The organism is Pseudomonas sp. RIT288, assembly GCF_000631985.1.
Taxonomy (GTDB): domain Bacteria; phylum Pseudomonadota; class Gammaproteobacteria; order Pseudomonadales; family Pseudomonadaceae; genus Aquipseudomonas.
Window position 1 is genome coordinate 398728 of sequence record NZ_JFYN01000012.1, and the last position, 115343, is coordinate 514070.

95 protein-coding genes, 1 tRNA gene and 2 pseudogenes (2 of these 98 only partly in view) are annotated in these 115343 nt (G+C 60.3%); 54 read left to right on the forward strand and 44 right to left on the reverse strand.

From position 1 onward, the window contains the following. The 4 genes from BW33_RS28065 to BW33_RS29990 form a co-directional block, all read left to right on the forward strand. A protein-coding gene (locus BW33_RS28065; protein ID WP_052032719.1) for a hypothetical protein crosses the window boundary here: on the forward strand, positions 1-3548 show its 3' portion. Its footprint begins 547 nt before the window's first position; the window shows 3548 of its 4095 coding nt (coding positions 548-4095); its start codon lies beyond the left edge, outside the window; its stop codon occupies positions 3546-3548. Between the two features lie 206 nt (positions 3549-3754). Next, the gene (locus BW33_RS13445; protein WP_047599468.1) at positions 3755-8434 is read left to right on the forward strand and encodes a Tc toxin subunit A; all 4680 of its coding nucleotides are present in this window, start codon (positions 3755-3757) and stop codon (positions 8432-8434) included. A 2-nt stretch (positions 8435-8436) separates the two neighbouring features. Continuing rightward, the gene (locus BW33_RS13450; protein WP_052032720.1) at positions 8437-12960 is read left to right on the forward strand and encodes a neuraminidase-like domain-containing protein; all 4524 of its coding nucleotides are present in this window, start codon (positions 8437-8439) and stop codon (positions 12958-12960) included. Next, on the forward strand, positions 12957-15233 hold the full coding sequence (locus BW33_RS29990) for a hypothetical protein (protein WP_177327483.1): 2277 nt from the start codon (positions 12957-12959) through the stop codon (positions 15231-15233). Before BW33_RS13450 ends, BW33_RS29990 begins: the two co-directional genes overlap by 4 nt. Before the next feature lie 2 nt (positions 15234-15235). Here the strand turns inward: BW33_RS29990 and BW33_RS13460 are convergent, their stop codons facing one another. From BW33_RS13460 to BW33_RS13485, 6 genes are all read right to left on the reverse strand, one after another. After that, complete coding sequence (locus tag BW33_RS13460) at positions 15236-16567, reverse strand: DUF58 domain-containing protein (RefSeq protein WP_047599470.1); 1332 nt, start codon at positions 16565-16567, stop codon at positions 15236-15238. A 115-nt stretch (positions 16568-16682) separates the two neighbouring features. Next, positions 16683-17684: an AAA family ATPase gene (locus BW33_RS13465; protein WP_007965902.1), complete on the reverse strand. Its 1002-nt coding sequence runs from the start codon at positions 17682-17684 to the stop codon at positions 16683-16685. Then, positions 17681-18844 carry a DUF4350 domain-containing protein gene (locus tag BW33_RS13470; protein WP_047599472.1) on the reverse strand — a complete coding sequence of 388 codons (1164 nt, stop codon included), beginning with the start codon at positions 18842-18844 and terminating at the stop codon, positions 17681-17683. The genes BW33_RS13465 and BW33_RS13470 overlap by 4 nt, the downstream gene beginning before the upstream one ends. Beyond that, on the reverse strand, positions 18841-20388 hold the full coding sequence (locus BW33_RS13475; RefSeq protein ID WP_047599475.1) for a DUF4129 domain-containing protein: 1548 nt from the start codon (positions 20386-20388) through the stop codon (positions 18841-18843). Before BW33_RS13475 ends, BW33_RS13470 begins: the two co-directional genes overlap by 4 nt. Continuing rightward, the gene (locus BW33_RS13480; protein WP_047599476.1) at positions 20375-21352 is read right to left on the reverse strand and encodes a stage II sporulation protein M; all 978 of its coding nucleotides are present in this window, start codon (positions 21350-21352) and stop codon (positions 20375-20377) included. The genes BW33_RS13475 and BW33_RS13480 overlap by 14 nt, the downstream gene beginning before the upstream one ends. Further along, positions 21349-22074 (reverse strand): RDD family protein, encoded by a 726-nt coding sequence (locus tag BW33_RS13485; protein ID WP_047599478.1) that lies wholly within the window; start codon positions 22072-22074, stop codon positions 21349-21351. The genes BW33_RS13480 and BW33_RS13485 overlap by 4 nt, the downstream gene beginning before the upstream one ends. Before the next feature lie 181 nt (positions 22075-22255). Here BW33_RS13485 and sbcB point away from each other — a divergent pair, with 181 nt between their 5' ends. Beyond that, on the forward strand, positions 22256-23686 hold the full coding sequence (gene sbcB, locus BW33_RS13490; RefSeq protein ID WP_047599480.1) for an exodeoxyribonuclease I: 1431 nt from the start codon (positions 22256-22258) through the stop codon (positions 23684-23686). A 103-nt stretch (positions 23687-23789) separates the two neighbouring features. Here the strand turns inward: sbcB and mvaT are convergent, their stop codons facing one another. Further along, positions 23790-24167 carry a histone-like nucleoid-structuring protein MvaT gene (gene mvaT / locus BW33_RS13495; RefSeq protein WP_003227581.1) on the reverse strand — a complete coding sequence of 126 codons (378 nt, stop codon included), beginning with the start codon at positions 24165-24167 and terminating at the stop codon, positions 23790-23792. Positions 24168-24504: 337 nt separating this feature from the next. On the opposite strand from mvaT, the gene purU reads away from it, so the two are divergent. Further along, positions 24505-25353, forward strand: a complete 849-nt coding sequence (gene purU, locus BW33_RS13500) for a formyltetrahydrofolate deformylase (protein WP_003227580.1) — start codon at positions 24505-24507, stop codon at positions 25351-25353. A gap of 88 nt (positions 25354-25441) precedes the next feature. Then, on the forward strand, positions 25442-25618 hold the full coding sequence (locus BW33_RS29995; RefSeq protein ID WP_177327484.1) for a hypothetical protein: 177 nt from the start codon (positions 25442-25444) through the stop codon (positions 25616-25618). A gap of 87 nt (positions 25619-25705) precedes the next feature. Here BW33_RS29995 and BW33_RS13505 read toward each other — a convergent pair whose 3' ends face one another. The 5 genes and pseudogenes from BW33_RS13505 to BW33_RS30455 all read right to left on the reverse strand — a co-directional run. Next, complete coding sequence (locus BW33_RS13505) at positions 25706-26701, reverse strand: lysylphosphatidylglycerol synthase transmembrane domain-containing protein (RefSeq protein ID WP_047599482.1); 996 nt, start codon at positions 26699-26701, stop codon at positions 25706-25708. Further along, positions 26698-27474, reverse strand: a complete 777-nt coding sequence (locus tag BW33_RS13510) for a DUF2334 domain-containing protein (RefSeq protein WP_047599483.1) — start codon at positions 27472-27474, stop codon at positions 26698-26700. The genes BW33_RS13505 and BW33_RS13510 overlap by 4 nt, the downstream gene beginning before the upstream one ends. Then, positions 27467-28558 (reverse strand): glycosyltransferase family 4 protein, encoded by a 1092-nt coding sequence (locus BW33_RS13515; RefSeq protein WP_177327488.1) that lies wholly within the window; start codon positions 28556-28558, stop codon positions 27467-27469. The genes BW33_RS13510 and BW33_RS13515 overlap by 8 nt, the downstream gene beginning before the upstream one ends. Positions 28559-28753: 195 nt before the next feature. Next, positions 28754-29518: a methyl-accepting chemotaxis protein gene (locus tag BW33_RS30450; protein WP_371043227.1), complete on the reverse strand. Its 765-nt coding sequence runs from the start codon at positions 29516-29518 to the stop codon at positions 28754-28756. Between the two features lie 93 nt (positions 29519-29611). Continuing rightward, a pseudogene (locus BW33_RS30455) lies at positions 29612-30643 on the reverse strand (HAMP domain-containing protein); the annotation flags it as partial. A gap of 186 nt (positions 30644-30829) precedes the next feature. On the opposite strand from BW33_RS30455, the gene BW33_RS13525 reads away from it, so the two are divergent. After that, positions 30830-32317 (forward strand): helicase HerA-like domain-containing protein, encoded by a 1488-nt coding sequence (locus BW33_RS13525; protein WP_047599486.1) that lies wholly within the window; start codon positions 30830-30832, stop codon positions 32315-32317. An 88-nt stretch (positions 32318-32405) separates the two neighbouring features. On the opposite strand, the gene BW33_RS13530 is transcribed toward BW33_RS13525, so the two are convergent. Next, positions 32406-32861 (reverse strand): DUF721 domain-containing protein, encoded by a 456-nt coding sequence (locus BW33_RS13530; protein WP_045122019.1) that lies wholly within the window; start codon positions 32859-32861, stop codon positions 32406-32408. 307 nt (positions 32862-33168) lie between these two features. Here BW33_RS13530 and secA point away from each other — a divergent pair, with 307 nt between their 5' ends. From secA to BW33_RS13550, 4 genes are all read left to right on the forward strand, one after another. Next, positions 33169-35904, forward strand: coding sequence for a preprotein translocase subunit SecA (gene secA / locus BW33_RS13535; protein ID WP_047599490.1), 2736 nt, complete (start codon positions 33169-33171; stop codon positions 35902-35904). A 122-nt stretch (positions 35905-36026) separates the two neighbouring features. Next, positions 36027-37244, forward strand: coding sequence for a bifunctional glutamate N-acetyltransferase/amino-acid acetyltransferase ArgJ (gene argJ / locus BW33_RS13540; RefSeq protein WP_047599493.1), 1218 nt, complete (start codon positions 36027-36029; stop codon positions 37242-37244). 160 nt (positions 37245-37404) lie between these two features. Beyond that, entirely contained in the window at positions 37405-38037 is a 633-nt protein-coding gene (locus BW33_RS13545; protein ID WP_047599495.1) for a glutathione S-transferase family protein, read from the forward strand. Then, on the forward strand, positions 38034-38981 hold the full coding sequence (locus BW33_RS13550) for a Nudix family hydrolase (protein WP_047599497.1): 948 nt from the start codon (positions 38034-38036) through the stop codon (positions 38979-38981). Before BW33_RS13545 ends, BW33_RS13550 begins: the two co-directional genes overlap by 4 nt. A 104-nt stretch (positions 38982-39085) precedes the next feature. Here the strand turns inward: BW33_RS13550 and BW33_RS13555 are convergent, their stop codons facing one another. The 3 genes from BW33_RS13555 to BW33_RS13565 are packed head-to-tail and all read right to left on the reverse strand — an operon-like array spanning position 39086 to position 42673. Further along, positions 39086-39670: a cob(I)yrinic acid a,c-diamide adenosyltransferase gene (locus BW33_RS13555; RefSeq protein ID WP_047599499.1), complete on the reverse strand. Its 585-nt coding sequence runs from the start codon at positions 39668-39670 to the stop codon at positions 39086-39088. 3 nt (positions 39671-39673) lie between these two features. After that, complete coding sequence (locus BW33_RS13560; RefSeq protein WP_047599502.1) at positions 39674-41710, reverse strand: sensor histidine kinase; 2037 nt, start codon at positions 41708-41710, stop codon at positions 39674-39676. 45 nt (positions 41711-41755) lie between these two features. Beyond that, the gene (locus BW33_RS13565) at positions 41756-42673 is read right to left on the reverse strand and encodes a putative 2-dehydropantoate 2-reductase (protein ID WP_047599505.1); all 918 of its coding nucleotides are present in this window, start codon (positions 42671-42673) and stop codon (positions 41756-41758) included. A 140-nt stretch (positions 42674-42813) separates the two neighbouring features. Between BW33_RS13565 and BW33_RS13570 the strand changes: the two genes are divergently transcribed. Together BW33_RS13570 and BW33_RS13575 are read left to right on the forward strand one after the other, a co-directional pair. Next, positions 42814-43299, forward strand: a complete 486-nt coding sequence (locus BW33_RS13570; protein ID WP_003227548.1) for a YajQ family cyclic di-GMP-binding protein — start codon at positions 42814-42816, stop codon at positions 43297-43299. Positions 43300-43483: 184 nt separating this feature from the next. Then, the gene (locus BW33_RS13575) at positions 43484-44326 is read left to right on the forward strand and encodes a mechanosensitive ion channel family protein (protein WP_007912753.1); all 843 of its coding nucleotides are present in this window, start codon (positions 43484-43486) and stop codon (positions 44324-44326) included. 117 nt (positions 44327-44443) lie between these two features. On the opposite strand, the gene BW33_RS13580 is transcribed toward BW33_RS13575, so the two are convergent. After that, positions 44444-45808 (reverse strand): OprD family porin, encoded by a 1365-nt coding sequence (locus tag BW33_RS13580; RefSeq protein WP_047599510.1) that lies wholly within the window; start codon positions 45806-45808, stop codon positions 44444-44446. Positions 45809-46702: 894 nt separating this feature from the next. Here BW33_RS13580 and BW33_RS13585 point away from each other — a divergent pair. Beyond that, positions 46703-47128 carry an HIT domain-containing protein gene (locus BW33_RS13585; RefSeq protein ID WP_047599513.1) on the forward strand — a complete coding sequence of 142 codons (426 nt, stop codon included), beginning with the start codon at positions 46703-46705 and terminating at the stop codon, positions 47126-47128. A 3-nt stretch (positions 47129-47131) separates the two neighbouring features. Next, positions 47132-47338 carry a SlyX family protein gene (locus BW33_RS13590; protein ID WP_007962092.1) on the forward strand — a complete coding sequence of 69 codons (207 nt, stop codon included), beginning with the start codon at positions 47132-47134 and terminating at the stop codon, positions 47336-47338. A gap of 73 nt (positions 47339-47411) precedes the next feature. Here the strand turns inward: BW33_RS13590 and BW33_RS30370 are convergent, their stop codons facing one another. Beyond that, complete coding sequence (locus BW33_RS30370; protein WP_047599515.1) at positions 47412-48014, reverse strand: cold-shock protein; 603 nt, start codon at positions 48012-48014, stop codon at positions 47412-47414. A 310-nt stretch (positions 48015-48324) separates the two neighbouring features. Between BW33_RS30370 and BW33_RS13600 the strand changes: the two genes are divergently transcribed. The 19 genes from BW33_RS13600 (at position 48325) to nadA (ending at position 63391) form a co-directional block, all read left to right on the forward strand. Continuing rightward, positions 48325-48795, forward strand: a complete 471-nt coding sequence (locus tag BW33_RS13600; RefSeq protein WP_007912745.1) for a Dps family protein — start codon at positions 48325-48327, stop codon at positions 48793-48795. Positions 48796-48981: 186 nt separating this feature from the next. Further along, entirely contained in the window at positions 48982-49317 is a 336-nt protein-coding gene (locus BW33_RS13605) for a ribbon-helix-helix domain-containing protein (RefSeq protein ID WP_047599517.1), read from the forward strand. A 133-nt stretch (positions 49318-49450) separates the two neighbouring features. After that, positions 49451-49672 (forward strand): FmdB family zinc ribbon protein, encoded by a 222-nt coding sequence (locus tag BW33_RS13610; protein WP_003227532.1) that lies wholly within the window; start codon positions 49451-49453, stop codon positions 49670-49672. Between the two features lie 100 nt (positions 49673-49772). After that, complete coding sequence (aspS, locus tag BW33_RS13615; RefSeq protein ID WP_003227530.1) at positions 49773-51548, forward strand: aspartate--tRNA ligase; 1776 nt, start codon at positions 49773-49775, stop codon at positions 51546-51548. Between the two features lie 127 nt (positions 51549-51675). Beyond that, positions 51676-52422, forward strand: coding sequence for a YebC/PmpR family DNA-binding transcriptional regulator (locus BW33_RS13620; RefSeq protein WP_003227527.1), 747 nt, complete (start codon positions 51676-51678; stop codon positions 52420-52422). Positions 52423-52578: 156 nt separating this feature from the next. After that, entirely contained in the window at positions 52579-53106 is a 528-nt protein-coding gene (gene ruvC / locus BW33_RS13625) for a crossover junction endodeoxyribonuclease RuvC (RefSeq protein WP_007951206.1), read from the forward strand. A 114-nt stretch (positions 53107-53220) separates the two neighbouring features. After that, positions 53221-53829 carry a Holliday junction branch migration protein RuvA gene (gene ruvA / locus BW33_RS13630; RefSeq protein WP_003227522.1) on the forward strand — a complete coding sequence of 203 codons (609 nt, stop codon included), beginning with the start codon at positions 53221-53223 and terminating at the stop codon, positions 53827-53829. Continuing rightward, positions 53830-54891, forward strand: a complete 1062-nt coding sequence (gene ruvB / locus BW33_RS13635; protein WP_047599519.1) for a Holliday junction branch migration DNA helicase RuvB — start codon at positions 53830-53832, stop codon at positions 54889-54891. Between the two features lie 127 nt (positions 54892-55018). Further along, the gene (gene ybgC / locus BW33_RS13640; RefSeq protein ID WP_047599520.1) at positions 55019-55486 is read left to right on the forward strand and encodes a tol-pal system-associated acyl-CoA thioesterase; all 468 of its coding nucleotides are present in this window, start codon (positions 55019-55021) and stop codon (positions 55484-55486) included. Beyond that, positions 55476-56171 (forward strand): protein TolQ, encoded by a 696-nt coding sequence (tolQ, locus tag BW33_RS13645; protein WP_007912733.1) that lies wholly within the window; start codon positions 55476-55478, stop codon positions 56169-56171. The genes ybgC and tolQ overlap by 11 nt, the downstream gene beginning before the upstream one ends. Positions 56172-56194: 23 nt before the next feature. Further along, the gene (gene tolR, locus BW33_RS13650; protein WP_161794900.1) at positions 56195-56647 is read left to right on the forward strand and encodes a protein TolR; all 453 of its coding nucleotides are present in this window, start codon (positions 56195-56197) and stop codon (positions 56645-56647) included. Continuing rightward, on the forward strand, positions 56647-57723 hold the full coding sequence (tolA, locus tag BW33_RS13655) for a cell envelope integrity protein TolA (RefSeq protein ID WP_041068568.1): 1077 nt from the start codon (positions 56647-56649) through the stop codon (positions 57721-57723). The genes tolR and tolA overlap by 1 nt, the downstream gene beginning before the upstream one ends. Positions 57724-57740: 17 nt before the next feature. Continuing rightward, complete coding sequence (tolB, locus tag BW33_RS13660; protein ID WP_164747834.1) at positions 57741-59021, forward strand: Tol-Pal system beta propeller repeat protein TolB; 1281 nt, start codon at positions 57741-57743, stop codon at positions 59019-59021. 52 nt (positions 59022-59073) lie between these two features. Then, positions 59074-59571: a peptidoglycan-associated lipoprotein Pal gene (gene pal, locus BW33_RS13665; RefSeq protein ID WP_003178634.1), complete on the forward strand. Its 498-nt coding sequence runs from the start codon at positions 59074-59076 to the stop codon at positions 59569-59571. A gap of 6 nt (positions 59572-59577) precedes the next feature. After that, positions 59578-60414, forward strand: coding sequence for a tol-pal system protein YbgF (gene ybgF / locus BW33_RS13670; RefSeq protein ID WP_047599522.1), 837 nt, complete (start codon positions 59578-59580; stop codon positions 60412-60414). A gap of 166 nt (positions 60415-60580) precedes the next feature. Beyond that, positions 60581-61228 (forward strand): 7-carboxy-7-deazaguanine synthase QueE, encoded by a 648-nt coding sequence (gene queE, locus BW33_RS13675; RefSeq protein ID WP_047296033.1) that lies wholly within the window; start codon positions 60581-60583, stop codon positions 61226-61228. 1 nt (position 61229) lies between these two features. Continuing rightward, positions 61230-61922: a 7-cyano-7-deazaguanine synthase QueC gene (queC, locus tag BW33_RS13680; protein ID WP_007962033.1), complete on the forward strand. Its 693-nt coding sequence runs from the start codon at positions 61230-61232 to the stop codon at positions 61920-61922. Positions 61923-61984: 62 nt separating this feature from the next. Further along, positions 61985-62060 (forward strand) — tRNA-Lys (locus tag BW33_RS13685). A gap of 272 nt (positions 62061-62332) precedes the next feature. Beyond that, a complete protein-coding gene (gene nadA, locus BW33_RS13690) occupies positions 62333-63391 on the forward strand; it encodes a quinolinate synthase NadA (RefSeq protein WP_003227499.1) in 1059 nt (352 codons plus the stop codon). An 89-nt stretch (positions 63392-63480) separates the two neighbouring features. On the opposite strand, the gene BW33_RS13695 is transcribed toward nadA, so the two are convergent. From BW33_RS13695 to arcD (BW33_RS13750), 12 genes are all read right to left on the reverse strand, one after another. Next, a complete protein-coding gene (locus BW33_RS13695) occupies positions 63481-63969 on the reverse strand; it encodes an RDD family protein (RefSeq protein ID WP_047599526.1) in 489 nt (162 codons plus the stop codon). Between the two features lie 97 nt (positions 63970-64066). Next, the gene (locus BW33_RS13700) at positions 64067-64279 is read right to left on the reverse strand and encodes a cold-shock protein (RefSeq protein ID WP_047599527.1); all 213 of its coding nucleotides are present in this window, start codon (positions 64277-64279) and stop codon (positions 64067-64069) included. A gap of 403 nt (positions 64280-64682) precedes the next feature. Further along, positions 64683-65807, reverse strand: a complete 1125-nt coding sequence (gcvT, locus tag BW33_RS13705) for a glycine cleavage system aminomethyltransferase GcvT (protein WP_047599529.1) — start codon at positions 65805-65807, stop codon at positions 64683-64685. A gap of 118 nt (positions 65808-65925) precedes the next feature. Continuing rightward, positions 65926-67302: an L-serine ammonia-lyase gene (locus BW33_RS13710; RefSeq protein WP_047599530.1), complete on the reverse strand. Its 1377-nt coding sequence runs from the start codon at positions 67300-67302 to the stop codon at positions 65926-65928. Positions 67303-67569: 267 nt separating this feature from the next. Beyond that, positions 67570-70422, reverse strand: a complete 2853-nt coding sequence (gcvP, locus tag BW33_RS13715; protein WP_047599533.1) for an aminomethyl-transferring glycine dehydrogenase — start codon at positions 70420-70422, stop codon at positions 67570-67572. Positions 70423-70433: 11 nt separating this feature from the next. Beyond that, positions 70434-70817 (reverse strand): glycine cleavage system protein GcvH, encoded by a 384-nt coding sequence (gcvH, locus tag BW33_RS13720; RefSeq protein WP_047599535.1) that lies wholly within the window; start codon positions 70815-70817, stop codon positions 70434-70436. Between the two features lie 434 nt (positions 70818-71251). Next, the gene (locus BW33_RS13725; protein ID WP_027612544.1) at positions 71252-72760 is read right to left on the reverse strand and encodes a sigma-54-dependent transcriptional regulator; all 1509 of its coding nucleotides are present in this window, start codon (positions 72758-72760) and stop codon (positions 71252-71254) included. Positions 72761-72970: 210 nt separating this feature from the next. Next, complete coding sequence (locus BW33_RS13730) at positions 72971-73333, reverse strand: DUF5064 family protein (RefSeq protein ID WP_047599537.1); 363 nt, start codon at positions 73331-73333, stop codon at positions 72971-72973. 61 nt (positions 73334-73394) lie between these two features. Beyond that, on the reverse strand, positions 73395-74324 hold the full coding sequence (gene arcC / locus BW33_RS13735; RefSeq protein ID WP_047599539.1) for a carbamate kinase: 930 nt from the start codon (positions 74322-74324) through the stop codon (positions 73395-73397). A 150-nt stretch (positions 74325-74474) separates the two neighbouring features. Continuing rightward, positions 74475-75485: an ornithine carbamoyltransferase gene (locus tag BW33_RS13740; protein WP_003227481.1), complete on the reverse strand. Its 1011-nt coding sequence runs from the start codon at positions 75483-75485 to the stop codon at positions 74475-74477. Positions 75486-75554: 69 nt separating this feature from the next. Next, positions 75555-76811, reverse strand: coding sequence for an arginine deiminase (gene arcA / locus BW33_RS13745; RefSeq protein ID WP_047599540.1), 1257 nt, complete (start codon positions 76809-76811; stop codon positions 75555-75557). 31 nt (positions 76812-76842) lie between these two features. Next, on the reverse strand, positions 76843-78270 hold the full coding sequence (gene arcD / locus BW33_RS13750) for an arginine-ornithine antiporter (protein ID WP_047599542.1): 1428 nt from the start codon (positions 78268-78270) through the stop codon (positions 76843-76845). Between the two features lie 589 nt (positions 78271-78859). Here arcD (BW33_RS13750) and arcD (BW33_RS13755) point away from each other — a divergent pair. Beyond that, on the forward strand, positions 78860-80287 hold the full coding sequence (gene arcD / locus BW33_RS13755) for an arginine-ornithine antiporter (RefSeq protein ID WP_047599544.1): 1428 nt from the start codon (positions 78860-78862) through the stop codon (positions 80285-80287). 118 nt (positions 80288-80405) lie between these two features. Here the strand turns inward: arcD (BW33_RS13755) and BW33_RS13760 are convergent, their stop codons facing one another. From BW33_RS13760 to gap, 9 genes and pseudogenes are all read right to left on the reverse strand, one after another. After that, a complete protein-coding gene (locus BW33_RS13760) occupies positions 80406-81752 on the reverse strand; it encodes a CoA transferase (RefSeq protein ID WP_047599545.1) in 1347 nt (448 codons plus the stop codon). Between the two features lie 442 nt (positions 81753-82194). Then, positions 82195-82950, reverse strand: a complete 756-nt coding sequence (locus tag BW33_RS30460) for a methyl-accepting chemotaxis protein (protein WP_371917867.1) — start codon at positions 82948-82950, stop codon at positions 82195-82197. Between the two features lie 102 nt (positions 82951-83052). Then, positions 83053-84408 (reverse strand): annotated as a pseudogene (locus BW33_RS30465) (PDC sensor domain-containing protein); the annotation flags it as partial. A 291-nt stretch (positions 84409-84699) separates the two neighbouring features. Then, on the reverse strand, positions 84700-85092 hold the full coding sequence (locus BW33_RS13770; RefSeq protein ID WP_047599548.1) for a YbaN family protein: 393 nt from the start codon (positions 85090-85092) through the stop codon (positions 84700-84702). A 165-nt stretch (positions 85093-85257) separates the two neighbouring features. Further along, a complete protein-coding gene (locus BW33_RS13775; RefSeq protein WP_047599550.1) occupies positions 85258-85854 on the reverse strand; it encodes a biliverdin-producing heme oxygenase in 597 nt (198 codons plus the stop codon). A 111-nt stretch (positions 85855-85965) separates the two neighbouring features. Then, positions 85966-88551 carry a TonB-dependent receptor gene (locus BW33_RS13780; protein WP_047599552.1) on the reverse strand — a complete coding sequence of 862 codons (2586 nt, stop codon included), beginning with the start codon at positions 88549-88551 and terminating at the stop codon, positions 85966-85968. A gap of 122 nt (positions 88552-88673) precedes the next feature. Then, positions 88674-89639: a FecR family protein gene (locus BW33_RS13785; RefSeq protein ID WP_047599553.1), complete on the reverse strand. Its 966-nt coding sequence runs from the start codon at positions 89637-89639 to the stop codon at positions 88674-88676. A 123-nt stretch (positions 89640-89762) separates the two neighbouring features. After that, positions 89763-90281, reverse strand: a complete 519-nt coding sequence (locus BW33_RS13790) for an RNA polymerase sigma factor (protein ID WP_047599555.1) — start codon at positions 90279-90281, stop codon at positions 89763-89765. Positions 90282-90423: 142 nt separating this feature from the next. Continuing rightward, a complete protein-coding gene (gene gap, locus BW33_RS13795) occupies positions 90424-91425 on the reverse strand; it encodes a type I glyceraldehyde-3-phosphate dehydrogenase (RefSeq protein ID WP_047599556.1) in 1002 nt (333 codons plus the stop codon). Positions 91426-91645: 220 nt separating this feature from the next. Here gap and edd point away from each other — a divergent pair, with 220 nt between their 5' ends. From edd to BW33_RS13850, 11 genes are all read left to right on the forward strand, one after another. Next, a complete protein-coding gene (gene edd / locus BW33_RS13800) occupies positions 91646-93472 on the forward strand; it encodes a phosphogluconate dehydratase (RefSeq protein ID WP_047599558.1) in 1827 nt (608 codons plus the stop codon). Then, positions 93469-94428 (forward strand): glucokinase, encoded by a 960-nt coding sequence (locus BW33_RS13805; protein ID WP_047599560.1) that lies wholly within the window; start codon positions 93469-93471, stop codon positions 94426-94428. The genes edd and BW33_RS13805 overlap by 4 nt, the downstream gene beginning before the upstream one ends. 179 nt (positions 94429-94607) lie before the next feature. Then, the gene (locus BW33_RS13810) at positions 94608-95339 is read left to right on the forward strand and encodes a response regulator (RefSeq protein ID WP_047599562.1); all 732 of its coding nucleotides are present in this window, start codon (positions 94608-94610) and stop codon (positions 95337-95339) included. Then, positions 95329-96798, forward strand: coding sequence for an ATP-binding protein (locus BW33_RS13815; protein ID WP_047599564.1), 1470 nt, complete (start codon positions 95329-95331; stop codon positions 96796-96798). The genes BW33_RS13810 and BW33_RS13815 overlap by 11 nt, the downstream gene beginning before the upstream one ends. 214 nt (positions 96799-97012) lie before the next feature. Then, on the forward strand, positions 97013-98272 hold the full coding sequence (locus BW33_RS13820; protein ID WP_047599565.1) for a D-mannose isomerase: 1260 nt from the start codon (positions 97013-97015) through the stop codon (positions 98270-98272). Positions 98273-98390: 118 nt separating this feature from the next. Beyond that, positions 98391-99692, forward strand: coding sequence for an ABC transporter substrate-binding protein (locus tag BW33_RS13825; RefSeq protein WP_047599566.1), 1302 nt, complete (start codon positions 98391-98393; stop codon positions 99690-99692). A 140-nt stretch (positions 99693-99832) separates the two neighbouring features. Continuing rightward, positions 99833-100741 carry a carbohydrate ABC transporter permease gene (locus BW33_RS13830; RefSeq protein ID WP_007917874.1) on the forward strand — a complete coding sequence of 303 codons (909 nt, stop codon included), beginning with the start codon at positions 99833-99835 and terminating at the stop codon, positions 100739-100741. Next, complete coding sequence (locus BW33_RS13835) at positions 100734-101579, forward strand: carbohydrate ABC transporter permease (RefSeq protein WP_047599569.1); 846 nt, start codon at positions 100734-100736, stop codon at positions 101577-101579. The genes BW33_RS13830 and BW33_RS13835 overlap by 8 nt, the downstream gene beginning before the upstream one ends. A 2-nt stretch (positions 101580-101581) precedes the next feature. Further along, on the forward strand, positions 101582-102742 hold the full coding sequence (locus BW33_RS13840; RefSeq protein WP_025112826.1) for an ABC transporter ATP-binding protein: 1161 nt from the start codon (positions 101582-101584) through the stop codon (positions 102740-102742). Between the two features lie 191 nt (positions 102743-102933). After that, positions 102934-104283 (forward strand): carbohydrate porin, encoded by a 1350-nt coding sequence (locus BW33_RS13845; protein WP_027612565.1) that lies wholly within the window; start codon positions 102934-102936, stop codon positions 104281-104283. Between the two features lie 112 nt (positions 104284-104395). Further along, complete coding sequence (locus BW33_RS13850) at positions 104396-105250, forward strand: D-hexose-6-phosphate mutarotase (protein ID WP_007969321.1); 855 nt, start codon at positions 104396-104398, stop codon at positions 105248-105250. A 97-nt stretch (positions 105251-105347) separates the two neighbouring features. On the opposite strand, the gene BW33_RS13855 is transcribed toward BW33_RS13850, so the two are convergent. Beyond that, the gene (locus BW33_RS13855; RefSeq protein WP_169842436.1) at positions 105348-106208 is read right to left on the reverse strand and encodes a MurR/RpiR family transcriptional regulator; all 861 of its coding nucleotides are present in this window, start codon (positions 106206-106208) and stop codon (positions 105348-105350) included. Between the two features lie 226 nt (positions 106209-106434). Between BW33_RS13855 and zwf the strand changes: the two genes are divergently transcribed. The 4 genes from zwf to BW33_RS13875 all read left to right on the forward strand — a co-directional run bounded on the left by zwf (position 106435) and on the right by BW33_RS13875 (position 110280). Next, the gene (gene zwf, locus BW33_RS13860) at positions 106435-107901 is read left to right on the forward strand and encodes a glucose-6-phosphate dehydrogenase (RefSeq protein ID WP_047599570.1); all 1467 of its coding nucleotides are present in this window, start codon (positions 106435-106437) and stop codon (positions 107899-107901) included. Continuing rightward, positions 107888-108601, forward strand: a complete 714-nt coding sequence (gene pgl / locus BW33_RS13865; RefSeq protein ID WP_047599571.1) for a 6-phosphogluconolactonase — start codon at positions 107888-107890, stop codon at positions 108599-108601. The genes zwf and pgl overlap by 14 nt, the downstream gene beginning before the upstream one ends. A gap of 17 nt (positions 108602-108618) precedes the next feature. Further along, on the forward strand, positions 108619-109284 hold the full coding sequence (locus tag BW33_RS13870) for a bifunctional 4-hydroxy-2-oxoglutarate aldolase/2-dehydro-3-deoxy-phosphogluconate aldolase (protein ID WP_007969324.1): 666 nt from the start codon (positions 108619-108621) through the stop codon (positions 109282-109284). 270 nt (positions 109285-109554) lie between these two features. Continuing rightward, positions 109555-110280, forward strand: coding sequence for an intradiol ring-cleavage dioxygenase (locus BW33_RS13875; protein ID WP_047599573.1), 726 nt, complete (start codon positions 109555-109557; stop codon positions 110278-110280). Between the two features lie 5 nt (positions 110281-110285). Here the strand turns inward: BW33_RS13875 and BW33_RS13880 are convergent, their stop codons facing one another. Both BW33_RS13880 and BW33_RS13885 read right to left on the reverse strand, forming a co-directional pair. Next, positions 110286-111467 (reverse strand): aminotransferase class V-fold PLP-dependent enzyme, encoded by a 1182-nt coding sequence (locus tag BW33_RS13880; protein WP_047599575.1) that lies wholly within the window; start codon positions 111465-111467, stop codon positions 110286-110288. Positions 111468-111494: 27 nt separating this feature from the next. Then, positions 111495-111731, reverse strand: coding sequence for a DUF3820 family protein (locus tag BW33_RS13885; RefSeq protein ID WP_003227425.1), 237 nt, complete (start codon positions 111729-111731; stop codon positions 111495-111497). 2 nt (positions 111732-111733) lie between these two features. Here BW33_RS13885 and BW33_RS29875 point away from each other — a divergent pair, with 2 nt between their 5' ends. Both BW33_RS29875 and BW33_RS13890 read left to right on the forward strand, forming a co-directional pair. Beyond that, positions 111734-111901: a hypothetical protein gene (locus tag BW33_RS29875; RefSeq protein ID WP_160168818.1), complete on the forward strand. Its 168-nt coding sequence runs from the start codon at positions 111734-111736 to the stop codon at positions 111899-111901. Positions 111902-111937: 36 nt separating this feature from the next. After that, complete coding sequence (locus BW33_RS13890; protein WP_047599576.1) at positions 111938-112405, forward strand: ferritin-like domain-containing protein; 468 nt, start codon at positions 111938-111940, stop codon at positions 112403-112405. Positions 112406-112545: 140 nt separating this feature from the next. Here BW33_RS13890 and BW33_RS13895 read toward each other — a convergent pair whose 3' ends face one another. Beyond that, on the reverse strand, positions 112546-113016 hold the full coding sequence (locus BW33_RS13895) for a MaoC family dehydratase (protein WP_003227420.1): 471 nt from the start codon (positions 113014-113016) through the stop codon (positions 112546-112548). A 43-nt stretch (positions 113017-113059) separates the two neighbouring features. Beyond that, entirely contained in the window at positions 113060-114004 is a 945-nt protein-coding gene (locus BW33_RS13900; RefSeq protein WP_047599577.1) for an alpha/beta hydrolase, read from the reverse strand. 241 nt (positions 114005-114245) lie between these two features. On the opposite strand from BW33_RS13900, the gene fadD2 reads away from it, so the two are divergent. Beyond that, on the forward strand, positions 114246-115343 hold the 5' portion of the coding sequence (gene fadD2, locus BW33_RS13905) for a long-chain-fatty-acid--CoA ligase FadD2 (RefSeq protein ID WP_047599579.1). Its footprint extends 591 nt past the window's final position; 1098 of the gene's 1689 nt are visible here — the first part of the coding sequence; it begins with the start codon at positions 114246-114248; its stop codon lies off the right edge, out of view.

Sequence of the window (115343 nt, forward strand, 5' to 3'; positions counted from 1 at the left end):
CCGGTGCAGTGATGAAAATGCCATTTACCGTTTCCGGAAAAAACGGCCTTCTGGACGGCAGGGTCAATTTGTCCTGTACGTACAACGGCAATGCGCACTCACTCGGCTATGCCTCTGTTCGAACCGACGGCAGCTGGAGTACCTCCATCTCGCTACCGGCAGGTGTCTTGACCTTTAGAGCCGAACAAGTGATTGGCAGTGAAAAGTCCGGGCAGTCCGATCCCGTTACCATCAAGTGGTATGTGGCACCCATAATCACTACTCCCGCCAGCAATGCGGTGGTTGCCAGAGGCGACCCGTTTGTACTGAAAGGGCGGGGCATTATCGGCGAAACCGTTGAGGTGATGACACCAGGTGGGGGCCACGTTCATACAAGGGCCGACGTCAAATCCGACAACACATGGGAAGGACTTTTCAATCAGACCCAGTTCCCCAACGGTGGTCTGATCAGAATGCAGGTCGCCCATAAGACCCGGCAGGACTGGTCTGCCGAACAAACCTTCAGATTGCTGGGTGCGCCGCCTCTTACTACTCATTCCGACAACCAGACGGTGGAGCAGCAAATTACCGTAGGCGGTGTGTTGGCCGACCCCTTCAAGAGCGGTACGGTAAACGTCTACAGGGATAGCACCACGACATTGCTCGGTAGCTCAAACGTACTCGCGACCGGAGGATGGGCGGCAGCCATCACCTTGGTTCCGGGACCCCAAAGGGTAACCGCCAGCCATATTTATTCGTCGGTGCCGTCTGAGCGCACCGTGTCCATCAGGCTGCTCGTGCGGCCGTCCAAACCCACCCTTACTTCCCGGCTCAATGGCGAAACCGTCACGCTTTCTGGCACTGGTCATAACGGTGCTGGTGTGCGGATGGATATCCACTTCAATGGTGACTTTACGCCGTACCTCGATTCCCCTGTCAACGGGGGAAGCTGGACAAAAGTCCTTCCCGCGGATCTGTTGCCGGGAAATCATCGCTTCGGCGGTCGACAAAGCGTGTCCGATGGCGGTAGCGGGCGGATTTACAACTCTGGCTGGGCCACTGAAACCACGGTCAATGTGCCGACACCGAAACCGACCGGCGTCACCGTCACGGCCAACGGCCAGCGGCCCACCTTCAGAGGCCAGGCCAATCAATGGGGCGCGGCGCGGGTGGAAGTCTATATTTTCAATAATGGTGCTCAGTTGGCCGGGGTTCCCGCAGCCATCGTGCAATCCAACCGCTCTTGGGAGACGACCGCCAACGTCAACCTGCCTCCCGGCATTTACCCGAAACTGACGGCCCGGCAAAGGGTGAACAGTCAGTGGTCTGCCGACAGCGCGGTATTCACCCTGACGGTGGAAACCCCGATCCCCGAATTTACCGAACCACCGGTGGGCACACCCGTCGGGCAACGCCCACTGATAAAGGGTAACGCCTGGCCCGGTGCGCAAGTCACGTTGAAAATTTCGGGCATGGACGATGTGACAGTGCCGGCCAATGGCGGGGTATTTGTGCGCAATGCCGCTGAAGATTGGCCGCCGGGCACGCACACCATTGCCGCCACGGCAACGTCTGGCGGGCGAACTTCGCTACCCGCCACCCGGACGTTTACCGTCAAGACTCCGCTGCCGATCATCACCACGGCTGCGAATGCCGAGGTCGATCTGTCCCCGGTCATTACGGGAACCGGCTACAAAAACTGTTGGGTGGTGATTCACTCAGACGTCACCCACCTGCCAATCGGTGCCGGTCTGGTGGGGCCGGACGGCAAATGGAACGTGACGCTGGCTGATCAGGCACCGCAAGATCTGCGTTTGTATGCAGTGCAACATGAGTCGCAGCAAAACAGCAGCAACCCGTCTGAGCCAACCGCTGCGCGTACGGTCAAGGTGCGGGTGGCGAAACCACTGATCACGATCCCGGCGCAGAACGGCAAACCGACGCGTACCTCGGAGTTTTCCGGCACCGCGAAGTACCCCGGCACTATCGAACTGTCGATCAAAGGGCAGCCCCCTCCTTTTCTGAAGGACATCGAGGTGCAGCAAAACGGAGCCTGGAGTGTAAAGGTGACGCTGCCGGCAGGCGCCTTGACGGTGGAAGCGAAGCTGCGCCAGCAAAACTACACCAGTGAAGCGTTTGAACGTGTGATCACGGTGGTGCCGGCGACGCCCGTGATCGATTCACCCCAAGGCGGTGAAAAACTGGGCCGGGTATTGCGAATGTCCGGGTTCGGGGTCAAGGGCGACACGATAGTCATCTATCGGCGCGGAAGCGTATCGAATACGTTGACGCGGACCACGGTGCTGAACGATGGAACGTGGTCGGCAAGTGTCGTTCACAACCTGGTCGAGAAGGACGGCATCAATGTGTTGGCGTCTGCTGGCCCGGGCCTGGATTCTGCGCTTTCGCCTGTAGTCAATTACACCTTGCTGACCACCGAGCCAAGCCTCACCGAACCTCTGCCAAGCGACTGGGTTGGCGTGCGCCCGCAGTACAGCGGCCTGGCAACTCCCGGCGCGAGCATCACTGTGGCTTCATGGTTCAACGCCGATGATGTGCTGGCGCCGGTAGCGACTGCTGATCGTTTTGGTCGCTGGAGCGTAGTGGGCAACAAGGACTTGCCTGTAGGCGCCATGCGCGTGGTGGTCCGCCAGAACGGTACGCAATGGTTCGAGAGCGCACGCTTCATGGTGGAGCGCAAGGTCGCCGGCTTTGAGGCGCCCAGTGTGCATTACCCGCTCACAGGCCAGTCGGTCGGGCGCTATCCGATGTTCTCGGGTACCGGCGAACCGGGCGCCGAGGTTGTGATCGCCAAGGATGGTTCACCGACGACTGAGCTCGGCAGAGTCAGAGTGGACCGCGACGGCCGTTGGGCCCTGCGCTCGCAAATCCAGTTGCCGGTAGTCGCTACGCCCTATTCCTATTCGGTGCGCCAGTCGCGCGATGGTGTCGATTCGGGCTGGTTGTTACCGACGCGTAATCTGGTGGTGACACAGGTGACGGCGGATTTCGAACCACCGGTGATCGACGAGCCTGTTGATAACCCCGATCAGGTTCTGGAGAAGCGGCCAGTCTTATCTGGCAGGGGCACGCCGGGTGCGCAAATCGAGACTTACGATGGATTTGAAGAGTCTGGATATGCATCTCGGGTGAATGCTGAGGGTAGGTGGTCAGTTCGAGCCAATTTTGATTTGCAAGAGGCACCGTACCAGGTTAAGGCCCGGCAAAAAATGGACGGTGAGTTTTCTCAATGGTCATCCACTGTCGCCTTCAAAGTTGGTGGCAAGCCGAAACTGTTCGTGATCGACAGCCCGCAACGTGGCGCCGAAGTATCGTCTTATGCAGTGTTTCGCGGCACGGGATCGCCAGGTGGCGAGGTTCGCCTTTACCTGTCGGCTGACCCTGCCAGGATTCGGTGGCGCGGCATGGTCGATGAAGCAGGGCAGTGGGTGATCGTGACTGAGCCCTTATCTGTAGGCCGCTACGAGATGGAGGGGTACCTCGTCTGGAGTCAGGAAAACTCGCCAACTTTGCCCAAATTCGAGTTTTACGTCATCGATGGCGGCTGAAAGCTTCACCCTCCAACACAGGCCCCTGACGGGGCCTTTTTTTTGCCTGTATTCAGGGCAGCAGGTATTCCGACTAACGGTCAACGAACCTGTCAGATATGACAGTGGTGCGCGGTCTTCAACAAGCGCTAAATCGACTGACGCCAGCCACTCACAAACCCTCTGGCGACTTGTTGCATGAATTTTTACCAAGGGGAATTTCTGCGATGAATGCGTCTGCTGATCGTCCGGTCGATTTATTGGTCAAGGCTGTGTTGGGGGAGCATCGTTCGCTGGAAATGCGGCCCTTTGATAAGTACATCGAGCAGCAGTCCAGCGTCTTTGCACTGATCAAACTGCGGCCGGCGCAACTGCGTGATCTCGGGCTGAGCCGTAACCAGGCGCGAATGCTGCTGGCACGCGGCAAGGCCCTGGCGTTGTACATGGCCCGGCTGTTTCGCGAGCAGAGCCTGTTCCCGGAACCGGTAACGAAACCGGCGAATACCCTGGTGCCATTGCCTTCCTACATGGAGCTGTTCCAGCCGGACATCGATGGCGCGGCACCGGCGGACAGCCCTGAGCACAGCGCCTCGACCACGGCCTACATGGTGGCGCTGCGTGAGTGGGTAAGGGACCACATCGAACCGCAGGGCAACGCCGATGAGACCATCGCGCTGCCGGAGCGCAGGCCCGATGTAGACCTGTTGCTGATCGACGAAATGGCGATCACGCGGGTGCAATCGCGTCTGGAAATTGCCAATTCGGTGCTGGAAGAGCTGATCCTGTCCCACGCTGGATCAGACCACTCGGACGTCAAGGCGTACTTGCGCACCGTGCGGTTTCACAACAGCCTGCCGTATGACCATCACTGGGAGAGTATTTCCCATGTCGTTGGTACGGCGCTGAAAGGCGGGGCTCTGGGCAGCATCATTCGCCATGTCGATGTGGATTATCCGTATTTCAAGAATGACGGCGCCCGGGGCGAGCGTGCCGATGTAGCCTTGCAGCTCGACTGCGAAATCGGGCCGCTGAAGCTGGCGCTGTTGCTCGATGATCCTTACTTCCCGTTGACTTCACAGATGGCTGGGGCACCGCTGCGCAGGGTGGATCCGCTGACGCGCCTGGTCGACCCGCAACCGCTGCAATCGGCGGACGATTTCTATCAATTCAATTTCGGCAGCAAGGCAAATTTTCTTGAAAGTCTGCGCAAGCTGTGGATTTTCAGGGATGCGACGCGCCTGGATCAGACTCAGGTCGATCGCCTGCTGGGGCGTGGCGCTTTCACCCCCAAACTGTCGGTCAACGCTCCCTTCCTGGGTAACCCGGATGTACCGCTGACCGGGGTCGTGGCAGGGGCACGGTATATCCATGGCGGGTCGGGGCCGGCCATCGATGTGGTGCCGGCCCGGATTGGCGCGTTGTTTGAATTGGTGCATGTGGGGGAAGAAGGGTTTACAGATCTGGAACATCGCATGGATCGGATCAATCGCAAGTGCCGGCTGGATCGCATGCTGCAACTACCCGGGCATCAAGTCGACCAACTGCTCATCGCCGCGATACGGGCCGAGCAGCGTGGCACTGGCGAACCGTCAATCTGGATCCGCCCCAATACCTTGCGTTGTCTTGGCCTGTTCAAGGAACTCAAGCGTGCGCATGCGTGCAAGGCTGAAGAGTTTGCGGCGTTGATCGATGTGCTGTCGGTGTACGGCCAGGATGGGCAACTGTCGCATTTTGACCGGGTGTACAACCGCGAGGCGTTGTTCCAGGAGCCGCTGCGGATCGATGACGTCGAGTTTGCAATCGTGCCGCGTACCCCGGCTGAACAACAGACGGTGCATCAGATTTGCAGTGCGCTGGAGATCAATTTCGAAACCTATCGTTACCTGGCCACGGTCATTGCAGAGGCCTTCGGTCTCAACACCCACCTGCGCCGCAGCCTGGAAATTCTCTCGAGTTTCTGGCGCCTGGTGTTTCTTGGGCGATTGTTTGACCTCACACCGATTGAGTCCACGGCGTTGCTGCAGACCTTGAGCGCAGGACAAGGTCTGGTGTCGCAACTGGCGGGTGAACCGCAGGTCTCCACTTACGGCACCACGGATGGCGCCGACGCGCTCGGTGCCATCCGCAGTTTGATGGTCTGCGCCAGTTGGTGTCTGGAATACGATGTACCGCCGCTCTGGCTGGTGCAAAACGTCAATCCGGTCTACGTGCCGACAGTCTGGAGCGAATCCCAGGAACAATTGCTACACCAGTTGCGTACCCAGGTGCAGGCCGTCCGGGTGGAGCAGGCGACTTTGCAGGAAGAAGGCGCGCCGCAGCGCGATGACAAAGAACAACTGATCGACTGGATGACGGCACTGGAGGGGCTGGTGGATCGTGACGGTCTGGTGGTCGGACGTATCGGAGAAACCGAGGAGCAATACCTTGAGCGCGCCAACACCCTGATCAGGGATGTCGTGCAGACGATTTATTCGAGATCTGAAAACGAGCCTTTGCGTGGGCCGCTGGAAACCCTGATTCGTACGATTGTGCTGCGTTGCCGCGACGAGCAGCGGGTGGTGGTGGAAGCTGGGCTTTCGGTTTATCTGAAGCTCGAGTCGTTACTGACCGCGCAGGTGCTGGCATGGGCTCAGGGCCAGGCCTATGACTTCCTGAAGGAGGCCATGAGCCTGCCAATCCTGAAAAAGTCGGGTGTATTTGAGCAGCCGGATTCGTTTCTGCAAATGCTCGCCGAACTTGAGCGTCGCGGGCGGATCGCCGACAAACTTGGTTTGACGCCAACCCTGCTCGCCACCTTGCTCGCGGACGAGCAGTACCAATGGTTCAGCCTGGAGAGTCCCTACGAGATTTCGATCCGGGCGGTGTACTACCTGGCACTCTATCGTCGGCTGATCGCCCGGGCCCGGCAGCCTGAAGAAAAAATCCTCGATTACCTCACTCAGGTCAATCAGTTGCCTGACGACATGAGTGAAGACGGCCTGCGGTTGGTGCGTGACGCCGCCGCCGACAAACTGGCCAGCTATTTCGGCTGCGGTATCCGTCATGTACTGGAATGCGCCGGGCATATCAGTCACGAGGCCGAAGACAGCGACAATCCGGACTGGCCGATCCTGCGCAATCTGGCGCAGCTCGATCTGCTCGATCGCACACTCGACCTGGCCCGGCGCGGGATGGATATTACCGCCGCGCTCAGGCTGGGTACGTTGAACCCGCTGGATCCGGAGCCGCTGTACGCCGAGGCTGCGCAAAGTGCGCTGGAGAGTCTGGCCCGCTTCAACGCCGCCGCTACACCACAGGATTCGGCAGAGGTCGGCCAGAGTTTCACCACGCGCTGTGTGGTGGACAACCTGACACTGATTGCCGGTCTGTCGCAGGAGGTCGCGGAGTTCGAGATCACGCTGCTCGACTTCTACGGTGAGCCGCTCAAGGGCGTGGTACTCAATGTCGGAACTGATCTGGGGTCGGTGCTCACCCCACGTATTCGCACGGACGACAAGGGCCGGGCCTGGGCGCAATTGCAGGCTGGCGCGAGGGTCGGTACGGCGCATCTGCATTACAGCGTGCCGCTGCACGAGCCAGTGTACGGTCCGTCGGTCGTCATCGACTGTGATGAGGCAACCCTGAAATTCAATTCCGAGTTGAGCGGTCCGGTGCCGCCTCACCCGGTCCTGGCCGGACGCTTGTGGGAGCAGGAGATGTACGCCGTTTTGGTCGACGATTACGGCAACCGAGGCGCTCACCGGCAAGTGGCATGGTCGACAACGCTGGGCGAGATCCGCCCGAGCCAGACTTTCACCGACAAGGATGGCGTGAGCCGGGTATGGATCTCCAGCCTGAGTCCGGGGAATGCCGAAATCTCGGTCGGCAATGTCGAAGGCAGTCACAGTCTTACGTTCAGTCGTCCCATTGTGTTTGCCGACAAACCACGGATTTTCAGCGCGCCGGTCGTCACCGATGTAGCACTGGTCGGTCGGGCATTGCCAGTGCGTTGCCGGGTGGTCGGGCTGGACGATGCGCCTTTGGCTGGCGAGACGGTGACGTGGTGGAGCAGTGCCGCGCTGACCGAAGTCGAGGTGCCGAGTGACGCGGACGGCTACTCGGTGTTTTCCGTCGCGCAACCACCTGCAGGTGAGTTGACGATCTCTGCAAAACTGGGTACCGACCTGCCGGTCGAGGTCAAGGTATGGGTCGCGGCAGGGGCGCTGATCCAGAACTTCTCGCAGCCGACTCGTTTTCCGGTTGCCGGTGCCGCGCGGCCGACACTGCTCTGGATCGATGTGAAAGAGACCACCGCGCCAGAGGCACGACCGGTAAGCAATTACCCGGTGTTGTGGACAGTCAGCGGCAGTCCTCCAGTAGAGCAGACGATTGTCACCGATGCTCAAGGACGTTCGGTGTACCCGTTCAACTCGATCCGCGAGGGTGATTTCACCGTGACGGCTGCACTGACGCTGCATCCTGCACAGACACAGGGTTTCCAATTGACCGTGCTGCCGGCGTTTGAATGGAAAGTAGAGCTGATCAGTATCGGCGGTGATGAGACGGAGCATCGCCTGCCGATCATTCCGGGGCAAGACTCGCTCACGCTGTTGCGCGAGAGCCGTTACTGCCTGGAGATTGCGCCGCTTGATACCGCGCAACTCAAAGGCAGCGAGGGGGCGATGGGCTGGAGTTCCGATTACACCACTCAGGCGCTGGGCATGGTCTTCACGCCAGCGCTGGCCACCCGATTCACCTTCGGCGATGGCCCTTACCGGGTGAACATCCGCACCGCGAACATCCGCAATGGCCGTTTTCAGTTGAGTCTTTTCAGTGACCGCCTGAATGAGGCGCTGGTGCTGGAAGGCACGCTGGACAAGCGCCCCGTTACCCGCCGAGCCGGCAACCGCACCGAGACAGGGAGATAACCATGCAAAACCCGCAGATCGAACTGACAGAAGCTTACACGGCGGCCATGCTGGAGGCGGTGATAGGGCAGAAGCTCTGGTCCGGTGGGGTGACGCTGAATACCCCTGATGAATTGAGCCGCTATCTGCTGCTCGACACCCGTGACAGCGCGCAACTGCAAGCCACCCGGACATCATCGACCGTACGCTGCTTGCAGGAACACATACAGTCCGTCTACAGCGGCATGGAGCCGGGCTACGAAGACAGCCACTTCGAAGGCGACGACCTGCACTACTGGTATCAATTCCTCAGCCACTACAGCACCTGGTCAGCCAATGTGCTACTTCGGGATCAAGCAGAAAACTACATCGTGCCGTCCCTGCGCCTGAAAAAAACCGCGCTGTTCCGCAACCTGGAAAATACCCTGAATCAAATGCGTCTGAGTACCGCGTCGGTGCAGCAGGGGCTGATGGAATACACCCAGGCTTTCCAGCGCCTGTGCGATCTGGATGTGCTCAGCGGTTACATCGATGGCGCGTCAGTCCAGGACGCGCGCTATTACCTGGTCGGCCAGGAGCGCACGGCGCCGTTCGCCTATTTTCTGCGCAGCGTGAAGGTTGAACTGGACAACGCCAGTCGCAAAATCAATCCCGCTGCCTGGGGCGAATGGCAGAAGGTCGATCTCGCCACGTCTGGCCGCGTGGTCGACATCCGTTGTGTGATCTGGCTGGGGCTGCCAGTGATCGTCTGGTGCGAGTGGCGTGATCGCCAGATCGACAGTGAGGGTGTGGTGCAGAGCCCTTGGTCGCTGGAGATCAAACTGGCGTTCAGCACGCTGAACGGTCAGTGGTCAGCGCCACTGTCACTGCATCAACGCGATTGCGAATATGACGTTTCCAACGGACGGCTGACGGTCGTGTCGCTGGGTGATGGCGATCCACGAGATGATCGCCTGGCCGTCTGCTACACCAATCGACACAGCCTGGACGGTCAGGCCCCGCTCCACGCTATCGAAATTCATGAAACCCGCGATGCATTGTTCCGCAAGGTGCCGGACGATACGGCCACCTTGCTGGCGATGACGTTCGGGCGTTTCAGCGATGCTGCCAGCCTGCAACAGAAGGTGGTGCCGGCGGATTACTCGACCGTCGAGGTCAGCAGCTCAGTCGAGACGGCGGGCACGATCACCACGAATCTGAAGTTCGACACGATCTATACCCGCGAACGCGGGACGGATGGCAGTTTTTATGAAGTCCTCAGGGTTCGCGGGCGCTGCGATGCGGTCAGGGAGCAGGGGCGAGTGCTCGAACGGCTGTCGATCAGTTGGCGGGCAACCACGGCCAATACCTCGTTCGATATCCGGATAAGCGCAACTGGCGAGCAGCAACTGCAGATCAGCCTGACGACTCGCCGGCAGCCGGCACAGGCCCACATCGTTCAGTTGTACGACGGTTCGACCAGCAAAAATGTCCACTCTTTTGCCATCGAGGATTTCAAGGAAACCTCTCTCGGTGACGGTATCTGGGTGGCCGAAGCCGTCACTCCACTGAGCAATGAATTGCTGGTGCTGCTGTTGACAAGAACCCAGGACGAGGTGCGCGCCGGTGCCGGTTTCTCCATCAGCGGATTGGGTGACGCCGTATTGAACGAACAGAATCGGCTGGTACCGAAGATCCTTCATGTCCCCGTGGTGTTCAGTCTGAAGTTTGGCGCACGGACTCAGAACGATCCTGTGGACTGGGTTTCGACCGGCGTTCTGGACGGCAACTACGCAACCCCTTGGCGCACCTATCGTCGCCAGACCCCATCGGCGGGCATCGAAAGTTTTCCGATAGGCGAGCAAATCGAATTCACTTTCGGTGAAGTGCCCGAAGGTAACAAGGGGCATGGTCGCAACAGGTTTTCGGTCACGCTCACGCAGCGACCACGGCTGTACGAGACCCCGACCCTCGACAAGAGCAGTACCGAGGGCGCGCAGTTTTTGAGTTTCAACAACAGTGCTCAGACACTCAAATATTCACGTCTGAATTCGATTCACGGTTCGGTGCTGACCAGCCGCGCGACAATCTCTGTGGATGCATTGCTGTCCTGGGATACCCAGCATGTCGAGGAGCCTCGCATGCCCAATGGTGCTATCGAGCAGAACGGGCCGTTCGATGGCTGCAATGGTCTGTACTTCTGGGAGTTGTTCTTCCATACGCCGGATCTGGTCGGTGTCAGGCTGTCGGCAGAAGGGCGCCCACGTGAGGCACAGGGCTGGTACGAATATGTGTTCGACCCACTGGCGCGTGAGGTTGTCCCGGTCGAGGAGCCCCTTCCTGAAGACCCGCCGGTGATCCCGGCGCCCGCCTACTGGCGTTGCCGTCCGCTGCAAAACGCCGACATCGAATGTTCCTATGAAAGTGCGGCGCCCTCAGACCCGGATGCCATTGGCTACTGCGCGCCCGTGCACTTCAAGATCGCGATTTTCCTGCGCTATGTGCAAAACCTGATCGAGTGGGGTGATGCACTTTATCGGCACCTGGATTACGACAGCATGGTGCAAGCAGCGCTCAATTACAGCAGGGCGCTGACCCTGCTCGGTGAGGAACCGGTCACGCGAACGGCGAGCAACTGGCAACCCAGGAGGCTCGGCGAGATCCTGGACCTGATCAGCGAACGCGACCCGCTCAAGGCGTTCGAAGCGAGCCTTGAACTGAGTCCGGCCGATGTGCCGACCGCGATGCAAGGCACGCCGTATTTCGATCTGCTGGGTTGCGAAGTATTCCGGCCGGGTATCAATGAACGCCCCAAGGCAATGTGGGATCAGCTCAATGCGCGACTGAACAACTTGCGCAACAACCGCTCGATCGATGGTCAGCCGTTGTCACTTCCGTTGTTCAGCCGGATGATGGATCCGCTGGAACTGTTGCGTGCTCAGGGCAATGGCAATCAGGGGCTGGCGCGCAATCCAGGCGGTCAGGTGCAGGTGGTGCCATACAAGTGGCAGACCGTCTACAGCCTGGCGTTGCAGGGCGTGGAGTTTCTGATTCAACAGGAGGATCAGTTGCGCTCCTGGCTGGAACTGCGTGATCGCGGCGAACTGGAGACTCTGCAGCAGAGCCATCTGATCGAACTGGCCGACTACACCCGGGCCATTCAGGAAGCGACGATTGCCCAGATCGAGGCGGCTGCCGCGTCATTGCGCCAAAGCGAGAGCATGCTTATCGCTCGCGCGCAGCACTATGAGGCGCTGGCGCTGGAGGGGGTTTCCGAGGCAGAGAACCTTGCTCTGCATAAAAGCCGATCATCCCGGGACTGGGGTATTGCGAGCCAGGCCCTTCGGACGTTGGGAGGGGCGCTGGATACGTTTCCCAATATCGGGGGAACATCGTTCGGCGGCTACCGTATAGCCGGGCCCGCTTATGCCTTGGCCGATGGCTTGCAAATCGCAAGCGACGTTTTGCGCAGCGAGGCCGAGGAAATCAGCATCACCGAGCAGTACCGGCGACGCCAGCAGGAGTGGGAGTTGGCCCGTGATCAGTCACTGGCCGAAGTGCGGGTGTTGCGTGAGCAACTGCTGGCCCAGGAACACGCGCTCAGCGCAGCCCGTGCCAGTCTGCAGCAGAGCGAAATCGTCAATAACCAGGCTCTGGCGGTGTATGCGTTCTATCAAAACCGCGCGACCGGCCAGGCGTTGAGCAACTGGGTGGTCGGGCAGATCAAGACGTTGATTTACCAGGTCTACGACGTTGTCGCCGGCCTGTGCCTGTGCGCCGAAACCTGTTGGCAGTATGAACTGGGTGATTACCAGAGCCGGTTTGTCCGCCCTGATGTGTGGATGGACAACTGCCATGGATTCACCACCGGGCAGTCACTGAAGCTCGATCTGCTACGAATGGCCGCTGCGCGCATCAAGCGTGACGAGCACCGCCTGCAACTGGTCAAGACGATTTCGTTGCGTGACCTTGATCCGGTCGCATGGGATGAATTCAAAGGGTCGGGAAAGCTGTCGATCAAACTCAACGAAAAGCTCTTCAATGAAGACTATCCGGGGCATTACTGCCGCCAGGTGAAAGGGCTCTCGCTGACATTTCCGGGGTTGTTGGGGCCGTACCAGAATATCTGTGCAACCCTGGTGCAGATCACCAGTTCCACGCTGCTGGCGCCGGACATTGAAGGCGTGAAGTATCTGCATGACCCGGCCACTGGAAGTCCATCGCCCGGCTCATTGGTGCAGAACCTGCGCCCCTATCAGCAGATCGGCCTGTCTCTGGGACTGGACGACAACGGAATGGCCAGCCATATCGATGGTGACCGCTATCTGCCGTTCGAAGGAACCGGCGTACACGCCGAATACCTGCTGACCCTGCCGCGCCATGAACAGCCCGCTCAAGGCAGCCTGCTGGACTCACTGACGAACCTCATTCTGACGCTGGTGTACCAGGCACGGGATGGAGGACCGTCGTTCGCCGATCAGGTCGACGGTCTGCTCACCACCAACAACCTTGACGATTCGCCCGGCACGGCCGTACGCGCCCAGCGGGCAGGGAAGACACAACCATGAACCGGAAAGATATCCTTGCCCGTGACAGCTTTTTGGTCAACGGCGACTTCAACAATGGTCTGAACGGCTGGACGTACAATGACGAGCGAAGGGTCACTCGTCAGGAAGGGGTGTGGGACGGCCGCACAATCGGCTTCATGAACGCTGTGAATGGCGGTGACGCTTACCAGTCGATCACATTGGCAACGATGCCGCGCCCGACACCGGGTCGGGCCGATTACAAACTGCTGTTTCACTACGAGGCAGTACAGGGCGCGCAAGGTACGTTGCGGATCAATCCCGGGCTCGGTGGAGAAGTAGACCTGACCCTGGTGCCTTCGCGCCTGATGGAGACCGGGCCGACGGTCGGTCCCGACGGCCTGCTGCTCGATCTTTACCTGGTCGAATACGTGCATATGCTTACGCTGCAGCGTGACGAGGAGACGGTCAAGTTGACCGTTATCAGTCCGGACAATGGCGGGCCGGGTCGCCCTGGCGCTGTACGATTCGCGTTGGCCAGCGTCGAATTGGTGCTGGAGCCTTTGCGCCTGGACCGGGTGTTTATCGACGGCGAAGGGCAGTTGCCTGGCGACAGGCTGCACCTGTGCTTTGGCGCCAGCCATGAGCTGACACTGCAACTGGCGAGCGACAGTGTCTGGATGGGCACCCGCGCGGGGTTGCTGGTCAACGACGAAGAGCAGGACCCTGAAGGTGTGCTGGTAGCCAGTCCGCCCTGGGGACGGGAGCATCCCGTCATCGATCCATGGACGATCTCCTGCGACCGGATTACTCAGGACATACAGATCGAGCGCAGCCTGTCCGTGCGCAGTCAGTACACCGCCGACACCTATCTGCTGCAGGCGGTTTGCGGGCATTTCCAGCTCGATGTCGTCGCGTTGCAGGGGCCCCAGTGGTATCCGGTGATCGACCTCGCGCAGGAGGTGGAGCTTCGGGTTCTGGTGCAATCGCATTACACCGAAACACCGCTGGGCAACCGGATGGTGAAGTTCATGCCCAACGCCGAAAGCCCCTTGATCGGCCTGGATGTTGTCGCCCAGTGGGCCAACGCCTCGGATCGAGTACTCAATGCCAGGCTTGACCCCGAGCATGAGCGGGAGCTGCCCAGCAATGGTCTGCAGTGGACGCTCGATGCAGTCAGGAGTGAACGAGAAGGGCCGTTGGCGCTGGCCGTGGAGCTGCCACAGGCGAGTTTTGCTTACCCGGCCATGAAGATGTTGCTGGCTCACAACCGGATCGACGATGCCGATCTGCGTGGTCCGACGTTTGATCTGTTCGTTGGTCAAAGCACTTTTCTGGAAGTCAGAAGCCGCTCGTATTACACCGGACGTGACGTGCCGGGCACCGAGGTCAGTTTTGCGCACCAAGAAGGGACTGCAACGCCCATTCGGACACAGGACAATGGCTGGGCGAGTTTTCCGTTCACCGCCACTCGGCCAGGCAGGACGCAGGTCGTTGCCACCGTACCCAGTCCCTACGACGGGCCCGACGCCGCACGTTCATTCACCTTCGACTTCGAAGTGCTGGAGGCCGTCACTGCATCGGGACCCGCCGCAGAGCTGGCCTTGCCCTTGCGCGATGAAGCTCAACGGCCCATGCCGGTTGATGCCGAGATTGCCGAGGTGCGCAATCCGACGTTCGACCCGCTGGTAGGGGAAAGCGTCGTGATGGGTCTGAAGATACGGCTCTCGGGTACTCGCCACGCAGCCTCCGGCGTTGAAGTGATCTTCCGGGCGGGACCAGACATTGTGCGGGTAATGACGAATGGCGAAGGCTGGGCGTTGTTTTCCTGGAAGGTGTCGCGGGTCGGGGACATGGAGGTGCTTGCCACACTGGACAACCTCAATGAGGAAGTGCTCGACTCGGCTCGATCCCATACCTTCGAGTTCACGGCACTGGCCGCCAATGTCTGGAACGATGCGCTGATCCAGTTGAACACGGAGCCGAAAACGGCCTGGGGCGAGAGAACCCTGTTTCCACGAACCCCTCAGGTTCATACCATTACGTTGTTGGTCGACAACGCCACCAGCCATCTGCTCAATCGCGACATCTGCCTCGGATTGAAAGGCTATTCCTCTGCCCGGGAATTGGGCCTGACCAGTGTGGAACCGGCACTCGGCGTCTATCGGCGATTGACCTCCGCCGGTTTGAGCTGGCGCTGCATCGGTACGATCGGTGGTGCGTATGACCTGCAAGTGGAAGCGTCGCGTCTGCTCAATCTCTCGCCGCTCAATCCGATGTCGTTGGGGCCGGTGCCGGCGACCGGACTGAGTTAAAACTAGAGCACCGCGGTTTTTTTCCAGCTCAGGTAATGCGTCACCAGACCCGGTCCCAACGCTTTGGGCCGGGTTTGCAGCACCGCGACGCCATGCGCAAGCAACTGCTCATGGCGTTGCGCCGTGGCATTGAGGTAATCCACCGTGGCGCAATAGGTCAATGCTTCATCCAGTGTTTGCACCGGCTGCTGACGCAATTGCTCCAGTACGCCTTCCTGAAGACTTGCCACCAGCACGCGGTGCTGGCGACTCAAGTGTGTGACGGCGTCCAGCAGATCGTCATCGTCGTCGTCACGCAGATTGGTGATCAGTATCACCAAGGCCCGGCGCTTTTGTCGGGACAGCAATCGATTGGCCGCCGCCCGATAGTCGGCGGGGCGTTGACTGCTGTCCAGGTCATAGACTGAATCGAGCAGCCTGTTGAGCTGCCCGTGGCCCTTGACCGGGGCCAGATAGCGCGTCTGATCACCGGCAAACGTGCACAGCCCCACCGCATCACCCTGACGCAACGCCACATAACCGAGCAGCAGACAAGCATTCAACGCATGGTCGAAGTGCGACAGTTCATCATCCTGGCTGTGCATGCGTCGGCCGCAATCGAGCAGGAACATGATCTGCTGGTCGCGTTCGTCCTCGTACTCGCGGGCAATCGGTGTGCGCTGGCGGGCGGTGGCTTTCCAGTCGATCTGGCGCAGGCTGTCGCCTTCGCGAAATTCGCGCAACTGATGAAACTCCAGACCTTGCCCGCGACGCTGGCGCTGGCGCACGCCGAGCTGGCTGAGCCAGTTGTCCACCGCCAGCAACTGCCCACCGTAGAGCTTTGCAAAGTCCGGGTAGACGCGGATGTCGCCGCTCACGGCGAGCAGGCGTTTGCCAGTCCACAGACCGAACGGGCTGGGCAGGTTGATTTCGCAATGTTCGAAGCTGAAGTGACCGCGCTTGAGCGGGCGCAGGCGATAAACGACCTCGCTGAATTGCCCGGGTTGCAGTTCAACTGCCAGCGGCAGGTTTTCGAAGCTCAGGCCCTGTGGCACGTGGTCGAAAATCTTCAGCGCGACCGGTTCGTTGAAGTCATGGCTGAGCTGCAGGTGCACCTCGCTCCAACGGCCGAGTGCCAGGCTGCCAGGTATCTGCCGCTGGATGCGCGGCGAGGGCAGATTGTTCAGGCGCAGCGCATCGATGAGCGCGAGTACCAGCAGGGCCAGGAGCAAGCCCCAGTTGATCGACAACAGCGTGGCGGGCACGTCGATGTCGAGGGCTTGCAGCGTGCCCGTGAGGATACCGATGAGGCACAGGGCGGCGAGCCAGATCAATAACAGGCGTGAGGGTTTCATGGTGCTGCACCGGTTTGTCTGCTGAAAAGATCGCAGCCTGCGTCAGCTCCTACATGGAGCGCGATCCCCAGCAGGAGCTGCCGCAGGCTGCGATCTTTCGATCTTTTCCGGATGCTCACAGACGCGGCGCCGGCACTTGGTCGAGCAGTTGCTGCAACACCTGATCGACCTGCAGACCTTCGATGTCCAGCTCCGGCGCCACCCGCACCCGATGGCGCAGCACGGAGAGCGCGCAGCCCTTGATGTCATCGGGAATCACGAACTCGCCACCACGCAACAACGCACGGGCGCGGGCGCAACGCACCAGCGCAATCGAGGCGCGTGGCCCGGCACCGAGGGTCAGGCCGGGCCAGGAGCGGGTGCTGCGCGCCAGGCGCACGGCGTAATCGAGCACTTGATCGTCGATCGGCAGATCGCTGGCGATGCGTTGCAAGGCTTGCACGTCCTTGGCTTGCAGGACCGTGCGCAGCGGCTGCACGTCGAGCATGTCGGCGCGGGTCGAGCGGCTGACCTGACGCACCATGTTCAGCTCCTGCTCGGCCTCGGGGTAATCCATGCGCACCTTGAGCATAAAGCGGTCGAGCTCGGCTTCCGGCAATGGATAAGTGCCTTCCTGTTCGATCGGGTTCTGGGTGGCGAGCACCATGAACGGCTGGGCGATCGGCAGCGCCCGACCTTCGAGGGTGACCTGGCGTTCCTGCATCGCTTCGAGCAACGCCGCCTGGGTTTTTGCCGGGGCGCGGTTGATCTCGTCGGCCAGCAGCAGGTTAGTGAACAGCGGCCCCTTGCGCAGCTTGAACTGCTCGGTGTGCAGGTCGTACACCGCGTGGCCGGTGACGTCGCTGGGCATCAGGTCCGGGGTGAACTGGATGCGCGCGAACTCGCCGCCGAAGCAGCGCGCCAGCGCCCGTACCAGCAAGGTCTTGCCCAGCCCCGGAACGCCCTCAAGCAGCACATGGCCGCCGGCGATCAGCGCGGTCAGCACATCGTCGATCACGCTGTTCTGGCCGATCAGGGCCTTCTGCAATTCGCCGCGCAGTGCTTGCGCCAACTGGCTGGCACGCTGGCGTTGCTGGGCGGCGTGGCTGGCGCTGCCGGGCTCGATCTGTTCACTCATAGCGTGTTCCTCAAGGTTTGCAGGTGGGCCACCTGGCGACTGAAATCAGCGCTGCTCATGCGCTGTTTCGGCACCGGGCTCAGGGCCTGACTGATGGCGCGGGTTGGCTGGCGGGTCAGGCGCGACAGCACCAGCCATTGCTCGGCCACATTCAATTGGTCGAAGCCGGGATAGCGGCGGCGGGCGCGGCGCAGCAGGTCCTGTTGCAAGGCTTGCAACAACGTGTGCTGACCGTTGTGGCGCAGAATGAAATCGGCACTGGCGCGCAGGTGCTCCTGCAACTGGCGCCGGCCACTCGGGGCAGGCGCCTGCAATGACCCGTGGCGCACGGCAACGTGCCACAGGCCGAGGCCGATCAGCGCCAGCAGGGCGACGACGGCTTGCGGGAAGTAACGCCAGAGCAAGGTCAGCAGACCATCGTGCGCCGTGTTGAAAATCAGCGTGACGTCGGTGTCGGCGCTCAGGTACCAGAGCAGCCAGGCGTTGTCGTGCTTGCTGATGGCCGGGGTTTTCCACAATTCGGCATCGGTGACCACGGTGATCGAGCCGAGGCCGTACGGCAGTTGCATCATGTGCGTGGCCTTGGCGCTGTTGGCCCAGGCCTGGGCGAGATTGTTCGGGTCCTCCAGATGGAACGCGGTGTCGAAACCGGCGTAGGCCGGTGCGTCCTCGTCTTCCAGGTAGAGCTTGGTCAGATTCGGGTACGGATCATCCGCCAGCTCCGCCGGCGGCTCCTTGAGGTCCTTGCTCAGGGACTGGTGCAACTGCACCCGATCCAGCAACAGATCATCGCTTTGTCTGGCCTGCCTGTCCCACAGCGCTTCGGCCACGAACACCAGGCGCCCACCGGCGCGGGCCCAGTTCAACACCTGATCGACCTGACGCGGGGTCATGCGCGAACGCTCGCCGAACAACAGCAGGGTGTGCCGACGCGGATCGATCTCTGGCAGCATCGCCAGCGTTTCGGCCTGGCCGACGTTAAGGCCGCGTTCACGCAAAAACAGTTCTGCCGCCAGATAAGGATTGGCCTGCGCCTGGGGCGCCGGCCCGTGATCGATCACTTCCTGATAGGGCCTGGCCTTGAGGTAAAGATAGACGCTCAACGCCGCGAGCAGGGCGACGATCACCCCGCCGAGCAGCCACGCGTTGCGCCGGTTCAAGCGCGCGCTCCCGGGCCGAACAGGGCACGCCAGCCGTCACACAGTTCCTGCTGCAGGTGTGCCGCTGGCACGCGGTGCCCGTAGGCCATGTTCTGCCAGTGCTGCGTCAGGCTGCGACTGAACACCAGCAGTTCGGGGCGCTGCAATTGCTCGACCCGCAGCAGCACCTGATGCTCGGTGTCGGCAGGTTTCAAGGTCAGGGCAAAATCGTGCAGCAGACGGCTGAGCAATCCGCGATAGAGCAGTCCCAGCGCGGCGCGTGGCTGGGTCTGCCAGAGTTGTTCGGCACTGGCGGCGATGTCGTCGGGCAAGGATTGCGGATTCAGGTCCAGGCCGAATGCCTGCTGCGGTGCAGGTGGCCTGACGCGGGCGGGCAACTTCGGCCGGCGACTGACGAAGGTGCGCAGGAACTCGCGATAGCGCCAGATCAGCCAGCCGATAGCCGCGAGCAATGCGCCCCACAACAGCACTTCAATCAGGCCAGCCAGCGCATTGAAGCGCTGACTGTCTAGCCAGCCGAGCAGGGTTTTCAGCCATTGCGGCGCCTCACCGGGCTTGGCTTTGGCCGGGGTTGCCGGGTCGTCGCCAAAGCGATAACGGGTCACGCTTTCCTTGTTCTTGAACGGTGGTTGTTCGAGCAGCGCCTTGATGCTGTCGTGCGCAGCCTGACTGGTCAGCGGTTGGTGCAGCAGGCGTGGTGCCTCCGGTGCGCTGGCGGGATCGGCCGCAGCCCATACGGGTGGCACCGCGGGCAGCAACAGACAGACCGCCAACAATAAACCCACCGCGCTGCTGTTCAGGCGCTGGCGTAAACGGCGAAACACCAGTTCGATGTCCCACGCTTCCAGGGCGGTACGCCGGTTCAGATACAGGCTGAAACCGCACGCGACATAAATCGGTTCCCAGACCACCAGTACCAGCGCGTAAAAGGCGTTGGTCAGGTGCTCCAGCCAACGCCAGTGGTGATCGGTATCGAGGATCAGCGATTGCCAGTCCCAGTCGGTTTCAATCTGCTGTGGCAGGAGCATGTAGAACAGCACCATCAGGCCGATCCACAGTGCGGTCTCCAGATGCATGCCGATGATCGTCAGCCATTGCGCGGCGCCGGCATTGCGTTGCAGCAACACCTGCAAGCGTTGCTGACGGGCCGTGCCGTCGAGGCCTTCGAGTTGCAGTACCGGCAACAGGAAACTGCGACTCAGGCTCAGGCGACGCCAGGTCAAACTGGCCAGCAATTGCGGTTTGAGCAGCCGCGGGAATTCGCGCAGGGTTTGTTTCAGTGTCGGTGTTTCGCCGAACAGGGCTTTGGACAGAATGTACAGCGGCAGGCGTTCGTACGCCGGTTTCAGCCACCAGAAAATCAACACCACCAGCGACGGCGAATCCCATAGCAGCAAGGTCAGCACGGCGAACAGCGGCAGGGTGACGATGGCCCAACTGGTCATCAGCAGGCGCCGATGCTGCTGGCTCATGAGCACGCCCAGGTCCATGGCTTCCCAACTGGTGCGCGGGCGGATCGCCACGGTGGCATCACTCAGGCGCATGGCGTGCCCTTCCGGCGAACAGCAGATAGGCCGCCACTGCGATCCACAACGCGGCACCGACCGCATATTTGATCTGCGGTGTAACCCCGGTCTTCGACGACCAATACGCTTCGATGAACGCTGCGATCAGCAGGAACAGCATGACCCCACACACCAGCAGCACGCTTTTGCGCGCCGCCTCCACCAGCGCTTCACCACGGGTAAGCCGCCCCGGTGCAATCACCGCCCAGCCGAGCTTTAGCCCCGCCGCGCCCGCCAGGGCAATGGCGCTCAGTTCGAAGGCGCCGTGGCCGATCACGAACGACCAGAACGTCTGGCCAAAACCGATCTCGGTCAGGTGCCCGGCCACTGCGCCGATGACCAGCCCGTTGTAGAACAGGAAGAACGCACTGCCCACGCCCAGCAGCAAGCCACTGGCGAAAGTCTGAAAGGCGATGCCAATGTTGTGCATCACGTAATAACCGAACATCACCCAGTCTTCGCTGGCCGCCCGTTCGGCCGAGCGCCCGAGGTGCCCGGCCACCGGGTCGTACATGCTCTGCATGTCGCGCACCTGTTCGGCGGGGATCAGGTTGTAGATCAGTTCGGGAAAGGCATACACCAGCAAGGCAAAGCCGATCAGGCTGCCGAAAAACACCAGGCCGGCGGCCAGCACGAACGGCCATTCGGCGCGCACCAGTCGGGGGAAGTCAGCGAGGATGAAACCCAGCAGGTTGGCGCCGAAGCGACTGCGATGCCGATACAACTGCTGGTGGCCGCGCAACACCAGTTGTTGCAGCGAGTCGATCAGAAAGCTGCTGTAGCCACGCTCCTGTGCCAGCGCCAGATGCTGGCAAAGGCGTCGATAAGCCTTGGGGAAAGCGGCCACCTGCGAGGTGTCCTTGCCATGTTCGAGGCGTTCGAGGGCCAGCGTGAAGCGCTCCCATTCGGCCTTGTGGCGAGCTTCGAAAAGACTCTGCTTCATGTCGGACCCAACAAGCCGCGGGCGATGCCATTGAGTTCACTGACCGCTTTGGGTGCCGAGATGTGCAGCGGCTGGGCGAGCAGGGCGGCCAGCTCATTGACCCGCGCCGGCGACAATTCAGCCTGGCGTTCGGCGAAGGCGAGCAGCGCGCGTTGTTCGCCGAGGTTGAGCGGCACCGGTGCACTGCGCGGCTGGGCGTCGGGCAGTTGCGGGCGTGCGAGGGGGCGTTCGCTGTAGACCACCAGGGTGCCGGCGGCGATGTCGCCGAGGCGTTTGAAGGTGGAGTGTTGCAGGCAGCTGATGGCGCCGAAGGCATAACCGAACGGCAGCAGATCGACAAAACGCAGCAGGTTGCGTAGCAGCGAGGCCGACCAGCCGATCGGTGTGCCGTCATCGTGGATCACCCGCAGGCCCATCCATTGCTTGCCCGGCGAACGGCCCTGACGCAGCACTTCGAACAGCACCATGTACCACCAACTGACGGCAAACAGCAGCAACGAACCCAGGCCCATGCCGAGCTGACCGAGAAACGCCAGCACCAGGAACAACACGCCGAGGATGACCCCGCGAATGCCCAGGTCGATGCCGAAGGCGAGGCTGCGCACCATCAGACCGGCCGGGCGCAACGGCAGGTCGATGCCCTCCGGGGTTTCCACTTGATAACGGGTATCGAGCGGCGGGTTCAGCGGTGCTTTCCGTGGCAGTGCTGTGTTCTCGAGCATGGGCTACCTGATGGGGCCGGATCGGGATGCGAAGTTCGTCCGATGCTAGCAGCCTCTTGGGGGAAAACGACATAACTATGTATTGCACAGCGTGTGGCGCACGGTGGTTGAATGACACAGTGCTGGCCGCGATGGCGGTTCAACGCCTAGACTTTGCCGATCTTCAGTTCAGGAACCGCCCGTGACTTCAATCTTCTGGTACGACTACGAGACCACCGGCATCAATCCGCGCAACGACCGTCCGCTGCAGGTCGCCGGGATTCGCACCGACCACGACCTCAATGAAATCGACGAGCCGGTCAACCTCTACTGCCAGCCCAGCGAAGACATCCTGCCGCACCCGGCGGCGTGCGCCATTACCGGTATCACCCCGAGCTGTCTCGCCGAACAGGGCTTGAGCGAAGCCGACTTCATGACCCGCGTGCACGCACAACTGGCGGCGCCCGGCACTTGCGGCGCGGGTTACAACACCTTGCGTTTCGACGACGAGATGACTCGCTACAGCCTGTACCGCAATTTTTTCGACCCGTACGCCCGTGAATGGCAAGGCGGCAACAGTCGCTGGGATCTGATCGATGTGGTGCGCGCTGCCTACGCTTTGCGCCCGGATGGCCTGGAGTGGCCAACCGATGACGAAGGCAAGGTGACCCTCAAGCTCGAACGCCTGACGGCTGCCAACAACATCGACCATGGGCATGCCCACGAAGCACTCTCGGACGTGCGCGCAACCATCGCGCTGGCGCGGTTGATCCGCGAGAAACAGCCGAAGTTGTATGACTGGCTGTTTCAACTGCGCAGCAAGCAGAAGGTCATGGACCAGATTCGTCTGTTGCAGCCGCTGGTGCATATCTCCGGACGCTTCTCGGCGGCGCGGCACTATGTCGGTGTGGTGCTGCCATTGGCCTGGCATCCGCGCAATCGCAATGCGCTGATCGTCTGTGACCTGCACCTTGATCCGCAAGGCTTGCTGGATCTGGATGCCGAAACCCTGCGCCAGCGCCTGTATACCCGCCGCGACGACCTCGCCGAGGGTGAACTGCCGGTGCCGCTGAAACTGATTCACATCAATCGCTGCCCGGTGGTGGCGCCGTTGTCGGTGTTGCGTGCCGACGATCAGCAGCGCCTGGGTCTGGACATGGCGCTGTATCAGGCACGTGCACTGCGGCTAAGTGACGCACAGCAAGTTTGGAAAGATAAAGTCGCGGCGATTTACGCCAGCGAAGACTTCACGCCCAGCGAAGATCCGGAACAGCAGTTGTACGATGGATTTATCGGTGATCGCGATCGGCGTCTATGCGAGCAAGTGAGGACAGCTGATCCGGCGCAATTAGCGCAAGAGCACTGGCCGTTCGATGATGAACGTCTGCCGGAATTGCTCTTTCGATATCGCGCACGCAACTTTCCCGACACGTTGAATTCCGAGGAGCAAGAACGCTGGAGAATATTCTGCCAGCAGCGTTTGTCCGAGCCGCAAATGGGCGCGCCTAATACCCTGCAATCTTTTGCCGAGGCCGCGCAGCAATGGGCGCTTAGTGCTACGCCGATACAGAATCAAGTGCTCAATGAGTGGCAGAATTATGTCCAGGCATTGCGCAAACGTTTGAATCTTTGAAATCGAACATAGTGTGCCCGTGAAAGGCCGGGCATAAAAAAACGCCAGCGCATGCTGGCGTTTTTCATGGGCCGCAGAATCAGTCTGCGACAGGCGTTGCGGCTTAGCCCAGCAGGGTAGCCCAGCCTTCAACCACGTCACCGCCCCACTTGGCTTTCCACTCTTTCAGAGTCTTGTGGTTGCCACCTTTGGTTTCGATGACTTCGCCGTTGTGCGGGTTTTTGTATTGTTTAACTTTGCGCGCGCGCTTGGTGCCGGTAGTTTTTACTGCGGCGCCACGGGTGCCTTTGGTTTTCGATTCTGGATCCAACAGCGCGATGATGTCGCGCAGGGACTTGGAATATTCGCCCATCAGGGTGCGCAGTTTGCCTTCGAATTCCAGCTCGGCTTGCAATTTGTCGTCTTGCGACAGGTTCTTCAAACGCGCTTGCAGCTCTTTGATTGCTTCTTCGGTGGCGCGATATTCGTTGATCAAGGACATGGTAACTACCTTATGCGGATGTGTTGAATGGCAGGGACAGTGCCGCAATAATAGTCAGGCTGTTTCATCAAGTAAACATTTAACCGGTTTTTTTATTTGAATTAGTTACGTGGAATAACCGGTGAATTGAATGGTCATTTAAATAATGTGATGCAGTCATCACGAATATTCACAATTATCTGGCCGAACAGCTTCACTGCAGGACTATAGTTTTGCCGCGCGTGGCGTCAGACGCCGTGAATCGGGCCAGCCTGCGGGGATGTGGTCATCAATACTGCAGTTTCCGCGCACAGTCGCTAGAATGGCCGCCTTTGCGAAGTTCTGGAGTTTCCCCCCCATGCGCACCTTTCGGTTGGTGATTTCCTGCCCTGACCGCGTTGGCATCGTTGCCAAAGTCAGTAACTTTCTGGCATCCCACAACGGTTGGATCACCGAAGCGAGCCACCATTCGGATAATCAGAATGGCTGGTTCTTCATGCGTCACGAGATCCGCGCCGATTCGCTGCCGTTCGGTATTGAAGTGCTGCGCGAGAAGTTTGCGCCGATCGCCGAAGAGTTCTCGATGGACTGGCGCATCACCGACACCGAGCAGAAGAAACGCGTGGTGCTGATGGCCAGCCGCGAATCCCACTGCCTGGCCGACTTGCTGCACCGCTGGCACAGCGACGAACTCGATTGCGAAATCTCCTGCGTGATTTCCAACCACAACGACCTGCGCAGCATGGTCGAGTGGCACGGCATTCCTTATTACCATGTCCCGGTCAACCCGCAGGACAAGGAGCCGGCCTTCGCCGAAGTCTCGCGTCTGGTCAAACAGCACGATGCCGAAGTGGTGGTACTGGCGCGCTACATGCAGATCCTGCCGCCGGCGCTGTGCCGTGAATACGCGCACAAGGTGATCAACATTCACCACAGCTTCCTGCCGTCGTTCGTCGGTGCCAAGCCATACCATCAGGCGTCGCTGCGCGGCGTGAAGCTGATCGGCGCGACCTGCCACTATGTCACCGAAGAGCTGGACGCCGGTCCGATCATCGAGCAGGACGTGGTGCGTGTCAGCCACAGCGACAGTATCGAAGACATGGTGCGTTTCGGCCGTGACGTCGAGAAGATGGTGTTGGCCCGTGGCCTGCGTTATCACCTCGAAGACCGCGTGCTGGTGCACGGCAACAAGACCGTGGTGTTCTGATCGAACCTGCGCGTACTTGAATAAAGAAGGGCCTGGGCGTTCAATCGCCCCAGGCCCTTTTTTTGTTTCAGCCCTTGAGGAACTGCCCGTGAGCGATCCACTGGACAAAGCCACTTCGAAAGCGCCTGCCACCCTGGGTGAGGGCTGTCTGAGCCGCTACGACCCGGATGACCTGAGTCCGGAAGACGGCACCGAGTTTCCCGGTGCCGCGGAGCTATGGGAACAGGTGAAGCCCGAACCGGATGAAGAGAGTGAGCCAGCCTGAAAAGATCGTCCGATCGCGGCCCGAGCCTGCGGCAGCTCCTACAGGGATCGCATTTCAATGTAGGAGCTGCCGCAGGCTGCGATCTTTTCAGGCTTGTCGAATCTTCAGCAGCTTCTTGAGCAATGGCCGCCCGAGCATCAACAGAAACACCGGCCCGCCCACCACTAGATAGAAATAGAACGTCACCACCCGCCAGATCAGAATTGCTGCCGCTGCGGTGGATTTGCCGACCATCGGCGCCAGCAGCGCCGCTGACGTGAGTTCTGCGGCGCCCGCGCCACCGGGCAACAGGCTCAATTGACCGGCGCCCAATGACAGCATCTGCACCAGAAAACTCCAGGCCCATTGCAGGTCCGCGCCGAGTCCGCGCAAGGCCAGGTACAGCACACTGTAGCGCAGCAGCCAGTGCACGCAGGTCAGGGCGAAGACTTTGCTCAAGGTCTGCCACGGCAATTTGAGCGTATCGATGAACGCGGCGAGAAAATGCAGCAGCTTGCGCGCCCAGCGCCGGCGAGTGGCGGGCTGCACGTTGAGGGCGGCCAGCAGACGTCCGCTCAGGCGGATCAGGCGGCGGTGGTAGCGGGCCAGCAGCACGCAACTGAACAGGCCACCGGACAGCGACACTGCACTGACTATCAGTAACCATTCGAGGCGGTCACTGAGGTGCTGAAACAAGGCGTAAATCAGGATGCCGCTCAAGGCACAGAGAAAGAACAGCAGATCGCTCAACTGATCCATGGCAAACACCGCACTGCCACGGGCCGGGCGCACGCCGCTGCGCGCCAGCAACGCCATGATCGTCAGCGGCCCGCCGCTGCCGCCGGGCGTGGCGCAGTAGGCAAACTCCGCGGCCATCACCACGCCGAGACTTTTCAGCGGTGTGACCCGATCGCGCTGATCGCCCAGCAGCAGGCGCAAGCGCAGGGTGTTGATGCCCCAGCAGAGCAAAATCATGCCGAACATGATCAGCAGCCATTGCAGAGGAAAGTTTTGCAGGCGCGCACCGATCTCGCCGCCGCCGAGCAACACCGGGATCAGTACAGCAGCGAGCAGGCCGATCAACAACACAATGCCGCGACTCATGCAGCGCGCTCCATTCGCCCGCGGTGCTCGGTGAGCCAGTCGATTTTGGTCATGGGCGTGCGTCCTTCTGCCAGCAGCCGTTCAAGGGTTCGTAGCCAGTAATCACGCGCGAAGGCGTGGCGCATGTCTACCGGGTGCAAGCCTAGACGAATCACCGGCGCGTCGCGCCACTGCTGTTGGCGTTGTTCGCTGACAAGTTTTGACAGACCCCGGCGCCAGGCACTGCGCGCACTCCAGACCAGGCCCGGGGCGTCGATGGCGGTGAAATCCGGCAATTGATAAAGATGCTGTGGATCGCTGGTGTAGCGCAACGGCAACTCGCGCAATGCCTGGCGCGTACCGTCGCTCATCAGCCAGGCGGGGGCGACGAATCCGTGCAGCGGCCAGTCATGGCACTGGAACCGCTCGATACCGGCACGCAGTCGCGCCAGGGCGGCTTCGCGGGACAGGTGATAGAACTCGCCTTCGTGGGTGTAGATCCGGCGCATGAACCAGTCGCGCGGCGTGGTCGGTGCCGGCTCGCGGTCGTCATGGAAAAAACCGTGCAAGGCCAGTTCATCGCCATGGGCTACTCGCTCGCCGAGCATGCGACAGAATGCCGGATGCGCCTCAAGCGCATCGTGCCCATGGAAATCCGGCACCACCAGCCAGGTCATTGGCACACCGCCCAGCGCATCGACGGCTTCGACAAATGGCTGATAATCCGCCCACGTCGACGGTGCCACATCGTGCAGCACCAGCAACACGGCGCGGCGGTTCAAAGGATCAGCCATTGGCCACCCGAGGCAGCGAATGGCCGAGAACCGCGTGATAGTGACCGAGCAGGCTGTCGACCACGCTGTCCCAGGAATAACGCCGTTCGACGTGTTGCCGTGCTTGTTGGCCGAGTTTCACGCACCCGCGACTGAACAGTTCGCGAACGGCATTGGCCATGGCTTGCGGGTTGTTCGGTGCACAGAGCAAGCCGCAGTCTTCGGCGACGATCTCTTCAAACGCCCCGGCCGCCACGGCGACCACCGGAATCGCGCAGGCCATGGCTTCGAGGATCACCAGACCGAAGGTTTCCTGATCGCCGGCATGCAGCAGAGCGTCGGCGCTGGCCATCAACCTTGCCACGGTGGCGGCGGGACAGAACCCGTCGATCACGCTGACATTGTCCGGGACCACAGCGGGCATCGATGAGCCGACCAGCAGCAGGTGATAACGCGAGCCGAGACGTTGCATGCATTTGAGCAACACCGGCAGGTTCTTCTCTTTGGAGCCGCGCCCGGCAAAGATCAGCAGGCGGGTATCTTCGGCAATTCCCAGTTCGGCGCGCAAACCGTTGTCGCGGGCGTCAGGATGGAAGGTCTGCAGATCCACGCCCAATGGCTGCACGAAGACGTTGCGCACCCCCAGACCCCGGAGCTTGTCGGCCATCACCTGACTCGGCGCCAGCACGCGGTCGAAGTTGCCATACAGTTTGCTGACGTACGCCTCGACATTCGGCGTGACCCAATGGCCCATGCGGTTGCTCGCCAGCAACGGCAGATCCGAGTGATAAAAGCCGATCACCGGCACATCCAGTTGCCGCCGTGCATCCAGCGCCGCCCAGGCAGTCAGGTACGGATCGCCGACTTCGATCAGATCGGGCTGTAAATCTTGCAGGACGTTGCGCCAAGGGGCGAGACGCACGGGGAAGCGGTAACCCTTGCCGAAGGGCAGGGCAGGTGCGGGCACCGTGTAGACGCCATCGTGTTCACTCAAGTGCGCGCCGGGGATCAGCAGGCTGTGGCGAATGCCCGGTTTGACGCCCAGCCGACGATGCTTGGCGTCCAGATAGGTGCGTACGCCACCGCTGGCCGGGGCGTAGAACATGGTGATGTCGGCGATATGCACAGTGATCAACCCTCCGCTGCGTTGCACTCCCTTGGTTGACCTTTATCCAGAATAGATGTTCGGTCGGGAATTGGCGGTGAGTCTCAAGGGCAAAAAGATCGCAGCCTGCGGCAGCTCCTACAAGGGATTTCTGTTCACCCTGTAGGAGCTGCCGCAGGCTGCGATCTTTTGATTTTAGATGCGGAAACTGCCGACCAGCTGCTTCAGGCGCGAAGCCTGCTGCTCCAGATCCGAACAGGCGCGCAAGGTCGCCTGCAGGTTCTCGACGCCTTCCTGGTTCAGGGTGTTGATTTCGGTGATGTCGACGTTGATCGACTCGACCACCGCCGTCTGTTCCTCGGTTGCGGTCGCTACCGACTGGTTCATCCCGTCGATTTCGCCGATACGCTGGGTCACGCTGTTGAGACGTTCGCCCGCGAGGTTGGCGATTTCCACGCTGTCCTGGCTGTGGCGCTGGCTGTCGCTCATGGTGCTCACCGATTCACGGGCGCCGACTTGCAGCTCCTCGATCATGGTCTGCACCTGCTGCGCCGATTCCTGAGTGCGGTGCGCCAGGTTGCGGACTTCGTCGGCGACCACGGCAAAACCACGTCCGGCCTCACCGGCACGCGCTGCTTCGATGGCGGCGTTGAGCGCCAGCAGGTTGGTCTGCTGGGAGATGCTGGTGATCACTTCCAGGATCTGCCCGATATTCACGGTTTTGCTGTTCAGCGACTCGATGTTGCTGCTGGAGGCGCTGAGCATGCTCGACAGTTGATTCATCGCCTTGATGCTGCGATCCACCACTTGCTGGCCGTCTTCGGCGAGGCCGCGGGCGTCACTGGCCTGGTTCGAGGCTTGCGCGGCGTTGCGGGCGATTTCCTGGGCAGCGGCGCCCAGTTGATTGATCGCGGCGGCGACGCTGCTGGTGCGCGAGGCTTGCTGGTCGGAGTTGTACATCGACGAGTTGGACGCAGCGACCACGCGCAGCGCGACCTCGTTGACCTGCCCGGTGGCCGACGACACTTCACGGATCGAACCGTGAATACGCTCGACGAAACGGTTGAAAGCGGTACCCAGTACGCCGAATTCGTCATTATTGACGATGGTCAGGCGCTTGGTCAGGTCGCCTTCGCCATCGGCGATGTCTTCCATGGCGCGGGTCATGACGTGCAGTGGCTGAATCAGCAGGCGAATCAGCATCCCCAGCAAGGCAATGATGATCACCACCGCAATCACCGTGGCAATCACCGCCGAGGTGCGGAATTCACTGAGCATCGAGAAGGCTTTGTCCTTGTCCACCGACAGCCCGATGTACCAGTTGACCGACGGCAGGCCTTTGATCGGCGCGAAGCTGACGATGCGCGTCTTGCCATCGACCGTGATTTCACTGAAGTCGCTGCTGATGCGCGGAGTGTCCTGCGGATAGGCTTCTTTCAGCGACTTCATCACCAGTGCCTTGTCCGGGTGCACGAGGATCTTGCCGTCGGCGCTGACCAGGAACGCGTAGCCCATGCCGGAGAAGTCCCGGGCGGTGAGGGTGTCGACCAGGGTTTGCAGGCTCAGGTCGCCGCCCACCACGCCGACGCTCTGGCCGGCCTTTTTCGAGGCGGTGGCGATGGAGATGATCAACTGCCCGGTGGCGGCGTCGATGTACGGTTCGGTCAGGGTCGACGCGCTGCTGCTTTCCGCACCTTTGTACCAAGGGCGTACCCGTGGATCGAAGCCGTCCGGCATCTTCACGTCCGGGCGGATGGTGAAGTGACCGGTGGCATCGCCCAGGTAAGTGGCCATGAACGTCGAGGTCAGGGACTTCTGTTCCAGCAGGCTGGCGACGTTGGCCGGTTCCGGGTTGATGGCGATGTTCTGCGCGGCGTTCTCGACCAGCAGAATGCGCCCGTTGAGCCAGGTCTGGATGTTGTCGGCGGTGACTTCGCCCATCTCGTTGAGATAGTTGTTCAGGTCATCGCGGATCGCGTTGCGTTGCAGCCAGTCGTTGTACAGCGTGAACGAGGCGAAAGCGGCGATGACGATGAGGGCGGCGGCAAGCAAAATTTTATGGCTGAAGCGCAGGTTTTTGTTCATGGCTTGGGGTTCCGCTAAGGTCTTAATGTCCTGGGCGTGCTTTTATAAAGACGCGCAAAATGGGCAAGGGTGAAACAAACTGATATTTCCGACTCTCCTTAGGGAAATCTCTGACCGACTTTTCAGTCGGGTTCTCGCCTTTATCTATCGGCCACAGCGGATTAAAGATTAACCATAGGTGACAAAATGCCTGACACATCGCAACTCGTTATCGGCGCCGATCAGGCGGGGCAACCGATTGCTCAGGCCATGCGCCTGACCAACCGCCACGGGCTGATCGCCGGTGCGACCGGGACCGGCAAGACCGTGACTTTGCAACGCCTTGCCGAAGCATTCAGTGACGCCGGGGTCGCGGTGTTCGCCGCCGACATCAAGGGCGACCTGTGCGGCCTCGGTGCCGCCGGCAATCCGCAGGGCAAGGTCGCCGAGCGCATCGCCGGGATGCCCTGGCTCGACCACAAGCCGCAGGCCTATCCGGTGACGCTGTGGGACATTCACGGCGAATCCGGTCATCCGTTGCGTACTACGTTGAGTGAAATGGGCCCGCTGCTGATCGGCAGCCTGCTGGAACTGACCGACAGCCAGCAGTCGGCGCTGTACGCGGCGTTTAAAGTGGCAGACCGCGAGGGCCTGTTGCTGCTGGATCTGAAAGACCTCAAGGCGCTGCTCAATCACCTCAAGGACAACCCCCAGTTGCTGGGCGAAGACGCGGCGCTGATGACCACCGGGTCCAGCCAGGCACTCTTGCGCCGGCTGGCGACCCTGGAGCAGCAGGGCGCTGAAGCCTTGTTCGGCGAACCGGCGCTGCAACTCGAAGACATTCTGCAACCGGCCGCCGATGGCCGTGGACGGATTCATTTGCTTGATGCCAGTCGTCTGGTACACGAGGCGCCGAAGGTCTACGCGACGTTCCTGCTGTGGCTGCTGGCCGAGCTGTTCGAGCAGTTGCCGGAGCGCGGCGATGCCGACAAACCGCTGCTGGCGCTATTCTTCGATGAAGCGCATTTGTTGTTCGGCGATACGCCCAAGGCGTTGCAGGAGCGTCTGGAGCAGGTGGTGCGGCTGATTCGCTCGAAAGGCGTGGGTGTGTATTTCGTCACCCAGTCGCCGGGCGACCTGCCGGATGACGTGCTGGCGCAACTTGGCCTGCGGATTCAGCATGGCTTGCGTGCGTTCACCGCCAAGGAACAGAAATCCCTGCGGGCGGTAGCCGATGGCTTCCGGCCGAATCCGGCATTCGACACCTTGTCGGTGCTGACCGAGTTGGGCATCGGCGAAGCGTTGGTCGGGACGCTGCAGGAAAAAGGCACGCCGGAGATGGTTCAGCGTGTGCTGGTGGCGCCACCGCAGTCGCGGATCGGGCCGTTGAGCGAAACCGAACGCACGATGCTGATCGCCGGGTCGCCGTTCAAGGGCCGATATGACAAACCGATCGATCGTGAGTCGGCGTATGAAATCCTGATGGGCCGCAAGGATCTGGCGCCGGAGGCGGATGCGCCAGCGGGTAAGCCGGCAGCCGAAGAGCCGAGCCTGGCTGATCGTGCCGGAGAGTTTCTGGGCACGGCGGCGGGGCAGGCCTTGAAATCGGCGATGCGCCAGGCGGCGAACAATCTGGGCAAGCAACTGGTGCGCGGGCTGATGGGTTCGTTGCTCGGCGGCAGCAAACGCCGCTAAAAGCAAAGATCGCAGCCTGCGGCAGCGCCTACCTTGGAATGCGTTCCCCTGTAGGAGCTGCCGCAGGCTGCGATCTTTTGCTCTTGCTTCAGGCCTTGTCTTTGGCGTGCGCCGCCAGACGCTCAAGCGCCGCGCGCAGGCCTGGATCACTGATCCCGTCGGCCGTGGACTGAATGGTCGCCGCCGCATCACTCGACAGATCCATCGTGTGCCCGACAGCCCCAGGCTGGACGATCGGTGGTCGCACACTGAATTTGATTCGCGTCAGGTTGGCGAACTCTTCGAACAGCTGCAGTTGCCGTTGCAGGCGCTTTTGCTGGTAGCGCAGGCGCGTGGCCCAATGGCCGTCGGTGACCACCAGCGACAGTTCGCCTTCACGCCACTTGGCGACATGACAATGTGCGCGGGCGGCGGGTTGCAGCTGGCTTTCGAGCAGGCGTTGCAGATGGGCGAGGCGTTGGGCATGACCGAGAATGGCTTTGAGCGGCTTGGCTTCGCGTAGCAGAACGGCGGGCGCTCTGGCTGTAAGAGGGCGAAATGCCATGATCGAACACCTGAAGTAACAGAAACGCCATGTTAGCAGAAAGCAACGGAACCACTCGCCCATTGCTTTTGTCCCTGCTTTACCCATTAAATCAACAACTAACTTCTTGCCTTGATGGGTTGAAGTTGAGCAAAACGCCCTTATTTTAAGTGAGCCCCGTCAAAGCGCAGTGCCAGCATCGTGGAATATCGCCACTTTCCTCACCACCGTTTCCGGGTAGAATGCTCGTTCGCATGCGGCCATGAGGGCTGCACGGGCGACTCACGGGGCCGCCCTCCATCCCTTTAGTGTGGAAGATCCTGCCGATATGTTTGCGCCTTTGTTAAAGAAACTTTTTGGAAGCAAGAACGAGCGTGAAGTCAAACGCATGCTCAAGACGGTGCAGCTCGTCAATGCCTTCGAAGAGCAAATGGTGGCCCTTTCGGACGATCAATTGCGTGCCAAGACCAACGAGTTCAAGGCCCGTATCGCCAAAGGGGAATCCCTCGACAAGCTGTTGCCTGAAGCCTTCGCGGTCGCCCGTGAAGCCGGCAAGCGCGTCATGGGCATGCGCCACTTCGACGTCCAGTTGATCGGCGGCATGACCTTGCATGAAGGCATGATTGCCGAAATGCGTACCGGTGAGGGTAAAACCCTCGTAGCGACCCTGGGCGTTTACCTCAACGCGCTGTCCGGCAAGGGCGTGCACGTTGTAACCGTGAACGACTACCTGGCCCGCCGTGACGCCAACTGGATGCGCCCGCTGTATGAATTCCTCGGCCTGACCGTCGGCGTCGTGACGCCGTTCCAGCCGCCGGAAGAGAAGCGCGCCGCCTACGCCGCCGACATCACCTACGGCACCAACAACGAATTCGGTTTCGACTACCTGCGCGACAACATGGCGTTCAGCATGGAAGAGAAATTCCAGCGCGAACTCAATTTTGCCGTGATCGACGAAGTCGACTCCATCCTCATCGACGAAGCCCGTACCCCGCTGATCATTTCCGGTCAGGCCGAGGACAGTTCCAAGCTGTACATGGAGATCAACAAACTGATCCCGCAGCTGGAACTGCACGTTGAAGAAGTCGAAGGCCAGGTCACCAAGGCCGGTCACTACACCGTCGACGAGAAGACCCGCCAGGTCGAACTCAACGAAGCCGGTCACCAGTACATCGAAGAAATGCTCACCGGCGTCGGTCTGCTGGCCGAAGGCGAGAGCCTGTACTCGGCGCATAACCTGGGCCTGCTGACCCACGTCTATTCGGGTCTGCGTGCGCACAAGCTGTTCCACCGCAACGTCGAATACATCGTGCAGGACGGTCAGGTCGTACTGGTCGACGAACACACCGGTCGTACCATGCCGGGTCGTCGTCTGTCCGAAGGCCTGCACCAGGCCATCGAAGCCAAGGAAGGTCTGAACATCCAGGCCGAGAGCCAGACCCTGGCTTCGACCACGTTCCAGAACTACTTCCGTCTGTACACCAAGCTGTCCGGCATGACCGGTACCGCCGACACCGAAGCGTTCGAATTCCACCAGATCTATGGCCTGCAGGTCATGGTGATTCCGCCGAACAAGCCGTTGGCGCGTAAAGATTTCAACGACCTGGTGTTCCTGACCGCCGAAGAGAAATACGCGGCGATCATCAACGACATCAAGGAAGGCATGGCCCAGGGCCGTCCGATCCTGGTGGGTACCGCGACCATCGAAACTTCCGAGCACGTGTCCAGCCTGCTCAACAAGGAAGGTATCGAACACAAGGTTCTGAACGCCAAGTTCCACGAAAAAGAAGCCGAGATCATCGCCCAAGCCGGTCGTCCGGGCGCCTTGACCATTGCCACCAACATGGCCGGTCGTGGTACCGACATTCTGTTGGGCGGTAACTGGGAAGTGGAAGTCGCGGCGCTGGAAAACCCGAGCCCCGAGCAGATCGCCCAGATCAAGGCCGACTGGCAGAAACGTCACCAGCAAGTGCTGGAATCCGGCGGTCTGCAGGTGATCGCCTCCGAGCGTCACGAATCGCGTCGTATCGACAACCAGCTGCGTGGCCGTGCCGGTCGTCAGGGTGATGCCGGTTCCAGCCGCTTCTACCTGTCGCTGGAAGACAGCCTGATGCGTATCTTCGCCTCTGACCGGGTGAAGAACTTCATGAAAGCCCTGGGCATGCAGCCGGGTGAAGCGATCGAGCACCGCATGGTGACCAACGCGATCGAGAAGGCACAGCGCAAGGTTGAAGGTCGCAACTTCGACATCCGTAAACAACTGCTCGAGTTCGACGACGTCAACAACGAACAGCGTAAAGTGATCTATCACATGCGTAACACGTTGCTGGCCGCCGACAACATCGGCGAAACCATCGCCGACTTCCGTCAGGACGTGCTCAACGCCACCGTCAGCGCACACATTCCGCCGCAATCGCTGCCAGAGCAGTGGGACGTGGCCGGTCTGGAAGCTTCGCTGGCCAGCGACTTCGGGGTGAAACTGCCGATCCAGCAGTGGCTCGACGAAGACGATCACCTGTACGAAGAGACGCTGCGCGAGAAGCTGATGGTCGAGCTGATGGCGGCGTACAACGAGAAAGAAGATCAGGCCGGTGCCGAAGCACTGCGCTCGTTCGAGAAGCAGATCGTCCTGCGCGTCCTCGACGACCTGTGGAAAGACCACCTGTCGACCATGGATCACCTGCGTCACGGCATCCACCTGCGTGGCTACGCTCAGAAGAACCCGAAGCAGGAATACAAGCGCGAGTCGTTCACGCTGTTCTCCGAGCTGCTGGATTCGATCAAGCGCGATTCGATCCGTGTGCTGTCGCACGTTCAGGTGCGCCGCGAAGATCCGGAAGCCGAAGAGCAACGCCTGCGTCAGGAGGCCGAAGCACTGGCCGCCCGCATGCAGTTCGAGCACGCCGAGGCCCCTGGTCTGGAGCAACCGGAAGTGTTGGGTGAAGAGGTCGATGTAGCCCTCGCCACCGCGCCGGTTCGCAACGAGCAGAAGCTGGGTCGCAACGAACTGTGCTACTGCGGTTCGGGCAAGAAATTCAAGCATTGCCACGGGCAGATTCAGTAACCCCCGTTTCAATCGCTGAAATACCCGCGCCGCGACCGGCTCCTGCCGTCGCGGCGTTTTGCCATTTACACCACCGCCATCCCTGTGAGCGGTGCTGACATCATTGAGTAAGGAGCGCATTCATGGCTGTTGGTCTTGGTCCTTTGCCAACGTTGCACCCGGTTGCCGGTTTTGAACTCGGTATTGCCTCGGCCGGCATCAAGCGCCCCGGGCGCAAGGATGTGGTAGTGATGCGCTGCGCCGAAGGTTCGACCGTGGCCGGTGTGTTCACGTTGAACGCCTTTTGCGCCGCGCCAGTAATCCTGGCGAAAAAACGTGTGCACAACGACGTGCGTTACCTGCTGACCAACACCGGTAACGCCAACGCCGGTACCGGTGAGCCGGGTCTGGCGGCTGCCGAGCGCACCACGGCGAAACTGGCCGAGCTGACCGGTGTCGATGCCAGCCAGATCCTGCCGTACTCCACTGGCGTGATCGGTGAGCCGCTGCCGGTCGAGAAGATCGAAGGCGCGCTGCAGGCCGCACTGGATGATCTGTCGGAAAACAACTGGGAAGCCGCCGCCACCGGCATCATGACCACCGACACCCTGCCCAAGGGGGCCAGCCGCCAGTTCGAGCATGACGGCGTGACCATCACCGTCACCGGCATCAGCAAAGGCGCCGGCATGATTCGCCCGAACATGGCGACCATGCTCGGCTACATCGCCACCGATGCCAAAGTTTCCCGCGACGTGCTGCACAACCTGATGCTCGACGGCGCGAACAAGTCGTTCAACCGCATCACCATCGACGGCGACACTTCGACCAACGACTGCTGCATGCTGATTGCCACCGGCAAGGCCGCACTGCCGGAAATCACCCGTGCCGAAGGCGAGCTGTTCGGCAAGCTGAAACAAGCGGTGTTCGAAGTGTGCATGGACGTGGCCCAGGCCATCGTGCGTGACGGCGAAGGCGCGACCAAGTTCGTCACCGTTGAGGTCAACGGCGGCGGCAATCATCAGGAATGCCTGGACGTCGGTTACACCGTGGCCCACTCGCCGCTGATCAAGACCGCGCTGTTTGCTTCCGATCCGAACTGGGGCCGTATTCTGGCCGCTGTCGGCCGTGCCGGCGTGCCGAATCTGGATGTGAGCAAGATCGACGTGTTCCTCGGCGACGTGTGCATCGCCAGCCGTGGCGCACGCGCAGCGACCTACACTGAGGCACAGGGTTCGGCGGTGATGCAGCAGGAAGAGATCACCATCCGTATCGAACTGGGTCGCGGCGACTGCAGCGAAACCATCTGGACCACCGACCTGTCGCATGAATACGTGAAGATCAACGCCGAGTACCGCACCTGATTTAATCTGAGACCGAGTCGCCGCCATCGCGAGCGGGCTCACTCCTACAGTAGATTAGTGAACGACACGGATCCCCTGTAGGAGTGAGCCTGCTCGCGATGGCGACTAATCAGGCACCAAGAATTCCAGCCTGATCCTCCTGACGAAAAGGCGCCACACCATGTCCCTGCACCTGATCATCGGCGACAAACTGCTTTCTTCCTGGTCCTTGCGCGCCGCTCTGGCGCTGGAGCTGACCGGCGCACCCTACAGCGAAGAACTGATCAAACTCGGCAAGCCCGACACCCGCGAGCGCCTGCTCAAGCATTCGCCGACCGCCAAAGTGCCGTTGCTGCAGACCGCCCGCGGCACTGTGGCTGATTCTCTGGCGATCGCCGAGTACCTGGCCGAGCAGTTCCCGTCCGAACAGCTCTGGCCGAGCGATGTTTACGCTCGCGCTCAGGCCCGTTCTGCGTGCGCGCAGATGCACAGCGGCTTTTTCGCCATGCGCAATCACATGCCGTTCAATCTGAACCACGACGCACCGCTCAACCCGGTGCCGCCGGAAGTGAAGGTCGATATCGAACGCATGCTCGCGCTGTGGGCCGAATGCCGCGCTGCCGCCACTGAGCCTGGGCCGTATCTGTTTGGCCGGGTGAGTCTGGTTGATGCGTTCTTCGCCCCGATTGCCGTGCGCCTGCGGACTTACCAGGTGCAGTTGCCTGCGGTTGATCAGGCCTATGTTGAAACCGTCTACCAATGGCCCGCCTTCAAGGCGTGGCAAAAGGCTGGACTGGAGGAGTTGAATCCGTGAAACGCGTACACGTCGCGGCTGCCGTCATTCGTGACGACAGCGGCAAAATCCTCATCGCCCGCCGTGCCGACACCCAGCATCAGGGCGGTTTGTGGGAATTTCCCGGCGGCAAGGTCGAGGCTGACGAATCCGTCGAAAGCGCCCTGGCTCGCGAGCTTCAGGAAGAGCTGGGCATTGTCGTTGGCGCCGCTCGTCCACTGATCAAGGTGCGCCACGATTATCCGGACAAGCAGGTGTTGCTGGATGTCTGGGAAGTGTCGCAGTTCACCGGTGAGCCACACGGTGCCGAAGGTCAGCCACTGGCCTGGGTGACCGCCAAGGATCTGCTGAACTACGAGTTCCCGGCGGCCAATCAGCCGATCGTGGCCGCGGCGCGCCTGCCCGGCGAATACTTGATCACGCCGGAAGATCTGGAAGCCCCGGCCTTGCTGCGCGGCATTCAGAAGGCGATTGCCGGCGGGATCAAACTGATCCAGCTGCGTGCGCCGAACGGCTATGACCCCAAATACCGCGATCTGGCGGTGGATGCAGCCGGTCTGTGTGCCGGCAAGGCGCAGTTGATGATCAAGGGGCCGTTCGAATGGCTCGGCGATTTCCCGTCTGCCGGTTGGCACATCACCGCCGCGCAACTGCGCAAATACGCCGCAGCGGGGCGGCCGTTGCCGGCTGAGCGCTGGTTGGCGGCGTCCTGCCATAACGCTGAAGAACTGGCGCTGGCCGAGCAGATGGGCGTGGATTTCGTCACCCTGTCGCCGGTACAGCCAACCTTGACCCACCCGGACGCGCAACCGTTGGGCTGGGAGCAGGCTTCGACGTTGATCGAGGGCTTCAGCAAGCCGGTGTTTCTGTTGGGTGGGGTTGGCCCGGCGGAACGTGAGAAGGCCTGGGGTGTAGGGGCTCAGGGTGTGGCGGGGATTCGCGCATTCTGGCCGGATTCTCTGTAAAGGCTGCTGGCCTCTTCGCGAGCAGGCGCGCTCCCACATTTGACTGCGGATGGACCCAATCAACTGTAGGAGCGAGCCTGCTCGCGAAGGCGTCCTTACAGGCGCTAGATATCTGAAGGCTTCGCCGCCGGCTGCCACAAAATCTCCGCAATCCCCTGCCGCCGCGCAATCAATCTTGCGGCCACGAACAACAGATCCGACAGCCGATTGATATACGCCAGGCCAACCCCGGCCAATGGCTCGATCGCGTTCAAGTGCTGACAACGGCGCTCGGCACTGCGCGCCAGGCTGCGGCACACATGGGCCTGGGCAATCAGCATCGACCCGCCGGGCAGAATGAAATTCTCCAGCGGCCCCAATTCCTCGTTCCACACATCAATCGCCGCTTCCAGGCGCTCGATTTCTGCTGTTTTCAGCGCCTGATATTGCGGCATCGCCAGCTCACCGCCGAGGTCAAACAGACGATGCTGGCAGGGGGCGAGCACGTCGATCAGCTCATTCAGCCCCGGGAACGCCTCGCGCTCGGCGATCAGCCCGGCCAGCAGCACACCGACCTGACTGTTCAGCGTATCGACTTCGCCAATCGCTTCGATCCGCGGGTGATCCTTGGGTACGCGGCGGCCATCGCCCAGGCCGGTTTCGCCTGTGTCGCCGGTGCGGGTGTAGATCTTCGACAAGCGAAAGCCCATGGGTTACCTCGGTAGTTGATTGGTTTCGGCGGCGATGGCCGCCGGTTGGGTCAGTGGCAGGCGCAACGTAAAGCAGGTGCCCTGGCCTGGCGCCGATTGCACTTCCATTTGGCCTTTGTGGTTGTTGGTGATGATGAAGTACGACACCGACAGCCCCAGCCCTGTGCCCTGGCCGATTTCCTTGGTGGTGAAGAACGGCTCGAAGGTGCGTTTGCGCACGTTCTCGCTCATGCCGATGCCATTGTCCTCGACCTGAATCTCGGCCCATGGCGGATTGAGCCTGGTGCGCAGGATGATCCGCCCCGGCTCGCTGTCGTCTTCGCGCTGGTGAATGGCTTGCGCGGCGTTTTTCAGCAGGTTGAGCAGCACTTGCTCCAGTTCGTTGGCGGTGCCCGGCACCGGGCCGATCGCCGGGTCGAACTGGCGGATGATCGCCTGGCCCTTGAAGTCGAAACCGATTGCCAGATCGAAGTCGTTGCCGGCAATTTCCACCGCTTGATCGATCAGCGCGGGCAGATCGCACGGGGCCATTTGCCGGGTGCTGCGGCGGCTGAAACTGAGCATGTGCGTGACGATTTTCGCCGCGCGCGCGCCGGCCTGCTGGATGCCGTCGAGCAATTTCGGCACTTCGCGGCTTTGCAGGTAACGGTTGACCGTGTCCAGTTCGACGCCGAGCTGTTCGGCAGTTTCGAGGTTCTTCGGCAGCTCCGCCGACAGCCGTCGACGAATGTTCTGCACGTTGTGCAGGATCGCGCCGAGCGGGTTGTTGATCTCATGGGCCATGCCGGCGGCGAGGCCACCGACCGAGAGCATTTTTTCCGATTGCACCATCATTTCTTCCAGCGACAGGCGCTGGGTGATGTCGTCGATGCGGATCACCACACCGCGCCCGGCGCCGCCCATCAGCGGGTAGAAAGTCAGGGCGTAATGTTTGGGCTCGTCATCCTTGAACCAGGTCACCCGCTCGATCTTCGCCACCGTGTGCTCTTCCACGGTCTGCTTGAGTTGCGGCAGAAACGGCTTGAGCGGTTCGAAGGCGAGGAAGATCGGCTGGTTCAGCGCTTCATCCAGGCGCGTGCCGGAGAGGGCGCTGGCCTCCTGGTTCCACTGGGTCACGTAGAGCTGCTCGTCGAGGGCGATCAGCGCCGAGGGCATGGAGTCGATGATGCTGTTGAGGTAGTTCTGGAATCCGGTGAGCTTCTTCTCGATTTTGCTCCGAACCTGGACCTCCAGCTCCAGCTTGCGGTTGGTGTGGCGGGTTTCTTCGGCCAGGCCCTGAGCCTGATCGTAGGCAGCCTGCGAGTCATCGCGGGCGCGCTTGAGCTGCTGTTCGCGCGCCTCGATGCGCGAGAGCATGGTGTTGAACGCCTCGGCAAGACTGCCGATTTCATCGTGGTTGCCGCGTGAGGCGCGCAGGGCATAGTTCTCTTCGCGGGTGACCTGACGCGACAGCTCCTCCAGCTCATGGATCGGCCGCGTGATCAGGCGTTTGATCTGCCGCGCAATCACCAGCCACAGCAGCACACTGAAAATCAGGATGCCGAGACTCGCAGTCAGGGTGCCAGTGTAGAACGCCATCGGCAGTTCACTGCTGGCGACCAGCAGCAAGTGCCCGGGTGCGGTGCCGGGGCGGGGCAGGGTGATCAATTGGTTGCTGCGAAACTCGGTGAGTTGCCAGGCTTCGATGTGCCGATAGCGTTCCGGCAGATTGAGTTTGTCGCCACGCTGCACCTGGGCGAGTCGGTCACCCTTGCCGTCATACAACGCCGCCGCGCGCAACGGCGAATAGCTGTCGAGCTCCTTGAGCAGGCGTTCGGCGCTTTGGGGTGACTCGAGAGCTTGCGCGACCAGACTCGGGTTGGAGATCAGCCGGCCGATGGTCTGCAGGGCTTGCGGCGCCATGCTTTCCTGGGAGATGTAATAGGCGGCGCTGATAAAGGTCAGGTTGGCGACCAGCAGGACGGTGGTCAACAACACCAGCAGGGCGGCCAGCAGTTTCTGGCCGACCGGCAGGTTTTCAAGGCGCTGGCGCAATGGCATCAGGTTTATCGCAGCAAAGGAACAAGTGGGCAGCGTAGCCGCTGCTCAGTCGCTGGGCAATCCAAGGCTGCGCAGATGGCCGACCAGACGCTGCTGCAATTGCTTGAGGTGCGGCAGGTTCAGTTGATGACGGGTGGCGACTTTGCAGGCGTGGCCCAGCAGATAGCTGATTTCGGTGCGGCGCTGGTTCGCCACGTCCTGATACATCGACGAGTAATTGGCCGCCGTGGCGTGGATCACCCGTTCGACTTCCTGTTGCAGATTGACCGCGGCTGCCGGTTGACCGCAACGCTCCAGCAACTCGGCCAACTCGCTGCACAACGTGGCGACTTCGCATTGATGCTGCTCCAGCCCGCCGTTACGGCAATCGTGGAGCACGGTCAGTGGATTGATCGCGCAATTGAGCGCCAGTTTGCGCCACAGCCGGGTGAGGATGTCGGTGCTCCATTCGTGGGGGATGTTCGCCGCTTGCAGGTCGTCCAGCCAGATCGGTGCTTGCGGATGGCCGGCATCGCCTAACCAGGTGAAACCGTGGCCGGCAAACACCACGCGCCAGTCGCCGTCGCGGAACGCACCTTCGGTGCTGGAGGCGCTGATGCAGCGTGCCTGCGGAACCACCGCTGCGACCGCGTCCTGACTGCCGAGGCCGTTCTGCAGCAGGATCAGCTCGGCATCTGCGCTCAGGCGCGGGGCGAGGCGGGCGACGGCGCTTTCGGCGTCATAGGCCTTGCAAGCGACCAGCAGGCGGCGGATCGGCTCCGGGTCGTCCGCCGTTTGCGAGGGGACGGCATAGGTAGTGGCTGCGCCGTGTTCGACCAGCGTCAGGCCGCCGGCCGCCTGATAGCTGCGCAAGCGCTCGGCATCACGCAGGATCAGGCGCACCGGCAGCCCGGCCCGCGCCAGACGCGTGGCCCACAGGGTGCCGAGGCTGCCGGCCCCGAGAACGTGCCAGGGGGTGGACATCAGTTTTTCACTCGGTAAGGTACTGGCATGCAAGGCTCGCCGTATCGGTGGGAAAAGACCCGTTATAATGAGCCGGATTTTAACCGCAAGCCAAGCGCGCTCCCTCCTGATCGAGCGCGCCTTTTTATTGGAGAGATTACATGCCGTCGTTCGACGTGGTATCCGAACTGGACAAACACGAGCTGACCAACGCGGTCGAGAACGCCGTGAAGGAACTCGATCGTCGCTATGACCTGAAAGGCAAAGGCAGCTTCGAGTTCAAGGAAAAGGACCTGACCGTCAACCTGACCGCTGAAGCCGGGTTCCAGCTGGAAGCGATGATCGAGATCCTGAAGCTGGCCCTGACCAAGCGCAAGATCGATGTGCAGTGCCTTGAAGTAAAAGACGCTTACGCCTCGGGCAAGCTGATGAAGCAGGACGCGATCCTCAAGGAGGGCATCGACAAGGAGCTGGCGAAGAAAATCGTTGCTCACATCAAGGACGCCAAGCTCAAGGTACAGGCCGCCATTCAGGGCGAGCAGGTGCGGGTGACCGGCAAGAAGCGCGATGACCTGCAGGAAGCCATCGCGGCCCTGCGCGCCAAGGAATTCGGCATGCCACTGCAGTTCAACAACTTCCGCGACTAAGCGTTATCGGCGGATCTGTGGGAGCGAGCCTGCTCGCGAAGGCGGCGTGTCAGTCAACCTCATTGTGCAATGACACACCGCCTTCGCGAGCAGGCTCGCTCCCACATTTGATTTATGTACACCCCGGCGGGTTTCTGCCGCTTATCTTTCGCGTGCCGAATGGCCGGAAATCAGGAGATGGAAGATGGATTTGAATGCTGAGGTAGACAACCTGGTCAAGGCGTCCCAGGCGTGGATTCCGATGATCATGGAATACGGCAGCCGCGTGCTGCTGGCGGTGATTACCCTGGCGATCGGCTGGTGGCTGATCAACAAGGTCACGCAAAAGCTCGGCGGTCTGCTGGCCCTGCGCAATGCCGACCTGGCGCTGCAAGGCTTTATCAGCAGCCTGGCGAACATTATCCTCAAGGTGCTGCTGATCGTCAGCGTCGCCTCGATGATTGGCGTGGAAACCACCTCGTTCGTGGCCGCGATCGGTGCGGCCGGTCTGGCGATCGGTCTGGCTCTGCAAGGCAGTCTGGCGAACTTCGCCGGCGGCGTGCTGATTCTGCTGTTCCGTCCATTCCGTATCGGTGACTGGATCGAAGCGCAAGGTGTGGCGGGTACTGTCGACAGCATCCAGATTTTCCACACCGTGCTGCGTACCGGTGACAACAAGACCATCATCGTCCCGAACGGCAATCTGTCGAACGGCATCATCACCAACACCAACCGTCAGCCAACCCGCAAAGTGGTGTTTGATGTGGGTGTGGATTACGAAGCGGATCTGCAGAAAGCCCGTCAGGTGCTGCTGGATCTGGCCAAGGATGAGCGCGTGTTGCAGGATCCTGCACCACAAGCGGTCATTTCGACGTTGGGTGACAGTTCGATCACTGTTTCTCTGCGTGTCTGGGTTAAAACTGCAGATTACTGGGACGTGATGTTCATGTTTAATGAACAGTCGCGTGATCGTTTAAAGACTGCCGGTATTGATATCCCGTTTCCGCAGCGGGTGATTCGTGTGGTTCAGGAATCGGCAACACAATGATAGGTTGCTAATTAAATGCCTGACTTGATGGTCAGGCATTTATTACAAGTGACAGGCAATAAAAAGGCCCATCCGAAGATGGGCCTTTTTTTATGCTTTCAAACTAACCACTGACGATTACAAGATGTTCAGTGGGTATTCGGTGATCAGGCGGAACTCTTTAACGTCGCCTTCACCCTGGTCGGCGTTGGCAGTGTGCCAGGCTTGACGGATGCGGAACGACAGATCTTTCGCTGGGCCAGACTGAACAACGTACTTGGCTTCGAAGTTGGTTTCGTGGTGTTTGCCATCTTCACCGTAGAGCGGTGCGCCAGTGCTGGTGCGGTATTGGCTGTTTGCAGCCAGACCGGTACCGTCGATATCCCAACCTTTGACGTAACGAACCATGAAGCTCAGGCCTGGTACGCCGTACTCGGCCATTTTCAGGTCGTAACGGGCTTGAACCGATTTCTCGCCAGGACCGTTGAAGTCAGAGTACTGGATGGAGTTGGCGAGGAAGATCGAGTCGCCGCCACGGTTGTTCTTGCCCACGCCGACGTAGTCGAACGGGGTATCGCCGTTAACCTTCTGGAAGGCCAGGGTGAAGGTGTGTGCCTTCAGGAACGACAGCGCGGTTGCCAGGGAGAAGGCAGTGTTGCTGATGTCACCTGCCAGCTTGTCACCGGTATCGGTGGTGCGGTAGATGTTGAAGTCAGTGTTCAGCGAAGTGTCGCCACCGAATGGGGTGGTGAGGTTCACGTTCGCGTAGTACTGGTTCCAGACGTCTTCCAGCTTGGCACCGTAGAGCGATGCGCTCAGGTTGTCGGTGATGCCGTACTTGCCGCCGAAATAGTCGATCGAATTGGCTTCTACGCCAGCGTAGTTCGCATACAGGCCGCCGTTACGGGCGTTTTTGTCCTGGCTGGTTGCCGAGTAGAAGTGACCCGCTTCGAGGTCAAGGTCTTTGACTTCGCTGCTCTGCAGCTGGAAGCCGCTGGCAGTTTGCGGAATGATACGGGAGCCGCCAACTGCGAACACAGGAGCAGTACTTGGCTGCTGGTCGCCGACTTTCAGTTCGGTTTTGGAGATGCGGAATTTAATGGCAGCGCCGGCTTTGCCTTGGCTGTCATTGACGTCGCGAGCGCCGTTGTTCGGATTGACGACATCGCTACGGCTCATGTTGCCCGACCCGGAGGTACCGTCACCGCCGTCCAGTTTGAGAGCCAGGTAGCCGAAAGCGTCAATACCTACGCCGACAGTACCTTGGGTGTACCCGGAGTTGAAATTGGTCAGGAAACCCTGGGTCCAGTCCTTCTGGTCAGCGCCACCGTTCTTGTTGTCGCGGTTGAAGTAGTAGTTCTTCAACGTTTCGGTGAGTTTTGCATCTTCAACGAAACCTTTGGCTTCTGCCTGGTCACTAACAAACGGGGCGGCCGTAGCCAACTGAGTACTGGCTGCTGCTGCAACTGCCAGTGCGATTGTGCTCCACTTCATCACGCGCATCGTGATTTGCTCCTTTGGTTTTAGAAGAGTACTGCCGTCCCACCTGTTTTATTATCTGGGCGGCTCTTTCTTTTTGTGTCGGCGCAAACTTATATCACGCCGACATTGTTGGCGATACTTGCACATACAACCTTTCGTGTTCTTTACGACGAGGTCGCAAATGGCTTGGTCGATGTCGCAAATTCACAGTACCCATGCAGCCGGGCTGACAACTTTATCGCTGTTTATGGGCCTTTTTGCATCGGTAAAAAAGAGTCCCTGGCAAAACACTTGAATCTCCATTGGGGCAACCCTGCCACCGTATTTGGTTGGTCTCAAGCTGCCACTTCCGGTGGAGCGCTTATAGACCATGTGTGTCTCAATGCAACAAGCGTGCACAAAGTGCCGGGTTGCCACGTTTATTTTTCTACACACCCGCCTGTAGCCGTAAAAACCGCATAAAAACGGGGGTTCAAGCCCTTTTGTATCAGGGGCTTGACGCATACCTTTGCATCGTGTTGTCAGGTTCGCGTGGGGCCATGACAACCCAAAACGTTACCGGTTCACCCCGTCAGTGAGTATTTGGCGGATGCCCGACGCACTGAGCGTAGACGCACTGTGCGGTTTTGGTGCAAAAATTTACAGGATGTACTGGATTCATACAGTTTGCGGTGCTTCTGCAGTCGGGTGACCAAGGCTGTTTCGGGTGGTTGCTCGTGTTCGAAACCGGTCCAGGCTCCGGGATGGTGCACAATCTTTGCAAGTGTCTCTTGTCGGGGCTGTGGTGGCCTGGCCGAGTACGCTCATCGTGAAGCCAGGCGCATTCGCAGGTATGCTGCCTGCCTGTCGCTTGGTGCGTTATCTGTCTGGATGGCCGCTAAGCTGAATGATGTAGATCAGCCGGGAGTGCACTCAGTGTTTGTTTTGGATTCACAACTTCAACAGGACACCCTGACCATCGGTGACTTCCCGCTTTGTCGGTTGCTGTTGTCCAACGATGCCAATTACCCGTGGTTCATCCTGGTGCCTCGTCGCGACGATATCAGCGAGTTGTTTCAGTTGGATGTCGCCGACCAGCAGCAGCTGTGGCAGGAAACCACGGCGTTGGCCGAGCTGCTCAAGGACTTGTTCGACGCCGACAAGCTGAACGTCGCAACGCTGGGAAACGTTGTCAGTCAGCTGCATATGCATGTGATCGTGCGCAAGCGCGATGACGCGGCGTGGCCGTCGCCGGTCTGGGGCAAGCACCCGGCCAAACCCTACAGCGCCGAGCAGGTAGCGGCCATTCGTGAACGGCTGCGTCGGGTGCTGACCGAGCATTTCACGTTTCTGGAGGGTTGAACCATGAACCTTGAAGAACGCGTTACCGATCTGGAAAGCCGCCTGGCGTTTCAGGATGACACCATTCAGGCGTTGAACGACGAGCTGGTGGCGCAGCAGCGGGTGATCGAGCGCCTGCAGCTGCAAATGGCGGCGTTGCTCAAGCGTCAGGAGGAGATGGTCGGGCAGTTCGATTCTTTCGAGGAAGAGGCACCACCGCCGCATTACTGATGCCAGCCACGTTTGTGCAGGCGTAAAAAAACCGCGATCAGCCTGGCTGCTCGCGGTTTTTTATTGCCTTGGATCAGCGACGCGGCAGGGCGGCGATCACGTCCTCGGCTTGCAGGCCTTTATCCCGGTTCATCACCGAGAACTCCACACGCTGGCCTTCGACCAGTACTCGGTGGCCTTCGCCACGGATTGCACGAAAGTGCACGAAAATATCATCGCCGGAATCCCGGGAGATAAAGCCGAAGCCTTTGGAAGTGTTGAACCACTTGACGGTACCGGTATCGCGGTTGCTCATGTCATAGCTGGCAGATGCGGCAGCCGGTGAAGATTTGTAGAAGCTCACCGCCAGATGCACAACCACGGCAACCAGGGCGATCACCAGGCTGAACAACACGGCAGGTTGACCGGCGATGACTGGCATCGGTGCGATCAGGGTCAGGGTTTGCAGGACGACAGTCAGCACGAGAAGAGCGCTGACCAGATTTTGCAGATGCTGGCGCGGGCCCTTGTTCCAGTAAGGAATCACTGGAGCGATGACCAGGTTCAGCAGGCCGAAAAAGGCCAGGTAAAGTGCATCGGGTTGTTGCAGGTAAGGAACGGCTTCGGATTTCAAGCTAGGTATGAACGACAGCAGCAAGGCCGCTGCGCCCATTAGCAGGTGGACGATTTTCAACATTTTGATTGGCTCACGTTATGACGGCTCACAAGGAAGAGCTGAAGGCGCACGGTTCGCTTCGGAACAATAAAGAGGCGTTGGACACGTGCCCGGCATCAGCCTATGCGCGACACCCCCGAAAAATGGGGCGTAGCGACACACTGCCTATTTAACAGCAAAGCCTGCAGCTACTCAAATTACCCCGGCCAGCGGCACCGGCCCGGTCGATTTGTCGCACGGTGAGTGAATATTGCTGGCTGCGAGGTGGCGGCGGCCTTGCTAGAGTGGGACTGCACCTGTTGGATGAATTCAATCGCCTTAGGGGGTAAGCATGGCAATCGATATCGGTATCAGTGAAGAAGACCGCAAGTCCATCGTCGAGGGGCTGTCGCGGCTGCTGTCGGACACCTATGTGCTGTATCTGAAAACCCATAACTTTCACTGGAACGTCACAGGCCCCATGTTCAGGACCCTGCATCTGATGTTCGAAGAGCAATACAACGAGCTGGCGCTGGCGGTGGATCTGATCGCCGAGCGCATCCGCGCTCTGGGTTTTCCGGCGCCGGGTGCCTACGCGACTTACGCGCGACTCTCCTCTATTAAAGAAGAAGTCGGTGTGCCAAGTGCCGAGGACATGATCAAGCAGTTGGTCGACGGCCAGGAAGCGGTCACTCGCACCGCTCGCGGCATCTTCCCGCTGTTGGACAAGGTCAGTGACGAGCCGACGGCCGACTTGCTGACCCAGCGCATGCAGGTGCATGAGAAGACCGCGTGGATGTTGCGCGCGTTGCTCGAGGCCTGATAGTCCGGTGCGCGGATATCCGGGGTGATGGATGTCCGCGTGCTGTTTCAAATCTTACTGAACATGTCGGCTTATCCTACGTTGCTGGGCAACTAGTCATCTGGCGCTGGCTCTGCGTCTGCGTTTTTATGAAGGCACAGGATGTTGTCTTTATAAAAGCAGCGATGACAAAGGAGTGTCAGCGATATGGCAGTTGGAGACAGGCAAAGCGAACATGGCGCTTCGCAGCAGGATATGAAGGTTGATCCGTTTGTCAGCGATTTCGACTTCGAGCTGATCCGGCCGCTGGCAAGATCAGTGCGGTTGAACGGGTTTGCCACGTGCTTGAGGCTCGAGCAGGTTTACTGGAACATTCTCGGTGACATGGCTGGGCACAATGGCTGCTCGGTCAGTTCGCTGCTGTCCCACGTGGACCGCCAGGTGCACCTGCGCCATGGCGGAGTGAAAAACTTCAGCGGTCTGGTGCGGGTGGTGTGTGTGATGAATGGTCTGCGGGATACCCCGGCGGCCGTCATGCCCTGAACGGGCAATACTTGAAATGACGTGGCGGGCTGTGCAGTCTTACGGCTGCACAGCCCGCATTTAATGGATATAATCCCGCTCTTTCGCCGCAAAGCCCTGCGCGCGGTGGCAATCTGATCGCCGAGACACCTCCATGCCGATGTACGATTATCAATGTGCTTCCTGTGGTCATCAGTTGGAAGCCATTCAAAAGATCAGCGAGGCACCGCTGGTCGACTGCCCTGCCTGTCAGGCGCCAGAGCTCAAGAAACAGCTGTCCATGCCGGGTTTTCGCCTCAGCGGCAGCGGTTGGTACGAAACCGATTTCAAGACCGGAGCCAAGAAGAATCTGGCCGGTGGCGACAAATCTGACTAGGGTTCAAACCCAGGTCGAACGACACGCGTGAGATTTCGCAGTGCTTGAGTGCGACGGGATCTCCACCGAATTTCGAATTACGAGAAGCGAAACCACTACCATGATGCGCAGCCATTATTGCGGCCAACTGAACGAAAGCCTGGAAGGCCAGGAAATTACCCTTTGCGGATGGGTTCACCGTCGTCGCGACCACGGCGGGGTGATTTTCCTCGATATCCGTGATCGTGATGGTCTGGCTCAGGTGGTGTTCGATCCGGATCGCGCCGAGAGCTTCGCCGCCGCCGACCGCGTGCGCAGCGAATACGTGGTGAAGATCACCGGCAAGGTGCGTCTGCGTCCGGCCGGTGCGACCAACGCCAACATGGCGTCGGGCATGATCGAAGTGCTGGGCTACGAGCTGGAAGTGCTGAACGAGTCGGAAACCCCGCCGTTCCCGCTCAACGAATACTCCGACGTCGGCGAAGAAACCCGCCTGCGCTACCGCTTCCTGGACCTGCGTCGTCCGGAAATGGCCGAGAAGCTGCGTCTGCGTTCGCGCATGACCACCAGCATCCGTCGCTTCCTTGACGAGAACGGCTTCCTCGACGTCGAAACGCCGATTCTGACCCGTGCTACCCCGGAAGGTGCCCGCGACTACCTGGTGCCGAGCCGTACTCACGCCGGTTCGTTCTTCGCCCTGCCGCAATCGCCTCAGCTGTTCAAGCAACTGCTGATGGTTGCCGGTTTCGACCGTTACTACCAGATCGCCAAGTGCTTCCGCGACGAAGACCTGCGTGCCGACCGTCAGCCTGAGTTCACTCAGATCGACATCGAGACCAGCTTTCTCGACGAAAAAGACATCATGGGCCTCACCGAAGGCATGATCCGCAACCTGTTCAAGGAAGTGCTGGATCTGGAATTCGGCGAGTTCCCGCACATGACCTTTGAAGAAGCCATGCGTCGTTACGGTTCCGACAAGCCGGACCTGCGTAACCCGCTGGAACTGGTCGACGTTGCCGACCAACTCAAAGAAGTCGAATTCAAGGTGTTCAGCGGCCCGGCCAACGATCCGAAATGCCGTATCGCTGCGCTGCGCGTTCCAGGCGGGGCGAGCATGCCGCGCAAGCAGATCGACGACTACACCAAGTTCGTCGGCATCTACGGTGCCAAGGGGCTGGCGTACATCAAGGTCAACGAGCGCGCTGCCGGTGTTGAAGGTCTGCAATCGCCGATCGTGAAAAACATCCCTGAAGCCAACCTGAACGTGATCCTTGATCGCGTCGGCGCGGTTGACGGCGACATCGTATTCTTCGGCGCCGACAAGGCCAAAATCGTCAGCGAAGCCTTGGGCGCGCTGCGTATCAAGCTGGGTCACGACCTCGACCTGCTGACCTGCAAGTGGGCGCCAATGTGGGTCGTCGACTTCCCGATGTTCGAAGAGAACGACGACGGCAGCTTCTCTGCGCTGCACCACCCGTTCACCGCACCGAAGTGCTCCCCTGAAGAGCTGGAAGCCAATCCGGCCGGCGCTCTGTCCCGCGCCTACGACATGGTGCTGAACGGCACCGAGCTGGGTGGCGGTTCGATCCGTATCCACCGCAAGGAAATGCAGCAAGCGGTGTTCCGTCTGCTGGGTATCAATGAAGCGGAACAGGAAGAGAAGTTCGGCTTCCTGCTCGACGCGCTGAAGTACGGTGCGCCGCCGCACGGTGGTCTGGCCTTCGGTCTGGATCGTCTGGTGATGCTGATGACCGGCGCCCAGTCGATCCGTGAAGTGATTGCCTTCCCGAAAACCCAGAGTGCTGCGGACGTCATGACCCAAGCGCCGGGTGTGGTGGATGCCAAGGCGCTGCGCGAGCTGCACATTCGTTTGCGCGAAACGCCAAAGGCTGAGTAAGACGGGCCTGAAGGCGCATCTTCGGATGCGCCTTTTTTCTTTCTATAGAGAGCAGGTCGAGATTTTTTGTTTGCTGGCCACTGCGTGAGCAGGGCGGGCAACGTTTCAAGAGAATTCGGAGCGAGTTATGGCAGGTCATTCCAAGTGGGCGAACATCAAGCACCGCAAAGAACGTCAGGATGCCAAGAGAGGCAAGATCTTCACCAAGTGGATCCGTGAACTGACCGTTGCGGCCCGTCAGGGCGGCGGCGATCCGGGTTCCAACCCGCGTCTGCGCCTGGCCCTGGACAAGGCCCTTGGCGCGAACATGAGCCGCGACATCATCGACCGCGCCGTGGCCCGTGGCGCCGGCGCGACCGAAGCGGACAACGTTGAAGAGCTGACCTACGAGGGTTACGGCCCCGGCGGTGTGGCGGTGATGGTCGAATGCATGACCGATAACCGCAACCGTACCGCCGCAGCCGTACGCCATGCATTCAGCAAATGCGGCGGCAACCTTGGCACCGACGGTTCGGTCGCGTACCTGTTCGAGCGCAAGGGGCAGATCAGCTTCGCACCGGGCGTCGACGAAGACGCCCTGACCGAAGCGGCGCTGGAAGCCGATGCCGACGACGTGGTCAGCCATGAGGACGGCTCGATCGACGTGTTCACCTCGTTCACCAGCTTCTATGCGGTGCGCAACGCGCTGGAAGCGGCCGGGTTCAAGGGCGACGACGCGGAAATCGTCATGCAGCCGACCACCAGTGCCGAACTGGATCTGGAAGGCGCGGAGAAGGTGCTCAAGCTGATCGACATGCTCGAGGATCTGGATGACGTGCAGAACGTCTACTCCAACGCAGACATTCCGGAAGACGTGGCCGCACAGCTCGGTTGATGCAAAATACAAAGGTCGCAGTTTTTGATGGCTCTACAATTAACCTGTAGGAGCTGCCGAAGGCTGCGATCTTTGTGTTTTTAAAGATCAAAAGATCGCAGCCTTCGGCTGCTCCTACATGTACCCTCAGCTTTCGCATCAATTTCTGCAGGCGTTATGACTTTAATTCTGGGTATCGACCCCGGCTCGCGCATCACCGGTTACGGGATTGTTCGCGATACCGGACGCGGCGGCTGCATCTATGTGGCCTCGGGCTGCATCCGTACCGGCGCCGGCGAGCTGCATGAGCGGCTGCAAATCGTTTATCGCGGCGTGCGTGAAATCATTCAGACCTATGGCCCGGTGACCATGGGTATCGAAAAAGTGTTCATGGCGAAAAATGCCGACTCGGCCCTCAAGCTTGGGCAGGCTCGCGGTGCCGCTATTGTTGCTGGCGCCGAGGAAAGCCTGGAGATTGCCGAATACACCGCCACCCAGGTCAAGCAAGCCGTGGTCGGCACCGGCGCCGCCAATAAAGAACAGGTGCAGATGATGGTCATGCACATGCTCAAGCTGACCAGCAAACCGCAGATCGATGCCTCGGATGCGCTGGCTATCGCGATTTGTCACGCGCACACCCGTTCCAGCCTGCTGCCGCATGGTTTGGGAACCGCACGCAGTCGTGGCGGGCGCCTGCGTCTCTGATAGCATCAGCAATCATTTTTGCGGAATGCGGATTTCGCGCCTGGGGCGTCGGCCCGATTCCCGTGTTCCATCTGTCGCCAGCCCATGGCTGGCCAACGCTCAAGGATCTGAAACGTGATTGGACGCTTGCGCGGCACCTTGGCTGAGAAACAGCCGCCGCACCTGATTCTGGATGTAAACGGCCTCGGGTATGAGCTGGAAGTGCCCATGACCACCCTTTATCGTCTGCCGTCGGTCGGTGAACCGCTGACGCTGCACACCCATTTGGTCGTACGCGAAGACGCGCAGTTACTCTATGGCTTTGCCGGCAAGCGTGAGCGAGACTTTTTTCGCGAGTTGATCCGTCTCAATGGTGTCGGGCCGAAATTGGCCCTGGCCTTGATGTCGAGCCTTGAAGTCGATGAGCTGATCCGCTGCGTGCAATCCCAGGACACCTCGGCGCTGACCAAGGTCCCGGGTGTCGGCAAGAAAACCGCTGAACGCCTGCTGGTTGAACTCAAGGATCGCTTCAAGGCCTGGGAAACCTCGCCGGCCATGTTCGCTCTGGTGCCGAACCAGCCGGACGGCCCTGCGCCGGTCAACACCGCTGAAAACGATGCGGTCAGTGCGCTGATTTCCCTGGGCTACAAGCCGCAGGAAGCGAGCAAGGCGATTACCGCCATCAAGGACAAGAATTTGAGCAGTGAAGACCTGATCCGCCGCGCCCTGAAGGGAATGATTTAAGTGATTGAAGCTGATCGTCTGATCGCCGCCGCGCACAGCCCGCGCGAGCGCGAAGAAGTCCAGGATCGGGCCATTCGCCCGGTCAGTCTGGCCGACTATATCGGCCAGCCGACCGTGCGCGAGCAGATGGAACTGTTCATCCAGGCGGCGCGTGGTCGCAGTGAATCCCTCGACCACACGCTGATCTTCGGCCCGCCGGGTCTGGGTAAAACCACCCTGGCCAACATCATTGCCCAGGAAATGGGCGTGTCGATCAAGAGCACGTCCGGCCCGGTGCTTGAGCGTCCGGGGGATCTGGCGGCACTGCTGACCAATCTGGAACCGCACGACGTGTTGTTCATTGACGAGATCCATCGTCTGTCGCCCATCGTTGAGGAAGTGCTGTATCCGGCGATGGAGGACTTCCAGCTCGACATCATGATTGGCGAAGGGCCTGCGGCGCGCTCGATCAAGCTTGATCTGCCACCGTTCACCCTCGTTGGCGCCACCACCCGTGCCGGCATGCTGACCAACCCGTTGCGTGACCGCTTCGGTATCGTCCAGCGTCTTGAGTTCTACAGCACGGCGGATCTGGCGACGATTGTCGGCCGTTCGGCGAATATCCTCGGTTTGCCGCTGGATCCTGAAGGTGCCTTTGAAATCGCTCGTCGTGCCCGTGGTACGCCGCGGATCGCCAACCGTCTGCTGCGTCGGGTGCGCGATTTTGCCGAAGTCCGCGCCAAGGGCCATATCACCAAGTCGGTTGCCGATCTGGCGTTGAACCTGCTGGACGTCGACGAACACGGTTTCGATCATCAGGACCGGCGTCTGCTGCTGACCATGATCGAGAAGTTCGATGGCGGCCCGGTGGGTATCGACAGCCTTGCGGCTGCCATCAGTGAAGAGCGCCACACCATCGAAGACGTGCTGGAGCCGTACCTGATTCAGCAGGGTTACATCATGCGTACGCCACGGGGCAGGGTGGTGACACGGCATGCGTACCTGCATTTCGGTTTAAACATTCCGTCACGAATGGGTGAAATGCCCGTGGCAGACGAGTTTCTCGATGCCGTGGACGATTGATACACATTTTTTGGCGATTTATTCAGCGTTTGTACTGTCACAGGACGGTACTTTTGCGGTAAAGCCTTAAACACTGAAAAAACAGTTGCCTGGCCGGATTGGCAACCTGAGGAGTAAGCACTAGAGTATGCGCGCGCAAAACGGGCTTGAGCCGTTCGCACATCGTTGTCGCGTTTATTACGAGGACACCGATGCGGGCGGCATCGTGTATTACGTTAATTACCTCAAGTTTATGGAACGGGCTCGAACCGAGCGGCTCCGGACGCTGGGCTTTGCCCAGTCGGAACTGGCCGGGGAGGACCTGTTGTTTGTCGTGCATTCCAGCGAAGCGCGTTACCACGCGCCGGCGCGACTGGACGACGAACTGCTGGTAAGCGCTGATGTAATCGAATTGAACCGTGCCAGCCTGCGCTTCAAACAGCAGGTCAGGCGGGCCACGGATAATGTGCTGCTCTGTGAAGGGCAGTTTCTGGTGGCCTGCGTGCGCACCGAAAGTTTGAAACCCCGGGCCATGCCCGAATCCTTGCGTGCGGCCTTTGCCGACGCGGGCGGCACGGGTACACACTCAAAGCAGGAGATAAAGCGTGGAAGCTAACGTCGTCGACCATTCCTCCATGTGGAGCCTGGTCAGCAATGCCAGCATCGTGGTGCAGTTGGTAATGTTGACTCTGGTGGCCGCATCGGTGACCTCATGGATCATGATCTTTCAGCGCAGCAATCTGCTGCGTGCCGGTCGACGCGCCCTGGAGAGCTTCGAAGAGCGCTTCTGGTCGGGTATCGATCTGTCCAAGCTGTACCGTCAGGCGGGCAGCAACCCTGATCCTGATTCGGGCGTGGAGCAGATCTTCCGTGCCGGTTTCAAGGAGTTCTCCCGTCTGCGTCAGCAGCCAGGTGTTGACCCGGAAGCGGTGATGGAAGGTGTGGCCCGCGCCATGCGCGTTGCCATCTCCCGTGAGGAAGAGAAACTGGAGCAGAGCCTGCCGTTCCTTGCCACCGTTGGTTCGGTCAGCCCGTACATCGGTCTATTCGGTACCGTGTGGGGCATCATGAACTCCTTCCGCGGTCTGGCCAGCGCCCAGCAGGCGACGTTGGCCACCGTGGCCCCGGGTATCGCCGAAGCCCTGATCGCCACCGCGATCGGCCTGTTCGCCGCGATCCCGGCCGTTATCGCTTACAACCGTTTCTCTGCCCGCAGCGAAACCTTGCTGAGCCGCTACTACACCTTCGCCGATGAGTTCCAGGCGATCCTGCACCGCAAAGTGCACACCAGCGAAGAATAAGCAGGTATTTCCCGATGGCTTTAATCGCTCGAGCCCGAAACAAGCGCAAGCCGGTCGCCGAGATGAACGTGGTGCCATACATCGACGTGATGCTGGTGCTGCTGGTTATCTTCATGGTGACCGCGCCGATGCTCAATCAGGGCGTGAAAGTGGATCTGCCCAAGGTTTCCAGCGAAGCCTTGCCGCAGGACAACAACACTCAGGTGCTGACCATTTCGATCAAGGCTGACAAGACCTACTACTGGAACCTTGGCAGCGAAGTCGATACTGAAAAGCAGCAGGACAGGGCAATGACGCTGCCGCAGATGACTGACGCGGTGACCAAGATCATTCGCGCCGGCACCGAAGGCGGCAAGCGTACCCAGGTCTTTATCCGTGGCGACAAGTCGGTCGACTACGGTGCCGTCATGGGTGCCATGGGCGGGTTGCAGAAAGCCGGGGTCGGTAATGTTGGTTTGATTACCGAGGCCCCCTGATGCAGCAACAGCGAGAGCCGTCCGCCTCGGAAAGCTACTTCTGGCCCAGTGTTCTGGCGATTGTCCTGCACGTGCTGGTGTTCGGCATGCTGTTCGTCAGTTTCGCCTTCACACCAGAGTTGCCGCCGGCCAAGCCGATTGTCCAGGCGACCCTGTACCAGCTGAAATCGAAAAGTCAGGCAACCACCCAGACCAATCAGAAGATTGCGGGTGAGGCGAAGAAATCCGCCGCGCGCCAGACCGAAGTCGAGCAGATGGAACAGAAAAAGGTCGAGCAGGAAGCGGTGAAGGCTGCGGAACAAAAGAAAGAAGAAGCGGCTCAAAAGGCCGAGGAAGCCAAGAAGGCCGACGAGGCGAAGAAAGCGGACGAGGCGAAAAAGGCTGATGAAGCCAAGAAAGCCGACGATGCGAAGAAAGCCGAGGCCAAGAAGGCAGAAGAGAAACAATTGGCTGATATAGCCAAGAAGAAAGCCGAAGAAGAAGCCAAGAAGGCGGCTGAAGAAGAGGCCAAGAAAGCGGCCGCTGAAGAAGCCAAGAAGAAGATCGTCGAAGACGCGAAGAAGAAAGCCGCCGAAGACGCCAAGAAAAAAGCTGAAGCTGAAGAGGCGAAGAAGAAAGTCGCCGACGAAGCGAAGAAGAAAGCTGCTGCCGATGCTGCGAAGAAGAAATCGCAGGAAGCGGCACGTAAATCCGCCGAAGAGAAAAAGGCTCAGGCCCTGGCAGATTTGCTTTCCGACACGCCACAGCGCCAGCAGGCCTTGGCCGATGAGCAGGGTGACGAAGTCGCGGGCAGTTTCGATGACCTGATTCGTGCACGGGCAGCGGAAGGTTGGGCGCGTCCTCCTTCGGCACGCAAAGGCATGACGGTCGTGCTGCAAATCGGCATGTTGCCGGACGGTACGGTGACTTCGGTCAGCGTGGCCAAGTCCAGTGGCGATGGTCCGTTCGATGCGTCGGCAGTCGCGGCAGTGAAGAATATTGGACGTTTGACAGAAATGCAGGGAATGAAGCCGAGCGATTTCGCTCCGTATCGTTCATTCAAGATGACATTCACACCTGAGGATCTAGCCTTGTGAGAAACCTTCTTCGAGGAATGCTGGTCGTGATCTGCTGCATGGCAGGGATCGCGATGGCTGATGAAAAGAACATTCTGGTCACCAGCGGCAGCGATCGGGCCACCCCGATCGCCGTCGTACCGTTCGGCATGCAGGGCGGTGCCGTGCTGCCGGACGACATGGCCGAAATCATCGGTAACGATTTGCGGAACTCGGGCTACTACTCGCCGATTCCAAAGCAAAACATGATCAGTCAGCCAAGCCAGCCGAGCGAAATCATCTTCCGTGACTGGAAGGCGGTGGGTGCTCAATACATGATGGTCGGCAGCATTGCTCCAGCGGGCGGTCGTCTGCAGGTGCAGTGGGCACTGTTCAACGTGGCCACCGAGCAGAAAGTGGCTGACGGCAGTGTTTCCGGTACCACCGAGCAACTGCGTGACATGGCGCACTTCATCTCTGACCAGTCGTTCGAAAAACTCACCGGTATCAAAGGTGCGTTTTCGACCCGTCTGCTGTACGTGACAGCCGAGCGTTTCTCCGAGAAGAACACTCGCTACACCCTGCAGCGTTCGGACTACGACGGTGCCCGTGCGGTAACTCTGCTGCAATCGCGCGAGCCGATCCTGTCGCCGCGTTTCGCACCGGATGGCAAGCGCATCGCCTACGTGTCGTTCGAGCAGAAGCGTCCACGGATCTTCATGCAGAACATCGACACCGGTCGCCGTGAGCAGATCACCAACTTCGAAGGCCTGAACGGCGCGCCAGCCTGGTCGCCGGATGGCAATCGCCTGGCTTTCGTACTGTCGAAAGACGGCAACCCGGACATCTATGTGATGAACCTGGGTTCGCGTCAGATCACTCGCGTGACTGCAGGTCCAGGCATCAACACCGAACCGTACTGGGGCAAGGATGGTTCGACCATCTACTTCACCTCGGACCGTGGCGGCAAGCCGCAGATCTACAAAACCAGCGCCAGCGGCGGTGGTGCCGAGCGTGTGACCTTCATTGGCAACTACAACGCCAACCCGAAGCTTTCGGCTGATGAAAAGACGCTGGTAATGATCCATCGTCAGGACGGATTCACCAATTTCAAGGTGGCGGCCCAGGATTTGCAGCGAGGTAGTGTAAAGATCCTCACTGATAGCACTCTGGACGAGTCACCCACTGTTGCGCCCAACGGCACCATGGTAATCTACGCCACCCGCCAGCAGGGCCGGGGAGTCTTGATGCTCGTGTCCATTAATGGACGCGTGAGGCTCCCGCTTCCTACCGCACAAGGCGAAGTCAGAGAACCGTCCTGGTCCCCTTACCTGAACTGACGCGGCGCTTTACGTTTTACTTAACACACTGGGGTTCATTAGGAGTTTCACGATGGAAATGCTGAAGTTTGGTAAATTTGCTGCGCTGGCTCTGGCCATGGCTGTAGCTGTAGGTTGCTCGTCCAAAGGCGGCGACAACGCCGGTGAAGGCGCTGTTGATCCAAACGCTGGTTACGGCGCAAACACTGGTGCCGTTGACGGTTCCCTGAGCGAAGAAGCTGCTCTGCGCGCAATCACCACCTTCTACTTCGAATACGACAGCTCGGACCTGAAGCCAGAAGCCATGCGCGCTCTGGACGTTCACGCCAAAGACCTGAAAGCAAACGGCGCTCGCGTTGTTCTGGAAGGCAACACCGACGAACGTGGTACTCGTGAGTACAACATGGCACTGGGCGAGCGTCGTGCGAAAGCCGTTCAGCGCTACCTGGTACTGCAAGGTGTTTCCCCAGCTCAGCTGGAACTGGTTTCCTACGGCGAAGAGCGTCCAGTTGCTACCGGCAACGACGAGCAGTCCTGGGCTCAAAACCGTCGCGTCGAACTGCGTAAGTAATTCGATATGCGAACGTGCCGTCGTGCTGTAACTGTTCTGGCTCTCAGCCTCGCGCCGCTTGCGGCGTGGGCTGCGGTTCCTGTGGTCGATGACAACTCCGGTTATAACAATAGCGGGAGCAGTTATCCGCCTGCGGGTTACGGTACGAACGGCGCCTATGCCGGGGGAGCGGCTTCGGCCCCTGCCTCGGCACAGGGCATGCTGTTCAACCAACTGCAACAGATGCAGGATCAGATATCGCGCCAGCAAGGTGTGATCGAAGAACTGCAGAATCAGGTTGCGCGCATGAAACAGGAATCCCTGGAGCGATACCAGGATCTTGATCGGCGCATAGGATCCGGTGTTGCACCTGCCGCGACTCCTGAGAATTCTTCTGCCGGTGGCGACGCGAGTGCTGCTGCCGGTGCTGCCGCTGGCGCCGGGGCTGCTGCCGCCCAGGCACCTGCTGCAAGTAGCGAACCGGGTGATCCGGCCAAGGAAAAGCTGTATTACGATGCCGCTTTCGACCTGATCAAAGCCAAGGATTTCGACAAGGCCAGCCAGGCTTTCTCGGCATTCCTGCGCAAATACCCGAACAGCCAGTACGCGGGTAATGCCCAGTACTGGTTGGGCGAAGTGAACCTGGCCAAGGGCGATCTGCAAGGTGCAGGTCAGGCTTTTGCCAAGGTGTCGCAGCTCTATCCCAAGCACGCCAAAGTGCCGGATTCGCTGTACAAGCTGGCTGATGTAGAGCGCCGCCTTGGTCATGCCGACAAGGTCAAAGGCATTCTGCAACAGGTGGTTTCCCAATACCCGGGGACCTCGGCTGCTCAGTTGGCCCAACGTGATCTGCAACGCATGTAAGTGTGTTTGACCCGTTTGGAAGAAACCCGCGCTTGTCGCGGGTTTTTTCGTTAGAATTCACGCCCTTTTTCTGAAACACGCTTCTGGTGATCTACGCGTTGGCGGGGTTGCCGGAAGTGCCTGACGGAGGCGGACAGCCTGTTTAGCTGTTACGCCCGTGGCGACTATGCAAGACACATTGAGAATTACCGAAGTTTTCTACTCGTTGCAGGGGGAAACGCGGACTGCCGGGCTGCCCACGGTTTTTGTGCGCCTGACCGGTTGCCCATTGCGTTGCCAATACTGCGACAGCGCCTATGCGTTCAGCGGCGGTACGATCCGCACCCTCGACGACATCCTCGAACAAGTGGCCGGGTTTCGCCCACGCTATGTCTGTGTAACCGGCGGTGAACCGCTGGCGCAGCCCAATGCCATCCCTTTACTCAAGCAGTTGTGCGATGCCGGCTACGAAGTGTCACTGGAGACCAGTGGGGCGCTCGATATCTCGGCGGTGGACTCGCGCGTCAGTCGCGTAGTCGACTTGAAGACGCCGGACTCCAAAGAGGCGCACCGCAACCGCTACGAAAACATCGAACTGTTGACGCCCAACGATCAGGTGAAGTTTGTGATCTGTTCGCGGGACGACTATGACTGGGCGGTCTCTAAGCTGATCCAGTACGGCCTTGATCGCCGTGCGGGTGAAGTGCTGTTTTCCCCAAGTCATCATGACCTCAATGCCAGGGATCTGGCGGACTGGGTGGTGGCAGACAACCTGCCGGTGCGGTTGCAATTGCAGCTGCATAAATATCTATGGAATGACGAGCCGGGGCGCTGATATGACTGAACAACTGAACACTCACGAAAAACGTGCTGTCATCCTGCTGTCGGGTGGCCTCGATTCGGCCACTGTGGTCGCGATGGCCCGGGCTGAAGGCTACGCCTGCTACACCATGAGTTTCGATTACGGCCAGCGCTCTCATGCGGAGCTGCATGCTGCAGCGCGCGTCGCCCGCGATCTGGGCGTGGTCGAGCACAAAGTGATCGGCCTGAACCTCAACGGCATGGGCGGCTCGGCGCTGACCGATACCAGCATCGACATTCCGGAAGAGCTGGGTGAGGGCATCCCGGTGACCTACGTGCCGGCGCGCAATACCGTGTTCCTGTCGCTGGCACTGGGCTGGGCTGAAGTGCTCGGCGCGCGTGACATCTTTATCGGTGTCAACGCGGTGGACTATTCCGGTTATCCGGATTGCCGTCCGGAGTTTATCGAGTCGTTCGAACGCATGGCCAACCTGGCGACCAAGGCGGGTGTGGAAGGCAACGGTTTCCGCATCCAGGCACCGCTGCAGAACCTGAGCAAGGCGCAGATCGTCCAGGCGGGCGTGAAGCTGGGCGTCGATTACGGCCTGACCGTTTCCTGCTATCAGGCGGACGATAACGGCCGCGCCTGCGGTAAATGCGACAGCTGCCGCCTGCGCGCGGAAGGCTTCGCAGCGGCCGGTGTAAGCGATCCAACACCTTATTTTTGATTTTTTTCAAAAAGGTGTTGAATAGTCCTTAAAAATCAGTATTATACGCGCCACCACACAGCGGGTCGTTAGCTCAGTTGGTAGAGCAGTTGGCTTTTAACCAATTGGTCGTAGGTTCGAATCCCACACGACCCACCATATTTGGCGGTTTAGAAAATCCGGAAGGCCCACGAAAGTGAGGATTTCCGGGTTTTTTTTTGCCTGCGATTCGGGCATCTCTCCCTTGATCGTTGTCTGCGCTGACACAGGTCAGAATCATCTTTTGTATCAACGGGATATTCTGTAGCCTTGCGCAGCTTCAACGCTGTCCGTGCCTGATGAAAACTCACTCTCCCGGCGGTACCCTCAAGGGGTCCGGAGCCGGGTGTATACTCGACTTTCGCGCGAAAGCGCCTGCAGGTCTTGCGAACATGACGCAGATTTCCGAACGCCTTCTGGTTCAAGCCCACCTCGATGCCAAACAGCCCAAACCGCTGACTGCCGAGGAAGAGGCCTACTACCGTTCCGCCATCGCCGCCGAGCTCAAGGCTCAGGACGCGGTGCTGGTGGCCCACTTCTATTGCGATCCGGTGATTCAGGCATTGGCCGAAGAAACCGGCGGCTGTGTGTCCGACTCCCTCGAAATGGCGCGCTTCGGCAACGCTCACCCGGCCAAGACCGTGGTGGTCGCCGGCGTGAAGTTCATGGGCGAGACCGCGAAAATCCTCAACCCGGAAAAACGCGTGCTGATGCCGACCCTGGACGCGACCTGCTCGCTGGACCTGGGTTGTCCGGTGGACGAGTTCTCGGCGTTCTGCGATCAGCACCCGGAGCGCACGGTGGTGGTGTACGCCAACACCTCGGCAGCGGTCAAAGCCCGGGCTGACTGGGTGGTGACGTCGAGCTGCGCACTGGAGATCGTCGAAAGCCTGATGGACAACGGCGAGACCATCATCTGGGGCCCGGACAAGCACCTGGGTACCTACATCCAGCGCAAGACCGGCGCTGACATGCTGCTGTGGGACGGTGCGTGCATCGTCCACGAAGAGTTCAAGTCCAAGCAGCTCGAAGACATGAAGGCGCTGTATCCGGACGCCGCGATTCTGGTACACCCGGAGTCGCCGACTTCAGTGATTGAACTGGCCGACGCCGTGGGTTCCACCAGTCAGTTGATCGCTGCCGCGCAAAGCCTGCCGAACAAGACCCTGATCGTCGCCACCGACCGTGGCATCTTCTACAAGATGCAGCAGCTGTGCCCGGACAAGGTCTTCATCGAGGCGCCAACCGCCGGTAACGGTGCAGCGTGCCGCAGTTGCGCACATTGCCCGTGGATGGCCATGAATACCCTTGAGCGCACGCTCAAGAGCCTGAAGGAAGGGACGAACGAGATCTTTGTCGATCCGGCGTTGATTCCGCAGGCGATCCGCCCGTTGAAGCGCATGCTGGATTTTACCCAGGCGGCGCGGATGAAGCTGGCCGGTAACGCCTAAGTTCTAAAGACAAAAGATCGCAGCCTGCGGCAGCTCCTACATTTGATCCCTGTAGGAGCTGCCGCAGGCTGCGATCTTTTTTATGGGCGCTATTTTTGTTTCTTTGGAACTCGCACCACACGGGTGTCGGAATAGATGTCGTGCCAGGTGCGCTTCTGCTTGTCGTACAGTGACCAGAAGAACCCGAGCCCTGCGCACAGCCATGAAGCGATCGATACCATGAAGCGCAGCAGCGCCTGCCACAGGCTGATCGCGCTGCCATCGGCGTTCTGTACGCGTATACCCCACACCTGCATGCCCAGTGTCTGCCCGCCGTGGGTCCAGAACTTGGCGAAGAACGCGAACAGCACCAGCAGCAGCACCGTGGAATACAGTGGATCGCCATCCATTTTCCCGGCGTCGGTCAGTACGCGCAGGCGCTCTTCACCGATGATTGCTGCCTGGATCAACTTGTAGACGAATCCGGTGACGATCAGCAGGGCGGTGCACAGCAGGAAATCATAGAACATCGCGGCCAGGCGCCGGCCGAGGCCAACAGCAGGAAAGTCGCCCTGGGGAGTGAGCAGGTTCTTCGACATGGCAGCCTCTGGACGCAAAATGAAGCGCCATTTTACGGATTCGCGCGCACAAAAAAGCCCCTGATATCAATATCAGGGGCTTTTTCGTTACAGAAGATTAGGCTTCTGCTTGTACTTCATCAGCCTGCATGCCTTTCTGGCCTTGCACAGCAACGAAGGTCACTTTCTGGCCTTCTTTCAGGCTCTTGAAGCCGCTGCCCTGAATAGCGCGGAAATGCACGAACAGATCCGGACCGCTTTCTGGAGTGATAAAACCAAAACCTTTCTCGTCGTTAAACCACTTGACGGTACCGCTCTGACGTTGGGACATTTCTTATTTCCTTTGACGCATAAATTGATGACAGTCTCTTTCTCATGAAAGAGTACTGGGGCTGGTTGCAGGAGAGTAAGAAGACGTCGAGCGGGATGTAGCTAACTTGTAGGCTACTGCCCAGGTCACGATTCCAAGCTGACCCATGCAAACACAGTGGACAAACTCTACGCCAACTACGGGAGAAAAAACAAGCCCCGCGAAGGCCCCGGTTTTCCTGCCCCTGCTGGCTGTTAGTCAGTCTGCTAGTGCGGCTTGGACGATTAGCTTGTTCAAAAGTTTTCGAACGTTATAAGCAAAGTTCATAATCGAATCAGATGTTAGAAAATGCACTTTTTTGTGGCGATTGCGTTACACATTAGTGCACGCATAACGCAATCGCGTTACTTATAGAAACAGTCAATCAACCTCGATAGTAGCGTTGTGGAACAAATGGCATTTTGCTTACAAGCATTTGCACCTTTTTCCCACGAACGATGGCCCAGACTGGCGTATCGAGGGTGACATAAGCGCTGTCGAGATAACCCATCGCCAACGGGCCACCCAGGGTCGGACCGAAGCCGCCGCTGCACACGCTGCCGATGATTTCGCCGGCTTCGTTGACGACTTTTGCGCCTTCACGCACGGGGGTGCGCTCCTGGGGCAGCAGGCCGACGCGTTTACGCGCGACGCCGTTCTGCTGCTGAGCGAAAACAGTCTCCGCTCCAGGAAAACCACCGGCTCGTGCGCCATCGGCACGGCGTGGCTTGGAAATCGCCCACAACAGGCTGGCTTCGATCGGCGTGGTCTCGGTGTTCATGTCGTGGCCATACAGGCACAGGCCGGCTTCCAGGCGCAGCGAGTCGCGGGCGCCGAGGCCGATGGCCTGAACTTCCGGTTCGGCCAGCAGGGCACGGGCGAGTTTCTCTGCATCGGCGGCGGGCACCGAGATTTCGAAACCGTCTTCACCGGTGTAACCCGAACGGCTGACGAAGCAATCTACACCCAGCAGTTGTACGCGGTTGAACTGCATGAACGTCATCTTCGTCACCTCTGGTGCAAGACGCGCCAGCACGGTAACCGCTGCCGGACCTTGCAACGCCAGCAGCGCGCGCGCTTCGAACAGCTCTGTAATGGTGCACTGATCGCCAATGTGCTTTTGCAGATGCGCCAGGTCCTGATCCTTGCAAGCAGCGTTGACCACCAGGAACAGCTCGTCGTTACCGAGGTTGGCGACCATCAGGTCGTCGAGGATGCCGCCGCTGTCATTGGTGAACATCGCGTAGCGCTGCATGCCCACCGGCAGGTCGATGATGTCCACCGGCACCAGGGTTTCCAGAGCTTTGGCGGCATTGGCGCCGGTCAGGCGGATCTGTCCCATGTGCGAGACATCGAACAGCCCGGCCTGCTCACGGGTGTGCTGGTGCTCCTTCATCACGCCCAGCGGGTATTGCACCGGCATGTCGTAGCCGGCGAATGGCACCATGCGGGCGCCGAGTTCGATATGCAGAGCGTGCAGTGGGGTTTTCGACAGTTGTTCGGTGGACATGCGTGGCTCCTTGAAAATTTGAGTTTGGGGGCATTGGGCTAGATCAAGATCAAAAGCCCCTCGCCCCAGCCCTCTCCCAGAAGGAGAGGGTGCTGGTTACGTTTGGCTTGGTTCGTAGTCAGCATTCGATAATGTTGACTGCCAGACCGCCACGGGCGGTCTCTTTGTATTTGCTTTTCATGTCGGCGCCGGTCTGGCGCATGGTGCGGATGACCTTGTCGAGCGAGACGAAGTGTTGCCCGTCGCCGCGCATGGCCATGCGCACCGCGTTGATCGCTTTCACCGAGCCCATGGCGTTGCGCTCGATGCACGGCACCTGCACCAGCCCGCCAATCGGGTCGCAGGTCAGGCCAAGGTTGTGTTCCATGCCGATTTCCGCGGCGTTTTCCACTTGCTGCACGGTGCCGCCAAGCACTTCGCACAGTGCGCCGGCGGCCATCGAGCAAGCCACGCCGACCTCACCCTGACAGCCGACTTCAGCACCGGAGATCGAGGCGTTTTCCTTGTACAGAATGCCGATGGCGGCGGCGGTCAGCAGAAAGCGCACCACGCCGTCATCGTTCGCACCAGGAATGAAGCGCATGTAGTAATGCAGCACCGCCGGAATAATCCCCGCCGCGCCGTTGGTGGGTGCGGTCACCACGCGGCCGCCGTTGGCGTTTTCTTCGTTGACGGCGAGGGCGTACAGGTTGACCCAGTCGAGCACGGACAGCGGATCGCGCAGCGCCGATTCCGGGTTCTTGCACAGTTGTCGATGCAGCGCTGCCGCCCGGCGTTTGACCTTCAGCCCGCCCGGCAGAATGCCTTCGTTACGACAACCAGCAGCGACGCAGTCCTGCATCACTTGCCAGATTTTCAGCAGACCGGCGCGGGTTTCCGCCTCCGGGCGCCAGGCGCTTTCATTGGTCAGCATCACCTGGCTGATCGACAGACCGTAGGTGGCGCAATGGCCGAGCAAGTCCTTGGCACTTTTGAACGGGAAGGTCAGCGGTGTGGCGTCTTCAACGATGCGGTCAGCGCCGGCGGCATCCTCATCGACGACGAAACCACCGCCGACCGAGTAGTACTCGCGGCTACGGATCTGAATACCCGCCGCATCGAAGGCACGAAAGATCATGCCGTTGGGGTGATAGGCCAACGGTTTGCGGATCATCGCCAAGTGTTCTTTCTCGTTGAACGCAATGCTGTGTTCACCGAGCAGGTTCAGCCGGCCATTGCCGCGAATATCCTGCAGGCGCGTGGCAACGGTTTCGGTATCGACGGTGTCCGGGTGTTCGCCTTCCAGGCCGAGCAGCACGGCTTTGTCGCTGCCGTGACCTTTGCCGGTGGCGCCGAGCGAGCCGTACAGCTCGACTTTAATGGTGCTGGTTGCCGACAGCAGGTCGTCCCGTCGCAGGCCTTCGGCGAAGCGCGCAGCGGCACGCATCGGGCCGACGGTGTGGGAGCTGGAAGGGCCGATGCCAATCTTGAACAGGTCGAACACGCTTAACGACATGAGTGGTTCTCCGGTTTCTTGTTATGGGAATTGGCGGAATATCAGGCTGAGTACATCACCCTGTAGGAGCTGCCGAAGGCTGCGATTTTTTTAAGATCAAGATCAAAAGATCGCAGCCTTCGGCAGCTCCTACAGGTAAAGCGACAAAGCGACAAAGCGACAAAGCGACAAAGCGACAAAGCGACAAAGCGATAAAGCGATAAAGCGATAAAGCGACAAAGCGATAAAGCGGTCGAGCGGTGGGGCGGACGAACCGCCCCCGTTCTTTTAAGCGTAGCTTTCGATCGACGGGCAGGCGCAGACCAGGTTGCGGTCGCCGAACACGTTGTCGACGCGACCGACCGGCGGCCAGTATTTGCCTTCGATCAACGACGCCACCGGATACACCGCCTGCTCGCGGCTGTACGGGTGGGTCCACTCGCCGACCAGCTCCGCGGCAGTGTGCGGGGCGTTCTTGAGTGGGTTGTCGTCCTTGTCCAGCGTGCCGTTTTCCACCGCGCGGATTTCTTCGCGGATGCGGATCATGGCGTCGCAGAAGCGGTCCAGTTCTTCCTTGGATTCGCTTTCGGTCGGCTCGATCATCAGCGTGCCGGCGACCGGGAACGACATGGTCGGGGCGTGGAAGCCGAAGTCGATCAGACGCTTGGCGACGTCATCGACGCTGATGCCGCTGCTGTCTTTCAGCGGACGCAGGTCGAGGATGCATTCGTGCGCCACCAGGCCGTTGCTGCCGGTGTACAGCACTGGATAGTGCTCTTCCAGGCGACGGGAAATGTAGTTGGCGTTGAGGATCGCCAGTTGCGAAGCACGCTTCAGACCGGCGCCACCCATCATGCGAATGTACATCCAGGTGATCGGCAGAATGCTTGCGCTGCCGAAAGGCGCTGCGCAGACCGCACCTTCTTTGCGTTCCATCTGGCCATGACCCGGCAGGAACGGGGTCAGATGCGACTTGACGCCGATCGGGCCGACGCCCGGGCCGCCACCGCCGTGTGGAATGCAGAAGGTCTTGTGCAGGTTCAGGTGCGAGACGTCGCCGCCGAACTTGCCCGGTGCGCAGAGGCCGACCATCGCGTTCATGTTGGCGCCGTCGATGTACACCTGGCCGCCATTGTCATGAATGATCCCACAGATTTCGCGGATGCCTTCTTCGAACACGCCGTGGGTCGACGGGTAGGTGATCATCAGCGCGGCGAGGTGTTCGCGGTGCTCGATGGCCTTGGCGCGCAGGTCTTCGATATCGACGTTGCCACGCGCATCGCAGGCGGTCACGACCACGCGCATGCCGGCCATGTTGGCGGTGGCCGGGTTGGTGCCGTGGGCGGACGACGGGATCAGGCAGATGTCGCGGCGCTCGTCGCCACGGCTCTGGTGGTACGCACGAATCGCCAGCAGGCCTGCGTATTCACCCTGCGAACCGGCGTTCGGTTGCAGCGAGATCGAGTCGTAACCGGTGGCGGCGCAGAGCATCGCTTCCAGTTCATCGGTCAGTTGCTGATAACCGGCGCTCTGCGCAGCCGGGGCGAACGGGTGCAGGGCGCCGAATTCGGCCCAGGTCACCGGGATCATTTCGCTGGCAGCATTGAGTTTCATGGTGCACGAGCCCAGCGGGATCATGGTGCGATCCAGTGCCAGGTCCTTGTCGGCCAGTTTGCGCAGGTAGCGCATCAGCTCGGTTTCCGAGTGATAACGGTTGAACACCGGATGGCTGAGAATCGGCGACTGACGTACCAGCGTGGCCGGGATGGTGCTTTGCACCGAAGCGGCCAGTGCTGCGAAGTCTGGCAGGGCCTTGCCGTCGGCGAACAGGCCCCACAGGGTTTCGATGTCAGCCTGAGTGGTGGTTTCGTCCACCGACAGGCCCAGACGCTCGGCATCGATTACGCGCAGGTTGATCTGTGCGGCATGCGCCTTGTCGTGCAGCGCCGCAGTGCGTGCGCCGGTGGCCAGAGTGAGGGTGTCGAAGAAGCTTTCCTGCTCGACCTTCAAGCCCAGTGCGCTCAGGCCCTTGGCCAGAATCGCGGTCAGGTGATGCACGCGGTTGGCGATCTGCGTCAGGCCTTTCGGGCCGTGGTACACGGCGTACATGCTGGCGATGTTGGCCAGCAGCACCTGCGCGGTGCAGATGTTCGAGGTGGCCTTCTCGCGGCGGATGTGTTGCTCGCGGGTCTGCATCGCCAGGCGCAGGGCCGGCTTGCCGAAACGGTCAACCGAAACACCGACCAGACGGCCCGGCATGTCGCGCTTGAACGCATCCTTGGTGGAGAAGTAAGCCGCGTGCGGGCCACCGAAGCCCAGCGGTACGCCAAAGCGTTGTGCGGAACCGATGGCGACGTCTGCGCCGAACTCGCCCGGAGCGGTCAGCAAAGTCAGGGCCAGCAGATCGGCAGCCACGGCTACCAGCGCGTTGGCAGCGTGGAAGCGCTCGGTCAGTTCGCGATAGTCGAACAGGTCACCGTTGCTCGCCGGGTATTGCAGCAGCGCGCCGAAGAACGGCGTCACATCGGTCAGCTCACGCTCATCGCCAACCACCACTTCGATGCCCAGCGGCTCGGCACGGGTGCGCAGCACGTCGAGGGTTTGCGGGTGGCTGTGGATCGAGGCGAAGAATTGGTGGCTGCCCTTGTTCTTGCTCAGGCGTTTGCAGAAGGTCATGGCTTCGGCAGCGGCGGTGGCTTCGTCGAGCAAGGAGGCGTTGGCGATCGGCAGGCCGGTGAGGTCGCTGATCAGGGTCTGGAAGTTCAGCAGCGCTTCGAGGCGACCCTGGGAAATTTCCGGCTGGTACGGGGTGTAAGCGGTGTACCAGGCCGGGTTTTCCAGCAGGTTGCGCAGGATTGGCGACGGCGTGTGGCAGTTGTAGTAGCCCTGGCCGATGTAAGTCTTGAACAGTTGGTTTTTGCCGGCGATCGATTTGATCATCGCCAGTGCATCGGCTTCGCTCAGGCCGTCGTCCAAGCCGAGCACGCTGGTGCCCTTGATGCTTTCCGGGATCACGCTGGCGCTCAGCGCTTCGAGCGAGTCGAAGCCGAGGCTGTTGAGCATGGCTTGCTCGTCACCGGCGCGCGGGCCGATGTGACGGGCGATGAATTCGTTGGCAGTGCCGAGGTTTACTTGGGTCATGTCGCTACTCCTCAGGCTTCGGCTTGGGCTTTGATCAGACGGTCGTAGGCGTCCTGATCCAGCAGTTTCGCTACAGCCGTGGCGTCGCTTGGCTGGAAGCGGAAGAACCAGCCTTCGCCCAGCGGATCTTCGTTGACCAGTTCCGGAGCGTCTTCCAGCGCCGGATTAACTTCCAGTACATCGCCATCGAGGGGCATGTACACGCCGCTGGCGGCTTTGACCGATTCCACGGTGGCGGCTTCGGCGCCTTTTTCGTAAGCCTGCAGCTCAGGCAGTTGCACGAACACCACGTCGCCCAGGGCGTTCTGCGCGAAAGCGGTGATGCCGACAGTAACGCTGCCGTCAGCTTCGGTGCGCAGCCATTCGTGATCTTCAGTAAAACGCAACTCGCTCATGGAAACTCCTAAGGGGGCCAGACTCGTCTGGTGGACGCGGTGGAAGGCTTGGGCACAAAGCCCTGATTTTATGAGCGGTTACTAAGCAAGAACGCGGCCATCTTGTATTTATCTATATAAATCAGGTAGTTATCTGTTTTTGGAAGTGATTGGAAGCGAATGACTGTAGCGAAATCGCTACAGCTTGGGGCGGGGAAAAAAGCTGAAGCGGATCAAAGCCTTGCACAGCGGTGATTGGAGGAGGGTGTAGCGATATCGTTCCGCTGTAGCGCTTTCAGTACAGATGGAGGTCGTTTTCAAGCAGAAGGTACTAATTTTGAACTGGAAACCCGGACTGTAGGAGCTGCCGCAGGCTGCGATCTTTTGATCTTGATCAAAAAACAAAATCAAAAGATCGCAGCCTGCGGTAGCTCCTACAGGGGATTTAGGGTGGTTCAGGGTTTGTTGGGAATGCCGTACTTGCGCAGGCGATGGGCGATTGCCGTGTGCGAGGTCTGCAGGCGGCTGGCCAGTTGGCGGGTCGAGGGGTAGCTGACGTAGAGTTTTTCCAGCAGCGATTTTTCGAAGGACTCGACGGCTTGTTCGAGGCTGTCGACATCGCTGTCGGTTTGACGCGCCACCGAGGTGCCGGCGATGTCGAGATCACCGATATCGACCAGGCTGCTTTCGCAGATCGCGGCGGCGCGGAAGATCACGTTCTGCAACTGTCGCACGTTACCCGGCCAACGATTACCGAGCAGCGCTGGATAAGTCCCCGGAGCCAGTCGGCACACCGGACGCTGAATCTGCGCACACGCCTGCTGCATGAAGTAGCGCGCCAGCAGCAGAATGTCCTGGCCACGTTCGCGCAGCGGCGGCACTTCGACGTTGAGCACGTTGAGGCGATAGAACAGGTCTTCGCGGAACAGGCCTTCGCTGACCATTTTTTCCAGGTCGCGGTGGGTCGCGCTGAGGATCCGCACGTTGACCTTCACCTCGCGATCACCACCCACCCGGCGGAAGCTGCCGTCATTCAGAAAGCGCAGTAGCTTGGCCTGTAAGTACGGCGACATCTCGCCGATTTCATCGAGAAACACCGTGCCCTGGTTGGCCAGTTCCATCAGCCCCGGTTTGCCGCCACGTTGCGCGCCGGTGAAGGCACCGGGGGCATAGCCGAACAGTTCGCTCTCGGCGAGGTTCTCCGGCAGGGCTGCGCAGTTCAGGGCGAGAAACGGCGCACTGTGTCGCGCACTGATCGCGTGGCAGGCGCGGGCCACCAGTTCTTTGCCGGTGCCGGTTTCGCCCTGGATCAACAGCGGTGCGTCGAGGGCCGCGACTCGTTGCGCGCGGGCCTTCAGCGTGCGGATCGCCGGGGATTCGCCGAGCAATGCATCGAAGCCTTCGGCATGATCGTGGTGCAGCGCCGACAGTTGTTCGCCAATGCGGTTCGGTTGATAAAGGGTGAGCAAGGCGCCGGCATCGGTGATCGGTGTGGCGTCCAGCAGCAGCGTCTGGCCGTTGACGGTGATCTCGCGCAGCGGCAGGCGGAAGCCTTGTTCGAGCAGGGTTTCCAGCAGACCGGGATCGTTGAACAGCTCAGAGACACTTTCCCCCGCCGGCTCACGCCCGTACAGCGCGATCAGTGCCGGGTTGGCCAGCAGGACTTTGCCGGCGCTGTCCAGTGCCAGCACCGGATCGGTCATCGCCGCGAGCAACGCGTCGAGCTGCAGGTGCCGGCGCTGGCCGGGGAGGATGTCGACCACCACCACGGCCTCCACGCCGCGCACCCGGAACAACGCATCTTTGAGCTCTTCGAGCACTTGCGGGCTCAAGGTCGGTGCATCGATGTAGACGTTGGGCGGGATCATCTCCACCGCATCCAGATTGAGATTGCGCCCACCGAGGATCGCCAGGACTTCCTGGGTGATGCCGACGCGGTCGATGAAACTGACGTGGATACGCATGGGGGCGGTTCAGTGATCTGGAGTGCGGAGGGTGGCAAGTATGCCTTGGGGCGAGGTAATGGTGAAACCGGACGCGGGATTTCAGGCAACACGGATCCCCTGCAGGAGTGAGCCTGCTCGCGATAGCGGTGTGTCAGATAACAACGATGTTGACTGATACACCGCTATCGCGAGCAGGCTCACTCCTACAGGGGATGTGCAACATCCTGGTTATTCGAAGTGCTCAAGATTGACCGGATCCCCGGATTGCATATTCAACTGTTTGCGGATGTCTTCAAACATCAAGTCGTAATGTTTGTGCACCGACCCGATCTGGCTGTGCGTCTTGGGAATCCCGTATTTTTCGGCGATCCGGGTCACGTCGCGGGCGAAGTTGTAAGCCTCTTCCTTGGGCAGGAAAAACGTTTCCTTCATGTCCTTGCCTTGCATATTGCCGTGCAGGGTGAACTGTATCCCTTTGCCTTTTTGCGGGTCGGTGAACACTTCGTAGTCCAGGTGCACGTTGTAATTGACGTCATCGTCGGTCAACGCGTGCCGCTCAATATGCAAATGACCGGGTTCAAACTGGGCCATGGGTTTCTCCTTTCAAGGCATGGGAGAAGGGCAGACCCCGGGCCTGCCCTTGAGTTTCTAATTATCGATAGCTGATGCCCGGCTTCGCCGTGCTGACGCGTGTACCGGCCGTGCCCTGGACGATGGCTTCGATGTCCGCTAGCGAACCGATCACCGCGACCTTGCCAGTATGGCGCGCGAATTCGCAGGCTGCCTGCACCTTCGGTCCCATGGAACCAGCGGCAAAACCGAGGCGTTCCAGTTCATCCGGGTGCGCCTCGGCAATGGCTTTCTGCGTCGGTTTACCGTAGTCGATGAATGCCGCGTTGACGTCGGTGGCGATTACCAGCAAGTCGGCTTCCAGTTGCTCGGCGAGCAGCGACGAGCACAGATCCTTGTCGATCACTGCCTCGATGCCCTTGAGGTTGCGGTGCTCGTCGTACATGGTCGGAATCCCGCCGCCGCCCGCGCAAATCACGATGCTGCCCTTGTCCAGCAACCACTTGATCGGGCGGATCTCGAAGATGCGTTTCGGCCGTGGGCTGGCGACTACGCGGCGGAACTTGTCGCCGTCCGGAGCGATGGCCCAGCCTTTTTCGGCCGCGAGTTTTTCCGCTTCGGCTTTGTCGTAGACCGGGCCAATCGGTTTGCTCGGATTCTGGAAAGCCGGGTCCTTGGCGTCGACTTCAACCTGGGTCAGCAGGGTGGCGAACGGCACCTCGAAGTCCAGCAGGTTACCCAGCTCCTGTTCGATGATGTAGCCGATCATGCCTTCGGTTTCGGCACCGAGCACGTCCAGCGGGTAAGGGGTGACGGAGGTGTAGGCCGCCGCCTGCAGCGACAGCAGGCCGACTTGCGGGCCATTGCCGTGGGCGATGACCAGTTGATTGCCGGGATGGATCTTGGCGATTTGCTCGGTGGCGATGCGGATGTTGGCGCGCTGGTTGTCAGCGGTCATCGGCTCGCCACGACGGAGCAGGGCGTTACCGCCCAGAGCTACGACGATACGCATGATGCAATCCTTTCAGAATTCGATGACCCTGTAGGAGCAGCCGAAGGCTGCGATTTGTTGATCTTGATCTTGAACAAGCAAAGTCAAAAGATCGCAGCCTTCGGCAGCTCCTACAGGTTGTTGGTTGATCAGGAGAACCTGATCAGCCTGTTACAGATCAGCCAGGGTCGAGACCAGGATCGCCTTGATCGTGTGCATGCGGTTTTCCGCTTGCTCGAAGGCGATGCAGGCGGGCGACTCGAACACGTCGTCGGTCACTTCGATGCCGTTGGCCAGGTGCGGATACTGTTCGGCGATCTGTTTGCCGACCTTGGTATCGCTGTTGTGGAACGCCGGCAGGCAGTGCATGAACTTGGTGCGCGGGTTGCCGGTGGCTTTCATCAGCTCTTTGTTGACCTGGTACGGCAGCAGTTGCTGGATACGCTCGGCCCAGGCTTCAACCGGTTCGCCCATCGACACCCAGACGTCGGTGTGGATGAAATCGACGCCTTTGACTGCGGCTTTCGGGTCTTCGGTCAGGGTGATGCGGGCGCCGGATTCTTCCGCGTATTTCTTGCAGCGATCGACCAGGTCGTCATGCGGCCACAGGGCTTTCGGCGCGCAGATGCGCACGTCCATGCCGAGCTTGGCGCCGACCAGCAGCAGCGAGTTGCCCATGTTGTTGCGCGCATCGCCGAGGTAGGCGTAGCTGATTTCGTGGATCGGCTTGTCGGCGTGTTCACGCATGGTCAGCACGTCGGCGATCATTTGGGTCGGGTGGTATTCATCGGTCAGGCCGTTGAACACCGGCACCCCGGCGAACTTCGCCAGCTCTTCGACGATTTCCTGTTTGAAGCCACGGTACTCGATGGCGTCGTACATGCGACCCAGCACGCGGGCCGTGTCTTTCATGCTTTCCTTGTGGCCGATCTGCGACGAATTCGGGTCGATGTAGGTGACATTGGCGCCTTGGTCGTAGGCCGCCACTTCGAATGCGCAACGGGTGCGAGTCGAGGTTTTTTCGAAGATCAGGGCGATGTTGTTGCCCTTCAGGTGTTGCTGCTCGGTGCCGGTGTATTTCGCGCGTTTCAGATCGCGGGACAGGTCGAGCAGGTAACGCAGCTCACGTGGGGTGTGGTGTTCCAGGCTGAGCAGGTTACGGTTGTGGATGTTAAAAGCCATGATGGATCTCCTTCGGTGTCGGTTATCCCCCTGGCCGCGCTTTGTAAGTCGCGGCCAGGGCTCAGAGGTTTAGTAATCGATTGGGTCGCGGATGATCGGGCAGGTCATGCAGTGGCCGCCGCCGCGACCACGGCCGAGTTCGCCGGCACTGATGGTGATGACCTCGACGCCTGCCTTGCGCAGCAGGGTATTGGTGTAGGTGTTGCGGTCGTAGCCGATGACCACCCCCGGCTCTACCGCCACCACGTTGTTGCCGTCGTCCCATTGCTCGCGTTCGGCAGCGAAGCTGTTGCCGCCGGTTTCCACCACGCGCAGTTTCGGCAGGTTGAGGGCTTTGGCCACGGTGTCGAGGAAGGTGCCTTCTTCGCGGCGGATGTCGATGCCGCCCTGTTTGCTTTCATCAGGACGCAGGGTGAAGGCGACGATCTGGTTGACCACTTCCGGGAAGATCGTCACCAGGTCGCGGTCGCAGAAGCTGAACACGGTGTCCAGGTGCATCGCGGCGCGGGACTTTGGCAGGCCGGCGACGATGACTTTTTCCACGGCTTTGTTCTTGAACAGGTTCAGTGCCAGTTGGCCGATGGCCTGACGGGATGAGCGTTCGCCCATGCCGATCAACACCACGCCGTTGCCGATCGGCATCACGTCGCCGCCCTCGAGGGTCGAGCTGCCGTGATCCTTGTCCGGGTCGCCGTACCAGATTTCGAAATCGGCGTTGGTGAACTGCGGGTGGAATTTGTAGATGGCAGTGGCCAGCAGGGTTTCCTGGCGACGCGCCGGCCAGTACATCGGGTTCAGCGTCACGCCACCGTAGATCCAGCAAGTGGTGTCGCGGGTGAACTGGGTGTTCGGCAGCGGCGGCAGGATGAAGCTGGAGTGGCCGAGGAAGTCGCGGAACATCTGGATGGTCTTGCCACCGAAGCTGTCCGGCAGATCATCGGCGGATACACCACCAATCAGGTATTCGGCGATGTGTCGCGGCTCAAGGCTTTTCAGCCAGGATTTCACTTCGCTGATCAGGCCCAGGCCCACCGAGTCGGCGGTGACCTTGCGCTCGAGGATCCAGTCCAGCGCTTCCGGGATGGCGACGATGTCGGTCAGCAGGTTGTGCATTTCCAGCACGTCGATCCCGCGTTCACGCATTTTGGTCACGAAGTCGAAGTGGTCGCGCTTGGCCTGGGCGACCCAGAGCACGTCGTCGAACAGCAGTTCATCGCAGTTGTTCGGGGTCAGCCGCTGGTGGGCCAGACCTGGGGAGCAAACCATGACTTTGCGCAGTTTGCCGGCTTCGGAGTGGACGCCGTACTTAACTTTTTCCGTGGTCATTGCAGTGATCCTCCAGATTAAAAATCAAGGGTTACAAGGTCAGGAAGCCGTCGTAGAGACCGTAGGCAGCCACCAGGGCACCCACGACCACTGCGGCGAAAATCAGCTTCTCGACGTTAGTGAAAATCGGTTGTTTGAGTTCCAGCTTGGCCTTGGCGAACAGGATCGCGCCGGGTGCGTAGAGCAGGGCCGAGAGCAGCAGATACTTGACCCCGCCGGCATACAGCAGCCACACCGCGTAGATCAGCGCGATGCCGCCGATAATCAGATCCTTGCGTCGTTCGGCCGCGAAGCCTTCGTAGCTTTCGCCGCGCACCGCCAGCAACAGGGCATAGGCCGCCGACCACAGGTACGGCACCAGAATCATCGAAGTGGCGAGGTAGATCAGCGACAGGTAAGTGCTGGCCGAGAACAGGGTGATGATCAGGAACAGCTGAACCATCGCGTTGGTCAGCCACAGAGCGTTGACCGGTACGTGATTGGCGTTTTCCTTGCGCAGGAACTCCGGCATGGTGTGGTCTTTGGCGGCGGCGAACATGATCTCCGCACACAGCAGCACCCACGACAGCAGCGCCCCCAGTAGCGAGATGATCAGACCGACGCTGATCAGCACCGCGCCCCAGTGACCGACCACATGTTCGAGCACGGCGGCCATCGACGGGTTCTGCAGCTTGGCCAGTTCCGGCTGAGTCATGATGCCCAGCGACAGCACGTTGACCAGCACCAGGAACAGCAGCACGGTGATGAAACCGATGACGGTGGCCTTGCCGACGTCGGAACGTTTTTCCGCCCGCGCCGAGAAGATGCTCGCGCCCTCGATACCGATGAACACCCACACGGTGACCAGCATCATGTTGCGTACCTGGTTCATCACGCTGCCCAGATCCGGGTTTTTCACGCCCCAGATGTCGGCAGTGAAGATGTCCAGTTTGAAGGCGAAGACTGCTATCAGCACGAACAGCAACAGCGGCACGACCTTGGCGACCGTGGTCACCAGGTTGATGAACGCCGCTTCCTTGATCCCGCGCAGCACCAGAAAGTGCACGGCCCACAACAGCACCGAGGCGCCGATCACCGCCGCCACCGTGTTGCCTTCGCCGAAAATCGGAAAGAAATACCCGAGGGTGCTGAACAACAGAACAAAGTAGCCAACGTTGCCCAGCCAGGCACTGATCCAGTAACCCCAGGCGGACGAGAAACCCATGTAATCGCCGAATCCGGCCTTGGCGTAGGCGTAGACACCGCCGTCCAAGTCAGGCTTGCGATTGGCAAGGGTTTGAAAGACAAAAGCGAGGGTGAGCATGCCGACAGCGGTGATGGCCCAGCCAATCAATACCGCGCCGACGTCGGCGCTGGCGGCCATGTTTTGTGGCAAAGAGAATATCCCGCCACCAATCATTGAGCCGACGACCAAGGCAACCAGTGCACCTAATCGTAGTTTTCCGGGAGCTTCAGACATTGCATGACTCCATTGCAGGAGAGAAGAGTTCACAGCGTAATGCTGTTGTCTGTTAAAACAGCTGACTTGGATCAGTTCATGGTCACATTCCATTGTTAATGAATGACTTATGAAAAAGCTGATGGCATAAAGCTGCTGCCCGAAAAGGCCTGTTCCAGAGGCTTCTGGCAAATGTGTTTGGGAATTTCTCCTATTACTTTGGAATTATCACGCTAGTTGGTTTTCAGCTTTTGGCAAATTTTCCACATCTGTTTTCAGTACAGAATCGAATAATCAGGATTTGCGCACAAAAGCGATTAGTCGTGCTACGCGTTAGCGTTGTTGGCTATATATAAGAGGGTATTGGCGTTATTCAAAAAACGTACTTACGCTTTATCCGTTTAGTTAATATCCAGAAATAGACACACCGTGTGGCGAGGGGATTTACCCCCGGTGGGTGGCGAAGCCGCCCCAGATCCATTCAGCGCGGTGTATCAGGCAGCACGAGTTCTCAGGTTTTGGGGCGGCTTCGCCCCCCATCGGGGATAAATCCCCTCGTCACAGGTATAAACAGGTTTCGAGAACCGTTGTCAGGAAAAGGGAGACAAGAATGTCGCAACCGACGCAAAAGCTGCGACTGGGTGCGTTGATCGCCCTGGTGGTGGGTTCGATGATTGGCGGGGGGATCTTTTCCCTGCCGCAGAACATGGCCGCCCGCGCCGATGCCGGGGCAATCCTGATCGGCTGGGGGATCACTGCCATCGGTATGCTGACCCTCGCGTTCGTATTCCAGACCCTGGCCAACCGCAAGCCCGAGCTGGACTCCGGGGTCTACGCCTACGCCAAGGCCGGTTTTGGCGACTACATGGGATTTTCCTCGGCCTGGGGTTACTGGATCAGCGCGTGGCTGGGCAACGTCGGTTATTTCGTGTTGCTGTTCAGCACCCTTGGTTACTTCTTCCCGGTGTTCGGCCAGGGCAACACGCCTATCGCCATCGGCTGTGCCTCGCTGTTGCTGTGGGCCGTACATTTTCTGGTGATGCGCGGGATCAAGGAGGCGGCGTTCATCAATCAGGTGACCACGGTCGCCAAGATCGTGCCGCTGATCATGTTCATCGTGATTGCCGCCGTGGCGTTCAAGGCCGACATCTTCACCCGCGACATCTGGGGCCGCAGCAACCCGAGCTTCGGCGGGGTGATGGATCAGGTGCGCAACATGATGCTGGTCACGGTGTTCGTGTTCATTGGCATCGAGGGCGCCAGCGTGTATTCGGCGCGTGCGGAGAAACGCAGCGACGTCGGGCGTGCCACGGTGATCGGTTTCATCGGCGTGCTGGCGCTGTTGGTGCTGGTCAACGTGCTGTCGCTGGGGATCATGAGCCAGCCCGAACTGGCGACCCTGCAGAACCCGTCGCTGGCGGCGGTGCTGGAGCACATCGTCGGGCCGTGGGGCGCATTGTTGATCAGCCTCGGTCTGGCGGTGTCGTTGCTCGGCGCGTTGCTGTCATGGGCGCTGCTGTGCGCGGAAATCCTCTTCGCCACGGCCCGGGACAAGACCATGCCGGCGTTCCTGAAAAAGGAAAACGCCAACCATGTGCCGGTCAATGCGCTGTGGCTGACCAACGTGATGATCCAGATTTTCCTGCTGATCACGCTGTTTTCCGCTGGCACCTACACCAGCCTGATTTACCTCGCCTCGTCGATGATTCTGGTGCCGTACCTGTGGTCGGCGGCGTATGCGGTGTTGCTCAGCGGACGCGGCGAAACCTACGAACATGCCTCGGCCGAACGTACCAAGGATCTGCTGATTGGCGGGATCGCCCTGTGCTATGCGGTGTGGCTGTTGTATGCCGGCGGGGTGAAGTATTTGCTGCTGTCGGCGCTGCTGTATGCGCCGGGGGTGGTGCTGTTCGCCAAGGCCAAGCATGAACAGGGCGAGCCGTTGTTCACGCATGTCGAGAAGGGCATTTTCGCCTGCGTGCTGATCGGCGCAGGGCTGGCGGCGTATGGTTTGTACAGCGGGGTGTTGTCGTTGTGAGGCAGGTTGATCCTGAATCGTTGGTGTCAGTGCAGGCCTCTTCGCAAGCAGGCTCGTTCCCACAGGGGAACGCGTTTCAAATGTGGGAGTGAGCCTGCTCGCGATAGCGATTTCAAATTCACCACAACGGGCGATGTGAACCCAGTTCGGTGGCCGGCAACGCCCAGTGCAGCGGCGTCCCGCTGATCGTCACCGGTGCCAGCAAGCGGTGCGCCGGACCCCACGGGGTCTGCTCCGGCCGCGAGTTTTGATCCTGCTCATCTTCGGCGCGCAACGCTTCGGTCGGCCCCGGCCCCTGTTCGATCAACAGCTTGGCGGTACGCGCCAGCGACAAGCGCGCCGAGCCTCCCCGGCCCGTCTTCAATCGCTCCGTCAGAAGCCGTATCGCACTGGCCGCCATCAAATATCCGGTTGCATGATCCAGCGCCTGCACCGGCAACGGCGTCGGTTTATCGGCGAGCTTCCAGCGCTGCCCGGTCTCGGCGATGCCGCTGCTCATTTGCACCAGGCTGTCGAAACCACGACGGTTCTGCCACGGGCCGCTCCAGCCGTAAGCGTTGAGGCAGACGTCGACCAGACCCGGCGCCAATTGTCGGCGGCGTTCGGCGCCGAAACCGAGGTGTTCCAGGGCATCGGCACGGTAGCCATGTACGAGGATGTCGGCGTCCTTCAACAGGTTTTCGAACAGCGCACGATCGGCCGGTTGCTGCAAATCCAGCCGTGCGCAACGTTTGCCCAAGGTGACTTCCGGCACCACGCCCGCCTCGTTCCAGCTCGGCGGGTCGATGCGCAGCACATCGGCGCCGAGGCCGGCGAGAAAACGGCTGGCGGTGGGGCCGGCGAGCACGCGGGTCAGGTCGAGCACCTTGATCCCGGCCAGCGGTTGCGCCACCGAGCCTTGCCATGGTTTGAGAATTTCGTCCTGATCGGTGCTGAAGTGCACCAGCGGCTCGGCACTCACGGCCAACCCCTGCGGATGTTGTTGCCACTGCGCCCAGCTGCGCATTTCGGCGGCGCAGCCCTTGGCGTCGACCACCGCTTGCTCCAGTTCGGAACTGCTCCATTGCGCGACTTTCGCCGCCATCGCGGCGCGGTCGGCACAGGCACCGAGTACCCGTTCGGCGGCGGCGCGGTGATGCGGGGCGTTGGTGTGCAGGCGGATCCAGCCGTCCTTTGTCGCATAGTCGCCGGCGACCGGATCCCACAGCGGCGGGACTTCCCAGCCTATGGGTCGCAACGAAGTGGCGAACCAGAACGAGGCCAGACGTCGATCGACTTCCACCGCGGGCAAGTGCCCGGTCTGTTGCCGGAGCTGTTCGCTGACGGCCTGACCGGCAGCGCCGATGCTGGCGCAAGCCAGATCGGTCACGGCAAACGCCGAGGGCAGGGCGCCATGGCCCGTGAACGGAATTGGCGTGTGAGGCAAGCCGAGTGCGGCTTGAATGGACGTGAATAAATCAGTCATCGAAGGCCCTCCGGGAGAGAGGGCGATGATAGTGCAAAAAAATCTCGGGCCAGATGAAATTCCGGCAGGTGAACACTTACCCCTGTGGGAGCGAGCCTGCTCGCGAAAGCGGTGGATCAGTCACTTTGATGTTGAATGTGCTGCCGTCTTCGCGAGCAGGCTCGCTCCTACAGGGATTTTTGCGGTTTGCTAGACGCGGAACTGATCCATCAGCTTCATCTGCTGGCTCGCCAGGGCATTGAGTTGGCTGCTGATCGCCGCCGACTCGGTGGCTTGCTCGGTCAGGGTTTCAGTCACGGTGCGAATCGCCGAGACGTTGCGGTTGACCTCTACCCCTGTGGGAGCGAGCCTGCTCGCGAAAGCGGTGGATCAGTCACTTTGATGTTGAATGTGCTGCCGTCTTCGCGAGCAGGCTCGCTCCTACAGGGATTTTTGCGGTTTGCTAGACGCGGAACTGATCCATCAGCTTCATCTGCTGGCTCGCCAGGGCATTGAGTTGGCTGCTGATCGCTGCCGACTCGGTGGCTTGCTCGGTCAGGGTTTCAGTCACGGTACGAATTGCCGAGACGTTGCGGTTGACCTCTTCGGCCACGGCGCTCTGCTGTTCGGCGGCGCTGGCGATCTGCAGGTTCATGTCGCTGATCACGGTCACCGCATCGCTGATCTTGCCCAGCGCGTCCACGGCCTGACGGATCTGCCCGGCGTTGTTGTGCGCCTGAGTCTGGCTTGAATGCATGGTCGCGACCACGCCACGGGTGCCGGTCTGGATGCGTTCGATCACGATGCGGATTTCTTCCACCGAATCCTGAGTGCGCTTGGCGAGGTTACGCACCTCGTCAGCCACTACCGCGAAACCACGGCCGCTTTCCCCCGCGCGGGCCGCTTCGATGGCGGCGTTGAGCGCCAGCAGGTTGGTCTGTTCGGCGATGCTGCGGATCACTTCCAGCACCGAACCGATCTGCTCGCTGTTGACCGCCAGCGCTTCGACTTCGGTCACCGCTTTGCTGACTTCATCGGCCAGTTGATTGATGTCGCGGGTGCTGCGCTCGATGATCGACAGGCCGTCCCTGGCTGACTGATCGGCGCCCTTGGCGGCGTTGGCCGCGTTCGACGCGCTGTTGGCGACGTCGTGGGCGGTGGCGCTCATTTCGTTGGACGCGGTGGCGACCTGATCGATTTCGCGGAACTGCACCTGCATGCCTTCGCTGGTCTGGCGGGCGATTTCCGAGGACTGATCAGCAGTGCCACGCGCTTCGGTGATGCTCTGTTTGATCTGGGCGATGGTCGGTTGGAGCTTGTCGAGGAAGCGGTTGAACCAGTTCACCAGTTCGCCCAGTTCATCCCTCTTGGTGTAGTTCAGGCGCTGGGTCAGATCGCCTTCACCGCTGGCGATGTTCTTCAGCATCTCGGCGACGCTGTTGATCGGCCGGGTTACCCCCGAGGCGGTGAGCCAGATCAGCAGCAGGCCGACCAGACCAGCCACCACCGCCACCAGCAACGCAGTGATCACACCGGTTTCCTGCGCGTCGTCGAGCACCGCTTGCAGCTTCACCGAGTCGGCCAGCAGCACCTGTTTCGGCAGGTCGATGACCACACCCCAGGCCCGCGAGTTGCCAATCGGATCCACCGGGTACACCGCTCGAATCAGGTCGCCCTGTTCAAGAATCTTCGGCGTGCCGCTGCTGATCAGTTGCAGCAGATCCTTGCCGTCGGCACCGAGGGTATCGCTGATCTTTTTACCGACCTTGGTCGCGTCGGAACTGTCGGCAGCGAGCACGCCGCTGCCGGAGACGATCAGCATGTGCCCGGCGTTGTTGAACAGGTTGCGCTGGGAATCCACCGCCGCCGCTTGCAGGGCATCGAGGGCGATGTCGACACCGGCCACGCCGATGGCTTTGCCGTCGACGATCAGCGGCACGGAAATGGTGGTCATCAACATTTCCTTGCCGCCCACGGTGTCGGCATACGGGTCGAGCAGGCAGGTACGCTTGTTGTCGCGAGGGCAGGTGTACCAACTGTTGTACGGTGTGCCGCTGAGGCTGAGGGTGGTCTTGGTCATGTCTTCTTCGACCATGATCGTGTTCAGCGCCGAGCCGGCGGCGCGGCTCCAGTAGGTCGCAAAACGCCCGGCTTCGTTGGACTGGCGCGCGGCGTCGTTGACGAACTCGCTGTCCTTGCCGTCGAGGCCGTCGGGTTCGAAGGCGAGCCAGATGCCGAGCACCTTGTCGTTGCGCTCGAACGCGGTTTTCAGGCTCTGGTTCAACTCTTCACGCAGGGCACCGGCGTCCAGCGAACGCTTGGCGGCCATCACCCGCATGTCCTTGATCTGATCGGCCAGTGCGGTGATCACCGTCAGGCTTTCGCCAAAGGTCTTCTGCACCCGCACCGCTTGCTCGGCCGCCTTGCCCTGCAACAGGTTCTGCACACTGGCGGTGAGCAGTTGGTTACTGGAGTTGCTGACCAGTTCGTCGTTCTGGTTGGTCTGGTAAATGTTCATGCCGACGATCAGCGCAACCACACCCAGCAGGCACAGGCCGGAGAGCAGGACGATTTTCAGGCGAATGGAGAGAGAGTCGAACATGGGGCGATCTCGTGAATGAATGAGCAGGTGGCCACGGGATGAACTACCCGGTTTGCCAAATCCATTCAGCGCCATGCATTGCTCATCGGCGCGCGGCGAAGGTGCATGAGGCGCTCGCCGACGAACGGTCAGCGCTAAACGTTTGCGCAGGGGATTGTGCTGAAAAGGCGATTAATTACAGGGAAGTTTCAGCCTGATGAACGCCGAGGAACTGGTGGTGATGAGGCTGTTGTGGCGAGGGAGCTTGCTCCCGCTGGAGTGCGCAGCGCTCCCCAGCATTCTTACCAACTCGCCGCATGCGAAGGCTTTGCAACGGCTTCGCCGCCGAGCGGGAGCAAGCTCCCTCGCCACAGGGGGATCTGTGAGTCAGGAGGAGGCGATGGTTTCCGGGCGCGACCAGATCCACAGGTTACCGAGGGTCATCCCGGCAATCGCCAGATACACCGGCCAGCCGTGATCGAGCATCACCAGCATCAGTGTCGCGCACAGCAGCATGCTGATCGTGGCGCTGACCTTGGCCTTGCGCGCGATGATCTTGCCGTTGCGCCAGTTGCTCAGAATCGGCCCGAACAGCCGATGGTTTTCCAGCCAGGCACTCAGGCGCGGCGAGCTGCGGGTCGCGGCCCAGGCGGCGAGCAGGATGAACTCGGTGGTCGGCAGGCCGGGCACGACGATGGCGATCAGGCCAATGCCGAGGCTGACGTAGGCCAGCAGGCCGAACAGCAGGCGGGCGAGTTTTGAGGCGGCGGGTTGCGGCATGGGTTCAGCGGTTGCTTCTGAAGCGGAAGGGAGATCTTACAGGTTGTTGCAGTTCCAATGTGGGAGCGAGCCTGCTCGCGAAAGCGGTGGATCAGCCACATTAATCTTGAATGTGCTGCCGCCTTCGCGAGCAGGCTCGCTCCCACAAGGGGATTTTATGTTGTGTCAGGCCGGTTCTGCTTCGGTCGCGTAAGCCTGTTCCAGCAGCACGGTGAAGCGGTTGAACGCGTCGATTGCGCCTTGCTCGATTTGCGCTTCCTCTTCGGCGGTGAACTGCAGGGAGTCGAGGGTGCGCACGAAGCTTTTCCAGCCTTCGGCACGGCCGCCTTCAGGTTCACCCAGGTGGCGGGCGCCGAAGGTTTCGCTCAGCTCCAGTGCCACCGCACGTTTGATCAGGAACGCTGCACCGAGCTTCGAACCTTCGGAGACAAAGATCCAGCCGAGGGCGCAGGCCTTGCTCGGATTTTTCAGCGCGCCGGCCACCGGTGGCGGGATGTCGGTGTCGAGATCCGCCAGGTCAGCCTTGGCCGCTTCCGCGCGGCAACGGGCTGGCAGGTCCGGGATGATGGCAGTCAGCTCGGCGTTGTTATAGAGGTCAACCAGTTCCGACTGGAACAGGTATTGCGCCACCACAAAGCGAGCGAAGTTGGCGCGGGTTTCGAACGGCGCGTGAGCCTTGACCAGGGCGTCGAGCTTGCTGTGCGGCTCGTGGGTGATCTGGTTCAGGCGTTGCGAACGCAGGGCTTTTTCCGAAGTGGTCATGGAGTGTCCTTGATAAAAGAGGCGCGTGATAACGAGACGAACGGGCAGGTGCCAAACCGTAAAAAAAGCCCCGCGACGCGCTGATCAATGCGCGCCGCAGGGCCATGCGGATCAGATGTCCCAGACCAGATTGATCGCGAAGTTGCGGCCCGGCTGGGTCAGGCGATCGAGGTTGGCCGGTTGCGTCACCGAGGCTTCGCCGACACTGTCGTAACCGCGCACGTCATCCCACAGCCAGTACTTCTTGTCGGTCAGGTTGTAGATGCCGCCGCTGACGGTGACGTCGTCGGTGACTTTGTAATAGCCGGCCAGGTCGAGAATGCCGAAGCCCGGGGTCTTGAACTGGCTGCTGACGCCATCCGGCGACTTGAAGTTGCTGTCGTCGACGCGGTCCTTTTTCTTCACCACGGTCCAGCTCAGCAGGCCGCCGTAATTGTCCTGGTCGTAACCCAGACCGAATACGCCGGTCAGCGGATTGACGCTGTTGAGCGGCTCGCCGTTGTCGTTGTTGCGACCGTAGGCGTAAGCGATCGAGCTTTGGGTGTAGAGGCCTTGCGGCGCGCCGAACGCATCGAGGTTCAGACGACCTTTGACTTCGGCACCCTTGATGGTCGCGTGCTTGATGTTGCTCGACTGGAAGGTCAACTCGTCGTAGCCAGGGGTGACGGCATCTTCGTTGATGAAGTCGCGATACTTGTTATAAAACACCGCCACGTCGAACGAGCCTTGCTCGAAGTTGCCGCGCAAACCGGTTTCATAGCTTTTGCTTTTTTCCGGTTCCAGGTTCGGGTTCGGCGCCACGTTGTAGCCGGTGGTGCTGTTTTCGAAGCGCCCGTACAACGCTTTCGCGGTCGGCGTGCGGAAACCTTCAGCGTATTGGCCGTACCAGGTGTAGTTATCGGTCAGGGCATAGGTCAGGCCGAATTTGGGCGAGACTTTGTGCCAGCTCTTGTTCGCGTCGCTGACCGTGCCGTTGCCGTCGGCGGCCACGGTGTTGAGGAATTCCTGAGTGATGTGCGGCTTGAGCTGGGTGTGGTCGTAGCGCAGGCCCGGCAGGAAGGTCCACTGGTTCCAGCTGATCTGATCCTGGGCGAACAGGCTGTAGGTGTTGATGGTCGGGTCCGGGAAGTCGCTGGATTTTTTCAGCACATCCGCCGCGCTGGTGGCGCCGATGGCGGTGCAGCCTCGGCCGACTGCCAGGCACTTGCCGTCGCCGCTGCGCGAGCCGGTGACCTTCTGTTGTTTGATTGTGGTGCCGTAGGTCAGCACGTGATCGGTGTCTCCGATGGCGAAGGCCTTGTCCAGTTGCGCATCGAATACCCACTGTTTTTCCTCGTAGATTGTGTCGCGGGTGCGCAGCACTTTACGGGTCATCGGGTAGTAGAACTCTTCGGTGCTCTGGTCAGTCTTGGCGATCTGGTGGTTGAGGCTCCACTTCACGTTATCGGCCAGCAGGCTGTCGAGGACGAAGCTGTGTTCGAGGCCGAAGCGCTCACGGGTGATGGTGTCGTTGCCGGTGCGCCACTGGTACATGCCGCCGGGCAGCATGCTGTTGGGAATGGTCGGGGCGCCATTGAAGTACGGGCCGCCGTAGGCACTTTTCTGATCGGTATCGCGGTCGTCCTTGTACTTCTCGTAGGTCAGGCCCAGACGGGAATCTTCGTTGTAGTTCCAACCGATCTTCGCCAGCACGTTGGTGGCTTTGACGTCTTCCGGGTTGGCGGCGGTGCGCGCCAGGCCGGTGCCGTTGTTGCTGCCATAGGAATCGGTTTCGTGACCGTCGCGCTGGCTGAAGTGCAGCAAGCCGTCGAACTGTTCGGCACGCCCGGCAACGGTGGCGGATTTCAGCCAGCTCTCATCGGCGGAGCTGTAACCGGTTTTCAGGCGAGCGCCGACGTCTTTGCCGGGCTTGATGATGTCGTCCGGGTCGAGGGTGTAGTAGCTGACGGCGCCGCCGATGGCGTTGCTGCCGTACAGCACCGAGGCCGGACCACGGAGGATTTCCACGCGTTTGACGATTTCCGGGTCGACGTAATTGCGCTGGGTCTTGGCGTACGGGCCGTTGAAGAAACCGTCCGGCACTTCGACGCCGTCAACCTGAGTCAGGATGCGGTCGCCGTCGATGCCGCGAATGTTGTAGCCGCTGATCCCGCCACGCTGGCCGGCGCCGCCGACGGATACGCCCGGCTCGTAGCGCACCAGATCCTTGATGGTGTTGATGTTGTTGCGATCCAGATCCTGACGGGTCTGCACAGTGACGGTGGCCGGCACGCTGCTGACCGACTGTTCCTGGCGGGTGGCGCTGATGGTCACCTGATCCAGATTGAGCGCGCCGCTGGAGCTGCGCTTCTCCAGCACAATATTGTTGTTGCTCAGCTTGCGGAAGCTCAGGTTGGTCCCCACCAACAGGCGCTCCAGGGCTTTCTCCGGCGGCAGCGAACCGCGCACGCCCGGCGACGACACGCCCTGACCCAGTTCTGCCGGCAAACCGACCTGCCAGCCGGTCACGCTGGTGAAGGCATTGAGCGCCGATACCAGCGGTTGCTGGTCGATCGAGAACGAATAATCACCCATGTTGCGCGCCGGTTGTTCGCTGGCAGCCATCAGCGGTGCGGTGCCGGCCATGAGGATGGCGGCTGTCAGCAACGACAATACGCGGGAAGGGGAAGCAGTCTGGCGGGTAAGGCGAGAGGACATCGATAGCGCTCCGTGTCGCACGAATCTTTATAGGTGCTGACTCGCCTCCGAAGATGCGAATCAATTGCATTGGCTATAACGAGACGAACGGGCTTTGGCTATCGAGTAAAAATAATTCTCATTTAGTTCAGGATGACCAGCGCGGGGAATTCCTGCAGGCGCGCCGAGGTGATGTGGGCGAGGGAGCGCACCACGTCCAGCGGCTGGTCGAGGCGGTAATTGCCGGTAACGTTGACGTCGGCCAACTGCTCGTTGGTGTTGATGATCCAGCCCGGGTAGTAGCGGCGCAATTCGGCCAGCACCTGATTCAACGGACAGTTCTCGAACACCAGGCGGCCCTGGACCCAGGCCAGATCAGTCGCGGTATCGAGCTTGGCCGGACGATCAAAACCGTTGGGGCCGATGCGGATGCTTTCCCCGGCGGACAAGCGCACCCGCGCGTCATTGTGCGTGGCGCGCAGGTCGACATCGCCGCGCTGCACATTGACTTGCGCCACACCGTCCAGATAACGCACGGCGAACGCGGTGTCGCGCACGCTGGCCTGCACCGGGCCGGCATCGATTTCCAGCGGCTGGCCACGGTTGCTGGCCACCTCGAAAAACGCTTCGCCCTGATACAGCCGCGCCACGCGCTGCCGGTCATTGATGGTGCTGGAGAATGCCGAGTTGGTGTTGAGCAGCACCTTGGAGCCGTCCTCCAGTTGCAGGCGCTGACGCTCGCCGACCACGGTCAGATGATCGGCCTGCAGGCGCATCGGCAGGTTGCTGAAACTGAACAGGCCGAGCACCAATACCGCAGCGGTGGCCAACGGTTTCCAGTGCGGGCGCAGACGTTTGAGCACAGTGACTTTCGCCGGTTTGGCCGCGAGGCTCTGCGCGCATTGCACCACTTGCGGCCCGTCCCAGATCGCCTGCGCCTTGGCGAACGCCTCGGCATTCAACGGATCGGCCGCCAGCCAGGCATGGAACTGCCGGGTCTGTTCCTCGTCCGGGCTGCCGAGCACGATGAGCCAGTCCAGAGCCTGATCCATTGCGTTGGCAGCGTCCTGCGCCGAATCCGGCGAAGGCGAGCGGTGGGTGTCCGTCACGGTGTTTCCTCGGCAGTGTCTGTGCACGGCTGTTTTTTAGTGAAGCGTAAAAGTCGGGCAAGGGTAGCAAAGCCCGATGATCAGTGCAGGCGATCCTGACACTGACAGAAAAGGCCTACGACTTCAGTCGCCATTCAGACGTTCTGCGACGCCAATACAAATGGTCATGATCAGCTTGAGCTCCTTCTGCACGGTGCTGAGGGACACATTCAGCTCGTCGGCGATTTCCTGGTAGCTGTGCCCGTGCAGGCGGCTGAGGATGAAGATCTGCTGCTGACGCGGGCTGAGTTGACTGAGGCTCACGTTCAGGCGCTCCAGCAATTGTTCGGCGTGGGCGGCGTCTTCGGCGCTGCTGGCGGGGGCGGCGACGCTGTGCACCACGTCCTGCGGCACGTCATCGACCATCGTCCGCGAATGGATCTTGCGCGCACGCAGGTGATCCAGCGCCAGGTTGCGCGCAGTCTGGAACACGAAGGGTTCAAGGTGATCAATGGCGCGCTCGCTCAGCGCCCGCGTGACGCGCAGGTAGGTCTCCTGCAGCAGGTCTTCGGCGGTGCTGTGGTTATTGACCATCCGCTCGATTGTGCGCAGCAGGGACGTGCGCTGAGAGAGGAAGACGTGATTGAAGCGCGATTGACTCACGGGGGAACCTGATCCATTTCGAGCGAATGATAATGCTTATCATTTAGTCGAGTGGTCAAGTGTTGTTTTCAACGAAGCAGGCAAATGTAGGAGCTGCCGAAGGCTCGGGCCGCGTTCGGCAGCTCCTACAGGGAGTTGTCGGTTACTCGGCGTTGCAGAGCGCCAGGCAGTTATCCAGCATGCGGTTGGAGAAGCCCCATTCGTTGTCGTACCAGGCCAGCACTTTCAGCAATTTGCCGCTGGCTTTGGTGTGGTTGGCGTCAAAGATCGACGACAGCGGGTTGTGGTTGAAGTCGCTGGAAACCAGCGGCAACGTGTTGTAACCCAAAATTTTCGAGTGCTGGCTGGCGGCTTTCATCAGCGCGTTGACCTCGTCGGCCGTGGCTTCCTTCTTCAGCTGCACAGTCAGATCCACCAGCGACACATTGATCACCGGAACCCGCACGGCCATGCCGGTCAGTTTTCCCGCCAGTTCCGGCAGCACCAGGCCTACCGCTTCGGCGGCGCCGGTCTTGCTCGGGATCATGTTCTGCGTGGCCGAACGCGCGCGGTACGGGTCGGTGTGGTAGACGTCGGTCAGGTTCTGGTCGTTGGTGTAGGCATGAATCGTGGTCATCAGTCCGCTTTCGATCCCCAGCTCGCGGTGCAGCACCTGCGCTACCGGCGCCAGGCAGTTGGTGGTGCACGAAGCGTTGGAGATGATCTGGTGCGACTGGCGCAGAATGTCGTGGTTCACACCATAAACCACCGTAGCGTCGGCGCCTTTGGCCGGAGCCGAGATGATGACTTTGCGGGCGCCGGCAGTAAGATGCGCGGCGGCTTTGGCACGGTCGGTAAAGAGACCGGTGCATTCGAACACCACGTCGATTTTTTCCGCCGCCCATGGCAGCTCGGCCGGGTTGCGAATCGCGCTGACCGCAATGCGGTCACCATTGACCGTCAGGCTTTCGTTGTCATGGGCCACTTCGGCGTCGAATGTGCCGTGAACGGTGTCGTATTTGAGCAGATGGGCATTGATGGCGCTGTTGCCCAGATCGTTGATGGCGACGATCTGCAAATCCTGTCGATAGCCTTGGGTATACAGTGCGCGCAGGACATTACGGCCGATACGGCCAAAACCATTGATTGCGATTCGAAGAGTCATTGAACAGCGCCGCCGTCGTTTTGTTGTTGGAATTACAAGATTATTCGCATAAAAATAGAAAACAAGCCTTTTTAGTGGCAATATTTTGTTTTATCTACAACGAGTGACCTGAATCAACTGGTCCGAATGGTCAAAAAAGCCGTCTGTCATTCCAACAACAACGGCGTTTGATCAGCATAGACAATCAGGTCGCCACATCCGTTAGCCTGGAGTTCTACACATGCATCCCCGCGTTCTTGAGGTCACCGAACGGCTTATCGCCCGCAGCCGCGCCACGCGTCAGGCTTACCTTGCACTGATTCGCGGCGCCGCCACCGACGGGCCGATGCGCGGCAAGCTGCAATGCGCCAACTTCGCCCACGGCGTGGCCGGGTGTGGCAGCGAAGACAAGCACAGCCTGCGGATGATGAACTCGGCGAACATCGCCATTGTTTCTTCGTATAACGACATGCTCTCGGCGCACCAGCCGTACGAAGTCTTTCCCCAGCAGATCAAAAACGCGCTGCGCGAAATCGGTTCGGTCGGCCAGTTCGCCGGTGGTACGCCGGCGATGTGCGATGGCGTGACCCAGGGTGAGCCAGGCATGGAGCTGAGCCTGCCGAGCCGCGAAGTGATCGCCATGTCCACGGCGGTGGCGCTGTCGCACAACATGTTCGACGGCGCGCTGATGCTCGGCATCTGCGACAAGATCGTCCCGGGCCTGATGATGGGTTCGCTGCGCTTCGGCCATCTGCCGACGATCTTCGTCCCGGGCGGGCCGATGGTCTCGGGGATTTCCAACAAGGAAAAAGCCGACGTGCGGCAGAAGTACGCCGAAGGCAAGGCGACCCGCGAAGAGCTGCTGGAGTCGGAGATGAAGTCCTACCACAGCCCGGGCACCTGCACCTTCTACGGCACCGCCAATACCAACCAGTTGCTGATGGAAGTCATGGGCCTGCACTTGCCGGGCGCGTCTTTCGTCAACCCGAACACCCCGCTGCGTGATGCCCTGACCCGCGAAGCCGCGCATCAGGTCACGCGCCTGACCAAGCAGAACGGCAACTTCATGCCGATCGGCGAAATCGTCGACGAGAAGGCGCTGGTCAACTCGATCGTCGCGCTGCACGCCACCGGCGGCTCGACCAACCACACCCTGCACATGCCGGCGATCGCCATGGCCGCGGGTATTCAATTGACCTGGCAGGACATGGCCGACCTCTCCGAAGTCGTGCCGACCCTGAGCCACGTCTACCCGAACGGCAAGGCCGACATCAACCACTTCCAGGCCGCTGGCGGTATGTCATTCCTGATCCGCGAACTGCTCGAAGCCGGCCTGCTCCACGAAGACGTCAACACTGTGCTCGGCCATGGCCTGAGCCGCTACACCAAAGAGCCGTTCCTCGATAACGGTGAACTGGTGTGGCGCGAAGGCCCGATCGAAAGCCTCGACGAAAACATCCTGCGCCCGGTCGCCCGTGCATTCTCTGCCGAGGGTGGCTTGCGAGTGATGGAAGGCAACCTCGGTCGCGGTGTGATGAAGGTTTCCGCCGTGGCATTGGAAAACCAGATCGTCGAAGCACCGGCCATGGTGTTCCAGGATCAGCAGGATCTGGCCGATGCGTTCAAGGCCGGTTTGCTGGAGAAGGATTTTGTCGCGGTGATGCGCTTCCAGGGCCCGCGCTCCAACGGCATGCCCGAGCTGCACAAGATGACGCCGTTCCTCGGCGTGCTGCAGGATCGTGGCTTCAAAGTCGCGCTGGTCACCGACGGGCGCATGTCCGGCGCGTCGGGGAAAATCCCGGCGGCGATTCACGTCAGTCCTGAAGCGTATGTCGGTGGTGCTTTGGCGCGGGTGCAAGAGGGCGATATCATCCGCGTCGATGGCGTCAAAGGCACTTTGGAACTCAAGGTCGACGCCGCCGAATTTGCAGCGCGCGAACCTGCCAAAGGCCTGTTGGGCAACAACATCGGCAGCGGTCGCGAACTGTTTGGCTTCATGCGTTTGGCCTTCAGCTCGGCGGAGCAGGGCGCCAGCGCCTTCACTTCTGCCCTGGAGACGCTTAATTGAAACTGGCTTTGGTCGGTGATATCGGAGGTACCAACGCGCGGTTCGCGTTGTGGAAAAACCAGCAACTGGAATCGGTTCAGGTGCTGGCGACAGCCGACCATGCCAGCCCGGAACAGGCGATCAGCCTGTACCTGAGCGGCCTCGGTCTGGCGCCGGGTTCGATCGGTTCGGTGTGTCTGTCGGTGGCGGGGCCGGTGAGTGGTGATGAGTTCAAGTTCACCAATAACCACTGGCGCCTGAGCCGCACGGCGTTCTGCAAGACCTTGCAGGTCGAGCAGCTGCTGCTGATCAACGATTTCTCGGCGATGGCGCTGGGCATGACCCGTTTGCAGCCCGGCGAATTCCGCGTGGTCTGCGAAGGCACGCCGGAGCCGTTGCGCCCGGCGGTGGTGATCGGCCCGGGCACTGGCCTGGGCGTCGGCACTTTGCTCGATCTCGGCGAAGGCCGGTTTGCCGCGTTGCCGGGGGAGGGCGGTCATGTCGACCTGCCGCTGAGCAGTCCGCGTGAAACCCAGCTCTGGCGGCACATCCACAACGAGATCGGCCATGTCAGTGCGGAAACGGCGCTGAGCGGTGGCGGTTTGCCGCGCGTCTACCGCGCGATCTGCGCAGTGGACGGACATGCACCGACACTCGATACGCCGGAAGCGATCACTGCAGCCGGCCTGGCCGGTGACCCGATCGCCCTGGAAGTGCTGGAACAGTTCTGCTGCTGGCTCGGCCGCGTGGCCGGCAACAACGTGCTGACCACCGGGGCTCGTGGCGGGGTCTTCATCGTTGGTGGGGTGATACCGCGCTTTGCCGATTTCTTCGTCGAAAGCGGCTTCGCCCGCAGCTTCGCCGACAAGGGCTGCATGAGCGATTACTTCAAGGGCATTCCGGTGTGGCTGGTGACGGCGCCGTATTCCGGGCTGGTGGGTGCCGGTGTGGCACTGGAGCAAGCAATCCCTGCCTGAAATGCAATCAAACTGTAGGAGTGAGCGTGCTCGCGATAGCGGTCTTGGATTCAACATATTCGTTGACTGATACACCGCTATCGCGAGCAGGCTCACTCCTACAGGTGTTTTGTGGTGTTTGTAAAATCAGTGCTTAAGGCATAATCCGCCCCAATTCCAACAACAAGGATGCCTTCGAAGTGAGCTCAGTCAACAAGTCGATATTGTTGGTCGATGACGACCAGGAAATACGCGAGTTGCTGGAAACCTATCTGACCCGCGCCGGGTTTCAGGTGCGGGCCACGGCCGATGGCGCCAGTTTTCGCCTGGCACTCAACGAGGCGCCGAGCGATCTGGTGATCCTCGATGTGATGCTGCCCGATGAAGACGGTTTCAGCCTGTGCCGCTGGGTGCGCCAGCATCCGCGTCAGGCGCAGGTGCCGATCATCATGCTCACCGCCAGTTCCGACGAAGCCGACCGGGTGATCGGGCTGGAACTCGGCGCTGACGACTACCTCGGCAAACCTTTCAGCCCCCGCGAACTGCAAGCCCGAATCAAGGCGTTGCTGCGGCGGGCGCAGTTCGGCCAGGAACGCAGCGGCAGCGACGTGCTGGCCTTCGACGAGTGGCGGCTGGACATGGTCAGCCATCGACTGTTCCACACCGACGGCGAAGAAGTGATTCTCTCCGGTGCCGACTTCGCGCTGCTGAAGTTGTTTCTCGATCATCCGCAGGAAATCCTCGACCGCGACACCATCGGTAATGCCACCCGTGGCCGTGACCTGATGCCGCTCGACCGGATTGTCGACATGGCCGTCAGCCGCTTGCGTCAGCGCCTGCGCGACACGGAAAAACCGCCGCGCCTGATCCGCACCGTGCGCGGCAGTGGCTACCAACTGGCAGCCAATGTGGTTGCCGGCAATGCTCACTGAGTCGCTGCGCAGGCTTGCCGGCAAAGTGCCGGTGCCGCGTTCGCTGCTCGGGCGGATGCTGCTGCTGACCCTGTTGGCGGTGTTGTTTGCACAGACGTTGTCGAGCGTGATCTGGGTCTCGCAACTGCGTGCCACCCAGCTTGAAGGCCTGGTCACCAGCGCCCGCAGCCTTGCCCATTCGATGACCGCCAGCGTCAGTTATTTCCGCTCGCTGCCAGTGGCTTACCGGCCGCTGGTGCTCGACCAGTTGCGCAGCATGGGCGGCACCCGTTTCGTGGTGACGCTCAACGACAAACCGTTGGGTATGGACGTGTTACCGATTACCCCGCGCAAGGCTGCGGTGATTCAAGCGGTGGATGAAGTACTGCGCCAGTCGCTGGGCCATGACACTGATATCTCGGTGACCTTCGTCAGCCCCGAGGATCTGCGGATCTTCAATGCCGGGCTGAAGCTCGATGAGCTGCCGCGCTCCTGGGCGCATTACGCGCTGACTCTGGAACCGGTGAATCCGCCGGTGCTGGTCACGCAGATTCAAATGGCCCCGGGCGAATGGCTGTACATCGCCTCGTTGCTGCCCGAACCCTACACCAGTCTCGAAGAGCAAGGCCTGCCGGCGCAGCAGGTGTGGTTCATCGTCCTCACCAGCGGCTTCTTGCTGTTGTTCATCGGCTTGCTGGTGCACTGGCAGAGCCGGCCGCTCAAGCGTCTGGCGCGGGCGGCGCGGGATCTGTCGCTGGGCGCCGATGTCGAGCCGGTGGCCGAGGGCGGCGGCAGTGAGGTGGTGGAAGTGGGCCGTGCGTTCAATACCATGCGCGAGCGTATCAGCCGCTACCTGACCGAACGCAGCCAGTTGTTCAGCGCGATTTCCCATGACCTGCGCACGCCGATCACCCGTCTGCGTTTGCGTGTCGAACTGCTCGAAGACGAGAAGCTGCAAGCCAAGTTCGGTCGCGATCTGGATGAGTTGGAGTTGCTGGTAAAGGGCGCGCTGCAATGCGTGAAAGACACCGACATCCACGAGAACATCGAGCCGGTGGATCTCAATCATGTGCTCGACTGTCTGGTGGAGCCGTATCTGGCGCCCCACGGCAATGGCCGCGTGACCCAGCAAGGCAAGGCGCTGGCGGCGTATCCGGGCAAGCCTCTGGCGTTGAAGCGCTGCATCGGCAATCTGATCGACAACGCGTTGAAGTACGGGCAAACCGCGCATTTGCACATCGACGACGATGAGCGCGCGTTTGTCCTGCACGTCGACGATGAAGGCCCGGGTGTGCCGGAGCAACGGCTGGAGCAGGTGTTCGAGCCGCACTTTCGGTTGGCCGGGCAACAGCAGGGTTATGGTCTCGGTTTGGGCATTGCGCGCAACATTGCCCACAGCCATGGCGGCGAGGTGACGCTGCAGAATTTGCGTGAGGGTGGGTTGCGGGTGACCCTGCAGTTGCCGCGCAGTGTTGACTGATACCGCCCCTGTGGCGAGGGAGCTTGCTCCCGCTGGACTGCGCAGCAGGCCGTCTTTTGGGTGCCGCTTCGCGTCACAGCGGGAGCAAGCTCCCTCGCCACAAGTAATATGTGAATGTCACGAGCCGGTGACAAACCCCGCCCCCTTCGTTACAAGCCCACCCTGGCCCGTTGTTTAGACTGCCCGCAGTCATAACAACAAAAAAGGGCCACTCATGGACACCTTTCACCCAGGCTTCAGCAGTTGGCTGAACGCCCCTGCGCACCAGCAATGGCTCGCCGACGAAGGTCTGCGCCTGCTGGCGTTCGCCAAGGCTGCAAAACTGCCCGAAGGCTTCGGCAACCTCGACGAACGCGGTCGTTTGCCGCCGAACGCGCAAGCCGAAACCATGAACACCGCGCGCATGACCCACAGTTTTGCCATGGCCCATATTCAGGGCCTGCCGGGGTTTGCCGAACTGGTCGATCACGGCATCGCGGCCCTGCGCGGGCCGCTGCGGGATGCGCTGCATGGTGGCTGGTTTGCGGTCGCCGAACATCGCGATGGCAACACCGGCAAGAACGCCTATCTGCATGCCTTTGTCGCGCTCGCGGCCAGCTCTGCGGTGGTCGCGCAGCGTCCCGGCGCCCAAGCGCTGCTGGATGACGCCATCGACATCATCGACACGTATTTCTGGAGCGAAGAAGAGGGCGCCATGCGCGAATTCTTCAATCGCGACTGGCGCGAAGAAGAGGCCTATCGCGGCGCCAACAGCAACATGCACGCCACCGAAGCGTTCCTCGCGCTGGCCGATGTCACTGAAGATCCGCGTTGGCTGGTGCGTGCGCAACGCATCGTCGAGCGGGTGATCCATGGTCACGCTGCCGCCAATGGCTACAGGGTGATTGAGCACTTCGACCGCGACTGGCAACCGCTGCGCGAGTACAACCACGACAACCCGGCCGACGGTTTCCGCCCTTACGGCACCACTCCCGGCCACGGTTTCGAGTGGGCGCGGCTGCTGCTGCACCTCGAAGCGGCGCGGGTTCAGGCCGGAATGCTCACGCCCGGCTGGCTGGCGACCGATGCGCAAAAACTCTTCGAGCAGAACTGCCGTCACGGCTGGGACGTCGATGGCGCCCCGGGGATTGTCTACACCCTCGACTGGGACAATAAAGCCGTGGTGCGTCATCGCTTGCACTGGACCCATGCCGAGGCCAGCGCGGCGGCCAGCGCTCTGCTCAAACGCACCGGTGATGCGCAATACGAAACCTGGTACCGGCGGTTCTGGGAATTCTGTGAGGGCCATTTCATCGATCGCTGTGACGGTAGCTGGCATCACGAACTCGATCCGCAAAACCGCCCGAGCGCCGATATCTGGCCGGGCAAACCCGATCTGTATCATGCCTGGCAGGCGGTACTGATCCCTCGTCTACCCTTGTCACCGAGTATGGCAACGGCTCTGGCGCAAATATCCCGGGCTGTTCCTGTGTAACCATGTGGTGACATTTGCGCGTCCCTTCGTTACCTGCGAAGGGAATTGCCCTGTTTAAACTCCTGTGCAGCGCAAGCACCAGACTTGCATGCATAACAACAAGAAAGGTACATCTCAGATGAATGCGATTTCTCGCCTCGCTACTGTCATTTCTGTCGCCTCCCTGTTCCCGCTCGCAATTCTGCCTCTCAGTGTTTCCGCTGCCGAATCCAAAGGTTCGGTCGAAGTCGTGCACTGGTGGACGTCCGGTGGCGAAAAAGCCGCTGTCGATGTGCTCAAGGCGCAAGTTGAAAAAGACGGTTTCACCTGGAAAGACGGCGCTGTCGCCGGCGGTGGCGGTGCCACGGCCATGACCGTACTGAAAAGCCGCGCTGTTGCCGGCAATCCGCCGGGCGTCGCCCAGATCAAGGGCCCGGACATCCAGGAATGGGCATCCACCGGTCTGCTCGATACCGATGTCCTGAAGGACGTGGCCAAAGAAGAGAAGTGGGACGGCCTGCTCGACAAGAAAGTCTCCGATACCGTGAAGTACGACGGTGATTACGTGGCCGTACCGGTGAACATTCACCGCGTGAACTGGCTGTGGATCAACCCGGAAGTCTTCAAGAAAGCCGGCATCACCAAGAACCCGACCACCCTCGAAGAATTCTACGCCGCTGGCGACAAGCTCAAGGCTGCGGGTTTCATCCCGCTGGCTCACGGCGGTCAGCCTTGGCAGGACAGCACTGTGTTCGAAGCCGTGGTGCTTTCGGTCATGGGCGTTGATGGTTACAAGAAAGCCCTGGTCGATCTGGACAACAAAGCGCTGACCGGTCCGGAAATGGTCAAGGCGCTGACCGAGCTGAAGAAAGTCGCGACCTACATGGACGCCGACGGCAAGGGTCAGGACTGGAACCTGGAAGCGGCCAAGGTCATCAACGGCAAGGCCGGCATGCAGATCATGGGTGACTGGGCCAAGTCCGAATGGACCGCGGCCAAGAAAGTCGCCGGCAAGGACTATGAGTGCGTAGCCTTCCCGGGCACCGACAAGGCCTTCACCTACAACATCGACTCCCTGGCGGTGTTCAAGCAGAAAGACAAAGGCACTGCGGCCGGTCAGCAGGACATCGCCAAAGTCGTGCTGGGTGAAAACTTCCAGAAAGTATTCAGCATCAACAAGGGCTCGATCCCGGTTCGTAACGACATGTTGAACAACATGGAGAAACTCGGTTTCGACTCCTGCGCGCAGACCGCTGCCAAGGACTTCCTGGCAGACGCCAAGTCCGGTGGCCTGCAGCCGAGCATGGCGCACAACATGGCGACCACGCTGGCGGTGCAGGGCGCGTTCTTTGATGTCGTGACCAACTACATCAACGACCCGAAAGCCGACCCGGCCGATGCGGCCAAGAAACTGGGTGCGGCGGTTCAGTCGGCCAAGTAATGCTTGGCCCCTGTAGGAGTGAGCCTGCTCGCGATAGCGATCTGTCAGGTAAAGGATTCATTAACTGACACACCGCAATCGCGAGCAGGCTCACTCCTACAAGGGGAATGCCCTCGTAAATCATTATTCTGGATTTCCCCATGAGTTCTGTTGCTGTGTTCAGCAAGGCCTCGCCGTTCGATGCACTGCAGCGCTGGCTACCGAAACTGGTGCTGGCGCCGAGCATGTTCATCGTGCTGGTGGGCTTCTATGGCTACATCCTGTGGACGTTCGTGCTGTCGTTCACCACCTCGACGTTCCTGCCCAACTACAAGTGGGCCGGCCTGGCGCAATACGCGCGGTTGTTCGACAACGATCGCTGGTGGGTCGCGAGCAAGAACCTCGCGGTGTTCGGTGGCATGTTCATCGGCATCACCCTGGTGATCGGTGTGCTGCTGGCGGTGTTCCTCGACCAGCGCATCCGTCGCGAAGGCTTTATCCGCACCATTTACCTGTACCCGATGGCGCTCTCGATGATCGTCACCGGTACCGCGTGGAAATGGCTGCTCAACCCGGGCATGGGCCTGGACAAATTGTTGCGTGACTGGGGCTGGGAAGGCTTCCGTCTGGACTGGCTGATCGACCCGGATCGCGTGGTCTACTGCCTGGTGATCGCCGCCGTGTGGCAAGCCTCGGGCTTCATCATGGCGATGTTCCTCGCCGGCCTGCGCGGTGTCGATCAGTCGATCATTCGTGCCGCGCAGATCGACGGTGCGAGCATGCCGACCATCTACTGGAAAGTGGTGCTGCCAAGCCTGCGTCCGGTGTTCTTCAGTGCGGTGATGATCCTCGCCCACATCGCGATCAAGAGCTTCGACCTGGTCGCGGCGATGACGGCGGGTGGCCCGGGTTATTCCTCCGACCTGCCGGCGATGTTCATGTATTCCTTCACCTTCAGTCGCGGCCAGATGGGCATGGGCTCGGCCAGTGCGATTCTGATGCTCGGTGCGATTCTCGCGATCATCGTGCCTTACCTGTACTCCGAGCTGAGGACCAAGCGTAATGACTAGTCTCGCTGCCAAACCCGCCTTCAGCCTGAGTCGCGTCGCGATCTACGCGGTGCTGATCCTCGCGGTCCTGCTGTATCTGATTCCACTGGTGGTGATGCTGCTGACCAGTTTCAAGACCCCGGAAGACATCAGCACCGGCAACCTGCTGAGCTGGCCGACCGTGGTCAGCGGCATCGGCTGGGTCAAGGCCTGGGCCACGGTTGACGGGTACTTCTGGAACTCGATCAAGATCACCGTGCCGGCCGTGGTCATCTCCACTGCCATCGGCGCGCTGAACGGTTACGTGTTGTCGATGTGGCGCTTCCGTGGTTCGCAACTGTTCTTCGGTCTGCTGCTGTTCGGCTGCTTCCTGCCGTTCCAGACCGTACTGCTGCCGGCCTCGTTCACCCTCGGCAAGATGGGCCTGGCGAGCACCACCACCGGCCTGGTCTTCGTTCACGTGGTCTACGGTCTGGCGTTCACCACGCTGTTCTTCCGTAACTACTACGTGAGCATTCCCGATGCGCTGGTCAAGGCGGCACGTCTGGATGGCGCGGGTTTCTTCACGATTTTCCGGCGGATCATTCTGCCGATGTCGACCCCGATCATCATGGTCTGCCTGATCTGGCAGTTCACCCAGATCTGGAACGATTTCCTGTTCGGTGTGGTGTTCTCCAGCGGTGATTCGCAACCGATCACGGTGGCGCTGAACAACCTGGTCAACACCAGCACCGGCGCCAAGGAATACAACGTTGATATGGCAGCGGCGATGATCGCCGGCCTGCCGACCCTGCTGGTCTATGTGGTCGCAGGCAAGTATTTCGTGCGCGGGCTGACGGCCGGCGCAGTCAAGGGGTAATCATGGCAACGCTCGAACTTCGCAACGTCAACAAGACCTACGGTGCCGGCCTGCCGGACACCCTGAAGAACATCGAACTGTCGATCAAGGACGGTGAGTTCCTGATCCTGGTCGGCCCGTCGGGCTGCGGCAAGTCGACCCTGATGAACTGCATCGCCGGCCTCGAGACCATCACCGGCGGCGCGATCATGATCGGCGACCAGGACGTCAGCGGCATGAGCCCGAAGGATCGTGACATCGCCATGGTGTTCCAGTCCTACGCGCTGTACCCGACCATGAGCGTGCGCGAGAACATCGAGTTCGGTCTGAAGATCCGCAAGATGCCGCAATCGGCGATCGACGAAGAAGTCGCGCGCGTGGCCAAGCTGCTGCAGATCGAACACCTGCTGAACCGCAAGCCGGGTCAGCTCTCCGGTGGTCAGCAACAGCGTGTGGCGATGGGGCGTGCGCTGGCGCGCCGTCCGAAGATCTATTTGTTCGACGAACCGCTGTCGAACCTCGACGCCAAGCTGCGCGTCGAGATGCGCACCGAAATGAAACTGATGCACCAGCGCCTGAAAACCACCACGGTCTACGTGACCCACGACCAGATCGAAGCGATGACCCTGGGCGACAAAGTGGCGGTGATGAAGGACGGGATCATTCAGCAGTTCGGCACGCCGAAAGAGATCTACAACGATCCGGCCAACCTGTTCGTCGCGAGTTTCATCGGTTCGCCGCCGATGAACTTCATTCCGCTGCGCCTGCAACGCAAGGACGGTCGTCTGCTGGCGCTGCTTGACAGCGGTCAGGCCCGTTGCGAGTTGCCGATGAGCATGCAGGATGCAGGGCTGGAAGATCGCGAAGTGATCCTCGGCCTGCGCCCGGAACAGATCGTTCTGGCGAACGGCGAGGGCAACGGCCTGCCGAGCATCAAGGCCGAAGTGCAGGTCACCGAACCGACCGGTCCGGACACACTGGTGTTCGTCAACCTGAATGAGACCAAGGTCTGCTGCCGCCTGGCACCGGACGTGGCGCCTCAGGTGGGCGAGACCCTGACCCTGCAATTCGATCCGTCGAAAGTGTTGTTGTTCGATGCCAAGACTGGCGAGCGTCTGGGCGTTGCGGGCCAGGCGCAGACCGAAGCACGGTCGGCGAACGTCGCGCAATTCAAAGGCCGCTGAAGATCAATGCAGGAGTGAGCCTGCTCGCGATGACGGTGTATCAGTCGACAGAGATGTTGAATGTAAAACCGCTATCGCGAGCAGGCTCACTCCTACAAGGAGCAAGCGGTGCCCGGCCTGTCGAGCATCGCAATTTATGTAAACCGCGTTGGAAAAAAACAGTTAATAACAATAAAGACGAGGATGTAGGGATGAAAAAGAAACACGTCAATGCCCGGTTGATCTGCCAAGTGTCAGCTGCGGCGGCATTGGTGCTGGCCGGTAACGCCATGGCGGCGGATGCCTTCAGCTCCGACTCGAAATGGATGACCGGTGACTGGGGTGGCGAGCGGACCAAGCTGATCGAGCAGGGTATCGACATCAAGGCCGACTACGTTGGGGAAATGGGCGCCAACCTGCATGGCGGCTATAACGATGACAAGACTGGGCGCTACAGCGATCAGTTCGGTCTGGGCGTGGCGCTGGACCTGCAAAAGCTCTGGGGCTGGGACAACACTCAGGCCAAGATCCAGTTGACCAACCGTAACGGGCAAAACATCTCCAACGATCGCGTTGGCGATCCGCGTGCCGGCACTCTGTCGTCTTCGCAGGAAGTCTACGGTCGTGGCCACATGGTGCGTCTGACCCAGTTGTGGATTCAGCACCAGTTCTTCGACAACAAGCTCGACGTCAAGGCCGGTTACTTCGGTGAAGGCGAAGACTTCAACACCTTCCCGTGCGACTTCCAGAACCTGGCGTTCTGCGGCTCGCAAGTGGGTAACTGGGCAACCAACATCTGGTACAACTGGCCCGTCAGCCAGGCCGCGATCCGCGTGAAGTACAACATCAACGACGAGCTCTACGCGCAGATCGGTGCGTACAACCAGAACCCGTCGCAGCTGGAACACGGCAACGGCTTCAAGCTCAGCGGCAGCGGCACCAAAGGTACTGTTCTGCCAGTCGAATTGGTCTGGTCGCCGAAGGTCAACAGCCTGCCGGGCGAATACCGCGTCGGTTACTACAAGAGCACGGCTGACGCCAATGACGTCCGTGAAGACGTCAACGGTTTCGACGCGGCGACTACCGGCGACGCGTACAAGACCCACAGCAGCAAACACGGCTACTGGTTCGTCGCGCAACAGCAACTCACCAGCCACAACGGTGATGCATCGCGCGGTCTGAACATTGCGGCCAACGCCACGTTCCACGACAAGGACACCAACTTCATCGATAACTATCAGTCGGTGATGTTTGTCTACAAGGGCCCGTTTGACGCGCGTCCTAAAGATGACGTGGGTATCGGTGCGGCGCGTATTCATGTCAACGATGACGTGAAGAAAAACGCCGAGTTCCTGAATGCTTCCAACGGTGTTTCGGACTACGACAATCCGGTGTTCTCGCCGATTCGTGAAACCGAATACAACTACGAGATCAACTACGGCTTCCACGTCACCAACTGGCTGACCGTTCGTCCTAACCTGCAGTACATCACTCATCCGGGCGGTGTGGATGAAGTGGACAACGCTTTGGTCGCTGGTCTGAAAATTCAGTCTACGTTCTGACGCGTCTGCGATAAGCTCCTCTCTATGTGCGCATATTTGCGGACAGCCAAGGCTGTCCGCTTTTTTTTGAGGGTGGCGCAACCCATGACAGTCGAATTCGGAACCGTGGCCAATGCATGAGCATCCGCTGCAACGCTTCTTCAAATCCCTGCGCGAGCGACCGGTGTTCGCCTGGGAGCGCTATCAGATGCGCGATGTGCTGGTGATCGATCATCCGCTGTGTCAGGCGGTGTTCAGTCGGCAGGGTGCGCAGTTGCTGCACTTTCAGCCACGCGGGCAGAAACCGTGGTTGTGGTGTGCGGCGAAGTGGCCGCACGTTGGCGCCATTCGCGGTGGTGTGCCGGTGTGCTGGCCGTGGTATGGCCGTCATCCGAGCGAAAACGCCTGGCCGTCCCATGGCTGGGCGCGACTGCTTGACTGGAAGTTGCTCGACAGCAGCAGCGCCGAAGATGGCGTACGCCTGCACTGGCAATTGCAGTTGTGCGACTGGCAGGTCGACCTGCATGCGCACCTGGGCGAGCGCATGGAATTGCGCCTGAGCACCGAGCATCAGGACGACATGCCGTGCCAGTTGAGCCAGGCTTTGCACGCTTACTGGCGTATTGGCGATGTCGGTGAGATAGCGCTGTCTGGCCTCGAAGGTGCGCAGGGTTACGACCAGTTGAGCCGCCAGTCGTGCCAGCAGGAAGGCGAGTTGCGCGTCGATGGCGGCTGTCAGCGGGTGTTCCAGCACGACGGCGAATTGCAGCTCAAGGATCACGCCTGGCAGCGCGAGTTGTGCATCGATACCGGTGACAGTGGCGACACCGTGGTCTGGCATCCAGGCTCGCGACCGTTGCTGGGCGTGAGCTGGGATGAAGTGACGGAGTTTGTCTGTGTCGAAGCGGCGGCGGGGGGCACTGACAGCTTGCATCTGGCGCCGGGGGAGAAGGCGCATTTGAGTTTGCAGGCGTGGGCGGCTGCCTGAAAATCAAAAGATCGCAGCCGGCGGCAGCTCCTGCATTGAGGTGGCGTACACATCATGTAGGAGCTGCCGAAGGCTGCGATCTTTTACGCGACGCGTCCTAATTGAACTCGTCGCCCACCGGATACCGGCTGGCATTCAAACTCTCTTTGATCTTGCGCAAATGCGGCTGGAAATCCACTCCGCGACGCAAGGTCATCCCGGTCGCCAACACATCCAGCACTGTCAACTGAATGATCCGCGAAGTCATCGGCATATAAATGTCGGTGTCTTCCGGCAGCGGAATGTTCAGGCTCAGGGTGCTGGCCTTGGCCAGCGGTGAATTCTCGGCGGTCAGGCCCAGCACCGAAGCACCGTTCTCCCGCGCGATGCGTGCCACTTCCACCAGTTCGCGGGTGCGGCCGGTGTAGGAAATGATCACGAACAGCTCGCCAGTGTGCGCCACCGAAGCAATCATTCGCTGCATCAGCACATCCGCATGCGCGGTGACGGCGAGGTTGAAACGGAAGAATTTGTGCTGCGCATCCAGCGCCACCGGCGCCGAAGCCCCGAGGCCGAAGAAGTGGATCTGCCGGGCCTGAATCAACAGGTCGACGGCGCGGCTGATCAGGTTCGGGTCGAGCGCCTGACAAGCACTGTCCAGCGAAGCGATGGCACTGCCGAAAATTTTCTGCGTGTACGCCTCGGGATTGTCATCGGCCTCCACCGCACGGCTGACATACGCCGCGCCACTGGCCAGGCTTTGCGCCAGTTGCAGCTTGAGTTCAGGGTAGCCGCTGACGCCGAACGAACGGCAGAAACGGTTGACCGTCGGCTCGCTCACCGATGCGGCCTGGGCGAGGGCGGCGATGCTGAAGCGAGTGGCCTGCTGCGGGTTGAGCAGGATCACCTCGGCGACTTTGCGTTCGGCCTTGTTCAGCTCTTCAAGGCGACTCTGGATCTGTTCCAGTAAATTTCGCACGCGGTCCATATGGAATTCCTAATTCACCTGCGCAAAGGTGCGCCGGGCTATGCAAATTGGGCCTTTGATGTGGCCCGTAACGGTGGCCTATCCTACTGGTGGCTCCGACCGACCACCACTCGGAATCTGTATTTTGCGAAAATGTTGTGGTTATTACTACATTTTCCCTTGAGTGATGCCTTGAAAAAAGGTATTTGTAGCTTAACTTGATAAAAGAACAAACATCATGCCTTCGATTACGGTTGAACCGTGCACCTTTGCCTTGTTCGGCGCTCTGGGCGATCTGGCCCTGCGCAAGCTGTTTCCTGCCCTTTATCACCTCGATGGCGCCGACCTGTTGCACGAGGACACGCGCATCATCGCGCAGGCCCGTGAACCCGGCTCCGAGCAGCAGCACCTGGCGTTCATCGCCGCCGAATTGCGCCGTTACGTCGGCAAAGAGCTGGACGAGGCCGTGGCCGAGCGCTTTCTGGCGCGCCTGAGCTACCTGCACGTCGACTTCCTCAAGGCTGAAGATTACGTGGCGCTGGCCGAAGCGGCCGGCAGCACGCAACGCATGATTGCCTACTTCGCCACACCGGCAGCGGTGTACGGCGCAATCTGCGAGAACCTGGCGAAAGTCGGTCTGGCAGAAAACACCCGCGTGGTCCTGGAAAAACCGATCGGCTCCGATCTGGAATCCTCGCGCAAAGTCAACGACGCGGTGGCGCAGTTCTTCCCGGAAAACCGCACCTACCGCATCGACCACTACCTGGGCAAAGAGACCGTCCAGAACCTGATCGCCCTGCGTTTCGCCAACAGCCTGTTCGAAACCCAGTGGAACCAGAATTACATCTCCCACGTGGAAATCACCGTGGCCGAGAAGGTCGGCATCGAAGGCCGTTGGGGCTACTTCGACAAGGCCGGCCAACTGCGCGACATGATCCAGAATCACCTGTTGCAGCTGCTGTGCCTGATCGCCATGGACCCGCCAGCCGACCTGTCCGCCGATAGCATCCGTGATGAAAAGGTCAAGGTGCTCAAGGCCCTGGCGCCGATCAGCCCGGAAGGCCTGACCACTCAAGTGGTGCGCGGTCAGTACATCGCCGGGCACAGCGAAGGCAAGTCCGTACCGGGCTACCTCGAAGAACCGAATTCCAACACCCAGAGCGACACCGAAACCTTCGTCGCCCTGCGTGCCGACATCCGCAACTGGCGCTGGGCCGGCGTGCCGTTCTACCTGCGTACCGGCAAGCGCATGCCGCAGAAGCTGTCGCAGATCGTCATCCACTTCAAGGAGCCGTCGCACTACATTTTTGCGCCGGAGCAACGCCTGCAGATCAGCAACAAACTGATCATCCGTCTGCAGCCGGACGAAGGTATTTCCTTGCGTGTGATGACCAAGGAGCAGGGCCTGGACAAGGGCATGCAACTGCGCAGCGGCCCGCTGCAACTGAATTTCTCCGACACCTGGCGCAGCGCGCGGATCCCCGATGCCTACGAGCGGTTGTTGCTGGAAGTGATGAACGGCAATCAGAACCTGTTTGTCCGTAAAGATGAAATCGAAGCCGCGTGGAAGTGGTGTGACCAACTGATCGCCGGCTGGAAAAAATCCGGTGACGCGCCCAAGCCGTATGCGGCCGGGTCGTGGGGGCCGATGAGCTCGATTGCACTGATCACGCGGGACGGGAGGTCGTGGTATGGCGATATCTGATGTGAAACTGCCTGCGGGTGTGCACGCTCACCCGTTCAAGAGCCCGGTGCTGTTGGCCGAAGGTCTGGCGCTGAACGTCGCCAAGCAGCTGAGCGATGCCATCGCCGCACGCGGCAACGCGGTGCTGGTGGTCTCTGGTGGTCGCAGCCCGGTGGCGTTTTTCCAGCACCTGGCCAAGCAGGAGCTGGACTGGTCGAAGGTCGTCGTGACCCTCGCCGACGAACGCTGGGTACCGGTTGAACACGCTGACAGTAACGCCGGCCTGCTCAAGCAGTATCTGCTCAAAGGCCCGGCCGCCAAGGCGCAGTTCCTCAGCCTCTACAGCGCGGCGGCCAACGTCGAGCAGGCTGCCGAACAAGCTGACCGCTTGCTTGCCGAATTGCCGCCGATTGACGTGCTGGTGCTGGGCATGGGCGATGACGGTCACACCGCGTCGCTGTTCCCTGACAGCCCGAACCTGACTGAAGCCTTGCAGGCTGACGGCAGCCGTCGCTGCTGGCCGATGCTGGCGCCGAGTGTGCCGCGCCAACGCCTGACCATGAGCCGCGCGCTGCTGGCTTCGGCAAAGCACAAGATTCTGTCGATTTCCGGTCAATCGAAACTGACCACCCTGAATGCCGCACTGGCATCCGACGACGTCGCGGCCATGCCGGTGCGCGCGTTTCTGCAACCTACGTTAGAGATTTACTGGTGCCCATGAGCCAAGGAACAGCCGCTATGACAACCCCATCCCCGACCGTTTCCATGGCGGACAAAGTTGCCCTGATCGACAGCCTCTGCGCCAAGGCGCGGATCCTGCCAGTGATCACCATCGCCCGTGAACAGGACGTGCTGCCATTGGCCGACGCTCTGGCCGCCGGTGGCCTGACGGCGCTGGAAGTGACCCTGCGTTCGCAGTTCGGTCTCAAGGCGATCCAGATCCTGCGTGAGCAGCGTCCGGAGCTGGTGACCGGTGCCGGTACGGTGCTCGACCGCAACATGCTCGCGGCGGCCGAAGCGGCGGGTTCGCAATTCATCGTCACCCCTGGCATTACCCGTGACCTGCTCGAAGCCAGTGTCGACAGCCCGATTCCGCTGTTGCCCGGCATCAGCAATGCCTCCGGCATCATGGAAGGCTATGGCCTGGGCTATCGCCGCTTCAAGCTGTTCCCGGCGGAAGTCAGCGGCGGCGTGGCAGCGATCAAGGCCCTCGGCGGCCCGTTCGGCGAAGTGAAATTCTGCCCGACCGGTGGCGTCGGCCCGGCCAACATCAAGAGCTACATGGCACTGAAAAACGTCATGTGCGTGGGCGGCAGCTGGATGCTCGATCCCGAGTGGATCAAGAACGGCGACTGGGCGCGCATTCAGGAATGCACCGCCGAGGCCCTGGCGCTGCTGGACTAAACGTTTTACCTGACACTTCGTTGTGTGTTCTACGGCTTTACGGTGCGCTTGGTCGGTGCACCGTTTTTTTTGCCCGAAAAAAACTTGTAGGAGCTGCCGCAGGCTGCGATCTTTTGACTTTGTTTTTTGAACCAGGATCAAAAGATCGCAGCCTGCGGCAGCTCCTACAAAGATCGTGCGGGATCACCGTTACGCTGCGATACATAGTTACCGCACAGGTCTTTGGACGTGGCGTTAACCTGCGTTCTCTTATGGAAAAGAGAACGCGTCATGGAACGAGACACTTCAACCGCATCGTCACCATCAATCTATCAGTTGGCCCCCGAGCAGATCGCCGGGCCGTACTTCCGCAATCCGAAGTTGCTGCGGCGCAACATCAGCGAGGGCGCCGAAGGCCTGCCCTTGCTGCTGCGCCTGAGCATCGTCGACGCGATGACCGGTCAACCGGTGAGCGGGGCACTGGTGGATATCTGGCATTGCAATGCACGGGGCGCCTATTCGGGGTGGAGCCGGATCAATCCGGATCTGGAGATCGACTCCGACGCCATCGGGTCGGTGCCGCGCACCGACGATGACACTTACCTGCGAGGCAGCCAGTTCTGCGATCAGCAGGGGCGGGTGCGCTTCACCACGATCTATCCGGGGTTCTATGCCGGTCGGGCGCTGCACATTCATGTGGCGGTGCGCATGGTCAGCGGCAGTGAATATCTTGAGGAGCGCAACGTGGCCTGGGTCGGTCAGCTGTATTTCCCCGAAGTGGTGTCACGCGCGGTGCTCAATGCCCGGGACTATCGTGGGCGAGCCTCGGCACCGTTGAACAACGCCGATGACAGTTACTACAGCAACATGCGCGGCGAAGATTCGACCCTGACGGTGTGGCCGATCGGCCGAGACTCTCACGAGGACGGTTTTTTCGGCCACCTGACCATCGGCATCGACACCTTTGCCGCCTCGTCGCAGATCAAGCCCGAGGACTTCGACAAGTACACCGTGTGAACCGATCAGCGCAGCTCGTTGAGTGCACGGGTCAACAACTGCATGTCAGCCGCCGTGGTGGTCAGCCCCGGTGTGATGCGGATGCTCGGCCCGCTCGCTGCGCCGTTACGCACCACGGTGAACAGGTTGTACTCGTCGAGCAGGCGCTCGACCATTGCCTGTTGATCGGCGTGGCGAGTGAAACGCATCGAGGTGATCCCGCAATACAGGCGCGGTTCGTCCGGGGTCATCACCTCGATCCCCGGCAGGTGCCGAACTGCACTGACCCACAGGTTGCGCAGGTAATTGAGTCGTGCACCTTTGGCCGCGGCACCACCGAGTGAACGGTGTTCCTCGATCACCAGCGGCAGCGACATCAGTGCCGGAATGTTCGGCGTGCTGTATGGCGTACGAGCGCGGACGTCGCTGGCAGGGAAGTGCATTTCGCCCATGTCCGGATCGATGTCGGCCAGGCGCTGCGGGGCGATGTACAGAAAGCCCAGGGTCAGCGGTGCGCCGATCCACTTGTGCAGGTTGAAACCGGCGAAGGCGATGCCCATCGCTTCGAGATTGAAGTCGATCTGGCCGAGGGCGTGAGCGCCGTCGAGGATGATGTCCACGCCATGCTGTTCCGCCAGTTCGGCGATGGCCTGCACCGGCATCACCAGGCCTGTGCGGTGGGTGACATGGGTCAGGGCCATCAACTTGAGTTTCGGATAGCGGATGAAGGTTTCGCGATAGGTCTCGAGCAGGCTGTCGAAACTCGCCGGATGCGCATGGTTGATCTCGATCACGTCGACGCCGCGATGGCGTGTCAGCCAGCGCATGGCGCCTTTGACCGTGTCGTATTCCAGGTCGCTGATCAGTACCTGATCGCCAGGTTCCAGGCGGTTGTAATTGCGGATCAGCGACTGCAGCGCATCGCTGGCGTTGCGCGTGAAAGCCACGCTCTGCGCGCGCACGCCGATCAGCTCGGCCAGTTGTGCACGGATGTCGAGGCTGTCGTGCTGCTCAAAACGCTGGCGCACATACACCGAGTTGCTGGTGTTGATCAGCTCGATGTTGCGCTGGTAGTCCTCGATCACCGTGCGCGACATGCGCCCGAAGTATCCGTTCTCCAGGTTCAGCGGGCCGGTTTGCGCTTCGTAGCGATCGGCGAAGGTTCGCCAGAACGCTTCGTCACGGGCGCGGCGGGTGTTGTCAGGCATGGTCGAGGCTCTAGGGAGGAGGGCGCTTCAGTGGCGCGGGGCAGGTTTGCCGTGTTTGGCGCGTAGCGGTTCGAGCAGGTCCGACAGGCCGTTGTGGTCGATTTCCTGCATCAGCGCCAGCAGTCCGCCGAGTTCGCCATGAGGAAAACCTTCGCGGGCAAACCAGTTCAGGTAAGGCCCCGGCAGGTCGGCAATGATCCGGCCCTTGTACTTGCCGAAAGGCATTTCACGGGTGATCAGCAGTTCAAGCTTTTCAGGATTCATCAGTGGCAATCATCTGGATTCAAAACAGTCTGGAAAATACAGGCATTCTGCATGCAGGCCAAATGACAGATCATGCAAATAACCGTGATACAGATGGTTCATTTATTTTTAACTCATTGAAAAATAACGAAAATAATCTTTTTGAAAAGCTGGCACGCACACTGCAATAACCCTTGCATCTTCAACCAACCGCAAGGAATTGAAAAATGACTGACATGAATAAAGAAGCCATCTCTGTACTCAACGACCTGATCGAAACCTGCAAGGACGGCCAGGAAGGGTTCAAGACTTGCGCTGAAGACATCAAGCACCCAGAACTCAAGACCCTGTTCGTGACCCGTTCTGCCGATTGCGCGACTGCCGCCGCTGAACTGCAGGCTGAAGTGCGTAAACTGGGCGGTGATCCGGAAACCTCCACCAGCGTCAGCGGTGACCTGCACCGTCGCTGGGTCGACGTCAAAGCCATGTTTACCGGCAAGGACGAAGAGGCTGTGCTGAACGAAGCCGAGCGCGGTGAAGACCACGCCCTGAAGGCTTACAAAGAAGCCATCGAGAAAATCAACAAGCACGGCCTGGTCGGTATTCGTGACCTGGTTGAGCGTCAGTACCACGGCGTACAACGCAACCACGACCAGGTGAAAGCCCTGCGTAATCAGGCTCGGGCTCGTTCGTAAGCGTTCGCAGGTTACAAAAAACGCCAGCGGGTCTGGCGTTTTTTTATGCGTGAGGGAAAAGCAAAAGATCGCAGCCTGCGTCAGCTCCTACCTTGGAATGCGTTCCCCTGTAGGAGCTGCCGAAGGCTGCGATCTTTTCATCAGCCGATGCTGATCGCTGGAAGCGTCGGCAGGGTCACGGTCTGCTGTTTACGCGGTGCCAGAATCTCGGCCTCGCCATCCACCACCAACTCATCGCGCTGGTTGAACACGCGAGTGGCGATGCGCACGCGAAACTTCGGCAGCTTCTCGAGGATTTCCAGGCGCACGGTCAGGGTGTCGCCAATCTTCACCGGCTTCTGAAAGCTCATCTGCTGACCGATGTAGATGGTGCCCGGCCCAGGCAGCTCGCACGCCACGGCCGCGCTGATCAGCGCACCGCTGAACATGCCGTGGGCGATGCGTTCCTTGAACATGCTGGCGGCAGCGAACTCGGCGTCCAGGTGCACCGGGTTGTGGTCGCCCGACATTGCGGCGAACAGCTGAATGTCGCGCTCTTCGACAGTCTTGCTGTAGCTGGCGGTCTGGCCGACTTCGAGGGCTTCGTAAGGGATGTTGGTAACCTGGGTCATCGGTCTTGATTCCTGTGACGGATTAAAGTGAATCCATAAAAAATTATTCGCTGCGATGAGGGCGGCGATGGCTCAGCGCCTGGTCGATCCAGGTCAGCACATCGGCAATCACTTCGTCGCGATTGGTTTCATTGAACAATTCGTGCCGCGCCTGCGGGTAGATCTTCAGTTGCAGGTTCTGGCTGCCGGCCGAGCGCAACGCTTCGGCCAGATCTGTCAGACGCTTGCCTTCGCTCACCGGATCACATTCACCGCCGATCACCAGCAGCGGCAGGCCCGGGTCGATCTGGGCGAGATTGGACGCTTTGCTGATCTGCTGCAAGCCGCCGAGCAAGTCGATCCACAATTGATTGGTGCAGCGGAAGCCGCACAACGGGTCGTGGGCATACAGATCGACCTCGACCGGGTCGCGGCTCAGCCAGTCGAACGGCGTGCGCGCCGGTTTGAATTTGTTGTTGAACGAGCCGAATGACAACCACTCGATCAGCGCACTGCGGCCCTTGCCGCCCTGGCGCAGTTTTTCCAATCGGGCGATCTGTCGCGCCGCGCCGTAGAGCGCCACCGGCTGGAAATTCGAACCGCTGAGAATCGCCCCGTGCAGGCTGGCGCTGTGATGCAGCAGGTAACCCTGAGCGAGGTAGCTGCCCATGCTGTGCCCGAGCAGGATGATCGGTACCTCGGGATGCTGCTGGCCGATGTGTTGATTGAGGCTGGCCAGATCGCCGATCACCTTGCACCAGCCGTCGTTATCGGCGAAATGCCCGAGGGTCCCGTGTTCGGCGGTCTTGCCATGGCCGCGCAGATCCGGGGCGTACACACCGTAGCCTTGTTCACAGAACGCATTCGCCAGCCGTTCATAGCGGGCGCTGTGTTCGGCCATGCCGTGGGCCAGCAGGATCACCGCCTTCAAGGGCGCGGCGGGCAGCCACTGGTTGACGAACAGGCGGCTGCGGTCACTCGCGTCCAGCCAAAAGCCTCGGTGGATCATGGCAATTCCTTTTTATCGAGCGGTAACGGCCCGCAGTCGTTGCATTGTATAGCGCGTCCGATCAGCTCACGCCACGGCAGGAAGATTCATACGATCAATGTCGCCATCGCCCATATTTGCCTCAATGGCCATAACTGCTAGTGTCCGTGAAGCTCCGCTTTTTGCTTTGTGCCCTCAGGGATAAGCGCGAAACCACAGAAAAGCGGCTCCCGGATCGATTCAGGTAAAGAGGACAAGAACAATGCAACCTGATTTCTGGAATGACAAACGCCCCGCCGGCGTACCACTGGATATCGACATGGGCGAGTTCAAGTCGGTGATCGAGGTGTTTGAGCGTTCCTGCAAGAAGTTCGCGGACCGTCCGGCCTTCAGCAATATGGGCGTGACCCTGACCTACGCTGAACTCGAGCGCTACAGCGCGGCGTTCGCCGGTTACCTGCAAGCCCACACCGATCTGGTGCCGGGGGATCGCATCGCGGTGCAGATGCCCAACGTGCTGCAATATCCGATTGCCGTGTTCGGTGCCTTGCGCGCCGGGCTGATCGTGGTCAACACCAATCCGCTGTACACCGCACGCGAAATGCGCCACCAGTTCAAGGACTCCGGTGCCCGCGCGCTGGTGTATCTGAACATGTTCGGCCAGAAGGTTCAGGAAGTGCTGCCGGACACTGACATCCAATACCTGATCGAAGCGAAGATGGGCGACATGATGCCCACCGCCAAGGGCTGGCTGATCAACACCGTGGTCAGCAAAGTGAAGAAAATGGTCCCGGACTATTCGCTGCCGCAGGCGATTTCGTTCAAGAGTGCGTTGCGCCTGGGTCGCGGCCTGGGGATCAAGCCGCTGAAAGTCGGTCTCGACGACATCGCCGTGTTGCAATACACCGGCGGCACCACCGGCCTGGCCAAGGGCGCGATGCTGACCCACGGCAACCTCGTGGCCAACATGCAGCAGGTGCGCGCGTGTCTTGCACAATTGGGGCCGGACGGCCAGCCGCTGCTGCGCGAAGGGCAGGAGGTGATGGTGGCGCCGCTGCCGCTGTACCACATCTATGCCTTCACCGCGAATTGCATGTGCATGATGGTTTCCGGCAACCACAACGTGCTGATCACCAATCCGCGCGACATCGCAGGCTTCATCAAAGAGCTGAAGAACTGGCGCTTCTCGGCGTTGCTCGGTCTGAACACGTTGTTCGTCGCGCTGATGGATCACCCGGACTTCAAGACCCTGGATTTCTCCAGCCTCAAGCTGACCAACTCCGGTGGTACCGCGCTGGTCAAGGCCACCGCCGAGCGCTGGGAGCAGATCACCGGTTGCCGCATCACCGAGGGTTACGGC

What these genes read in the sequence shown, in the direction of transcription:
- BW33_RS13445 (WP_047599468.1), top strand. Translation starts at nt 3,755, where the DNA reads ATGAATGCGTCTGCTGATCGTCCGGTCGATTTATTGGTCAAGGCTGTG.
- BW33_RS13450 (WP_052032720.1), top strand. Translation starts at nt 8,437, where the DNA reads ATGCAAAACCCGCAGATCGAACTGACAGAAGCTTACACGGCGGCCATG.
- BW33_RS29990 (WP_177327483.1), top strand. Translation starts at nt 12,957, where the DNA reads ATGAACCGGAAAGATATCCTTGCCCGTGACAGCTTTTTGGTCAACGGC.
- BW33_RS13460 (WP_047599470.1), bottom strand. Translation starts at nt 16,567, where the DNA reads ATGAAACCCTCACGCCTGTTATTGATCTGGCTCGCCGCCCTGTGCCTC.
- BW33_RS13465 (WP_007965902.1), bottom strand. Translation starts at nt 17,684, where the DNA reads ATGAGTGAACAGATCGAGCCCGGCAGCGCCAGCCACGCCGCCCAGCAA.
- BW33_RS13475 (WP_047599475.1), bottom strand. Translation starts at nt 20,388, where the DNA reads ATGCGCCTGAGTGATGCCACCGTGGCGATCCGCCCGCGCACCAGTTGG.
- BW33_RS13480 (WP_047599476.1), bottom strand. Translation starts at nt 21,352, where the DNA reads ATGAAGCAGAGTCTTTTCGAAGCTCGCCACAAGGCCGAATGGGAGCGC.
- BW33_RS13485 (WP_047599478.1), bottom strand. Translation starts at nt 22,074, where the DNA reads ATGCTCGAGAACACAGCACTGCCACGGAAAGCACCGCTGAACCCGCCG.
- mvaT (WP_003227581.1), bottom strand. Translation starts at nt 24,167, where the DNA reads ATGTCCTTGATCAACGAATATCGCGCCACCGAAGAAGCAATCAAAGAG.
- purU (WP_003227580.1), top strand. Translation starts at nt 24,505, where the DNA reads ATGCGCACCTTTCGGTTGGTGATTTCCTGCCCTGACCGCGTTGGCATC.
- BW33_RS13505 (WP_047599482.1), bottom strand. Translation starts at nt 26,701, where the DNA reads ATGAGTCGCGGCATTGTGTTGTTGATCGGCCTGCTCGCTGCTGTACTG.
- BW33_RS13510 (WP_047599483.1), bottom strand. Translation starts at nt 27,474, where the DNA reads ATGGCTGATCCTTTGAACCGCCGCGCCGTGTTGCTGGTGCTGCACGAT.
- BW33_RS13515 (WP_177327488.1), bottom strand. Translation starts at nt 28,558, where the DNA reads ATGTTCTACGCCCCGGCCAGCGGTGGCGTACGCACCTATCTGGACGCC.
- BW33_RS30450 (WP_371043227.1), bottom strand. Translation starts at nt 29,518, where the DNA reads ATGTACAACTCCGACCAGCAAGCCTCGCGCACCAGCAGCGTCGCCGCC.
- BW33_RS13525 (WP_047599486.1), top strand. Translation starts at nt 30,830, where the DNA reads ATGCCTGACACATCGCAACTCGTTATCGGCGCCGATCAGGCGGGGCAA.
- BW33_RS13530 (WP_045122019.1), bottom strand. Translation starts at nt 32,861, where the DNA reads ATGGCATTTCGCCCTCTTACAGCCAGAGCGCCCGCCGTTCTGCTACGC.
- secA (WP_047599490.1), top strand. Translation starts at nt 33,169, where the DNA reads ATGTTTGCGCCTTTGTTAAAGAAACTTTTTGGAAGCAAGAACGAGCGT.
- argJ (WP_047599493.1), top strand. Translation starts at nt 36,027, where the DNA reads ATGGCTGTTGGTCTTGGTCCTTTGCCAACGTTGCACCCGGTTGCCGGT.
- BW33_RS13545 (WP_047599495.1), top strand. Translation starts at nt 37,405, where the DNA reads ATGTCCCTGCACCTGATCATCGGCGACAAACTGCTTTCTTCCTGGTCC.
- BW33_RS13555 (WP_047599499.1), bottom strand. Translation starts at nt 39,670, where the DNA reads ATGGGCTTTCGCTTGTCGAAGATCTACACCCGCACCGGCGACACAGGC.
- BW33_RS13560 (WP_047599502.1), bottom strand. Translation starts at nt 41,710, where the DNA reads ATGCCATTGCGCCAGCGCCTTGAAAACCTGCCGGTCGGCCAGAAACTG.
- BW33_RS13565 (WP_047599505.1), bottom strand. Translation starts at nt 42,673, where the DNA reads ATGTCCACCCCCTGGCACGTTCTCGGGGCCGGCAGCCTCGGCACCCTG.
- BW33_RS13570 (WP_003227548.1), top strand. Translation starts at nt 42,814, where the DNA reads ATGCCGTCGTTCGACGTGGTATCCGAACTGGACAAACACGAGCTGACC.
- BW33_RS13575 (WP_007912753.1), top strand. Translation starts at nt 43,484, where the DNA reads ATGGATTTGAATGCTGAGGTAGACAACCTGGTCAAGGCGTCCCAGGCG.
- BW33_RS13580 (WP_047599510.1), bottom strand. Translation starts at nt 45,808, where the DNA reads ATGCGCGTGATGAAGTGGAGCACAATCGCACTGGCAGTTGCAGCAGCA.
- BW33_RS13590 (WP_007962092.1), top strand. Translation starts at nt 47,132, where the DNA reads ATGAACCTTGAAGAACGCGTTACCGATCTGGAAAGCCGCCTGGCGTTT.
- BW33_RS30370 (WP_047599515.1), bottom strand. Translation starts at nt 48,014, where the DNA reads ATGTTGAAAATCGTCCACCTGCTAATGGGCGCAGCGGCCTTGCTGCTG.
- BW33_RS13600 (WP_007912745.1), top strand. Translation starts at nt 48,325, where the DNA reads ATGGCAATCGATATCGGTATCAGTGAAGAAGACCGCAAGTCCATCGTC.
- BW33_RS13605 (WP_047599517.1), top strand. Translation starts at nt 48,982, where the DNA reads ATGGCAGTTGGAGACAGGCAAAGCGAACATGGCGCTTCGCAGCAGGAT.
- BW33_RS13610 (WP_003227532.1), top strand. Translation starts at nt 49,451, where the DNA reads ATGCCGATGTACGATTATCAATGTGCTTCCTGTGGTCATCAGTTGGAA.
- aspS (WP_003227530.1), top strand. Translation starts at nt 49,773, where the DNA reads ATGATGCGCAGCCATTATTGCGGCCAACTGAACGAAAGCCTGGAAGGC.
- BW33_RS13620 (WP_003227527.1), top strand. Translation starts at nt 51,676, where the DNA reads ATGGCAGGTCATTCCAAGTGGGCGAACATCAAGCACCGCAAAGAACGT.
- ruvC (WP_007951206.1), top strand. Translation starts at nt 52,579, where the DNA reads ATGACTTTAATTCTGGGTATCGACCCCGGCTCGCGCATCACCGGTTAC.
- ybgC (WP_047599520.1), top strand. Translation starts at nt 55,019, where the DNA reads ATGCGCGCGCAAAACGGGCTTGAGCCGTTCGCACATCGTTGTCGCGTT.
- tolA (WP_041068568.1), top strand. Translation starts at nt 56,647, where the DNA reads ATGCAGCAACAGCGAGAGCCGTCCGCCTCGGAAAGCTACTTCTGGCCC.
- tolB (WP_164747834.1), top strand. Translation starts at nt 57,741, where the DNA reads ATGCTGGTCGTGATCTGCTGCATGGCAGGGATCGCGATGGCTGATGAA.
- pal (WP_003178634.1), top strand. Translation starts at nt 59,074, where the DNA reads ATGGAAATGCTGAAGTTTGGTAAATTTGCTGCGCTGGCTCTGGCCATG.
- ybgF (WP_047599522.1), top strand. Translation starts at nt 59,578, where the DNA reads ATGCGAACGTGCCGTCGTGCTGTAACTGTTCTGGCTCTCAGCCTCGCG.
- queE (WP_047296033.1), top strand. Translation starts at nt 60,581, where the DNA reads ATGCAAGACACATTGAGAATTACCGAAGTTTTCTACTCGTTGCAGGGG.
- queC (WP_007962033.1), top strand. Translation starts at nt 61,230, where the DNA reads ATGACTGAACAACTGAACACTCACGAAAAACGTGCTGTCATCCTGCTG.
- nadA (WP_003227499.1), top strand. Translation starts at nt 62,333, where the DNA reads ATGACGCAGATTTCCGAACGCCTTCTGGTTCAAGCCCACCTCGATGCC.
- BW33_RS13695 (WP_047599526.1), bottom strand. Translation starts at nt 63,969, where the DNA reads ATGTCGAAGAACCTGCTCACTCCCCAGGGCGACTTTCCTGCTGTTGGC.
- BW33_RS13700 (WP_047599527.1), bottom strand. Translation starts at nt 64,279, where the DNA reads ATGTCCCAACGTCAGAGCGGTACCGTCAAGTGGTTTAACGACGAGAAA.
- gcvT (WP_047599529.1), bottom strand. Translation starts at nt 65,807, where the DNA reads ATGTCCACCGAACAACTGTCGAAAACCCCACTGCACGCTCTGCATATC.
- BW33_RS13710 (WP_047599530.1), bottom strand. Translation starts at nt 67,302, where the DNA reads ATGTCGTTAAGCGTGTTCGACCTGTTCAAGATTGGCATCGGCCCTTCC.
- gcvP (WP_047599533.1), bottom strand. Translation starts at nt 70,422, where the DNA reads ATGACCCAAGTAAACCTCGGCACTGCCAACGAATTCATCGCCCGTCAC.
- gcvH (WP_047599535.1), bottom strand. Translation starts at nt 70,817, where the DNA reads ATGAGCGAGTTGCGTTTTACTGAAGATCACGAATGGCTGCGCACCGAA.
- BW33_RS13725 (WP_027612544.1), bottom strand. Translation starts at nt 72,760, where the DNA reads ATGCGTATCCACGTCAGTTTCATCGACCGCGTCGGCATCACCCAGGAA.
- BW33_RS13730 (WP_047599537.1), bottom strand. Translation starts at nt 73,333, where the DNA reads ATGGCCCAGTTTGAACCCGGTCATTTGCATATTGAGCGGCACGCGTTG.
- arcC (WP_047599539.1), bottom strand. Translation starts at nt 74,324, where the DNA reads ATGCGTATCGTCGTAGCTCTGGGCGGTAACGCCCTGCTCCGTCGTGGC.
- BW33_RS13740 (WP_003227481.1), bottom strand. Translation starts at nt 75,485, where the DNA reads ATGGCTTTTAACATCCACAACCGTAACCTGCTCAGCCTGGAACACCAC.
- arcA (WP_047599540.1), bottom strand. Translation starts at nt 76,811, where the DNA reads ATGACCACGGAAAAAGTTAAGTACGGCGTCCACTCCGAAGCCGGCAAA.
- arcD (WP_047599542.1), bottom strand. Translation starts at nt 78,270, where the DNA reads ATGTCTGAAGCTCCCGGAAAACTACGATTAGGTGCACTGGTTGCCTTG.
- arcD (WP_047599544.1), top strand. Translation starts at nt 78,860, where the DNA reads ATGTCGCAACCGACGCAAAAGCTGCGACTGGGTGCGTTGATCGCCCTG.
- BW33_RS13760 (WP_047599545.1), bottom strand. Translation starts at nt 81,752, where the DNA reads ATGACTGATTTATTCACGTCCATTCAAGCCGCACTCGGCTTGCCTCAC.
- BW33_RS30460 (WP_371917867.1), bottom strand. Translation starts at nt 82,950, where the DNA reads ATGCAGGTGCAGTTCCGCGAAATCGATCAGGTCGCCACCGCGTCCAAC.
- BW33_RS13770 (WP_047599548.1), bottom strand. Translation starts at nt 85,092, where the DNA reads ATGCCGCAACCCGCCGCCTCAAAACTCGCCCGCCTGCTGTTCGGCCTG.
- BW33_RS13775 (WP_047599550.1), bottom strand. Translation starts at nt 85,854, where the DNA reads ATGACCACTTCGGAAAAAGCCCTGCGTTCGCAACGCCTGAACCAGATC.
- BW33_RS13780 (WP_047599552.1), bottom strand. Translation starts at nt 88,551, where the DNA reads ATGTCCTCTCGCCTTACCCGCCAGACTGCTTCCCCTTCCCGCGTATTG.
- gap (WP_047599556.1), bottom strand. Translation starts at nt 91,425, where the DNA reads ATGACTCTTCGAATCGCAATCAATGGTTTTGGCCGTATCGGCCGTAAT.
- edd (WP_047599558.1), top strand. Translation starts at nt 91,646, where the DNA reads ATGCATCCCCGCGTTCTTGAGGTCACCGAACGGCTTATCGCCCGCAGC.
- BW33_RS13815 (WP_047599564.1), top strand. Translation starts at nt 95,329, where the DNA reads ATGCTCACTGAGTCGCTGCGCAGGCTTGCCGGCAAAGTGCCGGTGCCG.
- BW33_RS13820 (WP_047599565.1), top strand. Translation starts at nt 97,013, where the DNA reads ATGGACACCTTTCACCCAGGCTTCAGCAGTTGGCTGAACGCCCCTGCG.
- BW33_RS13825 (WP_047599566.1), top strand. Translation starts at nt 98,391, where the DNA reads ATGAATGCGATTTCTCGCCTCGCTACTGTCATTTCTGTCGCCTCCCTG.
- BW33_RS13830 (WP_007917874.1), top strand. Translation starts at nt 99,833, where the DNA reads ATGAGTTCTGTTGCTGTGTTCAGCAAGGCCTCGCCGTTCGATGCACTG.
- BW33_RS13835 (WP_047599569.1), top strand. Translation starts at nt 100,734, where the DNA reads ATGACTAGTCTCGCTGCCAAACCCGCCTTCAGCCTGAGTCGCGTCGCG.
- BW33_RS13840 (WP_025112826.1), top strand. Translation starts at nt 101,582, where the DNA reads ATGGCAACGCTCGAACTTCGCAACGTCAACAAGACCTACGGTGCCGGC.
- BW33_RS13845 (WP_027612565.1), top strand. Translation starts at nt 102,934, where the DNA reads ATGAAAAAGAAACACGTCAATGCCCGGTTGATCTGCCAAGTGTCAGCT.
- BW33_RS13850 (WP_007969321.1), top strand. Translation starts at nt 104,396, where the DNA reads ATGCATGAGCATCCGCTGCAACGCTTCTTCAAATCCCTGCGCGAGCGA.
- zwf (WP_047599570.1), top strand. Translation starts at nt 106,435, where the DNA reads ATGCCTTCGATTACGGTTGAACCGTGCACCTTTGCCTTGTTCGGCGCT.
- pgl (WP_047599571.1), top strand. Translation starts at nt 107,888, where the DNA reads ATGGCGATATCTGATGTGAAACTGCCTGCGGGTGTGCACGCTCACCCG.
- BW33_RS13870 (WP_007969324.1), top strand. Translation starts at nt 108,619, where the DNA reads ATGACAACCCCATCCCCGACCGTTTCCATGGCGGACAAAGTTGCCCTG.
- BW33_RS13875 (WP_047599573.1), top strand. Translation starts at nt 109,555, where the DNA reads ATGGAACGAGACACTTCAACCGCATCGTCACCATCAATCTATCAGTTG.
- BW33_RS13880 (WP_047599575.1), bottom strand. Translation starts at nt 111,467, where the DNA reads ATGCCTGACAACACCCGCCGCGCCCGTGACGAAGCGTTCTGGCGAACC.
- BW33_RS13885 (WP_003227425.1), bottom strand. Translation starts at nt 111,731, where the DNA reads ATGAATCCTGAAAAGCTTGAACTGCTGATCACCCGTGAAATGCCTTTC.
- BW33_RS13890 (WP_047599576.1), top strand. Translation starts at nt 111,938, where the DNA reads ATGACTGACATGAATAAAGAAGCCATCTCTGTACTCAACGACCTGATC.
- BW33_RS13895 (WP_003227420.1), bottom strand. Translation starts at nt 113,016, where the DNA reads ATGACCCAGGTTACCAACATCCCTTACGAAGCCCTCGAAGTCGGCCAG.
- BW33_RS13900 (WP_047599577.1), bottom strand. Translation starts at nt 114,004, where the DNA reads ATGATCCACCGAGGCTTTTGGCTGGACGCGAGTGACCGCAGCCGCCTG.